The sequence below is a fragment of the Actinomadura sp. CNU-125 genome (assembly GCF_001942465.1).
GTDB lineage: Bacteria > Actinomycetota > Actinomycetes > Streptosporangiales > Streptosporangiaceae > Spirillospora.
In genome coordinates this window covers 1-89,895 of sequence record NZ_MKJY01000581.1, presented here as the reverse complement: position 1 = coordinate 89,895, position 89,895 = coordinate 1, and the positions used below count along the sequence as shown (strand labels likewise).

At 72.7% G+C, this 89,895-nt stretch carries 100 protein-coding genes and 8 pseudogenes; 75 read left to right on the top strand and 33 right to left on the bottom strand.

The features are described from left to right. Window positions 1-183 precede the first annotated feature (183 nt). Window positions 184-522, bottom strand: coding sequence for a DUF6223 family protein (locus tag BJF79_RS46040; protein WP_262403562.1), 339 nt, complete (start codon window positions 520-522; stop codon window positions 184-186). A gap of 256 nt (window positions 523-778) precedes the next feature. Here BJF79_RS46040 and BJF79_RS46035 point away from each other — a divergent pair, with 256 nt between their 5' ends. Both BJF79_RS46035 and BJF79_RS46030 read left to right on the top strand, forming a co-directional pair. Continuing rightward, entirely contained in the window at window positions 779-1,825 is a 1,047-nt protein-coding gene (locus tag BJF79_RS46035; protein WP_262403561.1) for a sensor histidine kinase, read from the top strand. 64 nt (window positions 1,826-1,889) lie between these two features. Next, the gene (locus BJF79_RS46030; protein WP_075906959.1) at window positions 1,890-2,552 is read left to right on the top strand and encodes a response regulator; all 663 of its coding nucleotides are present in this window, start codon (window positions 1,890-1,892) and stop codon (window positions 2,550-2,552) included. A 162-nt stretch (window positions 2,553-2,714) separates the two neighbouring features. Here the strand turns inward: BJF79_RS46030 and BJF79_RS46025 are convergent, their stop codons facing one another. The 3 genes from BJF79_RS46025 to BJF79_RS46015 all read right to left on the bottom strand — a co-directional run bounded on the left by BJF79_RS46025 (window position 2,715) and on the right by BJF79_RS46015 (window position 5,077). Continuing rightward, window positions 2,715-3,179 carry a pyridoxamine 5'-phosphate oxidase family protein gene (locus BJF79_RS46025; protein ID WP_075906958.1) on the bottom strand — a complete coding sequence of 155 codons (465 nt, stop codon included), beginning with the start codon at window positions 3,177-3,179 and terminating at the stop codon, window positions 2,715-2,717. A 141-nt stretch (window positions 3,180-3,320) separates the two neighbouring features. Then, complete coding sequence (locus BJF79_RS46020) at window positions 3,321-4,028, bottom strand: ABC transporter ATP-binding protein (RefSeq protein WP_075906957.1); 708 nt, start codon at window positions 4,026-4,028, stop codon at window positions 3,321-3,323. Further along, window positions 4,025-5,077: an ABC transporter permease gene (locus tag BJF79_RS46015; RefSeq protein WP_075906956.1), complete on the bottom strand. Its 1,053-nt coding sequence runs from the start codon at window positions 5,075-5,077 to the stop codon at window positions 4,025-4,027. Before BJF79_RS46015 ends, BJF79_RS46020 begins: the two co-directional genes overlap by 4 nt. 172 nt (window positions 5,078-5,249) lie before the next feature. Between BJF79_RS46015 and BJF79_RS64695 the strand changes: the two genes are divergently transcribed. The 3 genes from BJF79_RS64695 to BJF79_RS46005 are packed head-to-tail and all read left to right on the top strand — an operon-like array spanning window position 5,250 to window position 7,101. After that, a complete protein-coding gene (locus tag BJF79_RS64695) occupies window positions 5,250-6,218 on the top strand; it encodes a histidine kinase (protein ID WP_262403560.1) in 969 nt (322 codons plus the stop codon). Then, window positions 6,125-6,466, top strand: coding sequence for a sensor histidine kinase (locus BJF79_RS64690; RefSeq protein ID WP_262403564.1), 342 nt, complete (start codon window positions 6,125-6,127; stop codon window positions 6,464-6,466). The genes BJF79_RS64695 and BJF79_RS64690 overlap by 94 nt, the downstream gene beginning before the upstream one ends. 23 nt (window positions 6,467-6,489) lie before the next feature. Then, window positions 6,490-7,101 carry a response regulator transcription factor gene (locus BJF79_RS46005; protein ID WP_316043574.1) on the top strand — a complete coding sequence of 204 codons (612 nt, stop codon included), beginning with the start codon at window positions 6,490-6,492 and terminating at the stop codon, window positions 7,099-7,101. 206 nt (window positions 7,102-7,307) lie between these two features. On the opposite strand, the gene BJF79_RS54820 is transcribed toward BJF79_RS46005, so the two are convergent. Next, entirely contained in the window at window positions 7,308-8,132 is an 825-nt protein-coding gene (locus tag BJF79_RS54820) for a hypothetical protein (protein ID WP_143220958.1), read from the bottom strand. 402 nt (window positions 8,133-8,534) lie between these two features. Between BJF79_RS54820 and BJF79_RS45995 the strand changes: the two genes are divergently transcribed. Genes BJF79_RS45995 through BJF79_RS45960 form a run of 9 tightly spaced genes read left to right on the top strand, consistent with a single transcriptional unit; the run spans window position 8,535 to window position 17,461 of the window. Continuing rightward, on the top strand, window positions 8,535-9,641 hold the full coding sequence (locus BJF79_RS45995) for a DegT/DnrJ/EryC1/StrS family aminotransferase (protein WP_075906954.1): 1,107 nt from the start codon (window positions 8,535-8,537) through the stop codon (window positions 9,639-9,641). Further along, entirely contained in the window at window positions 9,638-10,669 is a 1,032-nt protein-coding gene (locus BJF79_RS45990) for a Gfo/Idh/MocA family protein (protein WP_075906953.1), read from the top strand. Before BJF79_RS45995 ends, BJF79_RS45990 begins: the two co-directional genes overlap by 4 nt. 19 nt (window positions 10,670-10,688) lie before the next feature. Continuing rightward, window positions 10,689-11,999 (top strand): nucleotide sugar dehydrogenase, encoded by a 1,311-nt coding sequence (locus BJF79_RS45985; protein ID WP_075906952.1) that lies wholly within the window; start codon window positions 10,689-10,691, stop codon window positions 11,997-11,999. 53 nt (window positions 12,000-12,052) lie between these two features. Beyond that, window positions 12,053-13,642, top strand: coding sequence for a glycosyltransferase family 4 protein (locus BJF79_RS45980; RefSeq protein ID WP_262403559.1), 1,590 nt, complete (start codon window positions 12,053-12,055; stop codon window positions 13,640-13,642). Beyond that, window positions 13,639-14,508 (top strand): glycosyltransferase, encoded by an 870-nt coding sequence (locus tag BJF79_RS64685; RefSeq protein ID WP_262403558.1) that lies wholly within the window; start codon window positions 13,639-13,641, stop codon window positions 14,506-14,508. Before BJF79_RS45980 ends, BJF79_RS64685 begins: the two co-directional genes overlap by 4 nt. Then, the gene (locus BJF79_RS64680) at window positions 14,508-14,852 is read left to right on the top strand and encodes a glycosyltransferase (RefSeq protein WP_262403557.1); all 345 of its coding nucleotides are present in this window, start codon (window positions 14,508-14,510) and stop codon (window positions 14,850-14,852) included. Before BJF79_RS64685 ends, BJF79_RS64680 begins: the two co-directional genes overlap by 1 nt. Further along, window positions 14,849-15,367 (top strand): hypothetical protein, encoded by a 519-nt coding sequence (locus tag BJF79_RS45970; RefSeq protein WP_075906951.1) that lies wholly within the window; start codon window positions 14,849-14,851, stop codon window positions 15,365-15,367. Before BJF79_RS64680 ends, BJF79_RS45970 begins: the two co-directional genes overlap by 4 nt. A gap of 4 nt (window positions 15,368-15,371) precedes the next feature. Beyond that, window positions 15,372-16,814: a glycosyltransferase gene (locus tag BJF79_RS45965; RefSeq protein ID WP_075906950.1), complete on the top strand. Its 1,443-nt coding sequence runs from the start codon at window positions 15,372-15,374 to the stop codon at window positions 16,812-16,814. 23 nt (window positions 16,815-16,837) lie between these two features. Next, window positions 16,838-17,461 (top strand): hypothetical protein, encoded by a 624-nt coding sequence (locus BJF79_RS45960; protein ID WP_143220957.1) that lies wholly within the window; start codon window positions 16,838-16,840, stop codon window positions 17,459-17,461. Here BJF79_RS45960 and BJF79_RS45955 read toward each other — a convergent pair. Next, entirely contained in the window at window positions 17,436-18,020 is a 585-nt protein-coding gene (locus BJF79_RS45955; protein ID WP_262403556.1) for an acyltransferase, read from the bottom strand. The genes BJF79_RS45960 and BJF79_RS45955 overlap by 26 nt on opposite strands. A gap of 234 nt (window positions 18,021-18,254) precedes the next feature. Here BJF79_RS45955 and BJF79_RS45950 point away from each other — a divergent pair, with 234 nt between their 5' ends. The 5 genes and pseudogenes from BJF79_RS45950 to BJF79_RS45930 all read left to right on the top strand — a co-directional run bounded on the left by BJF79_RS45950 (window position 18,255) and on the right by BJF79_RS45930 (window position 23,516). Beyond that, window positions 18,255-19,070, top strand: a complete 816-nt coding sequence (locus BJF79_RS45950; RefSeq protein WP_075906948.1) for an ABC transporter ATP-binding protein — start codon at window positions 18,255-18,257, stop codon at window positions 19,068-19,070. A gap of 44 nt (window positions 19,071-19,114) precedes the next feature. Then, window positions 19,115-20,113, top strand: a complete 999-nt coding sequence (locus tag BJF79_RS45945; protein WP_075906947.1) for an ABC transporter substrate-binding protein — start codon at window positions 19,115-19,117, stop codon at window positions 20,111-20,113. After that, window positions 20,113-21,987: pseudogene (locus tag BJF79_RS52400) on the top strand (iron chelate uptake ABC transporter family permease subunit); the annotation flags it as partial. The gene BJF79_RS45945 and the pseudogene BJF79_RS52400, both read left to right, overlap by 1 nt. Beyond that, window positions 21,902-22,171: an iron chelate uptake ABC transporter family permease subunit gene (locus tag BJF79_RS68025; RefSeq protein ID WP_410050224.1), complete on the top strand. Its 270-nt coding sequence runs from the start codon at window positions 21,902-21,904 to the stop codon at window positions 22,169-22,171. The pseudogene BJF79_RS52400 and the gene BJF79_RS68025, both read left to right, overlap by 86 nt. Before the next feature lie 85 nt (window positions 22,172-22,256). Beyond that, complete coding sequence (locus BJF79_RS45930; RefSeq protein ID WP_075906946.1) at window positions 22,257-23,516, top strand: NAD(P)/FAD-dependent oxidoreductase; 1,260 nt, start codon at window positions 22,257-22,259, stop codon at window positions 23,514-23,516. 80 nt (window positions 23,517-23,596) lie between these two features. Here BJF79_RS45930 and BJF79_RS45925 read toward each other — a convergent pair whose 3' ends face one another. Both BJF79_RS45925 and BJF79_RS45920 read right to left on the bottom strand, forming a co-directional pair. Beyond that, entirely contained in the window at window positions 23,597-24,454 is an 858-nt protein-coding gene (locus BJF79_RS45925) for an acyl-CoA thioesterase (protein WP_075906945.1), read from the bottom strand. Then, entirely contained in the window at window positions 24,451-24,846 is a 396-nt protein-coding gene (locus BJF79_RS45920; protein ID WP_158079503.1) for a DUF427 domain-containing protein, read from the bottom strand. The genes BJF79_RS45925 and BJF79_RS45920 overlap by 4 nt, the downstream gene beginning before the upstream one ends. A gap of 141 nt (window positions 24,847-24,987) precedes the next feature. On the opposite strand from BJF79_RS45920, the gene BJF79_RS45915 reads away from it, so the two are divergent. Then, the gene (locus BJF79_RS45915) at window positions 24,988-25,215 is read left to right on the top strand and encodes a DUF2945 domain-containing protein (RefSeq protein ID WP_075906943.1); all 228 of its coding nucleotides are present in this window, start codon (window positions 24,988-24,990) and stop codon (window positions 25,213-25,215) included. Further along, on the top strand, window positions 25,212-25,538 hold the full coding sequence (locus BJF79_RS45910) for a DUF3140 domain-containing protein (RefSeq protein ID WP_075906942.1): 327 nt from the start codon (window positions 25,212-25,214) through the stop codon (window positions 25,536-25,538). The genes BJF79_RS45915 and BJF79_RS45910 overlap by 4 nt, the downstream gene beginning before the upstream one ends. Here BJF79_RS45910 and BJF79_RS45905 read toward each other — a convergent pair. The 4 genes from BJF79_RS45905 to BJF79_RS64675 all read right to left on the bottom strand — a co-directional run bounded on the left by BJF79_RS45905 (window position 25,531) and on the right by BJF79_RS64675 (window position 28,664). Continuing rightward, window positions 25,531-26,388 (bottom strand): LLM class F420-dependent oxidoreductase, encoded by an 858-nt coding sequence (locus BJF79_RS45905; protein ID WP_075906941.1) that lies wholly within the window; start codon window positions 26,386-26,388, stop codon window positions 25,531-25,533. The genes BJF79_RS45910 and BJF79_RS45905 overlap by 8 nt on opposite strands. Further along, window positions 26,385-26,912, bottom strand: coding sequence for a nuclear transport factor 2 family protein (locus BJF79_RS45900; protein WP_075906940.1), 528 nt, complete (start codon window positions 26,910-26,912; stop codon window positions 26,385-26,387). Before BJF79_RS45900 ends, BJF79_RS45905 begins: the two co-directional genes overlap by 4 nt. 99 nt (window positions 26,913-27,011) lie before the next feature. Continuing rightward, complete coding sequence (locus tag BJF79_RS45895) at window positions 27,012-28,205, bottom strand: glycosyltransferase (protein WP_262403555.1); 1,194 nt, start codon at window positions 28,203-28,205, stop codon at window positions 27,012-27,014. 135 nt (window positions 28,206-28,340) lie between these two features. Beyond that, the gene (locus BJF79_RS64675) at window positions 28,341-28,664 is read right to left on the bottom strand and encodes a zinc-binding dehydrogenase (protein ID WP_410050223.1); all 324 of its coding nucleotides are present in this window, start codon (window positions 28,662-28,664) and stop codon (window positions 28,341-28,343) included. Between the two features lie 95 nt (window positions 28,665-28,759). Between BJF79_RS64675 and BJF79_RS64670 the strand changes: the two genes are divergently transcribed. Then, entirely contained in the window at window positions 28,760-28,912 is a 153-nt protein-coding gene (locus tag BJF79_RS64670) for a hypothetical protein (RefSeq protein ID WP_262403554.1), read from the top strand. A gap of 76 nt (window positions 28,913-28,988) precedes the next feature. On the opposite strand, the gene BJF79_RS64665 is transcribed toward BJF79_RS64670, so the two are convergent. Both BJF79_RS64665 and BJF79_RS45885 read right to left on the bottom strand, forming a co-directional pair. Beyond that, the gene (locus BJF79_RS64665; RefSeq protein ID WP_262403553.1) at window positions 28,989-29,378 is read right to left on the bottom strand and encodes an alcohol dehydrogenase catalytic domain-containing protein; all 390 of its coding nucleotides are present in this window, start codon (window positions 29,376-29,378) and stop codon (window positions 28,989-28,991) included. Window positions 29,379-29,563: 185 nt separating this feature from the next. Continuing rightward, window positions 29,564-30,469, bottom strand: coding sequence for an NADP-dependent oxidoreductase (locus BJF79_RS45885; protein ID WP_075906939.1), 906 nt, complete (start codon window positions 30,467-30,469; stop codon window positions 29,564-29,566). Between the two features lie 144 nt (window positions 30,470-30,613). On the opposite strand from BJF79_RS45885, the gene BJF79_RS45880 reads away from it, so the two are divergent. Beyond that, window positions 30,614-30,985, top strand: coding sequence for a MerR family transcriptional regulator (locus tag BJF79_RS45880; protein ID WP_075906938.1), 372 nt, complete (start codon window positions 30,614-30,616; stop codon window positions 30,983-30,985). A 21-nt stretch (window positions 30,986-31,006) separates the two neighbouring features. On the opposite strand, the gene BJF79_RS45875 is transcribed toward BJF79_RS45880, so the two are convergent. After that, the gene (locus BJF79_RS45875; protein ID WP_143220955.1) at window positions 31,007-31,432 is read right to left on the bottom strand and encodes a DUF3592 domain-containing protein; all 426 of its coding nucleotides are present in this window, start codon (window positions 31,430-31,432) and stop codon (window positions 31,007-31,009) included. A gap of 36 nt (window positions 31,433-31,468) precedes the next feature. After that, entirely contained in the window at window positions 31,469-32,074 is a 606-nt protein-coding gene (locus tag BJF79_RS45870; RefSeq protein WP_075906936.1) for a TetR/AcrR family transcriptional regulator, read from the bottom strand. 70 nt (window positions 32,075-32,144) lie between these two features. Here BJF79_RS45870 and BJF79_RS45865 point away from each other — a divergent pair, with 70 nt between their 5' ends. Then, a complete protein-coding gene (locus tag BJF79_RS45865; protein ID WP_075906935.1) occupies window positions 32,145-33,038 on the top strand; it encodes an NADP-dependent oxidoreductase in 894 nt (297 codons plus the stop codon). Window positions 33,039-33,092: 54 nt separating this feature from the next. On the opposite strand, the gene BJF79_RS45860 is transcribed toward BJF79_RS45865, so the two are convergent. Further along, the gene (locus BJF79_RS45860; RefSeq protein ID WP_262403552.1) at window positions 33,093-33,533 is read right to left on the bottom strand and encodes a hypothetical protein; all 441 of its coding nucleotides are present in this window, start codon (window positions 33,531-33,533) and stop codon (window positions 33,093-33,095) included. 1,099 nt (window positions 33,534-34,632) lie between these two features. Here BJF79_RS45860 and BJF79_RS45855 point away from each other — a divergent pair. The 5 genes from BJF79_RS45855 to BJF79_RS45845 are packed head-to-tail and all read left to right on the top strand — an operon-like array spanning window position 34,633 to window position 37,625. Further along, window positions 34,633-34,887: a hypothetical protein gene (locus tag BJF79_RS45855; RefSeq protein ID WP_075906933.1), complete on the top strand. Its 255-nt coding sequence runs from the start codon at window positions 34,633-34,635 to the stop codon at window positions 34,885-34,887. Next, window positions 34,884-35,360: a hypothetical protein gene (locus tag BJF79_RS54815; RefSeq protein ID WP_143220953.1), complete on the top strand. Its 477-nt coding sequence runs from the start codon at window positions 34,884-34,886 to the stop codon at window positions 35,358-35,360. The genes BJF79_RS45855 and BJF79_RS54815 overlap by 4 nt, the downstream gene beginning before the upstream one ends. Beyond that, window positions 35,357-36,727: a phosphotransferase gene (locus BJF79_RS52395; protein ID WP_083734744.1), complete on the top strand. Its 1,371-nt coding sequence runs from the start codon at window positions 35,357-35,359 to the stop codon at window positions 36,725-36,727. Before BJF79_RS54815 ends, BJF79_RS52395 begins: the two co-directional genes overlap by 4 nt. After that, on the top strand, window positions 36,724-36,963 hold the full coding sequence (locus tag BJF79_RS54810; RefSeq protein ID WP_143220952.1) for a hypothetical protein: 240 nt from the start codon (window positions 36,724-36,726) through the stop codon (window positions 36,961-36,963). The genes BJF79_RS52395 and BJF79_RS54810 overlap by 4 nt, the downstream gene beginning before the upstream one ends. Before the next feature lie 2 nt (window positions 36,964-36,965). Then, a complete protein-coding gene (locus BJF79_RS45845) occupies window positions 36,966-37,625 on the top strand; it encodes a hypothetical protein (RefSeq protein ID WP_143220951.1) in 660 nt (219 codons plus the stop codon). Window positions 37,626-37,753: 128 nt separating this feature from the next. On the opposite strand, the gene tsaA is transcribed toward BJF79_RS45845, so the two are convergent. The 4 genes from tsaA to BJF79_RS45825 all read right to left on the bottom strand — a co-directional run bounded on the left by tsaA (window position 37,754) and on the right by BJF79_RS45825 (window position 41,315). Then, window positions 37,754-38,158, bottom strand: a complete 405-nt coding sequence (gene tsaA / locus BJF79_RS45840) for a tRNA (N6-threonylcarbamoyladenosine(37)-N6)-methyltransferase TrmO (protein ID WP_075906931.1) — start codon at window positions 38,156-38,158, stop codon at window positions 37,754-37,756. A gap of 114 nt (window positions 38,159-38,272) precedes the next feature. Next, the gene (locus BJF79_RS45835; protein WP_262403551.1) at window positions 38,273-38,824 is read right to left on the bottom strand and encodes an ABC transporter permease; all 552 of its coding nucleotides are present in this window, start codon (window positions 38,822-38,824) and stop codon (window positions 38,273-38,275) included. A gap of 83 nt (window positions 38,825-38,907) precedes the next feature. Next, entirely contained in the window at window positions 38,908-40,377 is a 1,470-nt protein-coding gene (locus tag BJF79_RS45830) for an ABC transporter permease subunit (protein ID WP_075906929.1), read from the bottom strand. Then, window positions 40,374-41,315: an ABC transporter ATP-binding protein gene (locus tag BJF79_RS45825; RefSeq protein WP_075906928.1), complete on the bottom strand. Its 942-nt coding sequence runs from the start codon at window positions 41,313-41,315 to the stop codon at window positions 40,374-40,376. The genes BJF79_RS45830 and BJF79_RS45825 overlap by 4 nt, the downstream gene beginning before the upstream one ends. 130 nt (window positions 41,316-41,445) lie before the next feature. Between BJF79_RS45825 and BJF79_RS45820 the strand changes: the two genes are divergently transcribed. After that, a complete protein-coding gene (locus BJF79_RS45820) occupies window positions 41,446-42,108 on the top strand; it encodes a response regulator transcription factor (protein WP_075906927.1) in 663 nt (220 codons plus the stop codon). Further along, the gene (locus BJF79_RS45815) at window positions 42,105-43,202 is read left to right on the top strand and encodes a sensor histidine kinase (RefSeq protein ID WP_075906926.1); all 1,098 of its coding nucleotides are present in this window, start codon (window positions 42,105-42,107) and stop codon (window positions 43,200-43,202) included. Before BJF79_RS45820 ends, BJF79_RS45815 begins: the two co-directional genes overlap by 4 nt. On the opposite strand, the gene BJF79_RS45810 is transcribed toward BJF79_RS45815, so the two are convergent. Further along, on the bottom strand, window positions 43,199-43,999 hold the full coding sequence (locus BJF79_RS45810; RefSeq protein WP_075906925.1) for an SAM-dependent methyltransferase: 801 nt from the start codon (window positions 43,997-43,999) through the stop codon (window positions 43,199-43,201). The genes BJF79_RS45815 and BJF79_RS45810 overlap by 4 nt on opposite strands. Window positions 44,000-44,303: 304 nt before the next feature. Here BJF79_RS45810 and BJF79_RS45805 point away from each other — a divergent pair, with 304 nt between their 5' ends. The 11 genes from BJF79_RS45805 (at window position 44,304) to BJF79_RS45760 (ending at window position 53,405) form a co-directional block, all read left to right on the top strand. Beyond that, window positions 44,304-45,113 carry an MlaE family ABC transporter permease gene (locus tag BJF79_RS45805; protein WP_083734746.1) on the top strand — a complete coding sequence of 270 codons (810 nt, stop codon included), beginning with the start codon at window positions 44,304-44,306 and terminating at the stop codon, window positions 45,111-45,113. Beyond that, window positions 45,113-45,979: an ABC transporter permease gene (locus tag BJF79_RS45800; protein ID WP_262403550.1), complete on the top strand. Its 867-nt coding sequence runs from the start codon at window positions 45,113-45,115 to the stop codon at window positions 45,977-45,979. The genes BJF79_RS45805 and BJF79_RS45800 overlap by 1 nt, the downstream gene beginning before the upstream one ends. After that, window positions 45,976-46,995, top strand: a complete 1,020-nt coding sequence (locus BJF79_RS45795; protein WP_075906924.1) for an MlaD family protein — start codon at window positions 45,976-45,978, stop codon at window positions 46,993-46,995. The genes BJF79_RS45800 and BJF79_RS45795 overlap by 4 nt, the downstream gene beginning before the upstream one ends. Before the next feature lies 1 nt (window position 46,996). Next, window positions 46,997-48,178, top strand: a complete 1,182-nt coding sequence (locus BJF79_RS45790) for an MCE family protein (RefSeq protein ID WP_075906923.1) — start codon at window positions 46,997-46,999, stop codon at window positions 48,176-48,178. Continuing rightward, entirely contained in the window at window positions 48,178-49,218 is a 1,041-nt protein-coding gene (locus tag BJF79_RS45785; protein WP_075906922.1) for an MlaD family protein, read from the top strand. The genes BJF79_RS45790 and BJF79_RS45785 overlap by 1 nt, the downstream gene beginning before the upstream one ends. Then, a complete protein-coding gene (locus tag BJF79_RS45780; RefSeq protein WP_075906921.1) occupies window positions 49,218-49,742 on the top strand; it encodes an MlaD family protein in 525 nt (174 codons plus the stop codon). Before BJF79_RS45785 ends, BJF79_RS45780 begins: the two co-directional genes overlap by 1 nt. A gap of 32 nt (window positions 49,743-49,774) precedes the next feature. Beyond that, a complete protein-coding gene (locus BJF79_RS45775) occupies window positions 49,775-50,245 on the top strand; it encodes a hypothetical protein (RefSeq protein WP_075906920.1) in 471 nt (156 codons plus the stop codon). Next, window positions 50,242-51,231 carry an MlaD family protein gene (locus tag BJF79_RS45770; protein ID WP_075906919.1) on the top strand — a complete coding sequence of 330 codons (990 nt, stop codon included), beginning with the start codon at window positions 50,242-50,244 and terminating at the stop codon, window positions 51,229-51,231. Before BJF79_RS45775 ends, BJF79_RS45770 begins: the two co-directional genes overlap by 4 nt. After that, on the top strand, window positions 51,228-52,250 hold the full coding sequence (locus BJF79_RS45765; RefSeq protein WP_075906918.1) for an MCE family protein: 1,023 nt from the start codon (window positions 51,228-51,230) through the stop codon (window positions 52,248-52,250). The genes BJF79_RS45770 and BJF79_RS45765 overlap by 4 nt, the downstream gene beginning before the upstream one ends. Before the next feature lie 137 nt (window positions 52,251-52,387). Further along, on the top strand, window positions 52,388-52,528 hold the full coding sequence (locus BJF79_RS64660) for a hypothetical protein (RefSeq protein WP_262403549.1): 141 nt from the start codon (window positions 52,388-52,390) through the stop codon (window positions 52,526-52,528). 16 nt (window positions 52,529-52,544) lie between these two features. Continuing rightward, window positions 52,545-53,405, top strand: coding sequence for a hypothetical protein (locus BJF79_RS45760; protein ID WP_075906917.1), 861 nt, complete (start codon window positions 52,545-52,547; stop codon window positions 53,403-53,405). Between the two features lie 57 nt (window positions 53,406-53,462). Here the strand turns inward: BJF79_RS45760 and BJF79_RS45755 are convergent, their stop codons facing one another. From BJF79_RS45755 to BJF79_RS45745, 3 genes are all read right to left on the bottom strand, one after another. Continuing rightward, window positions 53,463-53,681 carry a hypothetical protein gene (locus BJF79_RS45755; protein ID WP_075906916.1) on the bottom strand — a complete coding sequence of 73 codons (219 nt, stop codon included), beginning with the start codon at window positions 53,679-53,681 and terminating at the stop codon, window positions 53,463-53,465. Window positions 53,682-54,447: 766 nt separating this feature from the next. Then, window positions 54,448-55,839, bottom strand: a complete 1,392-nt coding sequence (locus BJF79_RS45750; RefSeq protein ID WP_075906915.1) for an alanine/glycine:cation symporter family protein — start codon at window positions 55,837-55,839, stop codon at window positions 54,448-54,450. A 57-nt stretch (window positions 55,840-55,896) separates the two neighbouring features. Beyond that, the gene (locus BJF79_RS45745) at window positions 55,897-56,697 is read right to left on the bottom strand and encodes an SDR family oxidoreductase (protein WP_083734742.1); all 801 of its coding nucleotides are present in this window, start codon (window positions 56,695-56,697) and stop codon (window positions 55,897-55,899) included. A 69-nt stretch (window positions 56,698-56,766) separates the two neighbouring features. Here BJF79_RS45745 and BJF79_RS45740 point away from each other — a divergent pair, with 69 nt between their 5' ends. The 3 genes from BJF79_RS45740 (at window position 56,767) to katG (ending at window position 60,155) form a co-directional block, all read left to right on the top strand. Further along, window positions 56,767-57,330: a TetR/AcrR family transcriptional regulator gene (locus BJF79_RS45740; RefSeq protein WP_075906914.1), complete on the top strand. Its 564-nt coding sequence runs from the start codon at window positions 56,767-56,769 to the stop codon at window positions 57,328-57,330. A gap of 140 nt (window positions 57,331-57,470) precedes the next feature. Beyond that, entirely contained in the window at window positions 57,471-57,905 is a 435-nt protein-coding gene (locus BJF79_RS45735; protein WP_075906913.1) for a Fur family transcriptional regulator, read from the top strand. 30 nt (window positions 57,906-57,935) lie between these two features. Next, window positions 57,936-60,155, top strand: a complete 2,220-nt coding sequence (gene katG / locus BJF79_RS45730; protein WP_075906912.1) for a catalase/peroxidase HPI — start codon at window positions 57,936-57,938, stop codon at window positions 60,153-60,155. An 81-nt stretch (window positions 60,156-60,236) separates the two neighbouring features. Here the strand turns inward: katG and BJF79_RS45725 are convergent, their stop codons facing one another. Then, window positions 60,237-60,668 (bottom strand): Fur family transcriptional regulator, encoded by a 432-nt coding sequence (locus BJF79_RS45725; RefSeq protein ID WP_075906911.1) that lies wholly within the window; start codon window positions 60,666-60,668, stop codon window positions 60,237-60,239. A gap of 89 nt (window positions 60,669-60,757) precedes the next feature. Then, a complete protein-coding gene (locus BJF79_RS45720) occupies window positions 60,758-61,843 on the bottom strand; it encodes a glycerophosphodiester phosphodiesterase family protein (protein WP_075906910.1) in 1,086 nt (361 codons plus the stop codon). Between the two features lie 294 nt (window positions 61,844-62,137). Between BJF79_RS45720 and BJF79_RS45715 the strand changes: the two genes are divergently transcribed. From BJF79_RS45715 to BJF79_RS45680, 9 genes and pseudogenes are all read left to right on the top strand, one after another. After that, a complete protein-coding gene (locus BJF79_RS45715) occupies window positions 62,138-63,118 on the top strand; it encodes a hypothetical protein (protein WP_075906909.1) in 981 nt (326 codons plus the stop codon). Window positions 63,119-63,210: 92 nt separating this feature from the next. Next, window positions 63,211-64,746, top strand: a complete 1,536-nt coding sequence (locus BJF79_RS45710; protein WP_262403548.1) for an ABC transporter substrate-binding protein — start codon at window positions 63,211-63,213, stop codon at window positions 64,744-64,746. A 3-nt stretch (window positions 64,747-64,749) separates the two neighbouring features. After that, window positions 64,750-65,697: an ABC transporter permease gene (locus tag BJF79_RS45705; protein ID WP_075906907.1), complete on the top strand. Its 948-nt coding sequence runs from the start codon at window positions 64,750-64,752 to the stop codon at window positions 65,695-65,697. After that, complete coding sequence (locus BJF79_RS45700) at window positions 65,694-66,497, top strand: ABC transporter permease (protein ID WP_075906906.1); 804 nt, start codon at window positions 65,694-65,696, stop codon at window positions 66,495-66,497. The genes BJF79_RS45705 and BJF79_RS45700 overlap by 4 nt, the downstream gene beginning before the upstream one ends. Beyond that, window positions 66,494-66,721, top strand: a pseudogene (locus tag BJF79_RS64655) (ATP-binding cassette domain-containing protein); the annotation flags it as partial. The gene BJF79_RS45700 and the pseudogene BJF79_RS64655, both read left to right, overlap by 4 nt. Before the next feature lie 170 nt (window positions 66,722-66,891). Further along, a complete protein-coding gene (locus tag BJF79_RS45695) occupies window positions 66,892-67,992 on the top strand; it encodes an ATP-binding cassette domain-containing protein (protein WP_316043573.1) in 1,101 nt (366 codons plus the stop codon). After that, entirely contained in the window at window positions 67,989-68,765 is a 777-nt protein-coding gene (locus BJF79_RS45690; protein ID WP_262403547.1) for a class I SAM-dependent methyltransferase, read from the top strand. The genes BJF79_RS45695 and BJF79_RS45690 overlap by 4 nt, the downstream gene beginning before the upstream one ends. Window positions 68,766-68,816: 51 nt before the next feature. After that, window positions 68,817-69,344: a dihydrofolate reductase family protein gene (locus tag BJF79_RS45685; RefSeq protein ID WP_075906905.1), complete on the top strand. Its 528-nt coding sequence runs from the start codon at window positions 68,817-68,819 to the stop codon at window positions 69,342-69,344. A 38-nt stretch (window positions 69,345-69,382) separates the two neighbouring features. Further along, complete coding sequence (locus BJF79_RS45680; RefSeq protein ID WP_262403546.1) at window positions 69,383-70,285, top strand: LLM class F420-dependent oxidoreductase; 903 nt, start codon at window positions 69,383-69,385, stop codon at window positions 70,283-70,285. A gap of 15 nt (window positions 70,286-70,300) precedes the next feature. On the opposite strand, the gene BJF79_RS56765 is transcribed toward BJF79_RS45680, so the two are convergent. Further along, complete coding sequence (locus BJF79_RS56765; RefSeq protein WP_075906904.1) at window positions 70,301-70,657, bottom strand: hypothetical protein; 357 nt, start codon at window positions 70,655-70,657, stop codon at window positions 70,301-70,303. A 194-nt stretch (window positions 70,658-70,851) separates the two neighbouring features. Here BJF79_RS56765 and BJF79_RS68020 point away from each other — a divergent pair. The 9 genes and pseudogenes from BJF79_RS68020 to BJF79_RS45640 all read left to right on the top strand — a co-directional run. Next, a pseudogene (locus BJF79_RS68020) lies at window positions 70,852-71,049 on the top strand (TetR family transcriptional regulator); the annotation flags it as partial. Between the two features lie 53 nt (window positions 71,050-71,102). Beyond that, entirely contained in the window at window positions 71,103-71,582 is a 480-nt protein-coding gene (locus BJF79_RS45670; protein ID WP_262403545.1) for a TetR/AcrR family transcriptional regulator C-terminal domain-containing protein, read from the top strand. 168 nt (window positions 71,583-71,750) lie between these two features. Next, window positions 71,751-72,731 carry an NAD(P)-dependent alcohol dehydrogenase gene (locus BJF79_RS45665; RefSeq protein ID WP_075906903.1) on the top strand — a complete coding sequence of 327 codons (981 nt, stop codon included), beginning with the start codon at window positions 71,751-71,753 and terminating at the stop codon, window positions 72,729-72,731. Window positions 72,732-72,838: 107 nt separating this feature from the next. Beyond that, window positions 72,839-73,087, top strand: a pseudogene (locus tag BJF79_RS68015) (GntR family transcriptional regulator); the annotation flags it as partial. 50 nt (window positions 73,088-73,137) lie between these two features. Further along, entirely contained in the window at window positions 73,138-73,617 is a 480-nt protein-coding gene (locus tag BJF79_RS64645) for a UTRA domain-containing protein (protein ID WP_262403544.1), read from the top strand. 226 nt (window positions 73,618-73,843) lie between these two features. Next, window positions 73,844-74,833, top strand: a complete 990-nt coding sequence (locus BJF79_RS45655; protein WP_262403543.1) for a phosphotriesterase — start codon at window positions 73,844-73,846, stop codon at window positions 74,831-74,833. 27 nt (window positions 74,834-74,860) lie between these two features. Continuing rightward, on the top strand, window positions 74,861-75,814 hold the full coding sequence (locus BJF79_RS45650) for an aryldialkylphosphatase (RefSeq protein ID WP_075906902.1): 954 nt from the start codon (window positions 74,861-74,863) through the stop codon (window positions 75,812-75,814). A 72-nt stretch (window positions 75,815-75,886) separates the two neighbouring features. Next, window positions 75,887-76,999, top strand: coding sequence for an FAD-dependent oxidoreductase (locus tag BJF79_RS45645; protein ID WP_075906901.1), 1,113 nt, complete (start codon window positions 75,887-75,889; stop codon window positions 76,997-76,999). A 221-nt stretch (window positions 77,000-77,220) separates the two neighbouring features. After that, the gene (locus BJF79_RS45640) at window positions 77,221-77,964 is read left to right on the top strand and encodes an alpha/beta hydrolase (protein WP_262403542.1); all 744 of its coding nucleotides are present in this window, start codon (window positions 77,221-77,223) and stop codon (window positions 77,962-77,964) included. A 48-nt stretch (window positions 77,965-78,012) separates the two neighbouring features. Here BJF79_RS45640 and BJF79_RS45635 read toward each other — a convergent pair whose 3' ends face one another. Further along, on the bottom strand, window positions 78,013-78,951 hold the full coding sequence (locus BJF79_RS45635; protein WP_075906900.1) for an MBL fold metallo-hydrolase: 939 nt from the start codon (window positions 78,949-78,951) through the stop codon (window positions 78,013-78,015). Between the two features lie 79 nt (window positions 78,952-79,030). Here BJF79_RS45635 and BJF79_RS64640 point away from each other — a divergent pair. After that, a pseudogene (locus tag BJF79_RS64640) lies at window positions 79,031-79,816 on the top strand (CocE/NonD family hydrolase); the annotation flags it as partial. Between the two features lie 154 nt (window positions 79,817-79,970). Further along, entirely contained in the window at window positions 79,971-80,753 is a 783-nt protein-coding gene (locus BJF79_RS64635) for a CocE/NonD family hydrolase C-terminal non-catalytic domain-containing protein (protein WP_262403541.1), read from the top strand. Window positions 80,754-80,759: 6 nt separating this feature from the next. Here the strand turns inward: BJF79_RS64635 and BJF79_RS45625 are convergent, their stop codons facing one another. Further along, on the bottom strand, window positions 80,760-81,743 hold the full coding sequence (locus tag BJF79_RS45625; protein WP_187357151.1) for a helix-turn-helix transcriptional regulator: 984 nt from the start codon (window positions 81,741-81,743) through the stop codon (window positions 80,760-80,762). Window positions 81,744-81,871: 128 nt separating this feature from the next. Between BJF79_RS45625 and BJF79_RS45620 the strand changes: the two genes are divergently transcribed. The 3 genes and pseudogenes from BJF79_RS45620 (at window position 81,872) to BJF79_RS45610 (ending at window position 84,679) form a co-directional block, all read left to right on the top strand. Next, the gene (locus tag BJF79_RS45620; protein WP_075906898.1) at window positions 81,872-82,297 is read left to right on the top strand and encodes a VOC family protein; all 426 of its coding nucleotides are present in this window, start codon (window positions 81,872-81,874) and stop codon (window positions 82,295-82,297) included. A 34-nt stretch (window positions 82,298-82,331) separates the two neighbouring features. Then, window positions 82,332-83,422: pseudogene (locus BJF79_RS45615) on the top strand (winged helix DNA-binding domain-containing protein). Between the two features lie 75 nt (window positions 83,423-83,497). Beyond that, entirely contained in the window at window positions 83,498-84,679 is a 1,182-nt protein-coding gene (locus tag BJF79_RS45610; RefSeq protein ID WP_075906897.1) for an acyl-CoA dehydrogenase family protein, read from the top strand. A gap of 53 nt (window positions 84,680-84,732) precedes the next feature. On the opposite strand, the gene BJF79_RS45605 is transcribed toward BJF79_RS45610, so the two are convergent. Continuing rightward, a complete protein-coding gene (locus BJF79_RS45605; RefSeq protein WP_075906960.1) occupies window positions 84,733-85,611 on the bottom strand; it encodes a LysR family transcriptional regulator in 879 nt (292 codons plus the stop codon). Window positions 85,612-85,712: 101 nt separating this feature from the next. Here BJF79_RS45605 and BJF79_RS45600 point away from each other — a divergent pair, with 101 nt between their 5' ends. The 6 genes and pseudogenes from BJF79_RS45600 to BJF79_RS56760 all read left to right on the top strand — a co-directional run bounded on the left by BJF79_RS45600 (window position 85,713) and on the right by BJF79_RS56760 (window position 88,412). Further along, entirely contained in the window at window positions 85,713-86,102 is a 390-nt protein-coding gene (locus BJF79_RS45600; RefSeq protein WP_075906896.1) for a hypothetical protein, read from the top strand. Further along, window positions 86,095-86,286, top strand: coding sequence for a hypothetical protein (locus BJF79_RS64625; RefSeq protein WP_262403540.1), 192 nt, complete (start codon window positions 86,095-86,097; stop codon window positions 86,284-86,286). The genes BJF79_RS45600 and BJF79_RS64625 overlap by 8 nt, the downstream gene beginning before the upstream one ends. After that, window positions 86,283-86,465, top strand: a pseudogene (locus BJF79_RS66230) (multicopper oxidase domain-containing protein); the annotation flags it as partial. The gene BJF79_RS64625 and the pseudogene BJF79_RS66230, both read left to right, overlap by 4 nt. Beyond that, the gene (locus BJF79_RS45595) at window positions 86,466-87,677 is read left to right on the top strand and encodes a multicopper oxidase family protein (RefSeq protein WP_262403539.1); all 1,212 of its coding nucleotides are present in this window, start codon (window positions 86,466-86,468) and stop codon (window positions 87,675-87,677) included. Between the two features lie 64 nt (window positions 87,678-87,741). Then, complete coding sequence (locus BJF79_RS45590) at window positions 87,742-88,245, top strand: hypothetical protein (protein WP_075906895.1); 504 nt, start codon at window positions 87,742-87,744, stop codon at window positions 88,243-88,245. Next, entirely contained in the window at window positions 88,242-88,412 is a 171-nt protein-coding gene (locus BJF79_RS56760) for a hypothetical protein (RefSeq protein ID WP_158079502.1), read from the top strand. The genes BJF79_RS45590 and BJF79_RS56760 overlap by 4 nt, the downstream gene beginning before the upstream one ends. Before the next feature lie 71 nt (window positions 88,413-88,483). Here BJF79_RS56760 and BJF79_RS45580 read toward each other — a convergent pair whose 3' ends face one another. Continuing rightward, a complete protein-coding gene (locus BJF79_RS45580) occupies window positions 88,484-89,203 on the bottom strand; it encodes a LysR substrate-binding domain-containing protein (protein WP_262403538.1) in 720 nt (239 codons plus the stop codon). 119 nt (window positions 89,204-89,322) lie between these two features. Continuing rightward, a pseudogene (locus BJF79_RS68010) lies at window positions 89,323-89,436 on the bottom strand (LysR family transcriptional regulator); the annotation flags it as partial. Window positions 89,437-89,572: 136 nt separating this feature from the next. Here BJF79_RS68010 and BJF79_RS45575 point away from each other — a divergent pair. Then, window positions 89,573-89,895, top strand: a 323-nt coding sequence (locus tag BJF79_RS45575) for an SDR family NAD(P)-dependent oxidoreductase (protein ID WP_143220950.1), incomplete at its 3' end; no start/stop codon positions are given.

Sequence of the window (89,895 nt, the reverse complement as noted above, 5' to 3'; positions counted from 1 at the left end):
CGGGGTGGACGGGGTGACGGCTGTGTCCTGCGGCTGCTGGTCCGGCTTGCCGAGGACCACGCGCTCTCCGTCGCTGGCCATCCTCGGCGCGTGTTCGGTTCCCGGTCCGTCGGCGACCACGCGCGGACGGGCCGTGGACGTTCGGGCGGTCGACGGCGTCCCGGTCGCCCGGCGGCGGCGGGGTCAGTGCGTGCGGTGGGCGCGAGTCAGCGCCAGCCCGCCGAGGGCCGTGCCGACCAGCCCCACCAGCAGGGCCACGACGCCTCCGCCCAGCCCGTTGCCGGTGCCGAGGCCGCCGTCGGCGGTGGCGACGACGAGTCCGCCGAGGGCCATGCCGAACGGTCCGGCGACCAGGGCCGCGATCGCGCCGCGCCGCACGTTTCCGGCGCCGGCGCGGCCGGTGGAGCGGGCGACGGCCAGCGCGCGATCCCCACGCCCGCGAGTCCGGCGAGCGCGGCCACGATGGCGCCGAGGCGTCCGGCGCTCATGGTGTACGCGTCGGCGGCGATCGGCCGGACCCATTCCTGCGCGGCCGCCGACGCGGCGAACATTCGGACCAACATGAGGCGCTCCTTTTCTCGTGGCCGGATATGTGCAGATCATGTCTTCCGGACGCCGCGTCGGGCGTCCGGCGAACGCGGGCAATTCGCCCTGCCGCCGGTGCCGCAGCCGGTTACCGCGGCGACGGCAGGAGCCCCGCGGATACCGCGGGTGCGGTAGGCGGCCGATCGTCCGGACGCAGGAGTCGCTCGCGGGGGCATCCGGTTAGTGTTCGCGCATGGGCACGCTGCGGAACGGCGTCACGGACTGGACGGTCGCCGTCGGGGTGGCCGCCGTCCTGCTGGTCACCGGGCTGTCGGAGCAGCGCCCCGACACGGGCCTCGACCTGCTCGGCTGCGTGCTGCTGGTGGCCGGCGGTGCCGCGCTGGCGGCGCGCCGCCGGTCCCCGGTCCCCGTCCTGGCCGTCACGGGGCTGTGTGCGGTCGGCTACCAGGCGGCCGGTTATGACGTGCCCGCGGTCGCCTACCTCGTCGCGGTGTACGCGGCCGTGCGGGCCGGGCGCCGCACGCTCACGGTGGCGGCGAGCCTGATCATGATGGCGGCCCTTCCGCTCGCGGCTTTGGCGTCCGGCCTGCATGACACGGGCGAAGCGTTCGCTCAGGCCCGCGGCGCCCTCGAATTGGCATGGCTGATCGCGGCCGGTGCCGCGGGGGAGGCGCTGCGGCAGGCCGAGCGGCGGGCCGACGAAGCCGAACGCACCCGGGAGGAGGCCGCGCGGCACCGCGCCGCCGAAGAACGGCTGCACATCGCCCGGGAACTGCATGATTCGCTCACCCACCAGATCTCGATCGTCAAAGTGCAGGCCGAAGTCGCCGTCCATGTGGCGCGCAAGCGTGGGGAGAAGGTGCCGGAGGCCCTGCTGGCCATCCAGGAGGCGGGACGGGAGGCGACCCGCGAGCTGCGGGCGACCCTTGAGGCGCTGCGCGACGACGACACGGCTCCGCCGCGCGGGCTCGACCACGTCCCCGAACTGGTCGAACGGGCTCGTGCTCTCGGCCTGGACGCGACCCTGACGATCGAGGGACCGCGACGCGACGTGCCCGCGGCGGTGGAACGCACCGTCTACCGGATCGTCCAGGAGTCGCTCACCAACATCGCCCGTCACGCGGACGCGGCGGCGGCGTCGGTCAGGATCGACTGCGCCCGGACACGCTCGCGATCCGCGTCGACGACGACGGCAGGGCCGCGCCGGGCACCGTGCCCGCACCCGGTGTCGGGTTGCTCGGCATGCGCGAGCGGGTCGCCGCTCTCGGCGGCCGGATGAGCGCCGAACCGCGCCGCGAGGGCGGCTTCGTCGTGCGGGCCGAACTCCCCGTGGAGCGATCGTCGTGATCCGCGTCCTGCTGGTCGACGACCAGCCGCTGCTCCGTGGCGGGTTCCGTGCGCTGCTCGATCTCGAAGACGACATCGAGGTCGTTGCCGAAGGCGGCGACGGCGCGGAAGGGTTGGCCCTGTCCAGGGAGCACCTGCCGGACGTCGCTCTCATCGACATCCGGATGCCGGTCCTCGACGGCATCGAGACGACCCGGCGCATCGTCGCGGACCCCGCCCTCGCCCGGGTGCGCGTCGTCATCCTGACGAACTACGGCATGGACGAGTACGTCTTCAAGGCGTTGCGCGCGGGTGCGGCCGGGTTCCTCGTCAAGGACATCGTGCCCGAAGACCTCCTGCACGCCGTGCGCGTCGCCGCGCGCGGCGACGCGCTGCTCGCCCCGTCCATCACCCGCAAGCTCATCGACCGGTACGTCGCCCACCCGCCCGACGGCGGCAAGGGTTCGGGCCTGGAAGAACTGACGGTACGTGAGCGTGAGGCCGTCGTCCTGGTCGCGCGGGGCCTGTCCAACGACCAGATCGCCGATCGCATGGTGATCAGCCCGATGACGGCGAAGACCCATGTCAACCGGGCCATGACCAAGCTCCGCGCCCGCGATCGCGCCCAGCTCGTCATCCTCGCGTACGAATCCGGTCTGGTGATCCCACGCAAGCCCTGACGTCCGCGTTGTCGCGATGGCCGGTCGCGCCTTCCTTCCCGTGGACGTACGAACCGGGCGGGCCCCGTAGATGAGGGAGGCATCCGGAGCCAAGGCGACCCGCCGTATCAGAGCACCTTTGCCCTGGTGTATCCGTGACCGAGCCGTCCGACTGGGCGATCGCTACCCCAGCCACACTCCGTCGCGCATGATGACCCTGCCGCGCAGTTCTGGTTCTCCCCGCCAAGCGTGCACTGTCTTCGGCTCCACGCGTATATATAGAAAAGGGTCTTCCTCGGTGCGCGGATCCCATCCGAATTTGTCGGCGAACGCGTTCGCGGCGTCCTCGGGCGCGTTCTGGTCTGGAAAACATTCCGCCTCTCCTTGTAGAAGTACCACGTCGAAGGTGTCCGGCAGGGCCAGGCGCACACGCGGCTCCTTGCGGACGTTCCGCACAGTCACAGAGGTTGCGCTGGTGCACATCCATACCGCTCGGCCGTCCCACGAGAACCACAGCGGTATCTGGTGCGGGCCGTGATCGGGGTGCGCTGTCGACACCCATATATCCCGCTCGGCAGCGAGCCGTTCCAGGGTGTGGCGCCTACGCTCCGGCACCTCGCGATGAGTGATTCCCGTTGTTGATTGCATGGGGTCGACCTTAGCCAGAGTCGTCGAAAGCGCACATGAGTCGCTGGTCCTACTCCCAGCGACCGACAAGCTCCTATCTGCCTCTTCGGGCGGCTAAAAGGAATGGGTGGGTTTGTGCGTGGGGACGGTGGGGTTGTGGAGTCACTTCATGGCGGTGCCCCGGGTGGTTGCGGGGGGTCGGGAGGTGAGGCGGCCGTCGGTCATGGTGTGCACTCGGTCGGCGGTGGCGAGCTGGTCGCGGTCGTGGGTGACCATGACGGTGGCGAGTCCGTGGTCGTGGGTGAGGTCGGCGAGGAGGTTCACGACCTGCTCGCCTCGGTGGTGGTCGAGGGCGCTGGTGGGTTCGTCCACGAGAAGGACCTCCGGGGAGTTCATCAGGGCACGGGCGATGTTGACGCGCTGGCGTTCGCCTCCCGACAGCTGGTGCGGGCGTTTGTGCCCGGCGTCGGCGAGCCCGACGGCGTCCAGGAGGTCGCGGGCCCGACCGGTGGCGCGCCGCGGGGAGCGGCCCGCCAGGTGGGCCATCACCGTGAGCTGGTCGAGGGCGGTCAGGGAGGGGAGCAGGTTGGGCTGCTGGAACACGATGCCCACCTGGTCGCGGCGCAGCCGGGCGCGGTCGGCGGGGCGCAGCGCGGTGACCTCGCGGCCGGCCACGGTGACCGCTCCGGAGGTGGGGCCGAGCAACGTGCCCGCCACGGCCAGCAGACTGGACTTGCCGGAGCCGGACGGGCCGACGACGGCCGCCAGCTCTCCCGGTTCGACCATCAGGTTCACGTGGTCGAGGGCGGTCAGGGTGCGTTCGCCGTCGGGGTAGGTCAGGACGACGTCGTGCAGGGCGAGGCTGCTCATCGTGCGGCTCCCAAAGCGGTCAGCGGGTCGACGGAGGTGATCGCGCGGACGGCGACGGCCGCCCCGGTGGTGCCGAGGAGGATCATCACCGCGGCGGGAAGCAGGGTTGTGGCGGCGGAGACCACGAAGGGGACGCCGCCGCCGAGGGCGAACCCGGCGAGTGCGCCGATCGCTCCGCCGAGGCCCGCCCCCGCCGTCAGGATCAGGACCGCCTGCGCGAGCGCGTCCCGCAGCAGGTGGCCGGTGCTCGCGCCGAGGGCCTTCAGTACCGCGACGTCCGCGCGGCGCTGGATCGTCCAGACGGTGAAGAAGGCGCCCATGACCAGCGCGGAGATGACGAACAGGAATCCGCGCATGAGCTGCAGCGACCCGTTCTCGGCGGAGAAGGAAGGGACGGCCGATCTGGCGTCGCCGGGTGTGAGCGCCGTCGTGTTCAGGCGGGCGTCGGCCGCCGCGAGGTCCGGGTCGCCGTTCACCCGGAGCAGCAGGACGGTCGGTGCTTCCGCCGGGACGATCGCGCGCCAGTCGTCGAGGGCCGTCCAGGCGACCGGACTGTGCCCGTAGGACGCGTCGCCGGAGGTGCCGGTGACGGTGAGCGTGCGTCCCGATACGCGTACACGGTCGCCCGGTGCGAGGCCGGAGGTTTCGGCGAGCCCGGCCGACAGCACGATCTCGCCGGTGGACGGGACGGTGCCCGCGGTGCTTCCGGGTGGGATGCCGAACAGTGCGGCGGGAGTACCGCCCGCGCCGTGGGCGAGTCGGCTCATCGAGACGCCCAGCGGCTCGGCCGTGACGCCCGGAACGTCCTGCCAGGCCCGGAGGGTCTCTTCGTCGATGCGGCTTTCGGCGAACGACGGCTCGCCTTCTGGTGGGTTCGAGAACACGATCCGGTCGGCAGGCAGGCCGGTGACGGCGGACGTGCTGTCGCGGGCCAGCCCTTCGGTGAGGCCGGACAGCATCGTCACCAGCAGCGTGATGAGCAGCACCACCGACCCCATCAGGGCGAACCGCCCCTTGGCGAACCGCAGGTCCCTCAGTGCCACGAACACGGTCGCTCCCTTGAGTTGGGTGAGACGGGCTTGGACGTTTCCAGCTTCGGTGGCGGGCTCGGTGCGGGGGATCGTGCTGACGCATCGGCGGGGCGCCTTAGAACGGACGGGGCGGGGTCGTCCTTTTGATGGATGTGGAGGGCGCGATCTCGCCGCTTACGCTGGGTGAGTTATGAAGGACGATTTGTTCTCCACGGCGGTTCGGCTGCTGAGCCTGGCGGTGCACGGCACGTTCTTCGTGCTGCTCGCGATCGCCATGGTCCGCAGCGTCGCCGAGGGCGTGCCGGGGGCCGCCGTCGGCGGCGCCGTGCTGGGGGCGGCGTACCTGGTGATCGGGCCGATCGACCGGCGGACCCGCCGCGCGAACCGGCGGGACGGCGCCCAGATCTGGCTGGTGCTGCTCACGCTCGGCTGGGCCGGGCTGACGGTCGCGTCGCCGAGCTTCGTGTGGCTCGCGTTCCCGCTGTTCTTCGTTTACATGTACCTGCTGTCGTTGCCGGTCGCGCTGGTCGGCGTGGTGCTGCTGACGGGCGCGGCGATCGGCCTCGTGGCCTGGCCCGGCGGCGGCGTCACCTTGGCGGAGGTGCTCGGGCCGAGCATCGGCGCCGCCGTCGCGACCTTCATGACGCTCGCCTACAAGGCCCTCTACGAGGAGGGGCTGAGACGCCAGCGGCTGATCGAGGAGCTGGTCGCCACCCGCGAACGTCTCGTCCGGGCGGAGGCGGACGCGGCGAAGCTCACCGAACGGGAGCGGCTCGCCCGCGAGATCCACGACACGCTCGCGCAGGGCATGTCCAGCATCATCCTGCTGCTGCGGGCGGTCCGCCGCGACCTCGACGCCGACGCGGCGCCGCGCGCGGCCGACTCGACGAGGCCGAACGCGCCGCCGCGGAGAACCTCGAAGAGGCACGCAGGTTCGTGCTCGGACTCTCCTCGCCCGTCCTGCACGGATCGTCCCTCGCCGACGCGCTGCGCCGCGTCACCGAGTCGGCGGCGGCACGGTCCTCGATCGACATGCACTTCGACACCTGGGGCGTCCCCGCCGACCTGCCCGACGACCACCGGTCCGCGCTCGTCCGCATCGCGCAGGGCGCCCTCGGCAACGCCGTCCAGCACGCCCGCGCCGACAACGTGCAGGTGACGCTGACCTACCTTGACGACATGGTGGTGCTGGACATCGTCGACGACGGATGCGGTTTCGCTCCGGAGGCCGCGGCGGCGAACGGGCCCGGCCCGGACGGACGCACCGGCTTCGGGTTGCGCGCCATGCTCGATCGCATGTACCTGCTCGGTGGGATGCTCACCGTCGAGTCCAGCCCCGGCGAGGGCACCGCCGTCGTGGCGTCGCTGCCGCTGCCGCTGCCCGAGCCCCGTGGGGAGGAGCCCTGAACCCGCCCATCCGGATCCTGCTCGTGGACGACCACCCGGTCGTCCGCTCCGGCCTGCGCGCCATGCTGCTCGACCAGCCCGACTTCGAACTCGTCGGCGAGGCCGCGACGGGCGAGGACGGCGTCGCACAGGCACGGCGCCTCGCCCCGGACGTCGTCCTCATGGACCTGCAACTCGGGCCGGGCATGCACGGCAGCGAGGCGACCCGGCGGATCACCGGCTCCGGGCCGGACGCGCCCCGGGTGCTGGTGCTCACCACCTTCGACACCGACACCGACGTCATCGCCGCCGTCGACGCGGGCGCGACCGGCTACCTGCTGAAGGACGCGCCGCCGGAGAAGCTGCACGCGGCCGTCCGCGCCGCCGCGTCCGGTGACAGCGCCCTCGCGCCCAGCGTCGCGTCCCGGCTCCTGGAACGGATGCGCGCCCCCGCGGCCACCCTCACCACCCGCGAGCTGGAGGTGCTCGGGCTGGTCGCCGAGGGCCTGCCGAACCGGCAGATCGGCAAGCGGCTCTTCCTCAGCGAAACCACGATCAAGACGCACCTGGTGCACATCTACGCCAAGCTCGGCGTCGACTCGCGCACCTCCGCGGTCGCCGCCGCCACCCGCCAGGGCCTGATCCGCCCCCGCTGACCCCGGTACCGGCGGCACCGGCTAGCACCGGCGGTACCGGCGGCACCGGCGGTACCGGCTAGCCAAGGTGTCTGGGGGTGTTGGCTAGCCGAGGTGTCTGGCGAGTGTCGGCTAGCCAAGGTGCCTGGATGGCGCCGGAGCGTCGCCGCGCGCGACTCTCGCCGCGGACGCTCGCCGCCGACCCGCCGGGCGTGGTCGTGGAGGTGTCAGCTAGCCAAGGTGCCTGGAGGAGTCGGTTCAGGCTCAGGGGGTCTGGCGGGTGTCGGTTGGCCAGGGTGTCTGGGGGGCGGCTCGGGTTCGAGGTGTCTGGCGGGTGTCGGCTTGGGTTCGTTGAGGATGTCGGTGTGACCATCACCAGCGGGGGTCGCCCGGCAGGTGGTGCGGTCGACCTTGCCTTTGGTGTGGTGTTCGGCGATCGCCCGTTTTGCCACGCGGGGGCAGCCCCCGATTCGGCGAGGGCACAGGAGGGCGGCCAGGACGGCCGATGCGTCCGACCAGGTCAGCGGGGCGCCAGTGATGATCCCGGCGGCGTGGACAACCTGGTCGCGAGTGGTGGTCCAGCACGGTGCGGGGCCCGCAGGCGACCGCGCGGGCGACGTCACCAGCGGCACGCCGCCGATCCCCACGTCTTCGAGGATGAGCTCGGACTCTTTGGGGGTCATGTACGGTGCGCGCCGTCCGGTCGGTGAGGTCGCCGGATACCACAGGGCCACCACGAGCTCGCGGGCCTTGACCGACGGAACCCAGGGGTCGGTGCGGGAGCCGTCCTTGAGGTAGAGCGAGGTTGTGCCGACTGGATGCGGGCCGGTCGGCTTGGGCAGGTAGAGCGCGCCGGACGCCGCCGAGCGGGTGTTCGTGGATGTGGCTGCGGAGGCCGGGGAGAGCCCGATCGTGGCGGAGCACGCGGAGGTCATGAGCGTGACGCCTGCGGCGGCGGGGTGCGGTGGTGGCGCCGGTCGGATGGCGTGCATCCGCTGGGCGCGGATGAGGTCGCGGTTCCTGGACGATTCAGGGTGATGAGTGATGTTCATGGCGGTCGATTAAGCGTTTGGCGTCGTTCGGAAGAAAGTGCGGTGAAGGGGGGTGGTGATCTGGACTACGACGCCATGAAGTGCGAGCGAATTTCCGGTTAAGCGCAGGTGGCTTGCTGGGGTGGTGGTGTGTTTCGGCAGGTCAGATGCGGATTGTGCGTGGCGGGAAACCCCTCTGGGAAGGGTGGTGGGGGGTGGAAGCGCAGATTTGCCACGAGTGCGTACATAGTGTGCTGGAGTATGGCAAGGACGCTTTGTGGAGCGTGCTGGACGCGGACGGCAATGGTTACAATCCGACCGTTAAGCGAGACTTTCGCGGTCCGCGATGCGTTGCCGTCACGCGCGCTCTTCCGGGTGTTCGAGAGCCGTTCCGTGGACGGCCACCGCCATGAGGAGTTGCCCATGACCGAGGAATCCGGGGAGCCCGTCGCCGCGGCGAGACCCTTGATCGGCGACGCGGAGATCGAGGCCGCGGTCCGGGTGTTGCGCGGCGGACGGGTGGTGCAGGGGCCGGAGGTCGCGGCGTTCGAGGAGGAGTTCTCCGCGCTGGTGGACGGGCGGCACTGCGTCGCCGTCAACTCGGGGACGTCCGCGCTGCACCTGGCGCTGCTGGCGCTCGGCATCGGTCCGGGGGACGAGGTGATCGTGCCGTCGTTCACGTTCGCGGCGACCGCGAACGTGGTGCGGCTGGCCGGGGCGGAGCCCGTCTTCGCGGACATCGAGCCGGGCTCGTTCTGCCTCGATCCGGCCGCGGCGGCGGCCGCGATCACGCCGCGGACCGCCGCGATCATGCCCGTCCACCTGTACGGGCATCCGGCGGCGATGGGACGGTTCGCGGCGCTCGCCGGACGGCACGGGCTGGCGCTCGTCGAGGACGCCGCGCAGGCGCACGCCGCCGAGCTGGACGGCGTCCCCGCGGGCGCCCTCGGCACCGCGGGGTGCTTCAGCTTCTACCCGACGAAGAACATGCACTCGCTCGAAGGCGGCATGGTCACGACGGCGGACGCCGATACCGCGCGGACGCTCCGGCTGCTGCGCAACCAGGGCATGGAGGAGCGGTACGCGAACGAGATCGTCGGCGCGAACATGCGGCTGACGGACGTCGCGGCGGCCATCGGACGGGTGCAGCTCGGGCGGCTCGCCGAGCTGACCGAGGTGCGGCGGGCGAACGCCGCGTTCCTCGACGCGAAGATCACCGGCGCGGTGCCGCCGCCGGTCGCCGAGGGCGCCCGGCACGTCTACCACCAGTACACGGTCCGGGTGCGCGGCGACCGGGAGGCGATGCGGCGGCATCTGGACGAGCGCCGCATCGGCAACGCCGTCTACTACCCGACGCCCGTGCACCGGCTGCGGCCGTTCCTCGCGGCCGGGAGGCCGGATCCGCGCTGGGACCTGCCGGAGACCGAGCGCGCCGCCGCCGAGGTGGTGTCGCTGCCGGTGCATCCGGCCCTGACCGGGGACGAGCTGGCCCGCGTCGCCGACGCGGTCAACGCGGGGGGTGCGGCATGAGCCTGCGCGCGGGGCTGGTCGGGCTCGGGGTGATGGGCCGCAACCACGCCCGGGTGCTGGCCGGGACGGACGGCGTCGAGCTGGTGGGGGTCGTCGATCCGGCGGGGCGGCCCGGAACGGTCCCGGCCGAGGTGCCGCTGCTGGGTTCGCTGGACGAGCTGGTCGCGCTCGGCGTCGACTACGCGGTGGTGGCGTGCCCGACCGCGCTGCACGAGGAGGTCGGGCTGCGGCTGGCGGAGGCGGGCGTCGGCGCGCTCATCGAGAAGCCGCTGGCCGATTCGGTCGACGCGGCGCGGCGGCTGGTGACGGCGTTCGAGTCGCGCGGGCTGGTCGCGGGCGTCGGGCACATCGAGCGGTACAACCCGGCGTTGCAGAGCATGCGGGCGCGGTTGGAGGCGGGCGAGCTGGGCGAGGTGTTCCAGGTGGTCACGCGCCGCCAGGGCCCGTTCCCGCACCGGATCTCCGACGTCGGCGTCGTCAAGGACCTCGCGACCCACGACATCGATCTGACGGCGTGGGTCACCGGTCAGGACTACGTGTCGATCTCGGCGCACACGGTGGCGCGCAGCGGCCGTCCGCACGAGGACATGGTCGCGGCGGTCGGCCGGCTGTCGGCGGGTTCGATGGTGAACCACCTGGTCAACTGGCTGAGCCCGCTGAAGGAGCGGACGACGGTCGTGACGGGGGAGCGCGGCTGCTTCGTCGCCGACACCCTCACCGCCGACCTGACGTTCCACGCGAACGGCGAGCTGCGCAACGAGTGGGAGGCGCTGCGGGCGTTCCGGGGCGTCTCGCAGGGCGACATGATCCGCTACGCGATCCCGAAGCCGGAGCCGCTGCGGGTCGAGCACGAACGGTTCCGCGACGCCGTCCTGGCCGGGACGGACGGGACGGGCGGCGCGGGGGAGATCGTGACGCTGCGGCAGGCGCTGCGGACGGTCGAGGTGTCCGCGGCGGTGCTGGAGTCGGCCGGGACGGGCGAGACGGTCTCGCTGAAGGCGCCGTCGGAGGTGCTGGGTGTCACCTGATCGCGAAGGAAGGGAAGGCATGCGGATCTGCGTGGTCGCGCTCGGCAAGATCGGGTTGCCGCTGGCGGTGCAGTTCGCCCGCAAGGGGCACCGGGTGGTCGGCGCGGACGTGAACGAGCGGGTGGTCGCCGACGTCGGTGCGGGCCGCGAGCCGTTCCCCGGCGAGGCCGACCTGGGCCGGTACCTCGCCGAGACGGTCGCGGACGGGCGGCTGACGGCGACGACCGACACCGCGGCGGCCGTCGCGGAGTCGGAGGCGGTCGTCGTGGTCGTCCCGCTGTTCGTCGACGAGGCGGGCACGCCCGACTTCGGCTGGATGGACGCCGCGACGCGGGCGATCGCCGCGGGGCTGCGCCCGGGGACGCTCGTCAGCTACGAGACGACGCTGCCGGTCGGCACGACGCGCGGCAGATGGGCGCCGATGCTGGAGGCGGGGTCGGGTCTGGCGGCCGCGGACTTCCACCTGGTGTTCAGCCCGGAGCGGGTGCTGACCGGACGGGTCTTCGCCGACCTGCGCCGCTACCCGAAGCTGGTCGGCGGCATCGACGACGCGTCCGCGCGGCGCGGCAAGGAGTTCTACGAGCGGGTCCTCGACTTCGACGAACGGCCCGACCTCGACCGTCCGAACGGGGTCTGGGACCTCGGGTCGGCGGAGGCCGCCGAGCTGGCGAAGCTCGCCGAGACGACGTACCGGGACGTGAACATCGGGCTCGCGAACCAGTTCGCCCGCTACGCCGACACGGTCGGCGTGGACGTCGGCAGGGTGATCGAAGCCTGCAACACGCAGCCGTACAGCCACATTCACCGTCCGGGCATCGCGGTCGGCGGGCACTGCATCCCCGTATATCCGCGCATGTACCTGTGGAACGACCCGGACGCGACGGTCGTGCGGGCCGCCCGCGACGCCAACGCCGCGATGCCCGCGTACGCGGCGGGCCTTCTCGCGGACGCCTACGGCGACCTCACGGGCGCGCCGGTCCTCGTGCTCGGCGCGGCCTACCGCGGCGGCGTCAAGGAGACGGCGTTCTCCGGTGTCTTCCCGACGGTCGAGGCGCTGCGCGCGCGCGGAGCCGTCCCGTACGTGTCCGACCCGTTGTACTCGCCGGACGAACTGGACGCGCTCGGTCTGCCGCCGCACCGGGGCGAGCCGGTGACGGCCGCGATCGTCCAGGCCGACCACGCGGAGTACCGCACGCTCGGCTCGTCCGACTTCCCCGGGGTGAAGGTCCTGGTGGACGGCCGCCGCGTCACCGACCCCGCCCGCTGGACGGGCGCCGACCGCGTCGTCATCGGCGCGCCCGGTGCGCCGACCGGCGGCGCGCTCCCCTGATCCGGCGGCCCGCGAGGGCGACGCGCCGCAAGCCAACGAGGGAGGAGAATCGGATGCTCAGCGAAGACAGGACGGCTCGCGGCCGCATCGTCATGCTCGTCGACAACGACGTCGCGCGGGACTCGCGGGTGCAGAAGGCGGCGACGTCGGCGGCCGCCGCCGGATGGGACGTGCACCTCCTCGGCTGCACCGGCGGCAAGAAGCGGGTGTGGGAGCTGGGCGGGGCGCACGTGCAGCTCGTCCCGCTGAAGCACACGCTGACGCGCGGCAGGCACGGGGTCCTGCGCGCCACGTTGCGCCGCCCGCTCGCCTACGGGCATCCGAAGGTGGCGGACTACCGGCGCCGGCTCGTCCAGTCGCGGCGCGCCGACCTCGCCGCGAGCCGCCTCGCGCCAGGGGCGGGGGGTCCGGTCCGCAAAGCCTGGCTGCTGGCACGAGGGGGCACGGCCCGGCTCCAGTCCAGGTGGGTCGCGCTGCGCGCGCGCCAGACGGACTCGCTCGCCGCCGCCCGCAAGAACCGGGACGCGCCGGTGGAGCGGCTCACGATCAGGTGCTGGCAGGCGCTGCTCGGCGACCGGGCCTGGCGCGTCCTCGACCGCAACCTGTGGGACTGGGACAGCGCGTACAAGAACGCCATCGACGAACTCGAACCGGACATCGTCCACGCCAACGACTTCCGGATGCTCGGGGTCGGCGCGCGCGCGGTCAGGCGGGCGCGGGCGAAGGGCCGCCGGGCGAAGCTGGTCTGGGACGCGCACGAGTTCCTGCCGGGCGCGAAACCGTGGGGCTCCGAACCGCACTGGCTTCCCGCGATGATGGCGTACGAGCGCGAGTACGCCGGTGCCGCCGACGCGGTGGTGACCGTCTCGGCGGAACTCGCCGACCTGCTCACCGAGACCCACGGCCTGCCGCGCCCGCCGACGGTCGTGCTCAACGCGCCGATCACCGAAGCCGCGCCGAGCAGCACCGAACCCGTCCCGGACCTGCGGGAACTGTGCGGCGTCGGGCCGGACGTCCCGATCGCGGTCTACAGCGGCAGCGCCTCGGTGCAGCGCGGCCTGGACATCATGATCGAGACGCTGCCGCGGCTGCCGCGGCTGCACGTCGCCCTGGTCGTCGCGCGGGCGCGCGCCGAGTACGTCCAGGGCCTGATCGCCCGCGCCGCCGCGCTCGGCGTCGGCGACCGGGTGCACGTGCTGCCGTACGTGCCGTTCGACCAGGTCGTCCCGTTCCTGGCGGCGGCCGACATCGGCGTCGTCCCGATCCACCACTGGCCGAACCACGAGATCGCGCTGATCACGAAGTTCTTCGAGTACTCGCACGCGCGGCTGCCGATCGTAGTCAGCGACGTGCGGGCGATGGGCGACATGGTGAAGAACACCGGGCAGGGCGAGGTGTTCCGCGCCGAGGACCCGGACGACTACGTGCGGGCGGTCGAGGCGGTGCTCGGCGACCCGGGACGGTACCGGGCCGTGTACGACGACCGCCCCGACCTGCTCCGCGAGTGGACGTGGGAGGCGCAGGCGGACGTCCTGGACGGCGTCTACGCGGGCCTGCTGCCCGCCGCGCGCACGACGCCCCGCCGTTCGCCGGATCCGGGCCCGGATCCGGGCCGCCTGATCGGCGCGGGGGAGGAGCGGTGACCGGCGACCGGGACGTGGCCGTCCTGACGCCCTGGTACCCGAACCCGCAGCAGGAGTGGGCCGGGGCGTTCGTCCGGGCGATGGTCGCGGCGACGGCGCCCGGCTGCGGCGCGGTCACCGTCTACCACACCGAGTCGTGGCCGATCGCGGGGCCGAAAGGGCCGCGCGCGGCGGCGGACGAGGCGCACCGGCGCCTCCTCCCGCGCGCGCTGCGCACCGTGCCGACGGTCGCGGACGCCCGGCTGCTGCGCGTCCCGGTTCCGCAGGTCCGGGGCCTCACCTTCGCCGCGCAGGCCCGGCTGCACACGTCGTGGCTGCGCGAAGCGCTCGGCGGCGAGCCGATCCCGGCGGCGGTCGTGCACGCGCACACCGGGCTGCGCGGCGGCCGGACGGCGCTGGAGTGCGCCCGCCCGGACGCGCGCGTGTTCGTCACCGAGCACGCCTCCTACATCGACCGGCTCCTCGACCAGCCGGACTCCCGGGACATGTACGAGGAGGTCCTCGACCGCTGCACCGGCTTCTTCGTGGTCACCGAGGCGCTGCGGGAGCGGCTCGCCGGCACCTTCCCGGCGCTGGCCGGCAAGATCGAGCTGATCTCCAACCCGATCTCCTTCGACGTGCCGCGCCCGCGGCCCGTGACCGGGCTGCGCCGCTGGCTGTACGTCGGCACGCTGATCGAACGCAAGGGCGTCCTGCGGATGCTGGAGGCGTTCGCCAAGTGCCGCGCCGAGGACCCGCTGCTGACGCTGACCGTCGCCGGGTCCGGGGAACTGGCCGGACGGCTCGCCGAGCGGGCCGCCGAACTCCAGGTCGAGGACGCGGTGACGTTCCTCGGGGCGGTCGCGCGGACGCGGCCGTCCGGCTGATGCGCGAGCACGACCTGCTCGTCCACGCCTCGCGCTGGGAGACGTTCGGCGTGTCGGTCATCGAGGCGGTCGCGTCCGGGATGCCGGTGCTGGTCACCCGGTGCGGCGGGCCGGAGCACACCCTCGAAGGCGTCGAGGACGCGGTCGGGGAGATGGTCCCCGTCGAGGACGACGCGGAGTCGCTCGTCGCCGGATACCTGCGGCTGCGCGACCGCTTCCCCCACGGCCTCGACCTCCCCCGCGCCGCCCGCGTGCTGGACGAGCGGTTCGGCTACCGCACGGTCGGCCGGGCGCACCACCGGCACTGGTTCCCGGACACCGACACCGAGAGGGGAGCGGCGTGAACGTCCTGTTCGTGGCGCTCGGCGCGTCCCGCCGGACGGCGATCACCACCGAGTCGCGGCGCGTCGTCGAGGCCGGTGGCACCGCCGTCGTCCTGATCCGCAAGCCGGACGCGTGGCGCGCCGACCCGTTCCCGGACGGCGTCGACGGCGTCGAACTTCGCGCGCTCGAACGCGGCTACCGTCCCGCCGCCGTCCGGATCCTGCTGTACGGGATCCCGCGCAAGCTGCTGCGCGCCTGCACTCCCGGGCCGCTGCGCGGGCCCGGCCGCCGGATCGACGCCGCGTACATGCGGCGCGTCGCCCGTCCCGTCAACCGGCGCCTGGCCGGGGTCTACGGCCGCGACCCGGTCGAGGTCAGGCGGCGGGCCGTCCGCCGGGAGCTGCTGCGCGCCCGGTCCATCGACCTCGTCGTCGTCGGCGACGCCCAGTCGCTGGCGACCGTGGCCGAGCTGGCGGACGTGATCGACGGCGCGGGCGCGGGACTCTCCTACACCGTCGCCAACGAACGGGGATGAGGTCATGACCCGACGCCGTCCGCGCCTGCTGTACCTGGCCTTCTACTTCCCGCCGTCCCGGGCGAGCGGCGTGTACCGCCCCCGGGCGACCGCCAACCGCCTCGCCGAACTCGGCTGGGACGTCACCGTGTTCGCGGCGCCGCTCCCGTTCCTCTACGACACGCTCGACTCGGTGGACGACGAGCTGCTGGCGACGATCGATCCGCGCGTCGCGATCGTCCGGCCGGACCTGAACCGGTTCGTCTGGCAGACGAACGTGCGCGAGTACAGCGGGTTCCGCGGGACGTTCCCGCAGCTCGCGCAGTCGGTGTACGGGTGGGGGCAGGAGCACGTCTTCCCGGAGCACTACGCGTCGTGGGCGCGCGACGGCGTCCGGCGGGCGCTGCGGACGCACGCGCGCCGCAGGTTCGACGTCGTCCTCGCGACCGGGAACCCGTTCGCCTCGTTCGCGGCCGCGTGGGCGTTCCACAAGCTGACCCGCACGCCCTACATCGTCGACTACCGCGACTCGTGGACGCTCGACCAGTTCAGCGAGGAGCCCCGGTTCGAGGCGGACCATCCGGCCTGGCGGTGGGAGGGGCGGGTGCTGAAGTCCGCGGCGAACTCGCTGTACGTCAACGACGCGCAGCGGTCCTGGCACGCCGGGCGCTACCCGGGCGCGGCCGACCGCATGATGACCGTCCTGAACGGGTGGGACGCCGACACGCTCCCGGCGACCGTGGAGCCGCCCCCGGCCGCGCGCGCGGAAAGCGGCGGGCACGCGCCCCGCTTCACGTTCGTCGGCACGGTCACCAAGGAGCAGCCGATCGAGGAGCTGGCCGAGGGGTTCGCCCGCGCCCGCGAGCACCCCGACATGGCGTCCGCCGAACTGGACCTCTACGGGTACTTCGGCTTCTTCAAGGGCACCGGGAACCTGCTCCGCAAGCGGTTCGCCGGGCCGTCCGGCGACGGCGCGCACGGCGGCCGCGGCGGGACGGACGGGCAGGACGAGCGGGTCCTCGCGCCGGGCGTGCAGCACCGCGGACCCGTGTCGAAGACGGCGCTCGCCGACGTCTACCGGGACTCCGACGTCCTCGTGTTCCTGAACGGCGGCGGACGGTACGTCACGTCGGGGAAGATCTTCGAGTACATGGCGGCGGCCCGCCCCATCGTGTCCGTCCACGCGCCCGGTTCGGCCGCCGAGGAACTCCTGCGCGGCTACCCGCTGTGGTTCAACCCGGGCGGCCTCGACCCCGCCGACATCGCCGTGTCGATGGTCGAGGCGGCGAAGGCGGCGGCCGGTCTGGACGACCGCCAGGTGTCGGAGGCCCGCGCCTACGCGAACCGCTTCGAACGGACGGTCGCGCTGGACCCGCTCGTGGAACGCCTGACCGACCTCGCCGCCCGCGGACGCCGCGGACGCCGCGGGCGCCGCGCCCGCCGCCGTCCCGTCGTCGGGGACGGTTGATCGCGTTGCGAGAGGAGCACGGCATGGGGAGTCCCCGGGTGATGATCCTGGCCATGGACCCGAAGCTGTCCATGGACCCCGATCCGAGCGTGGAACCCGCGCGCCAGTACGGGCGGATCCTCGGGCTGGCCCGGCACTTCGCGGAGGAGGAGGGCGCGCGGGTCGAGGTGGTGACCGCCGAACCCGACGGCTGGGACGAACTGGACGGGCGGGTGCGCCTGCACCGGCTCGACGCGGCCGAGGCCCGGCATCCGCTGCCGTGGCTGGAGCACACGATCGTGATCCGGTTGCCGCGGGTCGCCGTGCGTCCGGTGGTGCGCTTCGGCCGTCCGGGCGCGCGGCTGGAACGGGCGCGGACGAGCGCGTCCCGTACCGTCCACCGGCGGGTCTTCCTGCCGTTCTACCGGCACGCCCGCCCGCTCGTGCTGGCCCGCGTCGCGCGGCGGCGCCTCCCGCGCGACCTCGCCGCGGCCCCGCCCGTCCGGGTCATCGTGATGGACCGGCGTCCGTGCCGCTCGCCCGCCGCCTGGCCCGCCGCCACCCGGACGCCGTCGTCACGACCCGCCAGGACCGCGACCTCGACGCCAAGCCCTGACCGGCGAAGACGTCAGCGCTGCTCGGTCAGTTCGCCGGACGACTCGGCGTAGACCTCGCCGGTCTGCGGGCACTCCCAGGTGCCCGGCTCGTCCGGGCGCTCGTCCAGCCGGAGCCCGGCGCGGCCGACCCAGCCGATCCGGCGGGCCGGGACGCCCGCGACGAGCGCGAAGTCGGGGACGTCGCGGGAGACGACGCGCCCGCCGCGACCATCGCCCAGCGCCCGATCCGCACCGGCGCGACGCACACGCTGCGCGCGCCGAGCGAGGCGCCCGCGGCGACGTGCACGCCGACGGCGTCCCAGTCCGCGGCGCGCTTCAGCCGGCCGTCCGGGTCGACCGAGCGGGGCGCGCGGTCGTTGGTGAGGACGACCGCGGGCCCGATGAACACGCCGTCTTCGAGGACGGCCGGTTCGTACACGAGCGCGTGGTTCTGCAGCTTGACGTTGTCGCCGATCCGCACGCCCGCGCCGACGTACGCGCCGCGCCCGACGATGCAGCCCGCGCCGAGCCGGGCGCCCTCGCGGATCTGGGCGAGGTCCCACACGGTCGTCCCGTCGCCGAGTTCGGCGGACGGGTCGACCTGGGCGCTCGGCAGGATGCGGTGGTTCATCGGGAGCCTTCCGTACGGGCGTGCGAGCGGGCCGGTGTCCCGTTCATTGTGGCGCGATCGGCGGTTCCGGCCCGGCCATCCGAGCCCACCGGCGCGCCCGGACGGGGCGCCGAGCCGGGCATACGGTTGGACCTGGGATGAACTGGGAGGTATCTATAAGTTAGCCTGCCCTAACTCGTGCGCACGCGATCGCGCGCGCGTGGAACGTTCCGTCCGATCGTCGGGAGTGCGCACGTGGCCCCTCAAACGACCGGCGACGTCCTGCTCGGCGCCCGCGGACTCACCGTGGGCCACCAGGGACGCGCCGTGCTCTCCGGCGTCGACCTCACGCTGCGGGCGGGCGAAGTCACCGTGCTCGTCGGCCCGAACGGCTGCGGCAAGTCGACCCTCCTGCGGACGGTCGCCGGGCTGCAGGACGCGATCGCGGGCACGGTCGAGGTGGGCGACGCGCCGCTGGGCTCGCTGTCGCGCCGCGACCTGTCGCGGCGGCTGGCGTTCCTCCCGCAGACTCCGCTGGTGCCCGCCGGCGTGACCGTCCGGGAGCTGGTCCGGCACGGACGGTACGCGCACCGCGGCGCGTTCGCCCGGCACACCGCCGGCGACAAGGAAGCGATCGACTGGGCCCTCGACGTCGGCGACGCGACGCCGCTCGCGGACCGGCGGCTGGACGAGCTGTCGGGCGGCGAACGGCAGCGCGCGTGGCTCGCGACCGTGCTGGCGCAGCGCGCCGGGATCCTGCTGCTCGACGAGCCCACCACCTACCTCGACCTGAAGCACCAGTTCGAGGTCCTGGACGTGGTGCGGCGGCTCGCACGCGAGCACGGCATCGCCTGCGGGGTCGTCCTGCACGACCTGATGCAGGCCGCCGCGTACGCCGACGAGGTCGTGGTCGTCGCGGACGGCGGGGTCGCCGCGTCCGGGACGCCCGGGGACGTCCTGACGCCCGAGACGATCGCGCACGCGTTCGGCATCGAGGTCGACGTCGTCCGCGACCCCGTCGGCGGGCACCTCGCCTGCTTCCCCAAGCGCGCCGGCCAGGCCGCCTCCTGACCTTCCCTTCCGGTACCGTCCCTTTTCACCCTGAGGAAACCCTGATGAGAAGACTTCTGCGCGCGCTGACGAGCGGCGCCGCCGCGACGGCGCTCGTCCTCGCCGCCGCCGGATGCGGCGGCGGTTCGGCGGGCGAGACCGGCGGCGCGTCCGGCGGCGGCGACGGCGGCGGCGGTAAGGGCGCGATCAGCGTCACGACCGCGCGCGGCCCCGTCTCGCTGGACGGGCCCGCGACCCGCGTCGTCTCGCTGGAATGGACCTACACCGAGAACCTGCTGGCGCTCGGCGTCACTCCGGTCGGCAACGCCGACTCCGCCGGGTACGCCAAGTGGGTCAGCGCGCCCGAGGCGAAGCTGCCCGGCGGCGTCGCCGACGTCGGCACCCGGCAGGAGCCGAGCCTGGAGAAGATCCGCGCGCTGAAGCCGGACCTGATCGTCTCCGACGAGTCCCGCGTCGCCGCGAACCACGACCAGCTCGCCGACATCGCCCCGGTGCTGGCGTTCGACCCGCTCGCCGATCCGGCGCTGCAGACGATGAAGACGAACTTCACCGAGCTGGCCAAGGCGGTCGGGAAGCAGGAGCAGGCCCCGGCCGTCCTGCAGAAGATCGACGCCGCGGCCGCCGACGTGAAGACGCGGCTGGAGAAGGCGGACAAGGCGGGCCTGGAGTACGCGGTCGCGCAGGCGTTCACCGCGAACGACGCCCCGCAGATCCGCATGCACACCGACAAGGCGCTCGTCGCGCAGGTGCTGAACCTCGCCGGGCTGAAGAACACCTGGACCGGCAAGCCCGACGACTGGGGCATGACGACCGTCGGCGTCGAGGGTCTGACCCGGGTCCCCGACGACGCGACGTTCCTGTACGTCGCCGCCGACGACGACAACCCGTTCGAGGAGCAGCTCGCCGACAACCCCGTCTGGACGGACTCGGCGTTCGTCAAGGACGACCGCGCGATCGCCCTCGACCCGGGCACCTGGTTCTACGGCGGCGTCCTGTCGAGCGTCCACATCCTCAACATGACCGCCAAGGCGCTCGGGGTCTGATGACCGTCACGACCGGCGAGGCCAAGGTCGCTCTGCGCGCGCGCCGCCCGTCCACCTTCGTGGCGGGGGGCGCGCTCGTGGCGGTCCTGTGCGCGGTGGCCCTCCTGCACCTGTCCTTGGGCGCCTCCGGTGTCGGTTTCGGCGACCTGATCGCGTTCGCGGTCGGCGACGCCGACTCCGGCGCCGAAGCCGTCCTGCTGGGCAGCCGCCTGCCGCGCACCCTCGCCGGTCTCGCCTCCGGCGTCGCCCTGGGCGTCGCCGGTGCCCTCATCCAGGGCTCCACCCGCAACCCGCTCGGCGCCCCCGACACCCTCGGCGTCAACGCGGGCGCCTACTTCGCGGTCGCGCTGGCCGCCTACCTCGGCCTGGAGACCGGCACGCTGCTGTCCGGCGGGGCCGCGTTCCTCGGCGGGCTCGCCGCCGCCGCGATCGTCTACCTGCTGACCGCGCGCGGCGTCCTCACCCCCGGACGGCTGCTGCTCGCGGGCGCCTGCGTCACCCTCGGCGGCATGGCCGGGGCCGAGTTCCTGCAGCTCGTCGACCAGCCCGCCACCCGCGGCGTCTTCCTGTGGGGGAACGGGACGCTGCTGCAGCCGGGCCTCGACCGGCCGCTGACGATCGGCGCCGTGGTCCTCGCCGCCGTGCTGCTCGCGCCCGCCCTCGCCCGTCCGCTGGACGTCCTCGCGCTCGGCGACGACACCGCCGAGTCCCTCGGTGTCCGGGTGGCCCGCACGCGCGTGCTCTCCTGGCTGCTGGCCGTCCTGCTCGCGGCCGCCGCCGTCACCCTCACCGGCCCGATCGGCTACGTCGGCCTCATGGCGCCGGTAGCCGTCCGCCGCCTCGGCGTCCGCCGCCACCTCGCGCTGCTGCCGCTCGCCGGGCTCGGCGGCGCCCTGCTCGTCCTCGCCGGGGACGCCGCCGCGCGCCTCGCCCTGCCGCCGTCCGCCGGGTTCGGCGAACTGCCCGTCGGGGTCGTGACCGCGCTGATCGGCGGGCCGGTGTTCGTCCTGCTCGCCCGCCGCACCCAGACCGGGGACGCCGACGCGGGCGCGGCCGTCGCGGTCACCGCGCCGCCGCGCGGGCCCCGCTACGCGGCCGTCCTCGCGGGCGGGCTGCTGGCCCTCGCCGCCGCGATGCTGGTCGGCCTGCGGATCGGCGACGTGGACGTCTCGTGGGGGCAGGTCGCCGCGTCGCTGACCGGCTCCGGCACCGAATCGTCCGACGCGGTCGTGTTCTACCGGCTGCCGCGCATCCTCGTGGCCGCGCTGGCCGGGGCCGTCCTCGCGGTCGCGGGCGCGGCCGTCCAGTCGGTGGTGCGCAACCCGCTCGCCGAACCCGGCTTCCTCGGCGTCACCGCGGGCTCGTCCGCGGGGGCGGTGCTGCTGATCACCGTGCTGCCGGGGGCGCCCGCCGCGCTGATCCCGGTGTTCGCGTCGGTCGGGGGGATCCTCGCGCTCGTCGTGGTCGTCGGGATCGCCCGCGACCGGCACGGCCTCGACCCGACGCGCGTCGTCCTCGTCGGCCTCGGCGTCGCCGTCACGATGAGCGCGGTGACGAACATGATGGTGGTCGCCGAGCAGATGAACGTGTCGGCGGCGCTGACCTGGATGGCGGGCAGCACCTACGCCCGGGACGCGACGACCCTCGGCTGGCTCGCCGTGCCCGCGCTCGCCGCCGTCCTGTTCGCGCTGTCGGGCCGCCCGGTGAACATGCTCGCGCTCGGCGACGACCTCCCGCGCGCGCTCGGGCTGAACCTCGGACGCGCCCGGCTGCTCGCCCTGCTCGCCGGTGCGGTGCTCGCGGCGGGCGCGGCGGCGGCCGTCGGGAACGTCGGGTTCGTCGCGCTCGTCGCCCCGCACCTGGCCCGCCGCCTCGCGGGCGGCGGCACCGCCCGGCCTCGTCCCGGTCGCCGCCGTGCTCGGCGCCGTCCTCGTCGTCGCCGCCGACGCGCTCGGCCGCACCCTGCTCGCGCCCGTCGAGATCCCGGTCGGGATCATGACGGCCGTCCTCGGCACGCCGTACCTGATCTGGCTCATGCGCCGCACCCCTACGGCCTGAAGCGGGGCATTGCGGGGATTTTGCCCCCTTCCGGACGTCATCTCCGGTCGGGCGGGCATGCCCCGGACGGACGCGAGGAGGTGCGATGACCGACACCGTGATCGTGGTCGGCGCCGGGATCGCCGGGCTGGCCTGCGCCGTCCGGCTGCGCGAGAACGGCGTGCCGGTGCGGGTGCTGGAGGCGTCGGACGGCGTGGGCGGACGCGTGCGCACCGACGTCGTCGACGGGTTCCGCCTCGACCGGGGCTTCCAGGTGTTCAACACCGCGTATCCGGAGGCGCGCCGCCTGCTCGACCTGGGGAAACTGCACCTGCGGCCGTTCGCGTCCGGGGTGGTGGTCTACGACCACGGGCGGCGCGAGCGCGTGATGCTCCCGTGGCGGCACCCGTCGGCCGCGCTGACGACCCTCCTCGCCGGGATCGGCACCCCGCGCGACAAGGCCGCGCTCGCCGCGATGACCGCCCGCGACCTGGCCGGGCCGCCGGCCCGCCTCCGCGCCGCGACCGAACGCAGTACGGCCGACGACCTGCGTAAATGGGGCATCTCGGGCACGATGCTCGAGAAGCTGCTGCGCCCCTTCCTCGCGGCCGTCCTGCTCGAACGCGACCTCGAAACCTCCAGCCGGTACTTCCACCTGCTCTGGCGGTCGTTCGCGAGCGGCACCATCGGCGTCCCCGCGCTCGGCATGGGCGAGGTCCCGGCCCAGCTCGCCGACCGGCTCCCCGAGGGCACGATCTCGCTGGAGACGCCCGTCCGGGAGATCACCGGCGAGGGCGTGCGGACGGACGGCGAGACGATCCCCGCGCGCGCCGTCGTCGTCGCGGCCGACCCGACGGCCGCCGCCGCGCTCGTCCCCGGCATCGAGGCGCCCGCGATGCGGCCCGTCACGACCTTCTACCACGTCGCCCCGTCGTCGCCGCTGCGCGAACCCGTGCAGATCATCGACGCGGAGGGGATCGTCGCGGACACGCTCGTCCTGACCGACGCGGCGCCGGAGTACTCGCCGGACGGACGCGCGCTGATCTCCACGTCCGTCCTCGGCGTGCACGGGGACGGCGACGAACCGTGGGTGCGCGACCGCCTCACGCAGATCTACGGGCACACCAACTCGTGGCGGCATCTCGCGACATATCCGGTCGCCGAGGCCCTCCCGGCGATGCCCCCGCCCCTCCGCCTCCGGCAGCCGGTGCGGACCGGCCGCGAACGGTACGTGTGCGGCGACCACCGCGACACCGGCTCCGTCCAGGGCGCCCTGGTGTCCGGCCGCCGCGCCGCACAAGCCGTCCTGGACGACCTGCGCGCCATCGACGCCCGCCGCCGCATCACCGCGATGTCGAAGCCGTAGTCCGGGGCGGCGTTACAGCGCCTCGGACCGGCTTGTGCGTTATCGGCGCGCGCGCCGACGGACGGGATGGTGCGGCGGCGTTACAAGCGTGACTCGGTCGGCATCGCGGCGCCCTGTGCTTCGAAGGGGCGGATCATGCCGTCCTGGGTGAAGGAGGCCACCAGGCGTCCGTCTTCGGTGAGGATCTGGCCGCGCACGTGGCTCATGCCCGCGCCCGCGAAGGTGCTTTCGTGGTGGTACCGGAGCCAGCCGTCCCACTCGGCGGGCTCGTGGAAGTGCACGGCGATGCCCATGACCGCCGTCGACACCGTGTGGTGGGCCTGCGAGGTGCCGATGCCCGCGTGGGGGCGCATCGTGGTCGATATGGCGAGATGTCCGGTGAAGTGCGTGAGCAGAGCACGGCGCAGCTCGTCGCGCGGCGGGACGGTGTCGTAGCGCAGCCACGCGTTCAGGATCGGCGGCCCGACCTCGTCCGGGTCGCCGTAGTCCGGAACGTCCTCGATGCGCAGTTCGCGGCCCCGCAGCGGCATGTCGACGGGGTACGCCGACTCCGGCCCCCCGACGGGCGGGCCAGTCCAGGTGTCGTGCCGGACGACGTCCGCCTGCGGGCGGTCGAGGAGGACCGTGCAGGTGACGCACGTGCGGTCGCCCTGCCCGACCGCGACGGTCGCACTGGCGAACGAACGCCCCTCCCGGACGGGCGTCACCGTGAATTCGAGGGCCTTCTCCGGATCGGCGACGGCGACGAACAGCGCGTGGGCCGAACGCACGGTCCGTCCGGGGAACGACTTGGACGCGGCGACGACGCACTGCGCGAGGATCTGGCTGCCGTCGACGACCCGGCGGCCCCCGCCGTCGCTGTCGCCGGTGAACCGCGTCCGGTCGATCGGCGTGACGTCGAAGATGTCGATCATGCGGTCGAGCGACGACTCGGTCATGGGCGCACCCCCGTGAAGACGCCCGCGCCGATCGTCGTGCGGACGGTGTCCAGATCGAACGAGACGTATCCCGCGAGCCGCGCGACCTGCGGGAACGGCTCCGGGTAGGCCCACGCGACGCCGGGCCCGTCGCTCCCGGCGGCCCGCCAGTAGACGGCCTCGCCCTTGAACGGGCAGACGGTGCGGTGGTCGATCCGCTCCAGCCGCGAGAAGTCGACGGCGTCCTCGGGGAAGTAGATCGCGAGCCCGTGGTCCTGTTCGTCCACGAACAGGCAGGCGCGGCTGCGGGCCAGCAGGACCTCGTCGAGCCGCGCGGTCACGAGGTTGGTTCGGGCGAGCAGATCGACGCGGTAGTCCGGGCGCTCGTGGTACATGGACCGTGCGGCTGCCAAGGCTGCGACCTCCATCCGGGAACGGACGCCTTCATCCTCGCAGGAATCGAGAATCCGCGAAAGAGGCGTTCTCATTTACAAGAGCGCCGTTATCAGCCGTCCCTCCGGGCTTGCCCACCGGGCACCGGGTAAGCCCGTGACATGGGGAAACGCAAGGACGAACCATCGGTCGGGGACGAGGTGGCCTGGAGCAGCCACGGCTCCGAGACCGAAGGGAAGGTCGAGAAGAAGGTCACCGACCGGCGGGAGGAGGCCGGACGCACCGTCGCGGCGTCGCCCGACGAGCCGCAGTACGTCGTGCGCAGCGAGAAGAGCGGCAAGCGGGCGGTCCACAAGCCGTCGGCGCTGAAGCGGAAGCGGTCGAAATGAGCGGAAACGGCGATGTCGAGGCCGAGTTCGGCGAGGTCGTGAACATGACCCCGAAGGAACTCGAACGCTGGCTCGACACCGACGAGTCGCGGTCGGTCGGCCAGAAAGGCGACGGCGGAGAGTCGACCGGCCACGCGTCGGGCCGCAGGATCGTCGAACTGCTCCGCGCCGAGTCGTCCGATCTGACCGACGACGACCGCGCGCACATGAACAAGGTCGTCGGCTACGTGCACCGGCACCTCGCACAGCGCCCGTCCGGCGACATCGCGGACACCAAGTGGCGCTACTCGCTGATGAACTGGGGCCACGACCCCCTCAAGTGAGGGCGATCTCCGCGAACGCCTCCAGTTGCTCCAGATAGTGGGCGAGCGACTCGTGCCGGACGGTCAGGTTGATATGGGTCGCGCCCGCCTTCTCCGCGGTTGCGATGACCTCCCCCGCCCGGTCGGGATCGCCTACCGGGTCAAGGCGTTCGCCCGGGGTGAGGACGACGTCGAACCCCTCCGGCGGCTCGTGCCGGTCGAGCATCTCCCGCATCAGCTCCGGGGTGGGGCCGCGGAACGACTGCGGAGCGGGGGACCAGCCGTCCCCGAGCGTCACCGCCCGCCGCAGCGCGCGCTCGCTGTGCCCGCCGATCCACAGCGGCACCCGCGACTGCACCGCGTGTGGGTCGACCACCATGTCCTGGAACGCGTAGAACGGCCCCTCGTACGACACCGTCCGTCCGGACAGTGCCGCCCGCAGCGCCCGCAGTGCGTCGTCGGCGCGCGGCCCGCGATCCTCGAAGGGGGCGCCGAGCAGGTCGAACTCCTCCTTCAGGTTCCCGACCCCGAGCCCGAGGATCAGCCGTCCGTCGCTCAGGTGGTCGAGCGTCCCGTACCGCTTCGCGATCTCCAGCGGGTGGTAGAAGGGCAGCACCAGCACGTACGGGAGGAACTTCAGACGCTCCGTCTGTCCCGCAAGGAAGGAGAATGTGGCGAGCGGGTCGTAGAAGCGTTCCCCTCGGGGCAGGCCCGGCGGCACGGCCACGTGGTCGGGGCAGGTCATGAACTCGTACCCGAGCCGGTCGGCGGCCCGCGCCACCCGCACGACCTCGGCCGTCCCCGCCGTCGCCTCCCACGCCGGGCGCTTGCCCGCCAGCGCCACGATCGGCGAGCTGATTCCGACCTTCACATGTCCTCCGTTCCACGCAGCTTCCGCTGCAGCCGCGCGAGCGGGTCGTCGCCGTCCCGGGTGCCCGCCGGGCCCGCGGCCTCCTTGGGCATCAGCCGTCCGGCGTCCGACCTGGTCCATTCCCGGACGGCCCAGCGTTCGGCGATCGCCCACCGCCCGTCCCGCCGGGCCATGTGGTCGACGAACCGCACGCCGCTCGTGAAGTTGGCCCGCGGATCGTCCGCGGGCTCGCCCCAGTGCACCGACGTCCCGTACGTCTCGCTGATCGCGGTGTCGCCGAGCAACTCGACCAGGTGGTTCGCGACGATGTGCATCGTCCCGCCCCGCCGTGCCCGCAGCTTCGGCTCGACCCACGCGAGGTACTCGTCCACCGACCCGTCGAACCCGGTGTGATGGTCGACGGCGTCCGGGTGGTACGCCGACCGGACGAGCGCGAAGTCCAGCCGGTCGATCCCGCGGCAGTACCGCAGGACGACGTCGTGGATCTGCCGGCGATCGGACCACTCGTTCCAGGGGGCGTCCATAGTCGGCGAGCGTGCAACATCGGGCCACCGGCCACCGCCCGGGTCCCGCTGTGCGGGACCCGGGCGGCCGGGGTCACGCCGACACGAACCCGTCGAGGATCAGCTTCGCGGCGACCGCCGCACCGTCCGGACGGATCGTCGCGCCCACGGCCTTCGCCCGCGCCCGCACCTCGGGCGCCAGCGCCGTCCCGAGCGCGGCCGACAGCGACTCCGGCGTCGGGGACGGGCCGCCCGGCGCCGCGCCGATGCCCAGCGCGGCGACCCGTCGGCCCACGACGGCTGGTCGGCCATCTGCGGCACCACCACCTGCGCGGCGCCCGCCCGCGCCGCCGTCGCCGTGGTGCCCGCGCCGCCGTGGTGCACCACCGCCGCGACCCGTCCGAACAGCGCCTGCTGGTTGACCTCGCCGACGACGAAGCAGTCGTCCCGCTCGTCGACCGACGCGAGCTCCGCCCAGCCGCGGGCGAGCACCACCCGGCGGCCGTGCGCCCGCACCGCCTCGACCGCCGCCCGCGCCACGTCCGTCGGCCCGCGCATCGCCATGCTGCCGAACCCGACGTAGACGGGCGCTTCGCCGTCGTCCAGGAACGCCTCCAACCCTTCCGGCAGCGGACGCTCGTCCGGCAGGATCCACGCCCCCGTCTGGACGAGTTCGAGGTTCGTCACGTCGTGCCACGGGCCGAGGATCGGGTCCGCCGCCAGCAGGCCCCGGTCGGTGAAGACGTGGTCGCGGACGTTGTCGACCGGCGGCAGGCCGATCGCCGCCCGATGCGTCCGGAGCGCCCCGCCGTACAGTTCGTCCACGCGCCGGGCGTCCTGCTCCCACAGCACCTTGAGGTCGGTCTCGTCCTCCGGGGACGGCGTGCCCGGCCGCCTCCCCGGCGGGAAGTGCCGCGACGGCAGCCCGAACGGGTGGAAGCACGCGAACACGTAGCCGAGGCCGAGCTTCTCGGCCACCGACCGCGCCCCGACCGGCATCAGGCCGGTCGCCAGCAGCACGTCGCTCCCCTCGGCCGCCGCGGTGAGCGTCTCGAACCGCGCGGCGACCAGTTCGGCCGCGAGCCGGAACGCGTCCGCCGCCGTCGGCGGCTTCTCCCCGGTGACGAGCGCGCGCACGTTCGTCGAGGCGAGCGGCACCAGCGGCACCCCGGCACCGTCCAGCAGCGCCGCGAACTCCTCGTCCGGCGGCGCGCACACCCGCACGTCCGCCCCGAGCCCGCGCAGCGCGAACGCGAGCCCCGCCACCGGCTCGACGTCCCCCCGCGACCCCCACGTCGTCAAAACCACCCGCATGCGAATCCCCCATTTCCACTGGCCACGCCTTTGGAGGACCAATCGTGAGGCATGACGGGGGTCTTGCCGCAAGCCCCGGGGTGCGCTATAGATTGAAAGTGGCAAGGAGAATGCTCTCCTTGCCTTCGCCTTTTTCTACGGCGTAATCACGATCTTGCCGATATGCGAACCGCGGCGGAATTCCTCTTGGGCCGCGTGGATCTCGCTCAGCCGGTACCTGGCGGCGATGCGCGGCCGCAGCGCGCCCGTCCGGGCCAGTCCCGCCAGTTCCGCGAAATGCGCCGGGGTGTGCATCGACGAGCCGATGAGGCTGAGGTTGTGGAGGTAGAGGCGCCGCAGATCGAACGAGACGACGGGCCCGGCGACCGCGCCCGCGATGACCCAGCGGGCCCCGTCGTGCAGCGCGGGCAGCACCCGTTCGAGCCACGGACCGCCCGCCACGTCCGCGACCGCGTCCAGCCCGCCGGGCGCGCCGCCGCGCGCAGCTCGCGCCGCAGCTCGTCCGGACCCGCGTCGCGCGAGACGGTCGCCTCTCCTCGCGCACGACGTCCGCCTTGCCGCCGCTGGTCAGCGCCAGCACCCGCGCGCCGCGCGCGGCGGCGAGCTGGACGGCCGCGAACCCGACCCCGCCGGACGCGCCGGTGACGAGCACCGCCTCGCCCTTCGCGATCCGGGCGCGCTCCAGCATGCCCATCGCCGTCCCGTAGGCCACCGGAAGCGCGGCGAGTTCCTCGTCCGACAGCGGTGAGCCGCTCATGTCGTGGAGCCGATCGGCACCGACCGTCACATACGTGGCGAAACCCCCGTCCGCCTCGCTGCCGAGCAGCCCGACCGGCACCGCGTCGTCGCCCTCGCCGTCGTAGAACGCAGGATCGACCAGCACCCGGCGCCCGACCCACGCACCGTCCACGTCGGCGCGACCGCCTCGACGGTCCCGGCGATGTCCCCGCCCTGCACGAGAGGGAAATCGATCGCACCGCGCCACCCGGCCTGCGCGTCCGGGTCCCCCGGCAGCCCGTACGCGCCCTCCCGCGTCCAGATGTCGGTGTTGTTCAACGCCGCCGCGCCGACCCGGACGAGCACCTGCCCGGGGCCGACCGAGGGCACGGGCCAGTCGTCCCGCACCTCCAGGGCGTCCGGCCCGCCGTGCCGCCGCAGAACCGCCGCCGTCATGAAAGAGTCACTGGTCACGGCCATGTAATTACTCTCCGTTACTGCAATTGGGTGTGCGCCCGCTGCGCCGGTGGGCGAGGACGAGCGGTGCTCGGCGGCCCGCCGGGGAGGCGCCGCCGCAGGGGCCCGGTGCGCGGCGGTGCTCCTGCCCTGCCAGCCCCGACGCAAACCCGGCGCCCGAGCGGTCAGACGCAGATCACGATCTTCCCCCGCGTGCGTCCGCGTTCGGAGTGGGCGTGGGCTTCCGCGGTCCGGTGGAGCGGGAAGGTCCGCTCGATGCGCGGTGTGTAGCGGCCCCGCCTGCCGAGTTCGGCCGCTTCGGCGAGGAGAGCGGAGTCGTTCTCCGCGTTCGCCAGATGCGTACCCAGGCGATTCGCGCCGGCGTGGTCGGCGACCGTCGACACGCGAGCGGGATCGCCCACGATCGCGACGAGATCGTCCAGGGACCCGGACGCCGCGGTGTCGAGCGCGATGTCGACACCGTTCGGAGCCAGGGTGGCGAGACGCTCCGCGAGGCCGCTGCCATAGGTGGTCGCAACGGCTCCGAGGGACGCGAGGAACTCGTGGTTGTGCTCGCCGGCCGTCCCGATCACGGTGGCGCCCCGAGCCGCCGCGATCTCGACCGCGGCGCTGCCCACGCCTCCGGCCGCGCCCTCGATGAGAAGAGTGCGCCCGCGCAGCGGACCGAGCGCGTTCAGCCCGCCCAGCGCGGTCACGGACGCGAGACCGGCCCCGGCGGCCTCCTCGTCGGTCCACGTCGCGGGCGCGTGGGCCCACGCCGAGAGCACGGCCAGTTCCGCCGTCGCGCCGGTGACGCCGCCCAACCCGAAGACACGGTCGCCTATGCGAACCCCCTGCACGCCCTCACCGATCTCGTCGACCACGCCGACGGCGTCGCGCCCCGGAATCGCGGGCAGATCCACGGGGAGCAACGCCCGCGCCGCACCGGAGCGCACCTTCCAGTCGACGGGGTTGACGCCCGCCGCCGCGACGCGGACGCGGATCTCGCCGGGCCCGGGGTGCGGGTCCGGCGCCTGCTCGACCACAAGGGTCTCCACACCGCCGTACTCGTGGTAACGAACTGCGCGCATGACGTTCCGCCTTTCGACGCGGCCTGACCGGCCGCTCGTCAATTCGGTGGGTGGAATGTTCGGCTATCGCCGACGCGCACTAAGCTAAAACCTGACGTTAACGTTAGATGCAAGTCGGGCGGGACGCCGACGGGAGGAGGGCCGGTGCGCATCGGTGAGGTCGCGAGCGAGGCGGGCGTGAGCGTCCGGGCGATGCGCTACTACGAGGAGCAGGGCCTGCTCGAGGCGACGCGCAGTGCCGGCGGCCACCGGCACTACCCCGACACCGCCGTCGGTCGAGTCCGGCTGATCCAGCAGCTGTATGCCGCGGGCCTGCCGAGCAGAGTGGTCCGCGAGGTGCTGCCGTGCGTGGACTCGGGCGCGACGCAAGCGCCCTTGGCGCTTCAGGACCGGCTGGTCGCCGAGCGCGTCCGCATCGACCGGCGGATCACCGACCTGCTCGCCGTGCGCGACCGGCTCGACGACGTCATCACCCTCACGCTGGACCCCGATTCCGACTGCTCCCACATGCGGTGAGGACTGCTGCCGCGGACGGCTTCAGGCGCGGGGGCGCGTGCGGTAGGCGGCGAAGCCCGCCACGAACGCCGTCACGGTGAACAGCGCCCACCAGGGGAGCGACCGTCCGAGGTCCTGGTACGGCTGGACGCCGCCCGCCGGATCGTCCGCGTCGTACAGGACGTCGACCTCGTCGCCCTGCTCGGCGTCGCGGGGCCAGCCGCGCCGCCCGTCCTCGGCGTCGATCCGGCGCCCGTCCGCGGTGGTGAACTCGACCGTGATCCGTCCGGACGAGCGATTGCCGTCCGTCCCGAGGACACGCGCCGTCGCCCTCGTCTTACCCGACTGGTCCACCCACGCCGCGATCGCCCCGCCGCCCCACGTGACCGACAACAGCCCCATGACGACGGCGACGATGACGCAGCCGATGTAACTGGGGCGGTAACGCCGCTTCTTGTCCGTCTGCAAACGCGGGCTCGCCTCCACTGGTTCCGCCGCTCCCGGCTACGGTCCGGCCGTGCGGGCGGAGTCTCCGACGGGGTAGGCGACCTCCCAGGCCGCCTCGATCATGCGGAAGATCTCGTCCACCGCCGCCTCCGGATCGGCCGCCTCCCGGGCCAGCGAATAGGCGTCGATCACGAACCTCGCGATCGTCCGGCAGGCCGTTGTGCCCGGCGCCGCGTCGAGTTCGGCGGCGATGGCCTTCGCCAGCGACTCCGCATGGCGCAGCCTCATCGACTCCTCGTACTCCCGGAGGGCGGGCGTTTCCTCGACCATGCGCCAGATCGGGGCGGCGCCGTCGGCCGTGCAATGCCGCACCAGGGCGTGGATCTCGCGGCGCAGCGCGGGGACGAGCGGCTCGTGCGGCGCCCGGCCGGTGACCGCCCGCGCGAGGCGCTGTTCGAAGTCCTCGTCCTGCTCGAAGACGAGGGCCTCTTTCGAAGCGAAGTGGGAGAAGAGCGTGGTGACGGCCACGTCGGCTTCGGCGGCGACGTCACGGATGCCCACCGCGTCGTACCCGCGCGCCAGGAAGAGCCGGAGCGCGGTGTCGGCGATCCTCTGGCGGGTCGCGGCCTTCTTGCGCTCACGGCGTCCGGGCGGCACGGTCATGATCCAACGCTATCAGGTGCAAAACCGTAACGGTTTCGAAAACGCAACCGTTAGTGTTACGGTCGGCCGCATGAAGAAGGTGAGCTTCGCCGAGTACGGCGGTCCGGGCGTCTTGCGGCTCGTGGACGCCGAGGAGCCCCATGCGGGCCCCGGCCAGGTGCGCATCGCCGTGCGGGCGGCGGGCGTGAACCCCGTCGACTGGAGGATTCGTGAAGGCCAGTTCCAGCACACCCGTCCCCTCGACCTGCCCGCCGGAGTCGGCTTGGACGCCGCCGGGACGGTCGACGAGGTCGGCGAGGGCGTCGAAGGGGTCGAGGTCGGCGACCGTGTGTTCGGGGAAGGGGCGAGCACCTACGCCGAGTTCGCCGTGCTGTCCGCCTGGGCGCGGATGCCCGCGGGGCTGACGTTCGAAGAGGCGGCCGGATACCCCTCCGTGGTGGAGACCGCGCTTCGGATCATCCGCCAGGTCGGCGTGCGGTCCGGGCAGACGCTGCTGGTCAGCGGCGCGTCCGGGGGAGTCGGATCGGCGGTGCTGCAGATCGCCCGCGCCCGCGGCATCACGGTGATCGGCACGGCCGGGGCCGCGAACCAGGACTATCTGCGCAGCCTGGGCGCCGTCGCCACGACGTACGGCGAGGGCTGGGTCGAGCGGGTGCGGCGGCTCGGCCGCGTCGACGCGGCTCTCGACCTCGCCGGCTCGGGCGTGCTCCGGGAACTCGTCGAACTGACGGGGGATCCGCAGAAGGTGATCACCATCGCCGATCTCGCCGCACCGGACTTCGACGTCCGGTTCTCCGGCGTGGCCGGGAGCGTGCCGGAAGCGCTCGCCGAGGCCGTCGGTCTCATCTCGCGGGGCGACCTCCACATCCCGGTCGCGAAGACGTACACGCTCGCCGACGCCGCGGCGGCGCACATCGACAGTCAGGCCGGTCACACACGCGGGCGCCGCGTCGTCCTCGTCTGAACCGGCCGCGCGCCGTCCTCGGGCAGTGCTCGTCGAGGACGGCGCGTCCGATTTCTACGCGCTCGACCTGGGAGACCCGGCGCCGCCGACCAGTTCCACGTAGGCGGTGACGCCCGCCTCGCGGCGGCGTTGCGCCGGGACGGCGTCGACGACCTTGCGGGCGAGACTGCTCACCAGCGTCGTCCGGTGCTCGACCGGCTGTGCCTCGTAGACCGTGTGCGCGAGCCGGACGCCCTCGGTGACGTCGCCCGCGCGCACGTGCCCGGACGCCCGCAGCAGCGCGAGCTGGGTGCGCGTGCGCGGCTCGTCCGCGGGCAGGATCGCCCCGGCGTCCGCGACCGACTTGTCGAGCGGCCCACGATCCCCCGCATAAGCGTGCACCCACGCCGCGGTGTAGTGCACCCGATCCTCGGACCACTTGTCCGTGGAACGCACGTCGGTGACCGATGCGGGCAATTGCTGGAAAATTTCTTCGATGGTGCGCAGATCCGGCACGGCCTCCGAGGTGCGCCCGTCCAGCGCGAGTACTTGCGCGCGAACCGAGTGGATACTCGCCAGGCCGCGACTGGGGACGGCCTGGTGCTCGTTCGATCGCCTTATTCGCCTTCCGGAGGATCATCGCCGGGGAGTGATCTTCGTAGATGTCGCGAATTAGGCGTTGACCGGACACATACAGACTGAGATCGGTGTCGCCGGAGGCGTCCGCCGCGTTTTGTGCGGAGACCCACCACTCCCTGGCCATGCGCGGCTCGTCCAGATTGGAGAGCGTTTTGGCCATGAGCATGGACAGGCCGCTCGTCACCCGGGACCAGGAGCCGGAAAGCCGTTCGTCGCCGCCTCGCGCGGTGAGCTGCTGGACCGCCACGAGGTCGAGCGCCAGGTCACGTACTAGTTGCTGCGGGGGAAGCAAAAGGTAGCTGTAGCCGTACTCTGCGACCGTTTCTTCCCATTCGTCGAGGTGGCTGTCCTCGGTGCGGCCCATGGCACGATCGACGCTGCTGCGGATCTGCTGGAGGGCTTCCATCGCCGGGGTGACGGTGATGCCGAGGGCGGCCAGGGCCTGCAGAAGTCGACGTCGCTCCATGTCGTCGTCCTCCTCATATGGGACGCCGGGGTATGGCCTCGCCCGCTCCACGTTACTCGTCCGTTCGCCGCCCACCCGGGGTTTCGGCGCAAGGGCAACAAGCTTCCCGTCCGCCCCAAGAGCCTCGTCGAGTTTTCGGGCGAGGTCGGCCGACGGAGTGCGAGAACCGCTGCGGATCTTCGACAGGTAGCCCGCATCGAAATGCACGATTCTGGACAGTCTTCGCAACGACACTCCGCGTTCGATCATGAGAACCCGCATCTTACTGCTGAATTCGGTCATAACCGGACCTATCTGCCGATGTTGGGTGTTGCCATTTGCCTAACGGCGCAGGCAGCAGGCAACACCTTCCACGGTAACCCGATTCGCATTTTGATGGCGGTGAAAACGAAAGCGGCCCCGGCCCACTGCGCAATCAGTGGGGAGCCCGGGGCCTCGGCCGGAGAAAGGATCCGACCTGTCATGAATCGTACGACCCCTGACGCTCCTCTCGCAGCGCTTGGCGCGTACTTGGGCGCCCGGCGGCTGGAGGTCGAACTGACCGCGCGCGGCCTGCGCGTCGCGAACCCGGACGCGCCGCGCTGCTGCCCCGACGCGTCCGTCCCGTCCGACCTGGTCACCTGCCGCCCCCGGACGGACGACGGTGGACGCGCGTGGTTCTACACCTCGTGGAACGAGCCGATCGCCGAGGCCGACCGCATCGTGGAGGCGACCACGTTCATCCTCGGCTACCTCGCCGGGCGCGGGGCGGAGTCGTCCCGATGACCGCGCCGTGGACGCCCGAGCGCGTGGCGGCCGAGGTGCAGCGCCGGTACCCGGGCACGTGCGCGTGGCTCGGCCGCCACACCGGGAGCTGGTGGGCGGTCGCCCGCGACCGGACGGGGCGGCACCGCTTGGTCGAGGGGGCCACGCCCGCCGAACTGGTCCACCGACTGGACGAACTGGGCGTGCGTCGCGCGGGGTACGCCCCGCAACCGAGCGCACGTCCGCGACCGTCCGGCCCGCCCTCACCGCCGCCGCCTCCGCCCCCCAGGCCCGTCCGGCCTCGACCGCCTGCCCCCGTGGCGGCCAGCGCCGTCGCGCCGGATCGTCGGCCGCGCGTGCGCCGCCGTCCCGCCCGCCTGCGGCGCGGGCTGGCTGCGCGCCGCGTTCGACGCCCTCGTCACCCCCTGAACCGGGCGCGCGGCGGCCACCTCCCGTCCGCCGCGCCGCCCCCGCTACGAAGGAGATGCACATGACCGCAACGCTGGAGAACGTCACTCCGATCGGCAGGGACCCGCGTGAGCTCCTCCCCGCCAGGGCGTTCGCCCTGCTCGTGGACGACTTCCGCAAGATGTCCCACGCGAGCCACGACTACTGCTCGCGCGTCGTCGGCCAGAACCTCGTCTTCCTCAAAGCCGTCGGGAGCATCCGCCGGGCCGAGCGGCGAGACCCCCGCGATTACGTCCGGATCGTCCCGACCCCGCCGGTGGACGAGGCGTGGCACCTGAGCCTGCAGCGGACGGAGGTGTACGTTCCGATGAGCTACCTTTTCGCGGAGTCGTTCATCCACCACCGGCCGGTCATGGACGAGGACATCCGCTCCGGGGCCGCCCTCGCCCGGACGATTCCGCGGCTCCACCGCACGGGTTACTTCGTCGACCCGGAGTTCTGGGAGGGCGAGGCCGGGACGAGTTGCTGCCGCCCGAGTGCAACGACCAGAACGGCCGGGACTGGCGCTCGGTCGTGGACTGGGGTGGGCGCCTGCCGCTGGACGGCTCGCTCACCATCCGCATCTGACCTGGGAGGGACGCGCGTGCGCACAAGACGGACGAGTCTTCCCGAGCACCTGCGGCGCGAGATCGAGGCCGAGACCGGACCCGTTCTCCGCGTGGAGCCGCTGTCCAAGGGCAACCACGCGGACATCGCGGCGACCCTGCACACCAGCGGTGGCCGGGTCTTCGTCAAGGCCGCCCGCAAGCTGGTGGACAGGGACAGCCCCGAGGTGATGTCGCTGCGCCGCGAAGCCTCCGCCAACCCCTTCGTGTGCGAGTTCGCTCCCCGCCTACGGTGGCGGGTCGAAACCGGGGAGTGGCTCGCGCTCGGATTCGAGTACGTGGACGGACGCCCGGCCGACTTCTCTCCCGGGTCACCGGACCTGGAGGCGCTGGCGAAAACCGTCCACGCCGTCCAGGAAACTCCCTGCCCCGACGCGGTGCGGATGTCGGCGGAGCGGCGCTGGCAGCGGTATGCCGACGACACGACTCCGCTGGCGGGCGACGCGCTCCTGCACACCGACCTGAACGAGGACAACTTCATCATCACGCCGGACGGCCGGGCCCACGTCGTCGACTGGGCGTTCGTGACGCGCGGTGCCGCGTGGCTCGAACTCGTCCTGCTGATCCCGTGGCTGCTCAAGGCGGGTCACACACCGCGGGAGGCCGACGCGTGGGCGGCTCGTTTCCCATCGTGGCTGCACGCGCCCGAGGCGGACGTCGACATGTTCACCGCCGCGTTCGCGGAGCAGTGGCGGACCGCCGCCGGGAGCCGGGACGACGACTGGGTCCGACTGCACGCCGAACTGACGGGCCGGTGGGCGGCTTACCGACTGGAGAGGAGCCGATGACGGACTGGACGCAGACGTCCGCACGGCTGAAGGGTCGGGCATGGCTGGTCGTCCGGCACGACGACGCTCCACGTCTACTGGAGTCGGCGAAGCGCCTTGGTGAGCCGGACGACTGGTTGGTGCGTCCGGTAAAGAAGGACACCGACCCTGACACCTGGGTCTCGATCACTTTCCCGCGTGCGTTGATCGACGCACTCGGGCGGGCGCTACGCGCATCGGGCGTCCAAGGGGGATGACCGTGCGCAGCGACTGGGACGACCTGCCCAGCGAAGTTCGCGATGCCATCGAGGCACGGACGGGGGCGGTTCGACGCGTCGAAGCCGCGCCCGCCGGTAACCACGCGAACATCGCGTCCACGCTTCACACGGTGGACGGGCGCGTGTTCGTCAAGGCCGCGCGGAAGGAGCCGGGACGGGACGGCTCCGAGGTCAAGTCGCTGCGTTGGGAAGCGGCGATCAATCGCCATGTCGCCGAGCACGCTCCCCGTCTCCACTGGACCGTGGAGGCGGGGGGCTGGCTCGTCCTCGGGTTCGAGCACGTTCGGGCGCGGCACGCCGACTACCGGCCCGGTTCGTCCGACCTGGAGACGCTGGCGGAGGTCATCGACGGACTCCAGGCGATGCCGTGCCCGGACCTGCTCGATCGTCGGCGCGTCGATCGCCGCTGGGGCGATCCACCGGCGGGGGAGACACTCAAGGCTGGGCACGGGCCCGCGCAGGCCGAGGGCTGGGCGGCCCGCTTCCCATCCTGGGCGGGCACCGACCCGGCGCACCTCGACGCGTATGCGTGCGCGTTCGCCGAGAGGTGGCGGGCGAACACCGAGACCAACCGTGCTCCCTGGGCGTTGGAGCACGCTGCGGCTGCGGGCCGGTGGGCCGACCACCGGTTGACCAAGTAGCGGACGGCGACCGCTCGATGGCGTTCGAGGCGGTTGGCGCCGCACTTCACGGCGGTGGGCCCGCCGGAGGCGTGAAGCGGGCTTCTTCGGCGTACCGGCGAGTTCACCTGCTCGACTGTCATGAGCAGTCAGCGGTCCGGGGTGAGGAGCGGCTTGACGTCGAGGATCGGGGTCGCGTCCAGGGCTTCGAGGTTGCGGACGTGAACGCGCGTACCGGTGACGGCGAGGATGTGGACGACGTGCAGGCCGATCGGGTTGGGGCGGTCTGGCGAGCGGGTGGCGAACACGCCGGTGAGCGGTCGGGCGGCGTCGCCACGCGGGTGGACGGTGAGGGTGTCGCGGTCGGAGCGGTCGAGCCAGGTGAGCAGCAGTACATCGCTGCCCGGGGTCAGGCCGTCAAGGGCGGGGGCGTATCGGTCCTCGAAGACGAGCCAGGCGTCCGGTGCCCCCTCGTCGGGCTGCCGGGGCGCCGCCGCCCGATCGGTCAGTGTCGACTCAACGCGCCCGACCGGGCGCAGTGTGTATTCGGTCAAGAGTCCTGGATCCTTCCTTGGCAAGGGTCCGTGCTGGGCGGCTCCGTCCCGATGGCCATCCTGACCTGTGCGGGCCTGGCTGGTCGAGACATGGCGCCGAGCGCGCGCCAGGAGTCAGGCGTCGCGGGTGTGGAGGAGGACGGTGGCGGTCAGGAGGGCTGCGGTCGTCCAGGTGGCGGTTGCGGCTAGGGGCGTCCACGGGTCGGCGGGGTCTGGGGGCATTGGCGTGATCTTCTGCAGCACGCGTTGCCAGCGGGGGTCGGCGATGGTTCGGGAGACGATCGGAAGGACGTAGAGCAGGGCGAGGACGGCGCCGATGGCGGTCGCGGAGTCCCGGACGGCGGTCGCGGTGCCGAGACTCAGGAGGGCGATCAGTATCAGGTAGAGGATCGTTCCGGCGGCCGCTTCGCCGGTCGGGGCTCGGTGGCCGAGGACGAGTCGTCCGGCCAGGAGCGATCCGAGGACGGCGGCGGCGACGGCGGTGGCGAGGACGATCGCCTTGGCCGCGAGGACGGTGGCGCGGTGCGGCACCGCCGTGAAGGTCGTGCCGATCATGCCCGTGGTGTATTCGCCGGTGATGACTAGGACACCCAGGATCGCGATCGGGGCTTGGCCTAGGTAGACGCCCACGAGGGTCGGGGCGGTCGTGACCGATGCCGCTCCCACTGTTGCTGCGACGGTTCCGAGGAGCAGCCAGACGGGGCCTCGGACGGTTCGTAGCTTCGTCCACTCCGCGTGCACGGCCCGCCTCACGCGTCCCTCCGGTGGAGGACGGCGAGGGCCACGGCCAGGGCGACGATCGTGTACGCGGCCAGGACGGCGAAGCCGGCCCACGGGGACAGCGGGTAGTAGCCGTTCGACGGCTTGTAGAGGCTCGCGACCTGGTCGTACGGGACGAGTGTCTGCTGGACGGCGAAGGCCGCGCCCGGCGTCACACGTGCGAGGCCGTTCGACACGCTCGCGGGCAGGAACGGGACGGCCATCAGGATGTACGGCAGCACGATCGACACGGTGACGGCGGTGACCGCGACGGCGCCGTTCCGGACGATCGTGCCGACGGCGAGCGCGAGGATCGACGCGGTCGCGAGCAGGGCCGCGGTTCCGATCGCCACTCGTAGTTCGGTCGGGGGCTCCACCGGGAAGATGTAGACACCGTTGGCGTCGGCGAGCCGTTCGCCGAGCGGGGCCGCGACGAGCGTGCCCGCGAGCCCGGCGACGAACGCGGCGCTTCCCAGCACGGTCGCCTTGGCCGCTAGGGATCGGCCTCGCTTCGGGGTGGCGGCGAGGGTGACGTGGATCAGGCCGCCGTCGTACTCCGTGGTGACGAACAGCGCCCCCACGACGATCACCGCGATCAGTGCGGCGAACGTCCCGGTGAGGATCTCCCGGACGGTGCCGCCGGTCGGGAGGGTCTCGCGGACGGCGGGCGCGATGTCCCCGGCGCCCGTCACGGTGAACCGGCCGCCGGTTTCCGTGAACGAGCCGGACGTGCGCGGCGGATATCCGGCGAAAGTGGGGGATTCGGCTCCTATTTGGTCGCCGGTCCACTGTCCGGTGGCCTGGGTGGTGCGGAGGTTCTCGAACGTGGCCGTGGACACGGTGCCGCGCGTGCCCAGGCCGTCCACTGCGGGCGGGGACGCGACGAACAGCCCGGCTTGGACGGTCGGTCCGAGCCCGCGCAGGCGTGCGGTGCCGACTTCGGTCCAGCGGGTTCCGTCGGGGGAGGCGTAGCCGGTGATCGTGTCGCCCGAGCGGACGAGCCGCAGCCGGTGGGCGGACGTGCCGGGGAGGCCCGCGTCGTTGACGTAGCCGTGCTGCATCCGCACGCCGTGGCCGCCGGTGGTCATGATCGCCGCGTAGCGCGATCCCGGGCGGGTGCCCGCCTTGACGATGAGCCCGGCCTTCGCCCACGGCACGACGCCGGGCCGCAGGTCGTCGGGGGTTTCGGGGATCCTGCTTTCGAGGCGGGGGACGGAGACGGTGATGCTGCCGTTCCCGGTCAGGGGACGGTGCACGAAGTAGAAGCTGTCGGTGACCGGCTCGCCGCCGGGCCCGATCGGCACGGGCGGTACGTCCTTCTGGACGCTGCTCAATCCGGCGAGCAGGGCGAACAGCACGAGGAGGAGCGCGGCGGCCGCCATGCCGATCGGCCAGGTGGGGACGGTGCGGAACTTGGTCCACTCCGCGTGCAGCGACCGGACGAAGGCGGGGCGCGTCACCGGGACGCCTCGGCGGCGCGGAACTCGGTGGCGTCGCGGGTGAGGTCGAGGTAGACGTCCTCAAGGGTGGCGCGGTGCGCGGACACTTCGGAGAACGGCACGGCGTCCGCGCCGAGCAGCGCCGCGATCCGGTCGGCGGGCAGGCCGGAGACGGCGAGGGTGTCGCGGGTGGCGGCCGCGACGGTGGCGCCCGCGCGCGTCAGAACCGCCGCCGCGTGCGTCCCGGCCGGGGTCCGGACGGCGACCCGGTTCGTGGAGGCGGCCGCGATCAGGTCGGTCACGGTGTCGTCGGCGATGGCCCGGCCGCGTCCCGCGACGACGAGCCGGTCGGCGGTGTCCTGCATCTCGCTCATCAGGTGGCTGGAGACCAGGACGGCACGGCCCTGCGCGGCCAGCGCGCGCAGGAGGCCGCGCATCCAGACGATGCCGTCGGGGTCCATGCCGTTGAACGGCTCGTCGAGCATGATCGTGGGCGGGTCGCCCAGGAGGGCGGCGGCGATCCCGAGGCGTTGGCGCATCCCGAGCGAGTAGCCGCCCGTCCGGCGCCGGGCCACCGGGGTCAGGCCGACCAGCTCGATCACCCGGTCCGCCCGGGGTGCGGCGAGGCCCTGCGAATGCGCGAGCCACCGCAGGTGGTCGCGGGCGCTGCGGCCGGGGTGCGGTGCGGCGGCGTCGAGGAGCGAGCCGACGTGGACGAGCGGGTGCCGGAGGTCGCGGTACGGCCGTCCGCCGATCAGCGCGGTGCCCTCGTCGGCGGAGGAAAGGCCGAGGATCACTCGCATCGTCGTCGATTTCCCTGCGCCGTTCGGCCCCGCGAAGCCGGTCACCAGGCCCGGACGGACGGCGAAGGACATGCCGTCGAGGGCGAGCGTCGTCCCGTAGCGCTTGCGCAGCCCGGCGACGGCGATCCCCGGTTCGGGGTTCGGATCGGATCTCATGCCGAGGGTTGTACGCGGCCGCCGGTCCCGGCCGGGTCGCGGCGGCCGCGACCCGGTTGGAACCCGGGATCTGCGATCGTCGACGCATGGCACCTCGACGCGATGGCCGGACGAGCGGCGGTGGACGGCGGTGAGGGTCCTCGTCGTCGAGGACTTCGAGGTCCTCGCCCGCTCCGTCGGCACCGGGCTGCGCCGCGAGGGGATGGCCGTCGACGTCGTCCTGGACGGGACGGCCGCCCTCGAACGCCTGGCCGTGACCCGCTACGACGTGGTGGTCCTCGACCGCGACCTGCCGGGCGTCCACGGGGACGAGATCTGCCGGCGGCTCGCGCGCGGCCGGTGCGAGACGCGCGTGCTGATGCTCACCGCCTCCGACACGGTCGCGGACCGGGTCGACGGGCTCGGCCTCGGCGCGGACGACTACCTGCCGAAGCCGTTCGCGTTCGCCGAGCTGGTCGCGCGCGTCCGGGCGCTGGCGCGGCGTGCCGTCCCGCCGCTGCCGCCCACGCTGGCGTGCGGGGACATCGCCCTCGATCCGGCGCGCCGTGCCGCGTCCCGGGCCGGGCGGCGGCTGGAGCTGAGCCCGAAGGAGTTCGCGCTGCTCGAATGCCTGCTCGCCGCGCCCGGCCTGGTCATCTCGGCCGAGGAGCTGCTCGAACGCGTGTGGGACGAGGCCGCCGACCCGTTCAGCAGCGCGGTCAAGCACACGGTCCACCGGTTGCGGGCGAAGCTGGGCGACCCGCCCGTGATCGAGACCGTCCGCGAGGGCGGCTACCGCATCGGACCGGCATGACCGCCGGACGGTCGTTGCGGACGCGGCTCGCGCTCGGCTACGCGGCGGGCGTCTACGCCGCCGGGATCTTCGTGCTCGTCCTGGTGCTCGTCCCGCTGACCAGCGTCGACGCGGGCACGCCCGTGGGAGGGCCGCCGTCGCCCGTGACCACCGGGGAAGGGCCCGGGATCGGCCTGACCCGGCTCCTCGCCGGATCGGCCGTGGCTTTGGTCGTGCTGATCCCCGTCGCCCTGGCCCTCGGCTGGTTCGTCGCCGGACGGTTCCTGCGCCCGCTGCGCGCCATCACCGCCGCGGCCCGGGACATCTCCGCCGGGGACCTGCACCGGCGGCTCGACCTCGGCGAGCCCGCGGACGAGCTGACCGAGTTGGGACGGACCCTGGACGACCTGTTCGCGCGCCTGCAAGCGTCGTTCGACGCGCAGCGCCACTTCGTCGCCAACGCCTCGCACGAGCTGCGGACGCCCCTCGCCGGGTTGCGGACCCTCCTCGAAGTGGCCCTCGCCGATCCCGACGCGGACGCCGACGACCTGCGGGCGGCGTGCGAGGAGGCGCTCGCCCTCGGCGGGCACCAGGAACGGCTCGTCCGGGCGCTGCTCGTGCTGGCCACCGGCGAGCGCGGCGTCTCGCGCATGGAGACCTTCGACCTGGGCGAAGTCGTCGAAGGGGTGCTCGCCGCGCGCCGCGACCAGGCGGCGGAGCGGGGCGTCGACCTGGCGGGGGAGACGGCGCGGGCGGTGCTGGCCGGAGATCCGGGGCTGGTCGAGAGCCTCGTCGCGAACCTCGTCGACAACGCGGTCCGCCACAACGGCGCGGGCGGGCACGTGCGGGTCGCCGCCCGGACGTCCGGCGCACACGTGACCCTGACGGTCGTCAACAGCGGGCCGGTCGTGCCGGGCGACCAGATCGAGCGGCTCTTCCAGCCGTTCCAGCGGCTCGCGCCCGATCGGGACGGCCGGCGGGACGGCCACGGGCTCGGCCTCGCGATCGTCGGCGCCGTCGCCCGGGCCCACCGCGCCGCCCTCGACGTCCGCGCCCGTCCCGAGGGCGGGCTGTCGGTCGTCGTGCGGTTCGCGGCGGGCCCGCCCGCGCGTTAGGGCTTGCGGCCCACGCCGCCGGTCATGAACCGCACGTCCACCGTGCTCGCGTCGACCACCGGCTCGTCCGGACGCCACAGCGGCAGCGGCACGAGGCCCGGCGAGAGGATCTCCAGGCCGTCGAAGAACGCCGCGAGTTCCGCGGGGGTTCGCACCCGTCCCGTTCCGAGTTGTTCGAGAAGCTGCTTCTCCAGTGCCACCGATTCGGGGGCGTCGCCGAGGCGGGTGAAGTTCGTGATGAAGAAATACGAACCGCTCGGGACGGCTTCGCGCAGCGTTTCCACGATCTTTCCGGGGCCCTCGTCGTCGGCGAGGTGATGCAGGATTCCGCAGAGCATCACGCACAGCGGCCGGGAGAAATCGATGAGGTCGCGGATCTCCGGGTGTTCGAGCAGGGCCCGCGGGTCGCGGATGTCCGCCGTCACGACCGTCGTGTTCGGGTTGTCGGCCAGGATGGCGCGGCCGTGCGCCAGGACGATCGGGTCGACGTCCACGTAGACGACGCGCGCGGACGGGTCGACCTCGTGGACCACCTCGTGGGTGTTGCGCGCCGTCGGCAGCCCCGACCCCAGGTCGAGGAACTGCGTGATGCCCTCGTCGGCCGCGAGATACCGCACCACCCGATGCAGCATCGCCCGGTTATGGAGGGCGATGTCCCGCAGTTCCGGCATGATCGCCAGGCTGGCCTCGGCGACCGTCCGGTCGACGGCGAAGTTGTCCTTGCCGTTCAGCATCACGTCGTACACGCGGGCGGCGGTCGGGACATCGGTGGGAATGTCCGGGGGCACCTCGGCCATATGTGCCTCATTCAGTTGGAGGTGATCATCTCTCCGGCATCGTAATCCGCCCGTGCCCCGAATCGGGCTCGTTTCGGCGATCACGCGCACCGCGCCGAGGCGGACGTCTCGTCGCCGTCGGGCGCGCGCGGACGCGGCGGGCCCGTGCCGGACGCGGTCCGTGCGCGTCCGGCGACGCGGGGTGATCCGTAACGGTCGCCATTAATAAGCGGCTACTTATTGGCGGCGCGCCAGTAAGTCGCTAAGGTGGCGCCTGCTCCACAGAATCGGCGGGACGGCGAGACGTGCGGAGGAGGTGACGGTCATGGTCACGGCAGGTCTCACGGCACGACTCCGGACGGGGATCGCCGGACGAGTCCGGGGGTTCCTCGGCGAGGTCGGCGAACTGTTCGTCATCGCGCTCGAAGGGCTGCGGCGCACCTGGGACGTGCGCACCTGGGGCTGGGAGTTCGCCGAGCAGTCGTGGTTCCTCGCGCGGGTCACGAGCATCCCGGTGATGCTGGTGTCGCTGCCGCTCGGCGCCACGGTCGCGCTGCAGGTCGGCCAGCTCGCCTCGCAGCTCGGCGCGCAGTCCTCGACCGGCGGTGCGGTCATCGTCGGCCTGGTCCGGGAGGTGGCGCCGATCGCGGCCGCACTGATCATCGCCGGCGCGGGCGGTTCGGCGATGACCGCCGACATGGGTGCCCGCCGGATCCGGGACGAGCTCTCGGCGATGGAATCGATGGCGGTGAACCCCGTGCACCGGCTCGTCACCCCGAGGCTGTGGGCGTCGAGCATGGTGTCGATGCTGCTGGCCTCGCTGGTGATCGTGTCCGGGGCGGCCGGGGGGTTCGTGTTCAACGTGCTCCTCCAGGACGTCACCCCCGGCGCGTACTTCGCGGGGGCGGTGTCGCTGCTGCAGACGTCCGACCTGCTCGTCACGCTGCTGAAGTCGTGGATGTTCGGCCTCATCGCCGCGGCCGTCGCCTGCTACATGGGAATGAACTGCGCGGCCAGCCCCGTCGGGGTGGGACGCGCCGTCAACCGGGCGATCGTGGTCGCCTTCATGCTCGTGTTCGCCCTCAACTACGTGATCTCGACGGTGTACTTCGTCGCGTTCCCGCCCACCCACTGATGGCCGCGCCCCTGCTGTCCATGCGGCAGTCCGAGCGGTTGACGGCGGCCGGGTCCGCGGTGCTGCGGCGCAGCGGCGACCTGGCGCAGTGGCCGGTGTTCATCTACCGGGTGCTGCTGTACTCGGTCCGCGACCTGATCCTGCGCCGCAAGTACGCCAAGACGGTCGCCCGGCACGTCAGCGACATCGTCGTGGGCGCGGGCGCGACGGTCGTCGGCGGCGGCATGATCTTCGTGATCTTCACGATGGCGTTCTTCGTCGGCACCGAGGTCGGGCTGCAGGGCTACACCGGCCTGGAGTCGATCGGCGCGGAGTCGTTCATGGGGCTGGTCGGGTCGTTCGCGAACGTCCGCGAGATCACCCCGGTGATCGCCGCGACGGCGCTGGCGGCGCAGTGCGGGTCGGCGTTCACCGCCGAGCTGGGCGCGATGCGGATCTCCGAGGAGATCGACGCGCTCGAAGTGATGGGCATCGGCTCGTTCGCGTACCTGGTCTGCACCCGCGTGATGGCCGCGCTGATCGCGCTCGTCCCGCTCTACCTGATCGCCCTGTTCGCGAGCTTCTTCTCCACCCGGCTGATCAGCACCCAGTTCTTCGACCTGGCGCCGGGCGTCTACGACTACTACTTCACGCTGTACCTGCCGACGATCGACCTGGTCTACAGCGCGATCAAGGTGGGGGTGTTCGCCTTCGCGGTGATCACGATCCACTGCTACTACGGCTACTACGCGAGCGGCGGCCCGGCCGGGGTCGGGCGGGCGTCCGGACGCGCGATCCGGCTGTCGATCATCACGATCGTCACGCTGAACCTGCTGCTCTCCTACGTCTTCTGGGGCAACGGAGCGACCGTGAGGTTGACCGGATGAACCATGACATTCCACTTCCCCGGGCGCTGCTCATCTCGCTGCTGACGATCGCGCTGACCGCACTCGGCGTCTACGTCCTGGTGACCAAGCCGTACCAGGCCGAGGGCACCCGGCTGGTCGCGGTGTTCGGGCAGGCCGGGCAGGGCCTCGGCGACGGCGCGCCCGTCAAGGTCCGCGGCGTGACGATCGGGTCCGTCGAGTCGATGGAGCTGACCGGCGCCGGACGGGCGCGGCTGACGCTCCGCCTGGACCCGGGGGTCCGCGTGCCGACGACCGTGTCGGCGTCGGTCGAGCCCGCCTCGGCGTTCGGCCCGAAGTTCGTCGAGCTGACCCCCGGGAACGGCGAGCACGACGGCCCGTTCCTGGCGTCCGGTGCGACGATCGAGCGGACGTCCGACCCGCAGGACCTGTCGAACCTGCTCGCGCAGGCCGACGCGACGCTGAGCGCGATCGACCCGACCGAGGTCGCCACGATCGTCCACACCGTGTCGCAGGGCCTGAACGGGCGGGGCGTGCGGCTCGGCGAGACGATCGACCAGGCGGCGGTGCTGGTGAACGTGGCGCACCGCCGCCGCGTCGAGGCGCGCAGGTTCCTCACCGACGCCGCCGGGCTGACCGGGACGCTCGCCGCGTCGGGCACCGGCGACGACCTCGTCGCGATCGGCGGCGACGCCAACACCCTGATCGAGGACACGGCCGCGGGCGGCACCGGACGGCTCGGCGAGTTCGCCGACGAGATCTCCGACCTGTCCGGGTTCGTCTCGCACGGGTTCGGCAAGCGCGGCGGGCAGCTCCGCGAGTCGTTCCGCTCCGCCGAGCGCACCGCCGCCGTCATCTACGCCCAGCTCGGGCTGGTCGGGGACGGTGTCCGCACCGGCAACCAGATCCTCCCGCTCTATGGGGACCTGACCTCGCTGGCGGGTCCCGAGGGCAAGAACTACATCCGCACCCAGGGCCTCCTGCCGACCGACCCGTGCCGGCTGATCGTCGGGATCTGCCCGCAGGGAGGCCGCTGACATGGCCCGCATCCCGAGAATCCGCAGGCCGAAGGGCCGCGCCGCGAAGACGGGCGCGCCGAAGCGTTCGCGGGCCCGCATCGGGCTGGTCGTCCGGCTCGCCGCGTTCGTGACCGTGACCGGGCTGCTCACCGCGTTCATCGGCGCGCAGATCGCCCGGCTGAGCTTCGCCGACGGCTGGACGGTGTCGGCCACGTTCGACGACGCCAGCGGGCTCGCCGTCGGCGACGAGGTCAAGATCGCGGGCGCCCCGGTGGGACGCGTCGAGGAACTGAAGATCGTCGACGGCCGCGCGAAGGTGCGGATGCACGTGAACGAGTCGGTGACCGTGCCGTCCGACAGCGAGGCCGCGATCCGCTGGCGCGACGCGATGGGCAGCCGCGTCGTCTACCTCATCCCCGGGACGAGCCCCGAGCCGATGCGTCCGGGCGCGCACATCACCCGCACCCGGTCGGTCGTCGACGCGGGCGCCCTCATCGACCAGCTCGCCCCGCTGACCGAGAGCATCGACCCGCAGCAGGTCAACACCGTCCTGGTGTCGCTGGCGCAGGCGCTCAACGGCAACGCGGGCGAGATCGACCGGCTGATCGTGAACGTCGACCAGCTGTCGTCGACGATCGCGGCGCGCCGCGCCACGCTCAAGCAGATGCTCGACGACTACGCCACCATCACCGAGATCATCGCGCGCCGCGACGAGCAGATCGGCAAGGCGGTCGACGGGCTGGTGGAGCTGAGCGGCGCGTTCGCCGACAACCGGCGGCTCGTCGACGACGCCATCGTGGAACTCGCGGCGATGGCGCGCACCTCCGACCAGGTGCTCGCGGGCAACAGCGCCGAACTCGCCGCCGTCGTGACGCGGCTGTCCCAGCTGACCGGCGGCGTCCGGCGCAACGTCGGGACGCTCGCGGAGGTGCTCGGCACGGCGACGCCGAAGCTGCAGCACATCTTCGCCGCCACCGACAACGGCACCTACATCGAGGCCGCCATCCCCTGCCTGTCCCTCGCCGTGCCGCCCTGCCCGTACCCGACCCGGCTGCCGGGCGCCCGCGAGACCGGCGCGTCCGGGACGAGCGGGACGAGCGGCGGGACGAAGGGCGGGACGCAGCCCGCGGCGTCGACCGGCGGCCGCGTCCGCATCGACTCCGCGGGTGCGCTGCGGAACCTGCTGGTGGGAGGCGCCTGATGCCGCTCGGCTCGCTGCGCGACCGCAACCGGATCACCGTCGGCCTGGTGTCGTCGTGCACCCTGCTCGCACTGGTCGCCGCCGTCTACCTGATCGGCACCGAGGGCCTGCTCCTCAACCGCTACACCGTCACCGGGGTGTTCGCCGAGACCGGCGGGCTGAAGTCCGGGGACGAGGTGCGGGTCGCCGGGATCCGCGCGGGCGAGGTCACCGCCGTCGAACCGAACTGGGAGAAGGGACGCGTGCTCGTCACCTTCGAGGTCGACGCGGAGGTCGACCTCGGGCCCGCGACCCGCGCGGACGTCGAGGTCGCGAGCGTCCTCGGCGGCCGCTACCTGCGGCTGTCCGGCCCGGTCACCACGCCGCACCTGGCGGACCTGTCGGACGAGCGGCGCCGCGTCCCCCTCGACCGGACCGGGACGCCCGCCACCATCAACGACGTGCTGAACAAGTCGACCGAGACCATCACCCGGCTCGACACGAAGTCCATCGACCGGATCCTCACGGAACTGAACGGGGTGAGCTCGGACGACCGGGGCCGGCTCAGCCGGACCCTCACCAACCTCGCCGACCTGGCCCGGACCGTCAACGAGTCCGAACTGCAGATCGAGAAGCTCCTCACCAACGGCGACCGCGTCCTCGAACTCGCCCGCACGAAGGAGAAGCAGCTGTCCGCACTGCTCAGCAACGTGCGGCTCATGCTGGACGAACTCCAGCGGCGCAAGACCGAACTGGCGACGTTCCTCGGCAGCGGCGGACGCACGGTCTCGTCCCTCACGAAACTGATCGACCAGCAGCAGAAGAAACTCGAAACCGTCATGGCCGACCTGCAGAAGACGCTCGGCACCCTGCGCCCCCGCACCGGCGACTTCAACGAGCTGCTCGCCTGGGCGGGCCCGACCCTCAGCGGACTGTCCGGGGTCGGCGGGCGCGGCCCCTGGCTCGACGTCGTCGCCACCGGCCTCGGCCCCCTGTCCCCGAAGGACCTGGGCGACCTGGTCGGGCGACTGCCCGAGACGCCCGCGAACGGAGGACGGTGATGAGACGTCTCGTCGCGGCCGCCGCCGCGCTCGTCCTGACGGGCGCCACCGGCGGCTGCGCCCTCGCCCCCGGCGACGGCACCTACCGGCTCACCGTGTACTTCGCCAAGACGACCTCCCTGTACGAGCAGTCCCGCGTGCGGATCATGGGCGCGGACGCCGGGAGCGTCGTCGGCATCACGACCGAGGAGAACAGGGTCAAGGTCGAGCTGGAGATCGACGAGGCGGTCCCGGTCCGCCGCGACGCCCGCGCCGCGATCGCGTCCGCGAACGCGCTCGGCGAACGCTTCGTCGTCCTGTCCCCGCCGTGGCAGCCGGGCGCGCCCAAGGCGCCGTCCGGCATGGTGATCCCGCAGGAACGCACGAAGCTGCCCGTCGAGATCGACGACGCGCTCGCCGCGTTCGCCCGGCTCAACAAGTCCATCGACCCGAAGCAGCTCGGGGACGCCGTCGGCCGCGCGCCCACGACCTGCGCGGACGCGGCGGCGACATCAACGACGCGCTGCGCGGCACCGCCGACCTGACCGAGAACCTCGCCGCGCAGGACGAGCGGATCGTGTCCCTCGCGGGCGGGCTCCGCACCCTCGCCGCCGAACTCAACGAGCGCGACAAGCGCCTCGGCGAGCTCATCGACTCGTTCGGCACGGTCAGCCACGACCTCACCGTGGAACGCGCGCGGCTCACGCAGTTCATCCAGGGGCTCGCCGCCGCGATCCGGGAGAGCCGCGTCCTCGTCACCGCCTACAAGGAGACGCTGCCCAGCACCGTCTCCGACCTGTCGAACATCGTGCTGTCGCTGAAGGCCAACGCGGGCTCGCTCAACCAGGCCATCGACGCGCTCGGCACGTTCGCCGACGTCGCCGTCGAAGGCTGGGACAAGAAGAACCACGTCGCGACGATCCGCGTCGTCGTCCAGGGCAGCGTCCGCGCGTGGCTCCAGCCGCTGTTCGACGCGATGGGCTGGGGGACCGTCCCGTGCTTGGAGGGGCAGCCCGCGCTCGGGAACTGCACGGAGGGGCCGCGATGATCACCCGAGTCGTGCTGGCGGTCGCCCTGCTGCTGGGCGCGAGCGGCTGCACCCTGCAGACGATCGGCGCCCCCACCGGCGACATGCGGCTGACCGCGAAGTTCGACGACGTGCAGAGCCTCGTCGTCGGCCACAGCGTGCAGATCTCCGACATCCGCGTCGGCACCGTCGTCGGGATCGAGCTGTCCGGGCACCAGGCCGAGGTCACGATGTCCCTCAAGGACGAGGTCCGGGTGCCCGTCGGCACCACGGCGGCGATCGCCAAGACGTCCCTGCTCGGCGAGAACTACGTGAAGCTGCAGCCGCCCGGCGAGCTGAGCGCCGGGCCGTACCTCGCGTCCGGCGCGGCGATCGGCAAGACGTCCGTCCAGCCGGACCTCGAACAGATCAGCGCGCGGCTCGGCCCGCTCCTCGCCGCGCTCGGCGGCCAGGAGATCTCCACGATCAGCCGCGAGTCGGCGGCCGCCCTCGGCGGCCGGGGCGAACGGCTCAACACCCTCATCAAGCGGGCCGCCGAGGTGTCGGACTCCTACGCCGCCGCCAGTACCGAACTCGGACGCGCCATGGACGACCTCGCCGAGCTCGGGCACTCGCTCCGCGCGGGCAGCGAGACCATCGACGACCTCCCCGGCAATATTCAGCTCGCCACCGAACGCCTGCAGAACGACCGGGCGCAGGTGAAGAAGGCCGTCCAGGAACTGACGAAGCTCGGCGAATCGGTCAACGCCAACGTGCAGTCGCGGCACGCCGCGCGCCTCGCCGCGCTGCTCAAGCGGGCCGACGGCCTGCTCGCCGCCGCCGTCCGGGGCGGCGAGGACCTGAAGGCGCTCGCCAACGCCGTGGTGAAGTTCCTGAACGGGCCGTCCGTCTCGCACAGCGGCCAGGCGCTCCTGTTCCTGTGGCTCAAGGGGTTCCTCCCGCAGCCCGGCACCACCGCCCGGACCGAGCAGCGGCAGCCGTGGAACCTGATGGGACCCCGCCCGTGAAACAGCCCCGGATCGTCATCAACCTCGTGTTCTTCGCCGTGCTCGGCGTCGTCCTCGCCGTCTGGGCCGTCAGCAGCATCATCACGATCGACGCGCTCGAACGGCCGTACCACGTGACCGTCCAGTTCCAGACGTCCCCGGGCCTGCGCCCCGACCAGGAGGTCACGCACCTCGGCGTCCACGTCGGGACGGTCGGCGGCGTCGAACTCCGCGACGGCCACGTCGACGTCCGGCTCGACCTAGACCGCGGGACGGACGTCCCGGCGGGCGCGGGCGCGCGCGTCCTGCGCAAGTCCGCGATCGGGGAGCCGTACATCGAGCTGACGCCGCCGTCCCGTCCGGGGGACGAATCGCTGGCGGAGGGCGACCGGATCCCGGTGAGCCGCACCGAGGCGACCGTCGACTACCAGCAGCTCTTCCGCGGGCTCAACGAGACGCTGCGGGCCGTCGACCCCCGCGACGCGCAGACCCTCGTGCACGAGGCGGCCACCGGCCTGGAGGGCCGCGGCGGCTCCATCAACTCGATCATCGGCGACTCGCACCAGCTCACCAAGACCCTCGCGGCCGACGCCGGAACCCTCGACGCCCTCGCCGTCGAACTCACCCGGCTCACCTCCACCCTCACGAACCACCGGCGGTCGCTCGCGTCCGGCGCGAACGACCTCGCGGCCGTCACCGCGACGATCCGGCAGAACCGCGAGCACCTGGAGACCGTCCTCGACGACGGCCCCGGCGCCCTCGCGGAGATCAACGACCTCCTGCAGAGGTCGCGGCCCGGCCTCGGGTGCCTGCTGACCGCCGCCGCCATGCCGTCCGAACCCCTCATGACGTCGGCGAACTCGGCGAAGATCCGGCACGTCCTGGAGATGGTCCCGACCCTGAAGGCCCTCGTCACCGACATCACCGCCCGCGACGCCACGGGCCCGTACCTGCGCGTCACCCCGGTCGTCACCGTCGCCGGAAGCGACGCCGCCACCGAGTACGCGACCCGCGCCCCCGTCCGAAGGCCGCCGAACTGACCCTGTGCGCCGCACAGAACGCCTCGTCCAAGGACAAGGACGAGGACGCGGACGCAGACGGGGGCGGGGGCGACGGTGGCGGACGCGCGGCGCCGTCCGGGCCCGGGACGCAGCCGACGCCCGGCGCGGACCCCGCGATGTCGTCGCGTCCGGTGAACGCCGGCGACGAGGCGTCCGACGGCGGGCTCCCCCTGTGGCCACCGGCGCTGGCCGCGCTCGTCCTGCTGGCCGCCGCCGCCCGCACCGTGTGGACCATGCGGTTCCGCAAGCAGAAATGACCGGAAGGAGGAACCGATGCCAGCCGACGTCGAGACCGCCGAGGCGGACGACCGGACCGAAGCCGACCCCGAGGCCGTGAAGACCGCGAAGACCGAGGACGTCGAGAAGCCGGACACCGAGCCCGAGCCCGAGACGTCCGCGAAGGACGAGACGGGCGAGGCGCCTGCGGAGGACGCGAAGTCGGCGAAGGCCGAGACGTCCGCCGAGGCGGACGCGCCCGGGGAGGGCGAAGAGCTCGCGGACTCCGAGAAGCTCGCGAAGAGCGAGAAAGCCGCGACGGCCGACGCCGAGGGGCGCGCGCGGCGGCGGGGGTTGCTCGTTCGTGCGGCGGTCGCCGTGGTCCTGGTCGCGGCGGTCGTGACGGCCGGGTTGCAGTGGTACCGGGCGGATCAGGCCGCGCAGGAGGAAGCGGCGCGGAGCGCGGTGAAGGAGCAGGCGGGCGAGTTCGGGCAGGCGCTGCTCAGCTACGACCACGAGCATCTGCAGGACGCCCGGAACCGGGTGCTGTCGCTCGCGTCGGAGGACTTCGCCAAGACCTACGACGTCGCGTTCACGGGCGGGCTCGAAGGCGTCATCACCAAGCTCAAGGCGGACGCGTCCGCGACCGTGCGGGCCGTCTACCTCGGGGACGTCGACGAGTCGACCGCGCGGGCGATCGTGGTGATGGACTCGGAGGTGCGCAGCTCGGCGGGCACCCGGCGGGTGCTGGGCTCGCACCTGGACATGCGGCTGACGCTCAAGGACGGGCAGTGGCGCGTGACCGAGGTGACCTCGATCGGCGCCGCGCAGGAGACCATGACCGACCCCGACGGGAAGCAGCAGGGCGACGGCGGCGGGGCGGCCGTGCCCACGCCGGGGGCGTCGCCCGACGAGTGACCGCGCGGACGGGCCGTGGCCCCGGCGGGCGCCCGCCGGGGCCTACGGTGCGGTGGATCAGGGCTGGGAGAAGGTGTACGAGGCGGTGACGGTGGCGGAGGACGGGCAGAGGAAGCCGCTCGTCTTCTGGACGGTCTGCTCGGTGAACGTGGCGGTGACCGGGAAGGTCTCGCCGCCGGAGTAGGACCCGGTCAGGTTGCCGCCGAAGGTGCAGCCGATCGCGCTCATCGAGAAGCCGCTGAAGGTCGCGACGCCGTTGCTGAGGCTGCTTCCCACGGCAGGTCCTCCGGCGTGACGGTGACGCCGCAGCCGCCGACGGAGCGTCGGTGACCGAGAGCTGGCCGTCCGCGGTGACGGTGCCGGAGAGCACGGACTCGGTGCACGAGGCGGGGATGCCCGCGTCGATGACCATGGTGCCGTCGAGGGTGGCGGTGAAGGTGCCGGCCGGCCAGGCCAGCGCGGGGGTGGCGGTCATGGCGACGGTGAGGGCGGCCGCGGCGGTCGTGGAGATGGCCGCGGCTTTCAGGCTGATGCGGGACAAGGGGTGTCCTCATTTCGGGAACGTGGGCGTCGCGCCTGCACCCGGAGGAAAAGGGGGTGGGAGTCCTCGGTCCGGTGGCTCGCCCGTCCCTGGCCGGGGGAGCGGGGAAGGCACGGCGTACCGGGGACCATCGGCCGGAGAGTCCCGTCTCCATCGACACGAGTCTCCGACCGTGTTACTAGAACGCGTTCTATTGACACCATAGGCAACGGCCGGGGGGCGGTCAACGCCCGAAATGTGCCTATGTTGACAGCTTTCTTTGGCAGCAATACAAGTGTCGTTGCTGTGACTGGAGTGAGGAAAGTGGCGAGAATTCCTTGAAAGGCGGGCGTGACGCCGCCGGGCGTGCCGCGCTGATCACCTTCGATCTCCCGGAAGGTGCTCCGGCCGCGTTTTGAGAACGTGTTTCAGGTCCGCGCCCGCCGTCGCCGTCTCCGACCACGACGGGACGGGACGGGACGGCGCGCGTCCCGTCCCGTCCCGTCGGCGGCGGAGCGGGCGTCAGGTCTTGACCGCGTCGGACGGCTCCTCCTGCGGGCCCGCCTTGAAGTACGAGCGGGTCTCGCGCCAGACGAGCGGGCTCAGGATCAGCAGGCCCACGAGGTTGGGCAGTGCCATCAGCCCGTTCATCACGTCCGAGAAGGTCCACACCACGGTGATCGTGGAGACCGAACCGACGTAGATCATCGCGATGAACGCCAGCCGGTACGGCAGCACGGCATTGCGGCCGAACAGGTACTCCATGCAGCGCTCGCCGTAGTACGACCAGCCGAGCAGGGTCGAGAACGCGAAGAACAGGATGCCGAACGTCACGATGACGCTGCCCCACTCGCCGGGGAGCCCCTCGTCGAAGGCGTACGCGGTGAAGGTGCCCGCGTCGTCCTCGCCGCCGGTCTTCCACGCGTCCGTCACGATGATCGCCAGTGCGGTGAAGCTGACGACGACGAGGGTGTCGATGAAGGTCTGGGTCATCGACACGAGCGCCTGCCGCACCGGGTGGGTGGTCTTGGCGGCCGCCGCGGCGATGCCGCCGGTGCCGAGCCCGGACTCGTTGGAGAAGATGCCGCGCGCGACGCCGTACCGGATGGCGGCGGCCATGCCCGCGCCCGCGAACCCGCCGGCGGCGGACGTGCCGGTGAAGGCGTCGGTGAAGATCAGGCCGAGCGCGCCGGGCAGTTCGCCGAGGTTGAAGGCCAGGACGCCCGCCGCGCCCAGGATGTAGAAGACGATCATGATCGGGACGAACGCGCTGGTGATCCGGCCGAGGGTCTTGATGCCGCCGAGGATCACCGCGGCGGCCAGCAGCGTGATGCTCGCCCCGGTGATCCAGGTGTCCCAGCCCCATTCGGCATGGACGTTGGTGGTGACGGCGTTGGCCTGGACCATGTTGCCGATGCCGAACGACGCGAAAACGCCCGCGATGGCGAAGAACCCGCCGAGGAACCAGCCGAGGCGGCCCCCGATCCCCTCGCGCAGGTAGTGCATGGGGCCGCCGCTCTGCTCGCCCGCGGCGTCCTTGCGCCGGAACCGCACCCCGAGGAACGCCTCGCTGTACTTGGTCGCCATGCCGACCAGGCCGGTGCACCACATCCAGAACACCGCGCCGGGCCCGCCGAGGGCGATGGCGGTGGCGACGCCGGCGATGTTGCCGACGCCGACGGTCGCGGCCAGCGCCGTCGTCAGGGCCTGGTAGTGGGCGATGTCGCCCTCGCTGTCGTCGCCGTCGCTGCGTTTGACGAACGCGAGCCAGAAGGCGAGCTTGAAGTGCCGGAACTGCACGCCGCGCAGCAGGATCGTGAGATACAGGCCGGTGAGCAGCAGCAGCGGGATGAGCAGCCACGGACCCCAGACGAAGCCGCTCGCACCGTCCAGGAAATCTTCGACAGGCTTCATCGAATCACCGCGCTCCGTGAGATGTCGGTTACTTGCCGCTCGGAACGTAACGCGCATTCACGGCTTTGTGAAGATCACCCGCTGTGACCTCGGACAACGCCGGACGGACGGGCGCGCGCGCGCGGCGCGCGCGGCGCGCGCGGCGCGCGTCAGGGGAGGCGGCGCCGCGATGTAGCGCACCGGGGTCCGGCCCGGGTGGACGACGAGTTCGGTGCCGGGCTCGCCGTCGCGCAGCGTCGTCTCGATGGCGGCGGCGACCTCGTCGGCGGTGAGCATCGGGACGCCCGCGGCCCGGAACCGGTCCCGCGCGCCCGCCGTCAGCGGGGTGTCGACGAGCCCGGGGCAGACGGCGGAGAGCCGGATCCCCTCACGCGACAGCGGCCCGGACAGGGCGCGGACCAGGCCGATGACCGCGTGCTTGGTCATGGTGTAGATCGGGTCCTGCTCGACGCCGTGCAGGGCGGCGAGCGACGCGGTGACGACGATCGAGCCGCCGCCGCCCCGGCGCATCGCCGGGAGCGCGGCCCGCAGGCCGTAGGTGACGGAGTGCTGGTTCACGCCGACGACCGCCTGGTAGCGGTCGAGGTCGAGTGACGCCGGGTCCTTGTCGGGGGAGTTGCGCCCGGCGTTGAGGACGAGCAGGTCGAGCCGGTCGCCCGCCTGCGCGACCGCCCGCATCGACAGGTCGGGGTCGGTCAGGTCGCCCACCAGCGCGGTCCCGCCGATGGAGGCGGCCACGTCCGTCACCTTCGGGTCGCGGTCGACGAGCACGCACCGGGCCCCGGACGCCGCCAGCCGCCTGGCCGTCGCCTCGCCGATGCCGCCCGCCGCGCCCGTGATGATCGCCGTTTCGCTCATGCCGGGAAGCGTACCTACTTACCTGTAGGTAGGGATATAGGCCGATACGGTTCCCTCCGTGGAGATCGCATGACGCGCGGCAGGCGCGAGGAGATCGTGGACGTCGCGCTCGGCATGTTCGCCGAACGCGGCTACCGCGGGGCCTCCCTCGACGCGATCGCGGCGAAGGTGGGGCTGACCAGGCAGGGAGTCCTGCACTACTTCCCGAGCAAGAAGAAGCTGCTCGTCGAGATCCTGCGGCGCCGGGAGGAGTTGAACCGCGAGCACCTGCTCGCCGGGCACGCCGACGAGGACTGGCCCGCCCAGATGGCCGAGGTGGTCGCGCACGATCACGAGCACCCCGGGCTCGCGCAGGTCTACAGCGTCCTGATGGCCGAGAGCGTCACCGAGGGGCATCCGGCGCAGGAGTACTTCCGCGACCACTACGCGAAGGTCCGCGAGCGCATGGTCCGCAGCTTCGCCGAGCGGTGGGGCGACCGGCTGCCGAGCGGGCTCACCCCGCGCGCGGCGGCGACGGCGCTGCTGGCGCTGCTGGACGGCATGCAGCAGCAGTGGCTCCTCGACCGGGAGCAGGCCGACCATCCGGAGATCATCGAGGACGTCCTGACGGTCCTCTTCGGCGTCCGCCGCTGACCGGCACCGCACCGGGACGGCTCCGGCACGGCACCCGCACGGCACCCGCACGGCCTGCGGACCCGTCGCGAGAACTCCGGTTCCGTCCTTATCGATTCCTACTCTTGACTGATTCAAGAAACTGGGACAGTCTTTCCGGCGTGGCGACGGCCTTGGACTTCCAGCAGCTGCTGCGCGGTGCCGCCCTGCGCGTGACCCGTCCCCGGACGGCCGTGCTGGGCGCGGTGCAGAAGCACCCGCACGCGGACACCGACACGATCATCGGTGCCGTGCGCAGCCGTCTCCCGAAGGTCTCCCACCAGGCCGTGTACGACTCGTTGCACGCACTGACCGCGGCCGGTCTGGTCCGCCGGATCCAGCCGTCCGGTTCCGTGGCGCGCTACGAGTTGCGGGTCGGGGACAACCACCACCACCTCGTGTGCCGGGCATGCGGCGCCATCGCCGACGTCGACTGCGCCGTCGGCGACGCACCGTGCCTGACCGCGCCGGACGACCGCGGCTACTCCTCGATCGACGAGGCCGAGGTCGTCTTCTGGGGGCTGTGCCCCGACTGCTCCGTCACCGAGAGTTCCTGAACCCACCCCCTTGAAACCGGAAGGAATGACATGGCCGACAACAACGCTCCCGAAGCCGCGGCAGGCGAGGGCGGCTGCCCCGTCGTGCACACCCGTGCCTCCCACCCCACCCAGGGCGGCGGGAACCGCGGCTGGTGGCCGGACCGGCTCAACCTGAAGCTGCTCGCCAAGAACCCGCCGGTGACCAACCCCCTCGGTGCGGACTTCGACTACGCCGAGGCGTTCAACAGCCTCGACCTTCCCGCCGTGAAGCAGGACATCGCGGACGTCCTCACGGACTCGCAGGACTGGTGGCCCGCCGACTTCGGCAACTACGGGCCGCTGATCATCCGGATGGCGTGGCACAGCGCCGGGACCTACCGCGTCAGCGACGGCCGGGGCGGCGCCGGTGCGGGCCAGCAGCGCTTCGCGCCGCTCAACAGCTGGCCGGACAACGCGAGCCTCGACAAGGCCCGGCGGGTGCTGTGGCCGGTCAAGAAGAAATACGGCCGGAAGATCTCCTGGGCCGACCTGATGATCCTCGCCGGGAACGTCGCCCTGGAGACGATGGGCCTCAAGACGTTCGGTTTCGCCGGTGGCCGCGAGGACGCGTGGGAAGCCGAGGAGGACGTCTTCTGGGGGCCGGAGACCGGCTGGCTGGACGACGAGCGCTACAGCGGCGAACGCGACCTGGAGAAGCCCCTCGCGGCGGTGCAGATGGGCCTCATCTACGTCAACCCGGAGGGCCCGAACGGCAACCCGGACCCGATCGCGGCGGCCCGCGACATCCGCGAGACGTTCGGCCGGATGGCGATGAACGACGAGGAGACCGTCGCCCTCATCGCCGGTGGCCACACCTTCGGCAAGACGCACGGCGCCTCCCCGGACGACGCCGCCATCGGCCCCGAGCCCGAGGGCGCCCCGCTCGAAGAGCAGGGCCTCGGCTGGAAGAGCACGCACGGCAGCGGCAAGGGCCGCGACTCCCACACCAGCGGCCTGGAGGTCACCTGGACGCCCACCCCGACCAAGTGGGACAACAGCTTCTGGGACGTCCTCTTCGGCTACGAGTGGGAGCTGACGAAGAGCCCGGCCGGGGCGAACCAGTGGCAGCCGAAGGACGGCGCGGGCGCCGACACCGTGCCCGACCCCGAGGACGGCACGCTGAACCGCCGGCCGATGATGCTGACGACCGACCTCTCGCTGCGCTTCGACCCGATCTACGAGCCGATCTCGCGGCGCTTCAAGGACAACCCGGACGAGTTCGCGGACGCGTTCGCCCGCGCCTGGTTCAAGCTGACGCACCGCGACATGGGCCCGGCCGTCCGCTACCTCGGCCCCGAGGCCCCGACCGAGACGCTGGTCTGGCAGGACCCCGTCCCGGCGGTGGACCACGAGCTCGTGGACGCCGGCGACGTCGCCGCCCTCAAGGCCCGGATCCTCGACTCCGGCCTGTCGATCTCGCAGCTGGTCGCGACCGCGTGGGCGTCGGCGGCGTCGTTCCGCGGCAGCGACAAGCGCGGCGGCGCCAACGGCGCCCGCATCCGGCTGGAGCCGCAGCGCAGCTGGGAGGTCAACGACCCCGACCAGCTCGCGGGCGTGCTGCGCACCCTGGAGGGGATCCAGGAGGCGTTCAACGCCGAGCAGTCCGGCGGCAAGCGGATCTCCATCGCCGACGTGATCGTGCTCGGCGGCTGCGCGGCCGTCGAGGCCGCCGCCAAGGCCGGCGGGCACGACATCGAGGTGCCCTTCACCCCGGGACGCACCGACGCGTCGCAGGAGCAGACCGACGTCGAGTCGTTCGAGGTGATGGAGCCGACGCACGACGGGTTCCGCAACTACCTGCAGAAGGGCAACCTGCTGCCGGGCGAGTTCCTCCTCATCGACCGGGCGAACCTGCTCACCCTGAGCACGCCCGAGATGACGGTCCTCGTCGGCGGCCTGCGCGTCCTGAACGTGAACCACCGGCAGGAGTCCCTGGGCGTCCTCACCGACGCCCCCGGGACGCTCACGAACGACTTCTTCGTGAACCTGCTCGACATGGGCACGGTGTGGAAGCCGACGGACGAGACGTCCGAGACGTTCGAGGGCGCCGACGCGAAGGGCAACGCCCGGTGGACCGGCTCCCGGGCCGACCTCGTCTTCGGCTCGAACGCCGAACTCCGGGCGGTCGCGGAGGTCTACGCGAGCGATGACGCCAAGGAGAAGTTCGTCCGCGACTTCGTCGCCGCGTGGGACAAGGTCATGAACCTCGACCGGTTCGACCTGGCCTGATCCGAGAAGATCCGGGCCGGTCCGCATGGGCCGGCCCGGATCCCCGGGTTCGTCAGGTGGCCGCTCGGGGCACCGGGTCTGTCAGGCGGCGGCCTGGCACTTCGGGCAAAGGCCCCAGAATGTGACATCCGCCTCGTCGATCAGGTACCCGGCATCGTCCACCGGGTCGAGGCACGGCGGGTGCCCCACGGCGCAGTCGACGTCCTTGACCGCGCCGCACTTGCGGCACACCAGGTGATGGTGGTTGTCGCCGACCCGTCCCTCGAACCGCGCCGGGCTTCCGGCGGGTTCGATGCGGCGGACGAGCCCGGCCGCGGTGAGCGCGTGCAGCGCCTCGTAGACGGCCTGGAGGCTGATGTGGCCCACGCGGTCACGGACCCCCGAGGCGATCGCCTCGACCCCGAGGTGATCACCCGTCCGGACGGTCTCGAGCAGCGCGACGCGGGCCGCCGTGACCCGCAGGCCGACCCCGCGCAGCTCCTGGGCGGGGTTCCGGCTCTGGGACGCGGTCATGACGCCAACCTAACTTCACAAATGCGAACGATTCAAGATAACGAACGGTACGGGCCGGGCGGCCCGACTAGTAAAGCTACCCGCCCGCGTCAACGACCGACCCACCCCCCGGTCTTCCGGGGCCGGTACCGCTTCGGAAGCTTGAGCCCGCGATCGGCCATCACCGCGCGCAGCCGGTCGGGATAGTCCGTGATGATGCCGTCCACCCCGTCGTCGATGAGCTTGTTCATGGTCGCCGCGTCGTCGACCGTCCACGGCACCACCTTGATCCCCAGCCGGTGCGCCCGCTCCACCATCGCCTCGGTCACGTACGGCCGGTAGCCGGGGTCGGTGACCTTCCCGTTCTGCGGGAAGCCGTGCACCGGCGAGAACGCGGTCGCGCCGAACGACGCGACCGCCGCCAGCGGGTCGCCGCCGAAGTCGTCGATGTCGAGGCCGCCCAGCCACGGCGACCGTCCCGGCCGTCCCGTCTGCAGGAAGTCGAAGTTCGTGAGCGCCACCAGCTCCAGCCGCGGTTCGACCTCGCGCATCCGCATCAGCGCGCCCCAGTCGAAGCTCTGGATCGTCACCTGCCGCAGCATCCGCGCGCGGCGCACCTCGCGCGCCGTGATCCGCACGAACTGCTCGCGCGGCGCCGTCTCGTCCGGCGCCCCCGCCTCGACCTTCGTCTCGATGTTGAGCTTCACGCCGTAGGCCCGGTACCGGTGGACGAGATCGAACACCTCCCCGAGCAGCGGCATCCGCGCGCCGGGGACGGGCCGCTGGCCGGGGTGTTCGGCGAGCGTCAGCGTCCCGCAGTCCAGCGTCCGCACCTGCCGCAGCGTCAGATCCTTGACGTATTTGCCGACGTACGGGAACTCGGGGTCGCCGGGGGAGGCGGGCCCGGTGTCCCGGCACTTCTTCCCGCTGACCCGCCGGTCGTGGGTGACGACCGCCCGCCGGTCCTCGGTGATCTGCACGTCCAGTTCCAGGGTGGTGACCCCGAGTTCCAGGGCGTTCGCGAACGCCGCCGTCGTGCTCTCCACGACCAGCCCGAGCCCGCCCCGGTGGGCTTGCAGGTCGAACCGTCCGCCGTGCTTCCGCTCCGCCTCGGCCGGAGCGGCGATCCCGCCCGCCAGCACGACCGCCGCACACCCCGCCGCGCAGCCCGCCGCGGCCCTGTGCCACATCCTCATGAGCGCTCTTCCTTCCGCCGCGGCGACGCGCCGCGGCGGCCACCACCCTCGAAGGCGGCCGCTGCGCCCGTCCGTGCACGAAATGACGGACGCGTGATCACCGGCTGAACAAGCGGCGTTCATGGTCGTTGCTGGTTACGGGCACAATGTCCGGTGGATGTCCTACTTGTGCCACGACGGCCCCATCCGGGCGTGATCAAGGTAGAAGAGTTCAGGGACACATCACTCACCACCACCGCGGGCGTGAACATGGACGCTGAGACAGAAGAGGTTCCGGTAGTGCCTGGACGGATCATGAGCCTCCGAACCAAGCTGCCCAGGACGCAGGACGGGCCTCCGACGTCGGTGTTCGTCCTCGGCACCCTGTTCTCGGGGTCGACGCTGATCGGGCGCGACATGACGACCCGCATCGAGAAGGCCCACTACGTGGGCGAGCTGAACAACTTCACCCAGCTTCCCGGGTTCAGCCACCAGAACGGCGGGCTGATCTGCGGCCCCTGCTCCCTGCTCGGCAAGGAGTGCCGCCACTTCACGCGGAAGCTCCGCGAGCGCGTGACGTACGAGGACATCTTCGGCATGCACACGGAGTTCGCGCGGACGCTCGGCGCCTCGGCGATCCTCGACGGGAGCAAGTACGTCGCGTGGCTGCGGCGGGCCATCGCGCAGCGGAACGCCGACCCGGCGCTGCGGCGCGTCCCGATCAACGTGATCCTCACCGTGCGGAACCCGATCGCCTACGCGATCAGCCACCGCGACCGGACGGGCGAACCGCTGTGGCAGGGGGCCGCCGTCTGGCGGGACACCTACGTCGACGCGCTCCGGACGGTGAACACGCACGGGCTCCCGCACATGGTGGTGCGCTACGAGGGGTACATGGCGCGCCCGGAGCGGCATCTCGAACGGCTGGCCGCGTTCCTCCACCTGCCGCTGCGGGACGAGCCGGACAACGGCCGGATCCACGACGCCGGGGGCAACTGGAGCTCCTTCGTGCCCTATGTCGGCAAGGAGCAGTTGAACGCGCACATCGAGAGCCTCAACGGCCCGGCGCGGGCGGAGGCGGAGAAGTTCGTGGAGATGGCCCGCCCGTACTGGAACAACGAGAAGCCCAAGGCGGACACCCGCTGGCACCGCAGCCTCAACCCCGGTGAGGTCAACACGATCATGGGCGTCTTCGGGCTCTCCGACATCGCGAGCCTCGTCGGTTACAACGTCGCCGATCTCGCCCAGCGGGCGCTGAGGCCGAAGCAGCCGCCCGCGGAGCAGAAACCCGCCTGATCGCCGCGCCCGCCCGTCCACGGTATTGCAAATGAGTCGCATTTGCGGTTTAGATGCATTGAGTGGACGTCGGTGAAGGGGTGGTGTGCGGCGTGTCCAGCGCTCCCACGCGTCGTGGGTTCCTCGGGATGGCGGGGGCGGCCGGGGCCGTACTGCTGACCTCCTGCTCGTCCGGCGGCGGGGCGGGGTCGGGCACGCCCGTCCGGGGCGGCACGCTGCGGGTCGCGTTCCCCGGCGCGGGCGCGAAGGAGACGATGGACCCGCACGCGCAGCGGGCGTTCGTCGACATCGCCCGGCACAAGGCGGTCTTCGACAAGCTGGTCGACTTCGACGAGACGCTGCGGCCGGTGCCGCGCCTCGCGGAGCGGTGGGAGAGCAACGACGACGCGACCGTGTGGCGTTTCCACCTGCGTTCCGCGACGTTCCACGACGGGCACGCGCTGGACGCCGACGACGTCCTCTACAGCCTCGCGCGCATCCTCGACCCGAAGGCCGTCGACCGGCGGGCGCGGATCTCGCTGTCGGACATCGACCTCAAGCGGTCCCGGGCGGCGGACAAACAAATCGTGGAGCTCGCGCTCGCGCGGCCGAACGCCGAACTGCCCTCGCTGCTGGCGATGACCGGCACCGCCGTCGTGCGGCGCGGCTTCACCGACCCGTCCGAGCCGGTCGGGACGGGACCGTTCCGCTTCCGCTCGTTCACGGCGGGCCGCTCGTTCGCCGCCGTCCGGTTCGACGACCACTGGGAGGGCGCCGCCCACGTGGACGAGCTGCGCATCCTCTCCGCCGAGACGGAGGCGCGCGGCAACGCCGTCCGGGCGGGGGAGATCGAGTACGCGCACGAGATGTCGGCCACGTTCGCGCGGGTCGTCGAGCGGAGCCGGGACGTGCGGATCGTCGCGACCCCGCGCGCCGGCGCGCTCGGCATCGCGATGAAGACCGACCGGCCGCCGTTCGACGACCCGGACGCGGCGCTGGCCGTGAAGCTGCTGGCCGACCGCGAGCGGCTGGTGGAGGTGGTCACCGGGGGCCGGGGCGCCGTCGGCAACGACATGTACGGCCTCGGCTACCACTTCTACCCCGCGGGCGTGCCGCAGCGCGGACGGGACGTCGCCGAGGCCCGCGCGCTCCTGCGAAAGACGGGCCTGCTGAACAAGGAGGTGACGTTCTACACCTCGACCGTCGCCGACGGGTTCGTCGACACCGCGAACCTGTTCGCCGAGCAGGCGGGCGAGGCCGGGCTCCGAGTGAAGATTGTCAACGGGCCGCCCGAGACGTACTACACCGACCAGCTGCGGACCGGGATGCTCGGCAACCACCGCTGCGGGGCGATGCCGATCCCCACCTACATCAGCGACCGGCTGCTGACCGACTCCAAGCAGAACGCGTCGGCGTGGAAGCACGCGGACTTCGACGACGCGTTCAAGGAGGCGCAGTCGACCGTGGACGAGGGGGAGCGCGGGCGGCTGTACGGCGCCCTGCAGAAACGCGTCCACGATGACGGCGGCCTGCTGATCTGGGGCGTCCCCGACTGGCTGAACGCGGTGTCGTCCCGCCTGCACGGGGTGGTTCCGGCCCCGCCCAACTCGGTGGACTGGGCGCGGTTCGACCGGGTGTGGCTGGCCTGACCGGTGCCGCGTCACGCCGCCCGGCGGGTGCTGCTCGCCGCCGTCCAGCTCGCGCTGCTGGCCGTGCTGATCTTCCTGCTGACCGAGCTGCTGCCCGGCGACGCCGCCGCGGCGAGGGCCAATGAGCAGATGGGCCTGGAGGAGGTCGCCGACCTGCGGGAACGGCTCGGGCTCGACCGTCCGCCGGTCGAGCGGTTCGCCGACTGGGCGGGCGGGCTGGCGTCCGGCGACCTCGGCGTCTCGCTCGTCGGCGGCACCCCGGTGCGCGAGATCGTCACCGGTTCGCTGGCCGCGACCGCGCTGCTGGCCGCCGTCACCGCCGTGCTGCTGGTCCCGCTGGCGATGCTGCTCGGCCTGACGATGGGGCTGCGCGCGGGCGGACGCCTCGACCGCGCGATCACCGCGGTCACGCTGGCGCTCAACGCGATCCCCGACTTCGTGCTCGCGATGGCGCTGGTCGCGGTGTTCTCGCTGCGGCTCGGGTGGCTGCCGTCGACGTGGCTGGGCGCGGACGGCGCGGACCTGCTGCACCGGCCCGCCCTGCTCGTGCTCCCCGTCGCGGTGCTGCTCGCCCGTACCGTCTGCACGCTGTCCCGGCAGATCAGGGCCGGGACGATCGCGGCGCTGGAGTCCGAGTACGTCGCGCAGGCGCGGCGGCTGGGCGTGCCGCGGACGCGGCTCGTGCTCCGGCACGTGCTGCCGAACGCGGCCGTCCCGGGCGTCCAGGAACTCGCGCGGACCGGCGACCGGCTCCTCGGCGGGGTGCTGATCGTCGAGGCGGTCTTCGCGATCCCCGGCACCGCCACCGCGCTGATCGAGGCAGTGCAGGGCCGCGACGTCCCGACCGTCCAGGCGCTGACGCTGCTGCTCGCGGCGGTGGCGCTGGCGTTCAACGTCGCCGCCGACCTGGTCTCGCAGCGGCTGGCGCCGCGTTCGGAGGTGCTGCGATGACGAACGGGCGGGTGCGTCCGGCGACGCTCGCGGCCGGCCTGCTGCTGGCCGTGCCCGTCCTCGTCGCGGTCCTCGGGCCGCTGGTGGCGCCCGCCGTCACCCCCGAAGACGGCGCCCCCTACGTGCTCGGCGACGGCCACCCGCTCGGCACCGACGGGACCGGACGGGACGTGCTCGGCCTGCTCCTGCGCGGCGGTGCGAGCGCCCTCGGCGTCGCGTGCGGCGCCGTCGCGCTCGCCTACCTGCTGGGCGCGCCGCTCGGGCTCGCCGCCGCGACGACCCGGCACCGCTGGATCGACGAGCTGCTGATGCGTCCGGTGGAGCTCCTCCTGCCGATCCCGTCCCTGCTGGTCATCGGCGTGGTCGGGGTGGGGCGGCCGGGCAGTCCGGCGGCGATCGCGCTCGCGGTCGCGGCGATCGGCGTGCCCGCGGTGGCGCGGCTCGTCCGGGCGGCGGCGCTGGACGCGGCGTCCGGGCCGGTCGCCGAGGCGATGCTGCTGCAGGGCGAGTCGCGGGCCCGGATCCTGTTCGGCTACGTCGGCCGGACCGTGCTGCCGGTCGCCGCCGCCGACATCGGCACCCGCGTCCCGCTCGCCGTCTTCACTGTCGCCGCCGCCAACTTCCTCGGCCTCGGCCTCGACCCCGCCTCCCCCGACTGGGGCGTGACGATCGCGGCGGGCCGCGAGGCGCTGCTCGTCCAGCCGTGGGCGGTGTGCGCGCCCGCCGCGATGCTGGTCATGTTCACGGTCGGGCTCAACCTCCTGTCTGACCGGCTCGTCGGACGGGAGACCGCACGGTGATCATCGAGGTGCGCGGGCTGACGGCCCGCACCGGCGCGTCCGAGATCCTGCGCGGCGTCGACCTCGACGTCCCGGCGGGCGGCGTCACCGCGCTCGTCGGGCCGTCCGGCAGCGGCAAGACGACCACCGCGCTCGCCCTGCTCGGCGAGGCCGCGCCGGGCGTGGAGCTGCGCGGCGAGGTGCGCCGCGCGGGCGTCCCGGTGGTGGACGAGCGCGGCCCCACCCCCGCGGCGGCGGGGCTGCGCGGCGGGACCGTCGCCTACCTGCCCCAACATCCGGGCGCGCGCTCAACCCGCCACGCCGCACCGGCGCCGTCCTCAGGGAACTCGCGCGGCTGCACGGGTCGCCGACGGCGCCGAGGCGCTCCCGCGGGGCCGGGCTCCCGGACGGCGCGATGCGCCGGTTCCCGCACCAGTTCTCCGGCGGGCAGCGGCAGCGCGTCGCCCTCGCGCAGGCCCTCGCGTGCGGCCCGAGCGCGCTCGTCCTGGACGAGCCGAGCACCGGCCTCGACACCGTGACCCGCCTGGCGCTCGCCCGCGAACTCGCCGCGCTGGCCGACGCCGGGACGGCGCTCCTCCTGCTGAGCCACGACCACGACCTGGTGCGCTCTCGCCGACGAGGTCGTCGTCTTCGACGGCGGCCGCGTCGCCGCCGGGGCGCGCCCGCCGACGTCCTGCCGCGCGCCGAACCCCCCGCGCCCGGCCGCGCGCCCCGCCCGTCCGGGCCCGCCCGGCTCGACGTCCGGAACCTGACCGCCTGGCTGCGCCCCGGACGGCGCGGCGAGGTGCTCCGCGACGTGTCGCTGTCCCTCGCGCCCGGCGACTGCCTCGGCGTCGCCGGACCGTCCGGCGGCGGCAAGACGACCCTCGCCCGCTGCGTCGCGGGCCTGCACGAACGGCACCGCGGCGCGATCGTCCTGGACGGGACGCCGCTGCCCCCGCTGCGCCGCCGCGACGACATGCGGAAACGTGCCGTCCAGTACGTGTGGCAGGAGACGCGCGGGTCGTTCGACGAGCGCCGTCCCGTCCTCGACCAGGTCGGCCGCACCGCCGTCCGGCTCCGCGGCAGCGCACCGGACGAGGCCGCCGCGGAGGCCGCCGACCTCCTCGAACGCCTCGGCGTCGCCCCGCGGACCGCGCGGCGGCGGCCCGCGCGGCTGTCCGGCGGCGAACTCCAGCGCGCCGCGTTCGCCCGCGCCGTCCTCGCCCGTCCGGACGTCCTGATCTGCGACGAGATCACCACCGCGCTCGACGACGAGGCCGCCGCCCGCGTCCTGGCCGAGGTCGCGCGGCTGCGCGGGGCGGGCGCGTCCGTCCTGTGGATCGGGCACGACCTGGCCCTGCTCGCCGCTGTCGCGGACCGCCTCCTGGTCCTGGACGGCGGCCGGACGGTCGACCACGGCGACGTCGGCCGCGTCCTCGCCGCACCCGGGTCCGAGACCACGCGCCTGCTGATCCGGGCGGCGCGCCCATCGACGAGAAGGAGCCCGACATGACCGAGACCGCCGCCTGGCAGGCGTGGCAGGACAGCTGGGACCGCCAGCAGGAGTGGTACATGCCCGACCGCGAGGAACGCTTCCGGGTCATGCTCGACATGGTCGAGGCCCTCGCGGGCCCCGAACCGGCCGTTCTGGACCTCGCCTGCGGAACCGGCAGCATCACCGACCGGCTGCTCAAGCGCCTCCCCGGCGCCCGCGCCACCGGCGTCGACATCGACCCCGCCCTGCTCACCATCGCCCGCGGCCACTTCGCCGGCGACGACCGCGTCGAACTGGTCACCGCAGACCTGACCGACCCCGGCTGGACCGCCGCCCTGCCCCACCGGACGTACGACGCCGTCGTGACGGCGACCGCCCTGCACTGGCTCGACACCGAACCGCTGCGCGTCCTGTACGGGGAGATCCGGGGGGTCCTGCGCGACGGCGGCGTCTTCCTCAACGCCGACCACATGACGGACGAGTCCGCGCCGCGCCTCAACGCGGCGGCCCAAGCCCTGCACACGGCCCGGCAGGAACGCGCGCGGCCGCCGGGGCGCTCGACTGGCGCGACTGGTGGACGGCGGTCGCCGCCGACCCCGTCCTCGCGGACCCGGCCGAGCGCCGGTCGCGCTCCTCGGCGACCCGCGCGGCCCCGCCCGTCCCAAGGCCGACCGCCCGACCACCACGCGCTGGCACCTCGACGCCCTGCGGGAGCAGGGCTTCGCCGAGGCCCGCCAGGTCTGGTGCTCGCACTGCGACGCCCTGGTGGCCGCTCTCCGGTGACGCGATGAGTTCCGGGCCCCGGCGTGGTCTCCTTGCCGAAGACGACGAAAGGAACCAGTGTGGCGAAACTGCTGTACTCGGCGACGATGTCGCTCGACGGCCACATCGCGGGCCCGGGCGGGGACATGTCCTGGCTAGCCGAGCACCTCGGCGACCCGAACCCGACGGCCGAGCGCCTGCTTCCGCGGGTCGGCGCCATCCTCGCCGGTAACGTCACGTACGGGGGCGGCGACCCGAACGAGGGCACCGACGAGGAGGGGGCGTTCGGCGGGCAGTACCACGGGCCGACGTTCGTCCTGACGCACCGTCCCCCGGCCGACCCGCCCGCGGACGTCGCGTTCCTCGGCGACCTCGCGACCGCGGTCGCCGCGGCCAAGACCGCCGCCGGGGACCGGTACGTCAACGTGCTGGGCGCGAACGTCGCCGCGCAGTGCATCGACGCGGGGCTCCTCGACGAGGTGCTCGTGTTCCTCGCCCCCGTCCTCCTCGGGGACGGGACGCGCCTGTTCGACCGCCCCGGCGGCGCGCGCGTCCGGCTGGAGCCGATCGACGACGAATACCCGCACTGGTACCGCGTCGCGCGCTGACGCCCCGTCCGGGACCGGCCGGACGGGCGGCGGGTAGCGTGATCTTCAACGCGTACGACGAAGGGATGGGCGCTGTGGAGATCTCCGGTGTCGGTGTGTGGAGCCAGCATCTGCGGTACGGCGACCGTGGAGAGGCGGCCGAGGCGGCCGCCGAGCTTGAGGAACTGGGGTACACCGCGCAGTGGATCCCGGACGTCGGCGGGCCGGTCTTCGACGCCGTCGGCGATCTCCTGGCGGCGACCCGCCGGACGGTCGTCGCGACCGGCATCCTCAACCTGTGGATGCACGAGCCCGCGGACGCCGCCGCCGCGCACGCGTCCCTCACCGCGAAGCACGGCGACCGCTTCCTGATGGGCATCGGGGTGAGCCACGCCCCGCTCGTCGACGCCAAGGAGGCCGGACGGTACCGCAGGCCGCTCGCCGCGATGAACGCGTTCCTCGACGGGCTCGACGGGGCGGCGACGCCGGTGCCCGAGGGCAGCCGCGTCCTCGCCGCGCTCGGCCCGAAGATGCAGGAGACCGCGCGGCTGCGGTCGCGCGGCGCCCACCCGTACCTCGCGCCGCCCGAGCACACCCGCCGCACCCGGGAGGCGCTGGGCGACGGCCCGCTCGTCCTCCCGGAGCAGACGGTGATCCTGTGCTCGACGCGGGACGAGGCGCGGGCGATCGGCACCGAGTGGCTGGGCATGTACCTCTCCCTGCCGAACTACGCGAACAACCTGCTGCGCACCGGTTTCTCGTCGCAGGACGTGGAGTCGGTCAGCGACCGCCTGTTCGACGCGCTGATCGCGTGGGGGGACGAGGAGGCGATCAAGCGCCGGGTGGACGAGCACCGCGCCGCCGGTGCCGACCACGTCTGCGTCCAGGTCCTCACCGCCGACCAGAACGCCTTCCCGCGCGAGGAGTGGCGCCGCCTCGCCCCCGCCCTGCTCACCGCGTAGCCCGCCGGCGGCGGATCAGGCGTTGACGAGGCCGCCGGCGCTCTGGAAGGCGCCGGTCACGACCCTGCCGACGTGGTCGAGCTTCTTGCGGACCTTGGCCACCCCGGCGGCGCCGCCCGACAGCCCGGTGTTGGCGAGCCCGATGTCGACGATCACGGTGCCGTCGGACTGCTGGTGCAGCAGCACCCGGTACTTGTAGTGCGTCGCGAAGACGCCGAGCAGCAGGGCCTTGGTGCGGGTGCCCTTCTCGATGAGGCCGTCCTCGGCGTTCTCCCAGGTGGCGCGGAACCCCTCGGGTTGCAGTGCCTGCTCCAGAGTGGCGCGTACCTGGTCGACCGGACCGGAGACCTGCAGCTTGACGGAGTCGGTCATCGGTGCTCCTTGCGGGGTGGGACGAACGGAACGGGTCCCGGGCGGGACCGTTCCGGGCGGGGTACCGGGCAGAGATCATCCCGCACCCGGACGGGTGCCGGGGTAACGGGCGCGCAACTTCGGCGCCCGACCCGGCGGGCACCGGCGGCCGCGGACTTACCGTGTACGGGTACAGTGCGCCGGGAGGGAGATCCATGACCCCACGGACCGACGCCGACGCCCGCACCGACGCCGACGAGCGGCCCCGGATCCCGCTGAGCCGACGGCGGGTGCTGCGCGCGGCCGTGGCGATCGCCGACCGCGCCGGACCCGACTCGCTCACCATGCGCGGGCTCGCGCAGGAGCTCGGGGTCGAGGCGATGTCGCTGTACCACCACGTCGCGAACAAGGAGGCGGTGTTCGACGGCACCGTCGAGGTGATCCTTGCGGAGATCACACGGCGGCGGTGGACGAGGCCGACGCGCCGTCCCCGGAGGACGACTGGCGGGCGGCGCTGCGCACGCGGATCCTCACCGCCCGGGAGGTCTTCCTGCGCCACCGCTGGGCCCCGCAGGTGCTCGAAACCCGCGGCACCACCAGTCCGGCCGTCATCGCGTACCTGGACGGCGTCGTCGGGATCCTCCGGGCGGGCGGTTTCTCCTACGAGCTGGCCCACCGCGCGCTGCACGTCCTGGGCAGCCGTGCCCTCGGGTTCGCGCAGGAGCTGTTCCAGCCCGACGGCGCCCAGAGCACGGACGAGGCGGCCGCGGCGATGATGGAGCAGATGGCCGACCGGTATCCGAACATCGTCGGGATGCTGGCGGACGCCGTCCACGACGATCCGGACGGCACCCTCGGCTTCTGCGACGACCAGTTCGAGTTCGAGTTCGCGCTCGACCTGATCCTCGAAGGGCTGGAGCGCCGCCGGGCCGCCGCCGCTTCGTGATCCGCCCCGTGAACCCCCCCGTGACCCGTTCCGGACACGGCTGAAGCCGTCCGGTTCCCGCGCACCCTCTTGACAGCCTTACGACGTACCGTAGCCTTACGACGTATGACAGCCTTACGCCGTACGACGCGAGGACGGCCCGGGGGGACCGATCGGAAGGACACCGCCGTGCAAGCCTGGAGCTGGGACCGTTACGGCCCGCCCGACGTGCTGACCCTCAAGGACGTCGATGAGCCCGCCATCGCCCGCGACGAGGTGCTCGTGCGGGTGCGGGCGGCCTCCGTCAACCCTTACGACTGGCGCCACCTGCGCGCCCACCCGAAGCTGGTCCGGCTCAGCGTCGGCCTGCGGCGGCCGAAGCCGGGCCTGGTCCTCGGCGCCGACCTCGCGGGCGTCGTCGAACGGGTCGGCGCCGACGTGACCGACCTGCGTCCCGGCGACGAGGTGTTCGGCGAGGTCGCGCTGGGCGCGTTCGCCGAGGCCGTCGCCGTCCCGCGCGACCGGCTCGCCGTCAAGCCCGCCCGCCTCACCTTCGCGCAGGCGGCGGCCGTGCCGATGGCCGGGCACACCGCGCTGCAGGGGCTGCGGGACGCGGGCCGGATCGCCGCCGGGCAGCGCGTCCTCGTCAACGGGGCCTCCGGCGGCATCGGCACGTTCGCGGTCCAGCTCGCCCGGACGTTCGGGGCCGAGGTCACCGGCGTGTGCAGCACGCGCAACGTCGAACTGGTCCGGTCGCTCGGCGCGGACGACGTCCTCGACTACACCCGCGCGGACTTCACCGACCGCGCGGGACGGTACGACCTGCTCGTCGACATCGTGGGCGACCGGTCGCTCGCGGCGCTGCGGCGCCCCCTGACCCCGCGCGGGACGCTCGTGCTCGTGGGCGGCATCGCGACGCCGCGCCGCGGCCTCCTCGGCCCGGCGGGCCAACTGCTGCGCGGTGCCCTGACCGCCCCCTTCGTGAAGCAGCGCATCGCGCGCGTCGCCTGGAAGCCCAACGCCGCGGACCTGCGGTTCCTCGCGGACCTCATGGAGAAGGAGGAGATCGTGCCCGTCATCGACCGGACCTACCCGTTCGCCGAGATCCCCGAGGCGCTGCGCCACATCGAGGGCGGCCACGCCCGCGGCAAGGTCGCCGTCACCTTCTGACCGGCCCGCCGACCGCACCCCCGACCGCCCGGGGCGGCCCCCGACCGCCCGGGGCGACCGGCCCGCGCCGGGCGTCGGGGTAGCATTCGGACGGGCCTTCGCGGTTCATGATCATGGTGTGGTGTCGAGAGGGCCGGAAGGCGATGGCGAACGGCGAGCTCGATCTTTCGTCCGGGGTCCCCCTGTACCGGCAGATCAAGGACATCCTGCGCGCGGAGATCGTCGGAGGAGACGCGGATCCGGGGCGGCCGATGACCGAGGCGCTGCTGCTCGCCCGGTTCGACGTGAGCCGGGCGCCTATCCGGCAGGCGCTCAAGGAGCTCGCCGACGAGGGCTACGTCTACCGGCGGCAGGGCAAGGGGACGTTCCCGGTTCCGGCGCCCGGGTGCACCGGCCGGCCGACGTCATGCCGGGGGCCCTCAACCAGTACCTCTCCGACAGCGGACTGCATCCCGCGTCGAAGGTGTCCGGCGTCGGACGGGTGGAGCCGCCCGCCCGGATCCGGCGCCGGCTGGGCATCGAGGCGCACGAGCGGCTCCTGCACTTCACCCGGCTGATCCTGGTGGAGGACGAGCCGTTGGTGGAGGCCGACGTCTACATCCGGGCGCCCGGGGAGTTCGCCCCCACGGCGGCGGAACTGGAGGAGACGGGCTCGGCGTTCCAATTGCTGGAGCGGGGGTTCGGCATCGCGCTCGACCGCGCCGAGCACGAGGCGTGGGCGGCGGCCGCGACCGCCGACCACGCGGCGACCCTGGGCGTCCGCGAGGGCGGCCCGCTGCTGGTCATCGAGACGATCTTCTTCACGACCGGGGGCCTGCCCGCGGGCTGGCGCTCGGCGGTGCACCGGGCCGAAGAGTTCAAGTACCGGTTCGTCACGGGCCGCTGAAGGGCCGCCGAGCGGCCGGGCCGCCGGTGAGCGGCGGCGGCGCACTCATCGTTGACTTTGTTATTATAATATGTCAATACTTACTCGGCGAGGCGGTGGACTACGGCCCGTAAGGCGGACGTCGGGCTCCCCGGTGCACCTGCTCTCTCCTCTCGCTCTCCGGCTCCTCTCCCGTTCACCGCCGCCCGTACCGACCCCGGCGAGGAGCCGACGAAAGGAAATGCCCATGACGGGTGCGACGACGGGTGCGCAGGCCGTCGAGGCCCGCACCGTCAACACCGTCCTCGGCCCCGTTCCGGCGGACGACCTGGGAATCGTCGCCGTCCACGAGGCGCTGCTCAGCGTGGTCCCGGGCGCCGAGCACGCGTTCGACGTCACGATGGACCGCGCCGAGATCTTCGAGACGCTCGCCCGGAAGCTGGCCGAGTTCCGCGCCCATGGCGGCAAGACCGTCGTCGACGCCACGGGCATGTTCCACGGACGCGACGTGAAGCTGTACGAGGCGCTCTCGCGCTCGACCGGGGTGCACATCGTCGCGTCCACGGGCATGGGCCCCGAGGAGATGCTCGGCGGCTACTTCCTGACGCCGCAGACGAACCCGCCGACGCCGTGGCCCGCCGAGAAGTTCGCCGACCTGTTCACCAGGGAGATCACCGAGGGCATGGTGGTTCCGCGGGTGGAGCGCCGGGGCGCCGCGGGCCTCGTGGCGACCGCGGCCGCCGCCGACGGCATGACCGCCACCGAGGAGAGCCTCTTCCGGGGCGCGGCCCGCACGGCGATGAGCACGGGCGTCCCGCTGTCCGTCCGGTACGGGAACGATCCGCTCCACGACCTCGGCGTCGTGCTGGACGAGGGGCTCCCGGCCGATCGCGTCGTCGTCGGCGGGCTCGACCGCCGGGACGCCGTCGCCGCCGGGGCGCCCCTCGAAGTCGCGCGCCGCGGGGCGTTCGTCGCGCTCGACCACGTCGGCCTGAACGACGACGAAGCCCACGTCACCGACCGGGAGCGCGCCGCCCTGGTGCTCGACCTCGTCGGGGCGGGCCACGGCGACCGGATCCTGCTGTCGGGCAACGCGATCGGCGTGGCGAAGGGCCTGCCCGCGTATGACCTGCCGTACGAGCACGTGCTGGCGTCGTTCGTCCCGCTGGCGAAGTCGCTGGGGCTCGGCGCGACGACGCCCGCCGCATCCTCGTGGGCAACCCGCGCGACCTGCTGACCCTGCGCTGAGAAGACGAGGCTCGATATGTCGAAGGTGAACACCGTCCTCGGGACGATCCCGGCGGAGGAACTGGGCGTCGTGGCCGTCCACGAGCACATCGGGTACGGCATGCCCGGCTCGGAACTGGACACCAGATGGTGGAAGACGCCCGAGGAACGGTACGCCGAGACCGTTCCGAAGCTGCGCCGGTTCCGCGAGTACGGCGGCGGGACGTTCGTCGACGTGACCGGCATCTGCAACGGCCGCGACATCGACTACTACCGGTCCCTGTCGGCGAAGACCGGCGTCCACATCGTGGCCTGCACCGGCTTCGTCGGCGGCGACACCGCGCTGCCGCACTTCGCGCGCGCGTCCGTCGACTACCTGACCCGGCACTTCGTGCACGAGATCACCGTCGGCATCGGTGGCACCGGCGGCCGCGCCGGCGTCATCAAGGTCGGCGTGAGCCGCGGCGGACGCATGACGGATCTGGACAAGCGCATCTACCGCGCCGCCGCCCGCGCCGCCGTGACGACCGGGGTGCCGATCCTGACGCACCTGGCGATCGACCCCGGACCGGCCGTCGCGATCTTCGAGGAGGAAGGGCTCCCGCTGCACCGCGTCCTGTTCGGGCACGCCGACGACGGCGTCAACGCGCCGAACACGCCCGACACGTGGCTGGCCGAACGCGGCGGACGCATCGGCTTCGACACCTTCGGGTACGAGACGGAACTCGAAGACCCGCCGTTCTGGGCCCGTCCGAGGCGGGAGCGCCTGGACCACTTCCTCGGCTTCATCGGCAGGGGGTTCCTCGACCGGGCGCTCGTCTCGGCCGACGCCAACTGCAGCCCGCTCGGCTGGCCGGGCGTGAAGGGGCACACCGTGAACTACATCTTCGAGGACCTCGTGCCCGACCTGCGCGCCGCCGGACTGGACGAGGCGACGATCCGGAAGCTGCTCGAAGACAATCCCGCCGACTTCCTGACGATCTCCGACTGATCCCGGAGCGGTCCCCACCCAACCACCGACGGCGCGCAGCGGTGCGCCGGCTACGAGAAGGCAAGAGAACGGATGAAGACTTCGGAACTCGAGAACCTGAAGGTCGCCATCGTCGGCGGGGGGTACGGCGGCGCGGTCGCGGCGGTGGCACTGAGGCGGCTCGGTGCCGACGTCCACGTGTACGAGCAGGCCACCGCCATCCGCCCGGTCGGCGCCGGGATCGGCCTCCGCCCGCCCACGCTGGAACTGTTCCGCGAGCTGGAGATCTTCGACCCGATCGCGGCCGTGAGCACCCCGAGCGACCGCTTCGAGATCCTCACCGCGACCGGTGACCTCATCCAGCGTGAGGACTGGCCCAAGGTCGACGACTACGCCCGGCCGAACAAGACCCGGTTCATCCACCGCGGGGACTTCATCGACACCCTGCTGCGGCTCCTCCCCGAGGGCATGGTCCACCTCGGCCACAAGGTGGCGGACGTCCAGGACGGCGGCGACCGCGCCACGCTCACCTTCGCCGACGGGAAGCGGGCGACCGCCGACCTGGTGATCGGCGCCGACGGCATCCGCTCCGTGGTGCGCAAGCGGCTGTTCTCCGACGCCGAGCCGGTGTTCTCGGGCGCGCACGCGTACCGCGCGGTGATCTCCTGCGACGACGCGTACGGGCTGGACGTCGACGACAACCTCCGCCTCTACATGAACGACCGGGGCACGATGGTCTACTTCCTGCCGCTGCATCACCGCGGCGAGGTGTCCTTCGACATCACCGCGCTGTCCGACGACGACTCGTGGGCCCCGGAGATCACCAAGGACGGTCTCCTGGTGCTGATGGACGGCTTCGACGAGCGGCTCGTGAACATCACCCGCGACCTCGACATGGACACGGTGACGAGCCGCGCCGTGTTCGACATCGACCCCGTCGACACGTGGCACTCCGACTCCGTCGCGCTGCTCGGCGACGCCGCCCACGCGATGCTGCACCACCAGGGGCAGGGCGCCAACCAGGCGATCCAGGACGCGGGCGGGCTCGCCGGCGCCCTGCGCGAGGCCGGTTCCGTGCGGGACGCGCTGGCCCGCTACCAGGCCGTCCGCAAGCCCGACACGGACGCGCTGCAGCGCATCTCCCGCGAATCGTGGGACGCGCAGTCGGTGCGGACCGCGTTCCCCGAGAAGTCGTCGATCAAGTGACCTGGCCGACCAGGCCGTCCAGGCCGGAGGTGAATCCATGACCCTGCATCCCGAGATCGCGAAGCTGCTCGCCACCCTCCCGCCGCCCGACCACGGCGCGCCGCCGGACCCCGCGGCGATGCGCGCCGCCGAAGCCGCGCGTGTCCCGCCGCCCGGCGACCGCCTGCCGCTGCACGCCGTCGAGGACGCCGCCGCGCGCGACGCCGGCGGGCGAGGTGCCCGTGCGGATCTACACCCCGACCGCCGCGGACGCCCACGGCCTCCTCGTCTACTTCCACGGCGGCGCGTTCTTCTCCGGAAGCCTCGACACCCACGACGCCGTCGCGCGGTCGCTGGCGAAGGAGACCGGGCACAAGGTCGTCTCGGTCGGCTACCGCCTGGCCCCCGAGGCCGCGTACCCGGCGGGCCTGGACGACTGCTACGGGGTCGTCCGCTGGGCCGCCGAGCACGGCGCGGACCTCGGGTGGGACGGCCGCGACCTCGCGATCGCGGGCGACAGTTCCGGCGGCGCCTTCGCGGCCGCCGTCGCGGCGATGGCCCACGACGACGGATTCGACCGGATCACGCACCAGATCCTCTTCTACCCGTCCCTGGACCTCGACTTCGACACCGGCCGCTACGCCTCGCTGCGGGAGAACGCGGAGGGGTACGGCCTCGAAACGCCCGGCCTCAAGCCGTTCAACTCGTTCTACCTGGACGGCGGCGCCGACCCGGCGGACCCCCTCGTGTCCCCGATCAAGCGCGCGGACCTCTCCGGCCTGCCGCCCGCCCTGGTCATCACGGCCGAGTACGACCCGCTGCGCGACGAGGGCGAACTCTACGGCCGCAGGCTGCGCGAAGCCGGTGTGGACGCCGCGGTCAGCCGCTACGCGGGCGCCAACCACGGGTTCGTCGTGAACTTCGCGTGGATCCCGGAGTACCACCGGGCGTTCGAGGAGACGGGCGAGTTCCTGAACCGGCACTGAACGGAAGGGCGGCAGGGACCCCTCGGGCCCGTGCCGCCCCCCGATTTCTCACGAGTCGGCGGCGAACCGTTCCCGGTAGCCGTGGAGCGTCGTGAAGAACGGCGACGGCTCCAGCCGGGGGTCGCCCTCGTAGCCGAGTTCCTCGGCCACCGGGGCGAACGGCGAGTACACCGAGTCCGTCTCCCGCAGGCCGTCCCGCAGGTACGGGCGGACGGCGTCGCGGACGCGCGCCTCGACGTCCAGGCTCTCCTCCAGAGCGCGCCGCGCCTCCTCGGCGTCCAGTTCGACGCCGTAGGGCTCGCCGTCCGGGCTCCGGTACGGGTGGCCGAGGTACAGGTTCCGCGGGCGGATCTCGTCGCGCAGGTGCCGCAGGCTCGCGCGGTAGGCGTCCGGATCCTCGTAGCCGGGGAAGCCGTTGGCGGCGCCGTGGACCTGCACCGCGTCGCCGACGAACACCGAGTTCTGCCCGTCCACGACATAGCCCACGGATCCGGCCGTGTGCCCCGGGAGGTGATGCACGGAGACGGTCACGTCCCCGCCGAGGGAGAGGGTCTCGCCGCCCTCCAGCAGCACGGTCGGCTCCATCTCGCCCGAGACGACCGCCTCCGCCGCCTTCGTCTGCTCCGCCGCGCCGTCCGGATTGTGCAGGTAGCGCTGCCGGACGCGCACGTACTGCTCGACGTGCGCGCGGCGCGAGCGCAGCAGGCGGGCGTCGGCGCGGTGGATCACGACCCGGGCACGCCGACCCGTGAGCTCCCACAGCGCGTGGGCGCCGCCGAGGTGGTCGATGTGGCCGTGGGTGAGCAGGATCCAGCGGACGTCCGCGATGTCGCGGCCGAGTTCGCGGAGCGCGGGCGCCATCCCGTCGGCGGGCGACGAGGCGATGCCGGTGTCGACGATCGCCGGTTCGGGGGCGTCGATGAAGAAGGTGTAGAGCCCGAAACGTCCCCAGGGCGACACCAGGGGATGGATGCCGACGTCCGTCATCGCTGTCTCCTTCTCGGTCTCTTGCGCAACTTTAGTATAATAATATGTCTAGCAGTCGTCGATTGGGAGTAACGCACTCATGGCCGATTTCAAGACGTGGGACGCCGGCGGGGAGACGATCGCCGTCCGCAAGGACCTCCGGGCCCCGATGCGCGACGGGGTCTCCCTCGCCCTCGACGTCTACCACGGCGCGGACGACCGGCCGCGGCCCGTCCTGCTGGCCATGAGCCCCTACGGCAAGGAGCTGCAGTCGCAGTCGCTCATGCTCCCGCCGCAGCGCCGCCCGAGCCCGCTGTGGGACGGCTGCCTCGAAGCGGGCGACATCGCGCGGATCGTCCGGGAGGACTACGCCCACGTCATCGCGGACCTGCGCGGCTCCGGCGCGTCCGGCGGCGTCATGGTGGGCAACTACAACGCGGGCGGCACGCCCCTCGGGCAGGACGCCCACGACCTCATCGAGTGGGTCGCCGAGCAGCCCTGGTGCGACGGCAACATCGGCATGGTCGGCGTCTCGTACTTCGCGTCGATGCAGGTCCTCGCCGCGGCCGAGCGGCCCCCGCACCTCAAGGCGATCTTCGTCAGCGGCGGCCACTACGACTTCTACGAGACCTCCTACCACGGCGGCATCCTCTGGTTCATGCCGCGCGCGGCGCGCGAGGGCCGCGGCGGCGACTCCGGCATCGCCGTCGCCGACATCCGCTCCCGGATGCTGGAGGAACTCTCCCCGGACGAACTGGCGAAGCGCGTCGAGGCACGGCTCGCCGACCCGGACGTCGCGAGGTGGCCGAACCTCGCGCACGTCCTGCACTACCCCAAGAACCGCGAGCTCTGGTACGACATCATCCTCAACGAGCTGGACGGGGAGTACTACGAGGAACGCAACCCCATCACGCTCGCGCCGAACATCGACATCCCGGTGTACGTGCAGATCAACTTCGCGGCTGGCCGTCGACGGCAGCATCGAGCTGTACAAGGCGCTGAAGGGCCCCAAGAAGCTGGACCTCCTGCCGTACCCGCCCATGCAGGAACGCCCGTTCCACGAGGTCCACGACGACATGTTCCGGTGGTACGACCACTGGCTGAAGGGCGTCGACACGGGCGTGATGGACGAGCCGTCCGTCAACGTCTTCGTCGAGGGCTCCCGCGAGTGGGCGACCTCGCCGCGGTGGCCGCTGGACGGCGTCGAGCACAAGCCGTTCTACCTGCGCCCCCGCCGCAAGCTCTCCGCGAAGCCCGAGCCGCTGGCCACCGAGTTCGCCGCCCCGGACGGCTTCTACCAGGCGCCGCTCACGGTGACCGACGAGGTCGAGACGCTGAGCTGGGCCACCGAGCCGTTCGCCGCCGCGACGGAGATGATCGGCACCGGCGCCGCGCACCTGTTCGTCGAGATCGACACCGACGACACGAACCTCATCCTGCGCCTGTGGGACACCGCCCCCGACGGGAAGCGGCGGCTCATCACCACCGGCTACCTCAAGGCGTCGCACCGCGAACTCGACGACCGCACCACCGAGGGCGACCCGTACCACCCGCACACCCGGGCCGTCCCGGTCGAGCCCGGCAAGGTCGAGGAGTACGTCGTGCGCCTCTACCCCTTCGCGAACTCCTTCGAGCCGGGGCACCGCCTGGAGGTGGAGCTGTCGTGCGACGAGCCCATGGCCGACGCGCACAACGCACTGCTGCCGCCGGAGGCGATGCACCTGCCGTCCGGTCGTGCGACGGCCCACAAGGTGTACCGCGACGCCGCCCACCCGTCCCGTCTCGTCCTGCCCTTCACGACGGGCCGCGCGACGGCGGAGTGAGGCGGATCAGTCGGCGGCGTCGCCCGCCCCGGCGGCGTCGGCGTAGCGGCGGGCGAGGCGCGCGAAGGCGTCCCTGAGCTCGGGCGGCCCGACGACCTGCAGGTCGGCGTCGAACCGGCCGATGGCGGCGGCCAGCCCCGCCCACGACCAGGACCCGAGGACGAGTCGGCAGCGGTCCGGGCCGAGCGCCTCCACGACCCCGTCGCGGACGAACCGGGACGCGTCGCGGCGGCGCAGGTCGAGGATCACCTCGCCGCGGCAGGGCCAGTCGCCCGAGCCGTCGGAGCCGCGGAACCGGTCGGCGACGAACGCGGCCACGTCCGCGGCGGGCAGCTCGCGCGGCGCGAACCGCGGCCCGGTGGGGACGCGCGGCGTGACGCGGTCCGCGCGGAAGGTGCGCCAGTCGTCGCGGTCGAGGTCCCAGGCGACGAGGTACCAGCGGCCGCCCCACGTGACGAGGTGGTGCGGCTCCACCCGGCGCGGCGGCGGGTCCGCGGCGGTCCCGCGCGGGGACGCGTAGTCGAAGCGCAGCACCTCGCGGGCGTGGACGGCCGCGCCGAGCGCGATCAGCACCCCGCCGTCCACCCGCGCGACCGTCCGGGCCCGCTGGACGGCGGTGACCTGCAAGGTGTCGACGCGGTGGCGCAGCCGCGCGGGCATCACCTGCCGGACCGTCTGCAGCGCGCGGGCCGCCGCCTCCTCGATCCCGGCGCCGCTGGAGACCGCGGTCCGCAGCGCGACCGCGAGGGCGACGGCCTGCTCGTCGTCGAACAGCAGCGGCGGCAGGTCCGTCCCGGCGTCGAGCCGGTACCCGCCGTCCGGGCCCTTGACCGCCGCGATGGGGTAGCCCAGCTCGCGCAGCCGGTCGATGTCGCGGCGCACGGTGCGCGCGCTGACGTCCAGCCGGTCGGCCAGGAGCGCGCCCGGCCAGTCCCGGCGCGCCTGCAGCAGCGACAGCAGCGCCAGCAGCCGGGACGAGGTTTTCTGCATGCTCGCCATTCTGCTCGAAGTAGCGGACACGACCTGACCTCTTCTCCTGCCATCGTTCTCGACGAGCGGGGGGACGGACGAACCGTCCTCACGTTCGCCGAAGACACAACGAACGCAAGGAGACGATCATGTCGGTCGACGTGGTGACCCACCTGAACTTCCGGGGCGACGCCCGCGCGGCGCTCGGCTTCTACGAGTCCGTGTTCGGCGGGCACAAGGTCATCGTCACGAACAAGGACACCGGGAACGTCCAGAACCCGGACGAGGCGGACCAGGTGTCGTTCGGCCAGGTGTCGGCCGGCAACGGCTTCCGGGTGATGGCCTACGACGTGCCGTCCCACCTGCCCTGGGACCAGGGCGACAACGCCTTCTTCGTCTCGCTGCGCGGCGAGACGGCCGAGGAGATCACCGGGTACTGGGAGAAGCTCTCTGCCGGTGCCACCGTCGTGCAGGAGCTCGGCCCCGCGCAGTGGGCGCCCCTGTACGGGATGCTGAAGGACCGGTTCGGCGTCACGTGGGTCGTGGACGTCGTCAGCGAGTACAACGCGTCCTGATCCCCCGCCCGACCCCCGAAAGCAGGAATGCGACATGACCGTCCTGGACGACCGGGCCCTGAACCGCGCCGCGCTCGCCCGGCAACTGCTGCTCGAACGCGCGGACGTCCCGGTGCTCGACGCCGTCGCCCACCTGGGCGGCCTGCAGGCGCAGGAACCGCAGGAACCGTTCGCCGGGCTCTGGTCCCGGCTCGCCGGCTTCGACCCGGCGGCGCTCTCGGACCTGCTGACGGGACGGCATGTCGTGCGCCTGCCGCTGATGCGGCACACGATCCACCTCGTCACCGCCGCCGACGCCCTCGCCTGGCGGGCGCGCCACGACGCCATGCTCCGGCAGCGGACGCTCGGCGTCTACCGCCGCGACTTCGACGGGGTCGATCTCGACGAGATCGCGGCGGCGGGCCGCGCGGCGATGGCCGACGGACGCCCGCGCACGCGGTCCGAGCTCGTCGGGGAGCTCGCCGGGCGCTGGCCGGGGGTCGACCGCCGGGCGCTGGGCGAGATGCTGATCAACGCGGCCGTCCCGACGGCGCAGGCGCCGCGCGCGGGGTGTGGCGGGAGAAGGCGGGCGTGCGCAACGTCCTGCTCTCGTCCTGGCTCGGCCGGGAGATCGACCCGCCGTCCCCGGACGAATCGGACCCGGTCGGGCAGGCGATGCTGCGGCGCTACCTCGCGGCGTACGGCCCCGCGGCGTCGGCCGACCTGCGCGCCTGGTGCGGGCTCGCCGGGCTGCCCGCGGCCGTGCGCGCGCTGCGCGGGGAACTGGTCGTCTTCCGCGACAAGCGCGGCCGCGAGCTGCTCGACCTCCCGGACGCGCCGCGCCCCGACCCCGGCACGCCCGCACCGGTGCGCTTCCTGCCCGCGTTCGACAACGCGATCCTCGGCTACCACGACCGGAGCCGCATCATCGACGACGCCCATCGCGGGGTCTCGGTCGCCGGTGAACGCGTCGTCCTCGTCGACGGGCGGGTCGCCGCGACCTGGCGCGTCGACGAGGGAGCCGTCACCGTCGACCCGCTGCACCCCCTCACGAAGACCGACCGGAGGGACGTCCTGGAGGAAGGAGAGCGCATGGCGTCGTTCCTCTCCGACGGCGAGAGCCCGCGAGCGCGGATCACCGGGTAGCGCCGCGGCCCGCGGGGGAGGGCCGTGCGACCATCGAGTGCAGATCAACGTTGGCGTGCACGGAGGGCGACCGTGATGGGCAAGGCGGACGACGGCGGGTTCGACCCGAAGGACTTCCTCGACATCGACCACCTCCTGTCGGACGAGGAGCGCGACATCCGCGCGACCGTCCGGTCCTTCGTGACCGACCGGGTCGTCCCGCACGTCGGCGACTGGTTCGAGACGGCGACGATCCCGCGCGAGCTGCCCCGCGAACTCGGCAAGCTCGGCGTGCTGGGAATGCACCTGGACGGGTACGGCTGCGCGGGCACCAGCGCCACCGCGTACGGGCTTGCCTGCATGGAGCTCGAAGCCGGGGACAGCGGCGTCCGCAGCATGGTGTCCGTACAGGGCTCGCTCGCGATGTACGCGATCTGGCGGTGGGGGTCGGAGGAGCAGAAACAGCGGTGGCTGCCCGGGATGGCGACCGGCGAGACGGTCGGCTGCTTCGGGCTGACCGAACCGGACGCGGGCTCGGACCCCGGCGCGATGCGCACCCGGGCCCGCCGGGACGGCGCCGACTGGATCATCGACGGCCGCAAGATGTGGATCACCAACGGGTCGATCGCGGACGTCGCCGTCGTGTGGGCCGGCACCGACGAGGGCGTCCGCGGCTTCCTCGTCCCGTCCGGCACCCCGGGCTTCACCGCGCCGGAGATCCGCCGGAAGCTGTCGCTGCGCGCGTCGGTGACGTCCGAACTCGTGCTGGACGGCGTCCGGGTGCCCGCCGACGCGGTACTGCCGGAGGTGTCGTCCCTGCGCGGGCCGCTGTCGTGCCTGAACGAGGCGCGCTACGGCATCGTCTGGGGCGCGGCGGGCGCCGCCCGCACCTGCCTGGAGACCGCGGTGCGCTACGCCGGGGAGCGCACCGCGTTCGGCAAGCCGATCGCCGGAACCCAGATCCAGCAGCAGAAACTCGCCCACATGGCCCTCGAAGTCAACCGCGCGACCCTGCTGGCCCTGCACCTCGGCAGGCTCAAGGACGCCGGGCGGCTGCGTCCCGAGCAGATCAGCATGGGCAAGCTCGGCAACGTGAACGCCGCGCTGGACGTCGCCCGGACCGCCCGCCAGATCCTCGGCGCCAACGGGATCTCGCTGGAGTATCCGGTCATCCGGCACATGAACAACCTCGAATCGGTCGTGACGTACGAGGGGACCGCGGACGTCCACGCACTGGTCATCGGCGGCGCGCTGACCGGCGTCCAGGCGTTCCGCTGACCCTCCCGGACGGGCGCGGCCCGGCGGCGCGCCGTCCTCGCCCGCCGACGGGCTCACCGTCCGGCGGTCCAGTCCCAGCCGGTGATCGTGGTGCGCATGAGGCGCGCGGCGGCCGGCAGGCGGCCGCCCGCGCCCCAGAACAGGGTGACCGCGCGGCGGCAGTCCGGACTGTCGACGGCGACCCAGGCGAGCGGCGGCCCGGCGGTGCCCCGGGCCAGGGCGGGGACGAGGCCGATGCCGAGGGACGCGCCGATCAGATCGGCGATCGCGCCCGACTCGTCCACCTCGCAGACGATCCGCGGCGTGCGGTCCCGGGCGGCGAAGAGCCGTTCGAGCAGCCGCCGGTGCCAGTGCCCCTCGCGGGCGCTGACGAACGGCTCGTCGGCGAGCTCGTCGACGGTCACGGAGGTACGGTCCGCGAGCGGATGATCGAGCGGGACGGCCACGCCCACCGGCTCGTCCAGCAGCCGCACCGACTCCAGCCCCTCGGCCCGGATCGGCTGCGACGCGACGCACAGGTCGACCTCCTGCGCACGCAGGCGGCGGGCCATGTCCTCGGCCGCCGACCAGTGCAGCTCGACCTCGACGGCGGGATGGGCCCGCTTGAAGGCCGCCAGCGGCCCGGTGAGGGTCAGGAAGGTCTCCGACGCCAGCCGCACCGTGCCCGCCCCCTCCGCGGTGGCCTCGGCGACGGCCCGCCGTCCCGCGTCGAGCTCGCCCAGGGCGCGTTCGACGTGGTCGCGGAAGAGCCGTCCGGCGTCGTTCAGCCGGAGCCGCCCGCCCCGCTCGAACAGCGGCGCGCCGAGCTCGCCTTCCAGGCGGGCGACGGTGCGGCTCAGCGACGGTTGGGCGACGCGCAGCTCGTCCGCCGCGCGGCTGAGGTGCTCCAGCCGCGCCACCACCAGGAACTGCCGGAGCGAATTCAGGTCCATGACGGTCATGCTCCCAACTGCATAACCGCATAGCAATATTGATCTTAGACGCCATAACTCTCAAGCCATATCTTCGGAGGTGGATCGAGAGGGGGACACCGATGCTCACCGGATGGGCGATGCGGGCCGTCGTCAGCGCGCACACGGCCGCGATCTTCGGTCAGCCCGTGTTCGCGGGCGTGTACTTGAGCGGTGACTTCGACGGGCTGCGCATGCACGCCGCGGGCGCCGACGTCGTCACCTACATCGGCTACGCGCAGTTGGTCGCCGCGATCGCCGTGTGGGTCCGGATCCGCCGGGCCTGGCCGTTCCTCGCGACGCTCGCGGTGGTGGCGGCCGAGACGGTGCAGTACCTCGCCGGGATGAAAGGCGCGCTGTGGCTGCACCTTCCGCTGGGCGTCCTGACCGTCGCCGGGCTCGCCGTGCTGTTCGTCGCCGTGTGGTGGCCGGGCCCGCGGCCCGCGGCGCGGAAGGCGGAAGCCGATGCGTGAGGGACGCGCGATCAGCAGGCGGCGGGCCCTGGGCATCGGCGGGGCGCTCGGGCTGATGGGCGCGACCGGGCTGTCGGCCGCCGCCGCGCTGGCGCGGCGCCCCGCGGAGACCGGAGCCGAACTGCGCAGCGCCGTCCCGCTCCCGCCCCCGTTCCAGACCCCGCTGCCGCTGCCCGCGTACTGAAACCGGTCGGCGCCTCCGGCGGCGTCGACCGGTACGAGATCGTCCAGCGCGAGACGACCCTGGAGATCCTGCCCGGAGTCACGACACCGGGGTGGACGTACGAGGGCACCTTCCCCGGGCCGACGATCGAGGCGCGCCGCGGCCGCCCCGTCACCGTGACGCACCGCAACGAACTGCCCGTGCCGACGGTCGTCCACCTGCACGGCGGACGGACGCCCCCCGACTCCGACGGCTACCCGACCGACCTCGTCCTCCCCGAGGGGCGGCCGCCCTCCGCGCCGCAAGGCCCCCACGGGATGCACGATCCGCGGGCGGTGGTCACGCGGCTGACCCGCGACTACACGTTCCCTATGGAGCAGCGGGCGGCGCTGCTCTGGTACCACGACCACCGGATGGACTTCACCGCCCCCGCGATCTGGCGGGGGCTCGCCGGGCTGCACATCGTGCGCGACGAGGCCGAGGACTCGCTCGGCCTGCCCGCGGGGCCGCGCGAACTGCCGCTCATGATCGCCGACCGCGCGTTCGGCGCCGACGGCGGCCTCCGCTACCCCTCGCTCGACCCGAGCCTGCGGGAGCGGCCGGGCGTCCACGACGCCTACCTCGCCGGAGTCCTCGGCGACGTGATCCTGGTCAACGGCGCCCCGTGGCCCGTGCACGAGGTCGACGCGGCCCGGTACCGGCTGCGCCTGCTGAACGCCTCGAACGCCCGGCACTACGAACTCGAAGCGGTCACCGACGACGGGCGGCGGCTCGATCTCGTCCAGGTCGGCGCCGACCAGGGGCTCCTCGCGGCGCCGGTCGCCCACCGGACGCTGCCGATCGCGCCCGCCGAACGCTACGACGTGGTCGTCGACTTCGCGGGCGTCCCGGTCGGCGGCCGGGTACGGGTCCGCAACCGGCTGGGCTCCGGGCGCACCCGCGACGTGCTGGCCTTCCGGGTGGCGCGCGCAGCCGCCGACCACAGCCGCGTCCCGCGCGTCCTGTCCGCCGACGCGCCCGCCTGGCGGCGGTCCGACGCCGTCCGGGTGCGGGACCTGTCGTTCCGCGCCGGGCGCATGCGCGGCGGGCACGGCTGGCTGATCGGCGGGCTGCCGTTCGATCCCGCCCGCACCGACGTGACGGTCGGTCTCGGGGACGTCGAGGTGTGGCGGCTGATCGCCGACGTCCACCACCCCGTCCACCTGCACCTGGCCGGTTTCCGGGTGCTCTCCCGCGGCGGCGGCCCGCCGCTGCCGCACGACGCGGGCCTGAAGGACACCGTCTCGCTGCGGCCGGGCGAATCCGCGGAGATCGTCACCCGGTTCGACGGATACCGCGGCCGGTACCTCTTCCATTGCCACAACGCCGAGCACGAGGACATGGGCATGATGGCCAACCTCGAGATCCACTGAAACGGGATTGTCGTGATGTGCCGGGCACGGCATGATCTTCCTGGCTGAGGAAGAAGGTGCTCGGGTGGCGAACGAATTCCGCGACATCGCCGGCAAGACGGCCAAGGTCGTCGCGAAGCAGGCGCGACGGCGCGGGGTCTATCTTTCGCTGAGCGACGAGGAGATCCGCTCGTTCCTCGCCGGGGCGATCGACGCGGGGGAGCGGCTGGAGACGTACGCGGACCTCCGGCCGCATCGCGACTGCCCGAGAGTGCCGCGCGGACGGCGGGTGGAGGACGGGTTCGGCGGCAAGACCGCGCCCCGGAAGATGGTGGGCGCCGCGTTCAACATCGCGGTGGTCGCCAGCGGGGAGTGGGATTTCCCCGACCCCAAGCACACCACGGCGCTTTACGGCGGCATCGACAGTCTGGCGGGCCGTCTCCTCGTCGAGTTCAACCCGGTCACCAGCGGATGCGAGCACGTCATGGCCGTGACGGACCGGCATCTGATGCTGGTCCGCATCCGGGGCGGCGTCGGCCGCAAACTCGGACCCTCGCTCGTGCCGTGGTGGGTGCCGCGCGCCAGGTGACGGCTGCCGCAGCCACGGGGGATCTCGGCCTCGGCTTCGCCGATTCCTCCTGGATCCGGCTGCACGGCACCCCGAGCGCCGAATCGAAGGCGCGGGCGGAAGCCGTCCGCGCCTGCTTCCCGCACGTTCCCGGGCCCTGGCCCGGAGACAAGCCGCCGAAGAAGTGAACGCGACGGGAGAACCGGCTTTCCGCTGAGCGGAAATGGTCGAATGGCGAATCTGGTTCTTGTCGTTCGGGTCAGTCGTTGTTCGGGTCCCATTCCTCCTTGGCCAGGAAGGTCGCGGGCCATTCTTCGGTCTGGGTCAGCAGGTGGGTTTGCCTGCGGATGATGTCGCCGACTTTGTGTGCCAGTTCCCGTGGCAGTTCGAGGTGCATCGTCGCGGCCGCGCAGAGCTTCTGGGTGAGGCCGGGGTCGCACAGCGGGGCGTGGCGCAGCCGTCCGGCGGCTATTTCCTTGCCGCATGCGGAAAGCGGCAGAACGCCGTAGGCGAGGCCCGACTCCATGAGGCTCACGGCGACCGGAAGGGAGTCCGTGGCGAATCTGGAGCGGATCTTCAGCCGGCGCCGCAGCGCCGTGTTCTCGACGGTGCCCGCGATCCCGACGCGGGAGCCGGGGAGAACGAGCGGGAGGTCGGCGAGATCGGCGAACTTCAGCGGACGGTCCGGTCGCAGCCCCGATCGCGGCCCGCCGACGACGAAGAGGTCCTCGATCAGGAGATCGCGGCAGAACAGCCGGTCGTCGGCCACCGGGTTGATCAGGGCGGTGTCGATCGCCCCCTTCAGCATCTTCTGGACGAGCGTGTTGGTGCCCGCGACCGTCACGTGGAAGCTGAACTCCGGGAACTCACCGCCGAGGGCCGCGAGCAGCGGTCCGGCGAGGACGTCCGCGGCGGTCGGGGGCAGGCCGAGGTGCAGCCCGCGCTCGACCCGCGCCAGCGGCGAACCGGCGTAGAACAAGGCGAGTTCGAGCTGCCGCAGGGGAGCGGTGGTGGACGCGCGGAGCCGTTCGCCGTCCTCGGTGAGTTCGACGCCGCGCGGCGTCCGGTGGAAGAGCGTGACGCCGAGGTCTCTTCGAGGAGGCGGACGTGCCGGCTCAGTGCGGGCTGCGCGATGCCCAGCACGGTGGCGGCGCGGGTCATCGATCCTTCGTCGGCTATGCGGAGGAAGTACTTCAGCCTGTGGATGTCCATCGCAAAGTGCAGTGTAGCACGCCATAACGAAATGATATGGCCAAGCGCCGAAATCTATATTGGCCTTTAAAAGGGTGCGGTCGTAGGCTCCACAGCCATAGCCGAAAGTGCGTTGCGGCGGCGAGAGGAGTTCTCGATGGACGGTCAGGAACCCGATTGGGCCGAAGTGATGGGCCTGGATCGGCTGCCGCGGCACATCGTGGAGAAGCGCGTTACCGATCTCCTGGATCTGAGCGGTAAGAAGGCGATCGTGACCGGTGCCGGGGGCGACGGGCTGGGGCAGGCGATCGCGAACCGGCTCGGCGGCTGCGGCGCGGACGTCGCGCTGATCGGCCGGACCCTGGCGAAGGTCGAGCGCCGGGCCGAGGAGGTCGAGCGGCGCTGGGGCGTGCGGGCGGTGCCGATCCGGGCCGACATGTCCGACTGGGACCAGGTGCACCGCGCGGTGGCGGAGAGCCG

Coding starts and splice junctions, on each gene's coding strand:
- BJF79_RS45815 (WP_075906926.1), top strand. CDS start 42,105: ATGACCGCCGGACGGTCGTTGCGGACGCGGCTCGCGCTCGGCTACGCG.
- BJF79_RS45965 (WP_075906950.1), top strand. CDS start 15,372: ATGACCCGACGCCGTCCGCGCCTGCTGTACCTGGCCTTCTACTTCCCG.
- BJF79_RS45600 (WP_075906896.1), top strand. CDS start 85,713: ATGCTCACCGGATGGGCGATGCGGGCCGTCGTCAGCGCGCACACGGCC.
- BJF79_RS45725 (WP_075906911.1), bottom strand. CDS start 60,668: ATGACCGCGTCCCAGAGCCGGAACCCCGCCCAGGAGCTGCGCGGGGTC.
- BJF79_RS45780 (WP_075906921.1), top strand. CDS start 49,218: ATGAGACGTCTCGTCGCGGCCGCCGCCGCGCTCGTCCTGACGGGCGCC.
- BJF79_RS45810 (WP_075906925.1), bottom strand. CDS start 43,999: ATGGCCGAGGTGCCCCCGGACATTCCCACCGATGTCCCGACCGCCGCC.
- BJF79_RS45870 (WP_075906936.1), bottom strand. CDS start 32,074: ATGACCGTGCCGCCCGGACGCCGTGAGCGCAAGAAGGCCGCGACCCGC.
- BJF79_RS45800 (WP_262403550.1), top strand. CDS start 45,113: ATGGCCGCGCCCCTGCTGTCCATGCGGCAGTCCGAGCGGTTGACGGCG.
- BJF79_RS45745 (WP_083734742.1), bottom strand. CDS start 56,697: ATGAGCGAAACGGCGATCATCACGGGCGCGGCGGGCGGCATCGGCGAG.
- BJF79_RS45750 (WP_075906915.1), bottom strand. CDS start 55,839: ATGAAGCCTGTCGAAGATTTCCTGGACGGTGCGAGCGGCTTCGTCTGG.
- BJF79_RS45955 (WP_262403556.1), bottom strand. CDS start 18,020: ATGAACCACCGCATCCTGCCGAGCGCCCAGGTCGACCCGTCCGCCGAA.
- BJF79_RS45995 (WP_075906954.1), top strand. CDS start 8,535: ATGACCGAGGAATCCGGGGAGCCCGTCGCCGCGGCGAGACCCTTGATC.
- BJF79_RS45645 (WP_075906901.1), top strand. CDS start 75,887: ATGAAGACTTCGGAACTCGAGAACCTGAAGGTCGCCATCGTCGGCGGG.
- BJF79_RS64645 (WP_262403544.1), top strand. CDS start 73,138: ATGCCGGGGGCCCTCAACCAGTACCTCTCCGACAGCGGACTGCATCCC.
- BJF79_RS45895 (WP_262403555.1), bottom strand. CDS start 28,205: ATGCGGGTGGTTTTGACGACGTGGGGGTCGCGGGGGGACGTCGAGCCG.
- BJF79_RS45865 (WP_075906935.1), top strand. CDS start 32,145: ATGAAGAAGGTGAGCTTCGCCGAGTACGGCGGTCCGGGCGTCTTGCGG.
- BJF79_RS64625 (WP_262403540.1), top strand. CDS start 86,095: ATGCGTGAGGGACGCGCGATCAGCAGGCGGCGGGCCCTGGGCATCGGC.
- BJF79_RS45930 (WP_075906946.1), top strand. CDS start 22,257: ATGACCGACACCGTGATCGTGGTCGGCGCCGGGATCGCCGGGCTGGCC.
- BJF79_RS64635 (WP_262403541.1), top strand. CDS start 79,971: ATGCAGGAACGCCCGTTCCACGAGGTCCACGACGACATGTTCCGGTGG.
- BJF79_RS45990 (WP_075906953.1), top strand. CDS start 9,638: ATGAGCCTGCGCGCGGGGCTGGTCGGGCTCGGGGTGATGGGCCGCAAC.
- BJF79_RS45925 (WP_075906945.1), bottom strand. CDS start 24,454: ATGACCGAGTCGTCGCTCGACCGCATGATCGACATCTTCGACGTCACG.
- BJF79_RS45655 (WP_262403543.1), top strand. CDS start 73,844: ATGACGGGTGCGACGACGGGTGCGCAGGCCGTCGAGGCCCGCACCGTC.
- BJF79_RS45885 (WP_075906939.1), bottom strand. CDS start 30,469: ATGCGCGCAGTTCGTTACCACGAGTACGGCGGTGTGGAGACCCTTGTG.
- katG (WP_075906912.1), top strand. CDS start 57,936: ATGGCCGACAACAACGCTCCCGAAGCCGCGGCAGGCGAGGGCGGCTGC.
- BJF79_RS64680 (WP_262403557.1), top strand. CDS start 14,508: ATGCGCGAGCACGACCTGCTCGTCCACGCCTCGCGCTGGGAGACGTTC.
- BJF79_RS45785 (WP_075906922.1), top strand. CDS start 48,178: ATGCCGCTCGGCTCGCTGCGCGACCGCAACCGGATCACCGTCGGCCTG.
- BJF79_RS45625 (WP_187357151.1), bottom strand. CDS start 81,743: ATGCAGAAAACCTCGTCCCGGCTGCTGGCGCTGCTGTCGCTGCTGCAG.
- BJF79_RS45760 (WP_075906917.1), top strand. CDS start 52,545: ATGCCAGCCGACGTCGAGACCGCCGAGGCGGACGACCGGACCGAAGCC.
- BJF79_RS45620 (WP_075906898.1), top strand. CDS start 81,872: ATGTCGGTCGACGTGGTGACCCACCTGAACTTCCGGGGCGACGCCCGC.
- BJF79_RS45945 (WP_075906947.1), top strand. CDS start 19,115: ATGAGAAGACTTCTGCGCGCGCTGACGAGCGGCGCCGCCGCGACGGCG.
- BJF79_RS45740 (WP_075906914.1), top strand. CDS start 56,767: ATGACGCGCGGCAGGCGCGAGGAGATCGTGGACGTCGCGCTCGGCATG.
- BJF79_RS45650 (WP_075906902.1), top strand. CDS start 74,861: ATGTCGAAGGTGAACACCGTCCTCGGGACGATCCCGGCGGAGGAACTG.
- BJF79_RS45720 (WP_075906910.1), bottom strand. CDS start 61,843: ATGAGGATGTGGCACAGGGCCGCGGCGGGCTGCGCGGCGGGGTGTGCG.
- BJF79_RS56765 (WP_075906904.1), bottom strand. CDS start 70,657: ATGACCGACTCCGTCAAGCTGCAGGTCTCCGGTCCGGTCGACCAGGTA.
- BJF79_RS45900 (WP_075906940.1), bottom strand. CDS start 26,912: ATGGACGCCCCCTGGAACGAGTGGTCCGATCGCCGGCAGATCCACGAC.
- BJF79_RS45790 (WP_075906923.1), top strand. CDS start 46,997: ATGGCCCGCATCCCGAGAATCCGCAGGCCGAAGGGCCGCGCCGCGAAG.
- BJF79_RS54815 (WP_143220953.1), top strand. CDS start 34,884: ATGACCGCGCCGTGGACGCCCGAGCGCGTGGCGGCCGAGGTGCAGCGC.
- BJF79_RS45985 (WP_075906952.1), top strand. CDS start 10,689: ATGCGGATCTGCGTGGTCGCGCTCGGCAAGATCGGGTTGCCGCTGGCG.
- BJF79_RS45605 (WP_075906960.1), bottom strand. CDS start 85,611: ATGGACCTGAATTCGCTCCGGCAGTTCCTGGTGGTGGCGCGGCTGGAG.
- BJF79_RS45960 (WP_143220957.1), top strand. CDS start 16,838: ATGGGGAGTCCCCGGGTGATGATCCTGGCCATGGACCCGAAGCTGTCC.
- BJF79_RS54810 (WP_143220952.1), top strand. CDS start 36,724: ATGACGGACTGGACGCAGACGTCCGCACGGCTGAAGGGTCGGGCATGG.
- BJF79_RS46040 (WP_262403562.1), bottom strand. CDS start 522: ATGGGTCCGGCCGATCGCCGCCGACGCGTACACCATGAGCGCCGGACG.
- BJF79_RS64665 (WP_262403553.1), bottom strand. CDS start 29,378: ATGACGGCGGCGGTTCTGCGGCGGCACGGCGGGCCGGACGCCCTGGAG.
- BJF79_RS45610 (WP_075906897.1), top strand. CDS start 83,498: ATGGGCAAGGCGGACGACGGCGGGTTCGACCCGAAGGACTTCCTCGAC.
- BJF79_RS45980 (WP_262403559.1), top strand. CDS start 12,053: ATGCTCAGCGAAGACAGGACGGCTCGCGGCCGCATCGTCATGCTCGTC.
- BJF79_RS45715 (WP_075906909.1), top strand. CDS start 62,138: ATGAGCCTCCGAACCAAGCTGCCCAGGACGCAGGACGGGCCTCCGACG.
- BJF79_RS52395 (WP_083734744.1), top strand. CDS start 35,357: ATGACCGCAACGCTGGAGAACGTCACTCCGATCGGCAGGGACCCGCGT.
- BJF79_RS45910 (WP_075906942.1), top strand. CDS start 25,212: ATGAGCGGAAACGGCGATGTCGAGGCCGAGTTCGGCGAGGTCGTGAAC.
- BJF79_RS46025 (WP_075906958.1), bottom strand. CDS start 3,179: ATGCAATCAACAACGGGAATCACTCATCGCGAGGTGCCGGAGCGTAGG.
- BJF79_RS45795 (WP_075906924.1), top strand. CDS start 45,976: ATGAACCATGACATTCCACTTCCCCGGGCGCTGCTCATCTCGCTGCTG.
- BJF79_RS45690 (WP_262403547.1), top strand. CDS start 67,989: ATGACCGAGACCGCCGCCTGGCAGGCGTGGCAGGACAGCTGGGACCGC.
- BJF79_RS64695 (WP_262403560.1), top strand. CDS start 5,250: ATGAAGGACGATTTGTTCTCCACGGCGGTTCGGCTGCTGAGCCTGGCG.
- BJF79_RS45805 (WP_083734746.1), top strand. CDS start 44,304: ATGGTCACGGCAGGTCTCACGGCACGACTCCGGACGGGGATCGCCGGA.
- BJF79_RS46035 (WP_262403561.1), top strand. CDS start 779: ATGGGCACGCTGCGGAACGGCGTCACGGACTGGACGGTCGCCGTCGGG.
- BJF79_RS46020 (WP_075906957.1), bottom strand. CDS start 4,028: ATGAGCAGCCTCGCCCTGCACGACGTCGTCCTGACCTACCCCGACGGC.
- BJF79_RS45915 (WP_075906943.1), top strand. CDS start 24,988: ATGGGGAAACGCAAGGACGAACCATCGGTCGGGGACGAGGTGGCCTGG.
- BJF79_RS45825 (WP_075906928.1), bottom strand. CDS start 41,315: ATGAGATCCGATCCGAACCCCGAACCGGGGATCGCCGTCGCCGGGCTG.
- BJF79_RS45635 (WP_075906900.1), bottom strand. CDS start 78,951: ATGACGGACGTCGGCATCCATCCCCTGGTGTCGCCCTGGGGACGTTTC.
- BJF79_RS54820 (WP_143220958.1), bottom strand. CDS start 8,132: ATGAACATCACTCATCACCCTGAATCGTCCAGGAACCGCGACCTCATC.
- BJF79_RS45770 (WP_075906919.1), top strand. CDS start 50,242: ATGATCACCCGAGTCGTGCTGGCGGTCGCCCTGCTGCTGGGCGCGAGC.
- BJF79_RS45700 (WP_075906906.1), top strand. CDS start 65,694: ATGACGAACGGGCGGGTGCGTCCGGCGACGCTCGCGGCCGGCCTGCTG.
- BJF79_RS64660 (WP_262403549.1), top strand. CDS start 52,388: ATGTCGTCGCGTCCGGTGAACGCCGGCGACGAGGCGTCCGACGGCGGG.
- BJF79_RS45695 (WP_316043573.1), top strand. CDS start 66,892: ATGCGCCGGTTCCCGCACCAGTTCTCCGGCGGGCAGCGGCAGCGCGTC.